The following is a 115,343-nucleotide window of genomic DNA, read 5'->3' as shown; positions in this document are numbered from 1 at the left end:
GCCTTAACGGCAAAGCAAATCCCTAACCATATTTTTAGATCTGCAACTACTGAAACGATAACCCCATTAAATCTACCTCTTTCACTAATTACGAATAAGCATATTGGAATGTTAATTACTGTAAATAATGTAGAATTCATTCCAAGTCACGTAGGAAAACCCTATGTTGAAGCAACGGCCGATTTTGATACACAAAGATCACTACAGTCCTGCGCAGGTTTTAATTATTTCTATTTTGGTCTTGAAACGAGCGTATTTGCAGACTTTAAGCAACATATTTTGCCTTCTGGTAATGGCTCTATTACAGCCATAGTAAGTAAAACTTTTAATGGAAGTAGTTTAGTTTTGGTGTTAAACGACCTCAATGGTGTTAATTTAAATAACGAGCGCTGTACACTTCTGAATCCTGCTAATTTCTCACCGCTCATGAGTGAAAATTTTGAGTCGTCTACAAACAATGCTAATGTTAACATTGCAGGCTGGACCAATTTTGCCGAAGCCGGCACTCGTGTTTGGAGAGTTATTACAACCACTGATTCTGGTAATCCTGGCAGTAAAATTGCTTCAATGGGAGCTTTTAATTCAGGTCAACCAAGCAATATTGCCTGGCTGATTTCGCCTTCAATTAACTTGGACGCACAAGGTGTTGAGTTTTTAAATTTTCAATCGTCTAATAGTTTTAGTGATAATAGTGAATTGGAAGTTCTTATTTCCACCAACTGGGATGGCACCACAGGCAACATCTCTAGTGCTACTTGGACTGCACTTCCTGCTGCTATTGTAAGTGACAGTGAATATTTTCAAAATTGGGTGGATTCTGGTCTTGTAGATTTGAGTGTCTATTCTGGTATTGCCTATATCGCCTTTAAATATATAGGTGGTCATAATGCATCAAATACAATTGATGGTAATTATGAAATAGATAATTTTAAAATTTTAGTTCAAAATTAATTTAATGTATAAATTAAAGATAAAACCTGCTACATTTGTTAGCGGGTTTTATTTTTTAGACACCTTATATATCAACTATGACTTTTTTCGATATTGCATTTTATAGTGTTTTTAACTATTTCAAAAACAAACAAAAATCTAACGCCAATAGTCTGGCAATCTATTATATTACCAGTCTGCATATTGCTTTATTATGCCTTATAGGAGTATTCCTGATGCTTTTTTTAAATGAATTAAATATATCAGCATTAAGTAAGGACAAAGCTTGGGTACTTCTAATTTTATCTGCTTTCATAATCTATTTTAGAAATTGGATTCAATACAGTGGTAAAAAACGAAAAGTCCTAAACCTTAAACTTCATCAATCAAAAGATGCGGTTTATAATATCTGGTTACTTATGTCGCTGCCTATTGTCTGTATTGGCCTTACATTAATTATTTGGTCGAAATTATAAGTCGTTAATCTTTCTCCAAAAGCATATACACAGGGAAGTGGTCACTAAAACCGCCTTTATATTTTTTACCTACATAAGTTCTATAGGGTTGTCCTTTATATTTTCCATGATATTGAGTTAAAAACTTTTCATCAAATATTTCAGCACCTTTAAACCTATAACCTTGATCAGAGCCATTTAGCAAATTATTACTACACATAATTTGGTCAAACAAATTCCATTTAAAATCATGGTTTTGGGTACCTCTTTCGGGAGTCCATTTTGAAATTAATGGATGGAATAATTGAGCATTGGCCAATAAGTGAACAATACTTCTATCGGTGGGGTTATCATTAAAATCACCCATCACTACTATTTTAGGATTGTCATACAGCCGTTCTAATTGATTGATAATTTCTAGTACTCTATTTGATGCGGCAATGCGTTTATACGCTGTGGCTTCATCTCCATCGCGACGTGAAGACCAATGGTTTACAATTACATGAATTAAGTCGTTATTCAAAAATCCAGTAACCAACAAAATATCCCTTGTATAATCGGGCTCACCATTGTCATCCACCAGATGCACAGAAAATGTTTCGGTAGATTGTACTTTAAACATTTCTTCTCTATACAATAAGGCAACATCGATTCCTCGTTCATCAGTAGAGTCATAATGAACAAAATTATAGCGATGTTCAGCTAATTCAGAACTACTAATCAAATCTTGTAAAACGGCTGCATTTTCTACTTCAGCCAAACCAACAATGCTCGGCGGTTGTTGTGTTTCATTCAATCCAATTTGTGATATAACAGAGCCTAATTTATATAGCTTCCTGTCGTACCGTTTTTGAGTCCATCGTTTTGCTGAATTAGGTAAAAAATCATCGTCGTTAGTATGTTCATCATCATAGATATCAAAGAGATTTTCAATATTATAAAAGGCAACTGTTTGTAAATTTTGAGTAAAATTCAATTCGTGTGTTTTTGAAAGCAATTATGTTGTTTAAGTTATATTCTGCAACATTTTAATAATAAGAAACTTGATGCTTAAATTTAAGTTTTAAAAATACTAAAACACAAACGTTCAATTACGTAACTTTGCCAATTATTTTAGATTATGTTAGAACAAAAGGATTTTGATTTAGAAAAAGCGGTTTTAATTGGCGTCATCACCAAGGATCAGGACGAGGTGAAATCTAAAGAGTATTTAGACGAACTTGAATTTTTGACTTATACTGCTGGTGGTGAGGTTATCAAGCGATTTACCCAAAAAATGGATATGCCCAATCCAAAAACCTTTATAGGTACCGGAAAAATTGAAGACGTTCAACAATTCATTAAAGAAAACGAGGTTGGCACTGCTATTTTTGATGACGAATTATCTCCGGCTCAAGAACGTAATATAAGTAAACTGCTTAATTGCAAAGTTCTCGACCGTACCAATCTCATATTAGATATTTTCGCGCAGCGTGCACAAACCAGCTATGCTAGAACACAGGTTGAACTAGCGCAATGTGAATATTTATTACCACGACTAAAAGGTATGTGGACTCACCTTGAGCGTCAAAAAGGAGGTATTGGTTTGCGTGGTCCTGGTGAAACCGAAATTGAAACTGACCGACGTATAGTACGTGATAAAATTGCTTTGCTAAAAGATAAAATCAAAACCATTGACAAACAAATGGCTGTACAACGAGGCAATCGTGGCAAGATGGTACGTGTGGCTTTGGTTGGCTATACCAATGTTGGCAAATCTACACTTATGAATGTTATCAGCAAAAGTGAAGTATTTGCAGAAAATAAGTTATTTGCTACGCTTGACACTACCGTTAGAAAAGTTGTGATTCAAAATCTTCCTTTTTTATTAACCGATACTGTTGGATTTATTAGAAAACTTCCAACACAATTAGTAGAATCGTTTAAAAGTACACTTGATGAAGTTCGTGAAGCTGATTTACTACTGCATATTGTAGATATTTCGCATCCTAATTTTGAAGAGCATATCGAGTCTGTAAATAAAATTTTAGATGAAATTGATAGTGGAGATAAACCAACAATTATGGTCTTCAATAAAATTGATGCTTACAAGCCAGAACCCTTTGACGAAGATGATCTAATCGTTGAAAAAACTAAAGCAAATTATACTCTAGAAGAGTGGAAACGAACTTGGATGGGGCGTATTGGTAAAAATGCTTTGTTTATTTCTGCATTGAATAAAAAGAATTTGGAAGAATTTAAAAAGCGTGTTTATGATGAAGTACGAGAAATTCACGTTACGCGTTTTCCTTATAACCATTTTTTGTATCCAGATTACGAAGAAGAACTTTAAATAAAAAAAGCAAGCTGAAAGGCTTGCTTTTTTATTGATTCGTATTAAATCTTAAAACTTATAGCTTAAACCTAAAGTCCAATACGTTTGTAAGTCGTTATCAACGGTATCTATCAAAGCGAGTGAATCTCCTAACGTATTGATGGCGTAATTAAGAGCTTCTTGTTTATTGCTCCTTAAACCAAAATCAAAGCCAACGCCAATCATTTTCCAGAGAGTATATCCAAAAGAATTGGTCCAGGTCCAATTAGATAAATCTGAACTCTTATAACTTTGGAACATAGATAAATTAGACTTAAAACTTATATTGCCTATTTGCTTTGTGTAATCTGCTAAAATTTTCGCTCCAAAAGAAGACATGAAAATAGTATCTTCATCACTAAACACAAAGTTATAGTTAGCAGGATGTACTACCACCACTAAATCGTTAATTGGAGTCCATGTAAAACCTACCCCTAAATCTAAATACCCGGGATCATTGAAATTATTCAATAAGGTGGTTCTGTATTCCAATAATCCTGATGCGGCTATATTTTTTGATATATTTCGACCGTACAATGACGTAAGGTTAAACACATCGGTAGTAGGGCGAAAGCTGCTATCATCATCTGGGTCATCTTTATCATCAATTTTTACCCAATTTAAATTAGTAGTTAAACCATTTCTCCAAAAGAATTTATCTTCAATCAAATTGGCATATCCATTAAACGAAATACCTATACTTCCTGAAGAATTGTTAGGTGTACCTTGGGCATACCAATTATTGAAATTTGAGAAACTACCGCCAATAGTACCAAAAGCTCCTGTTCTCCAACCTGGTAAAGCATCTAACTGTCCTTGAACAACTTTCAATCTACCTTGAATGGCTTTTATGGAATCTTGTTTTGCTGATTTCTCTGCTTCTAATTCTTCCTTGGACTGTGCGAATCCAAAGGTTAATGTCAATAATAAAAAAGATAAGAATAGTGTTCTTTTCATACGTGATAAGGTTTAATTACTTTGTATTAAGACTTGCTAATATATAAAACATGTGCGTTTTATTTTTTTTTGAATAATGGCACCGAAGAACATGCTTCACCATACATAATAGATTTAGCAATAGGCTTTAATTTTTGTGAAAGAAAAATATACGCGTTTTCAGGAACTGGCTTGTGAGAACAACCTTTAATAATGATTGGTTTATCAGTATAGGGTTTCACATCCAAAGCACTGATAATATCTTGATACAATGAGGTTTCCAGAATTTCTAAATTACCCATAACTACTTTTTTAGCATATGGTTGTAAATGTATTGTAATTAACATATAAGCCCAAGCCGGTATAATCGCATCTGAAGTGCAAGTGAGGGCCACAAAACCATCCTTATATTGCGACCAATCGTGTTTTTCAACACTGGCCCGGAAGTCCTTTTCACGTAATACAAATTCTTCATATAGCCATGTTTTTATGTCAAACACAAAACGTTGGCCTGCTGGATAGTAATCTTCAAGGTCGATAACCATCAGTTTGCTTAAGGCGACTCTATTGATGATTTCTTCTTCCATATTAAAGCATTCCTAATTCTAATTTTGCTTCTTCACTCATGAGGTCTTGACTCCAAGGTGGATCAAATGTTATTTCCACTTCTGCACTCTTAACATCATTCAAAGACTTCACTTTTTCTTCAACTTCTAACGGCAAAGTTTCTGCCACTGGGCAATTGGGCGTAGTTAAGGTCATTAATATTTTAACGTCATAATCTTCATTTACTAAAACATCGTAAATGAGCCCCAATTCATAAATATCAACAGGAATTTCAGGGTCGTAAATAGTCTTTAAAACTCTTACTATTTTTTCGCCAAGGGCGTTTGTATCAATTGCTTCCATAATTATATTAATTTATAACGGATTCCCACAATAGTAGGAATGACAATTACTTTTAATTAAGTTGTGTTTGGTATGCCAATGCATACATTTTAATCTGTTTAATCATACTTACCAAACCATTTGCTCTGGTTGGTGATAAGTGTTCTTTAAGGCCTATTTCATCAATGAAATTAGTATCGGCTTCAATTATGGCTTGAGGTGATTGATTGGAAAACACTCTTATTAAAATAGCGATTATTCCCTTGGTAATAATAGCATCACTATCGGCCGTAAAAATTACCTTATCATTTTTCATCTCGGCATGAAGCCAAACTTTACTTTGACAACCTTTTATAATGTTAGATTCTGTTTTATAAACTTCATCAATTAATGGCAGGGTTTTTCCTAAATCAATCATATATTGGTAGCGCTCTTCCCAATCTTCGAACATGGAGAACTCGTCAATAATATCGTCCTGTATCTCTTTTATCGTCATAGTTTAATTTTACACAAAAATACAACTTCTCTATTGTTTAGCTAGTATTTCTTTAACGGATAACACTTTATTAACAAGTACAGAAATTGCTTTAGGTGGATGGCCATGATCAAAAGTTTTAGTTTTAAATACCTCATGGTTAGTCGCAACTTCTATTGTAGCCATTGCTGCACCATCTACCTGATACATTTTTGTGGGTGGTTCTAGTTTCTCTAGTTGCTGAAGATCGGTTTTGTGAACCAATGCTAAAAGTTCATTCCAAAAGTCGACATTTATAGCTTGGCTTATTACATGTTGTGAATTTCTATCATTGGTCATATAAATAGAATCTTTAGTAATCCATACTTTTTCATAAAATCCACGTGTTGTAGCCTTATATGAAACCTGAAGGTTTGTATTTTCTTGAATCAAGTTTTCAGGTATGTTTGTCGTAACCTTGTCATTACATGCATTGGACATCACCATAAAAACTATAAAATTTAAAATCACTTTCATAAGACGAATACATTAAACAAAAAAATGCCAATAATGGCATTTTTTCTAGATTACTATTTAAAAAGAATCTCTTGACTTTTAATTAACAATAACATCAAGGCCTTTAAATTTCCACTTGGTTATGCCACCTTCGAGTTCATAAACTTTTTCAAATCCAGCCTCGATAAGCTTTTTAGAACATTTTGCGCTTCGTTTTCCTGAATTACAATATAATAAAACTGGTTTTGATTTATCCAATTTCGTAATATCGTCTTCAAATGTAGGTGAATTGAAATCTATATTTTGAGAACTCTCAATATAACCTTCGGCGTGCTCTTCTTTGGTTCTTATATCAACAACTTGAATATCTTCCAAGTCAATGATGGTTTGCATTTCTTCGGGAGTTACTAGTTTTACTTCTTCTGGTGATTCATTTTTACAACTAAAGGTTGCTATTGAAACCATAATACTTAAAACTGTTACAGCTAATTTCATATTTAATTATTTTGATTGATTGCTTATGATTTTAATCTATTTCTCCTTCCCACTCCAACATTCCTCCTAAAAGGTTATAGGCCTTTTCAATGCCCAATTGATTCATTATAGCACAAGCTTGGCCGCTTCTATTTCCGGATCTGCAATACACATAATAGGTTTTAGTTTTATCTAATTTTTCTATTTCATCAATAAATCCTTGTCCTTGATAAATATCTATATGTAAAGCATTAGGGATAATACCCTCATTTACTTCTGCTTGAGTTCTAACGTCTAAAATGACTGCATTATTGTCATTTTCCAGTTGAGCCACCCATTCTTCTTGTGATAAATCTGCCATTGATTCTATAATTTGAATGCACAAAATTAACGTTTCTTTATGATATAGACGAAAAAAAATCCGAAGTGTTACAACCTCGGATTTTATTTTTTAAGCGTTACAACTAAACCTTTATGGAGCAGCCGATAGCTTTTGTTTCAGTTTCTTTTATTTCTTTACCAGCTAACAAAGCATCTACTGCGTTTTCAACATACTTTGTTTTCACAGCGCTTGCGTCTCTAGAATTATCATCTATAGCTCCTATATATTTTACTTCATTACCTTTTTTTGTTTTTTGAAGAATGTACACATGAGGTGTTTTAGTAGCACCGTACTGTGGGTAAATTTTTTGACCAGCATCCATTAAATAAGGAAAAGTAAATCCTTTTTCTTTTGCCCTAGTCTTCATAGCTTCCATACTATCTCCTGGCATTACTTTGGTATTATTAGGCATAATGGCTATTACTGGATAGCCTTTGTCGGCATATTTTTTATCTAATGCAACAATTCTATCTTCATAAGCAATTGCATAAGGGCAAGTATTACAAGTAAAAATGACAATAAAACCTTTGGCGTCTTTGTAATCTGCAAGTGAGACCATGCTGCCATCAATATTTTCTAATTTAAAATCTGTAGCGATATCGCCAACATGATAACCATTGTGAACTGGATTAAACGCCGAAAGCGTAAGAATTGCCACAAAGGCTAAAAGAGTTTTGAATGTTTTCATTTGATATTATTTTAAAAATTGTTTGACTTCTGTTTCAAGTTCATCAAAATTAAATGATTGTTCATAAAATTGACGCTTTTCTTTATTATAAATCAACGTTGCAGGAATAGACCCTGACCAGTCTTCACTAATTTTTGGAATCCAAGAATTAGCATCGGGATCATCCAATACCACCACTTTAGATTGTAGGTTTTTATTTTTTATAAATGGTTTTAATTTAGAATCATATTGCTTCGGAAAGTCAAGGCTTACCAAAATAACCTCTACACCTTTGCTATTATAATCTGCATTTAATTTTTCAAAATAGGGCATTTCTTTCACACATGGAGCGCACCAGGTCGCCCAAAAATTTACTACATAGGTCTTTTCATCCTTTCTGGTTAAAAACTGCTCAAGACCTGAATAATCATAAATTTCTAATTCAGTAGTCGCTACTGGTTCATCATTAATAGCGATATTCTTCTTATCACTTTTTTTGTCTTGGCATGATAGAATTAAAACTATCACTAGTAAATACAAATGCTTCATCCACTAAAAATAGAAATCATCTGCATGCAAATTAAAACTTTAACAAAAAATTAAATATCAAATTGTTTGTCATATAAAATATTATCATACATTTGTATATACAATTGTTGTATATGAAAGAATTAGAGTCATTACTTAAAACAAAAGCTAAACTACCGTTGAGTAAAAAAACTGTACTCAACATTACTTTTGCTAGTATTTTGATTAAAGATGAGGTTTCATCCGTATTAAAACCCTTTGATGTATCAATAGAACAATTTAACGTATTGCGTATTTTAAGAGGACAAAACGGTAACCCCTCAAATTTGCAGGATATTCAAGAACGAATGATCAGTAAAATGAGTAACACTACCCGTCTGGTTGATAAATTAATTGTAAAAGACTTGGTTGAACGCCATATCTGCGAAAAAAACAGACGAAAAGTTGAAATATTTATTACTGATAAAGGGCTGAAGTTGTTAACCATAATAGATCCTATTATAGATAAAACTGAAGATGATATTACCGCAGGACTCTCGCGAGATGAACTTGAACAACTTAATTTACTTTTGACAAAACTTAGAACATAATTTTAATTAAATAAATAAACACAAATAACAAACAATGAAAAACAATTTAAAAATCGGAACTATGCTTGTATTAGCAATTTCCACTTTAGCATTTACAACTATTACAGACAAAAAAGTAGACGTAGTAAACAGTACCGTTGTGTGGAACGGATACAAAGTAACTGGAGAACATGAAGGGACTATAAGTTTAAAAGAAGGATCTTTAACTTTTAATGGTGATAAACTTACAGGTGGTAATTTTGTAGTAGATATGACCACACTTACAGTTACAGATTTACAAGGTGGAATGAAAGGAAAATTGGAAGGCCATTTAAAATCTGATGATTTCTTCGGCGTAGAAAAACACCCAGAAGCAGCCTTAAATATCACTAAAGTTGAAGGCTCAAATGGGAATTATAAAGTAACTGGTGCATTAACTATTAAAGGGATAACAAACCAAATTACTTTTGATATGAACGTTAAAGGAAATACGGCAACTACAGCTTTAAAAATTGACAGAAGTAAGTTTGATGTTCGTTTTGGTTCTCCAAGTTTTTTCAATGATTTACAAGACAAGGCCATTTACGACGAATTCGATCTAAATGTCACTTTAAAATTTTAATCAAGAATTGTTTAATAGCAACCATTTAAATGAAAAATCCCTGCGTTTGTGGGGATTTTTTTATTTTTATATGAAATAATTTGAAAACTTAAATATCATTTCTATATTTGACCCAAACAAAAACATGAACACAATTTTAAATCATACGTGGTGGTGGTCTTCTCGAAACGCAGTATTCGTGAACTAACCCATTGTATATTTAAAAACTAAAATATCAAGGCTTGTCATTCACGACAAGCCTTTTTTAATATTAAAAAATGAAAACATTTAATCTTCATACCCATTACAAAAAAATACTGGCCGATACCATTACCCCAGTTAGCATTTACCTTAAAATTCGGGACAAATATCCAAATAGCATACTTTTAGAGAGTAGTGATTATCGTGCTAACGACAATACGTTTTCATACATCTGTTGCAATCCTATTGCCTCTATTAAGGTAAAAAATGAGACCATTACACAAACATTTCCAAATGGCGAACGCATAATTCAAAATATAGAAAAAAACACTAATGTCACCAAAGTAATTCATGAGTTTACGCAGCGATTTCAAATCACTTCAGATGAAAATTTCAAGTTTATAAACAACGGCATATTTGGCTACATGGCCTATGATGCCGTACGCTATTTTGAAGCAATTGATATCTCTAAAAAACCAGATCATCTAGATATTCCAGACATTTTTTACGCAGTTTATCAAAATATCATTGCCATAAATCATTATAAAAACGAAGCCTATATTTTTGCACATTGTTTTAATTCTGAAAATAATATTGAAGACATTTACCAACGTATAACTTCAAAAAACTTTGCTGCATTCAACTTTTATAAAGAAGGCGAAACCACTTCAAATTTATCAGATGACGATTATAAAGAACAAGTAGAATTAGCCAAAAAACACTGTGCTCGAGGGGATGTATTTCAGTTAGTACTATCCAAAAAATTCTCTCAAGCTTTCAAAGGTGACGAATTTAATGTTTATCGTGCCTTGAGAAGTATAAACCCATCCCCATATCTATTCTATTTTGATTATGGTGATTTCAAGATTTTTGGAAGCTCCCCAGAAGCGCAACTTATTGTAAGTCATGGCAAGGCAGAAATTCACCCAATAGCTGGAACGTTCAAACGTACCGGTAACGATGAAAAAGATGCTGAACTGGCCAAACAACTTTCAGAAGATGATAAAGAAAACGCCGAACATGTTATGTTAGTTGATTTAGCTCGAAACGATTTAAGTAGACATGGAAGCAATGTGAACGTAGAAACCTATAGAGAAGTACAGTTTTTTTCGCATGTAATACATTTAGTGAGCAAGGTTACTGGACAAAAAAATAAAGAAACCACTACAATGCAAATGGTTGCCGATACTTTTCCTGCCGGAACCTTGAGCGGCGCTCCAAAACACATGGCTATGCAACTAATTGAACGATATGAAAAAACCAGTCGCGATTTTTATGGTGGAGCTATAGGGTTTATGGACTTTGAAGGCAATTTTAACCATGCAATAATGATTAGAACCTTTTTAAGTAAAGATCATAAACTGCATTGGCAAGCCGGCGCTGGTCTAGTGTCAAAATCTAAACCAGAAAATGAACTCCAAGAAGTTTACAATAAGTTGGGAGCTCTAACCAAAGCTATTGAACTAGCCGAAAATATTTAAATATGAAAAAGATATTAGTCATAGATAATTACGATAGTTTCACATATAATCTCGTACACTATTTGCAGGATTTAGATTGTGATGTTACCGTAAAACGTAACGATCAATTAACTTTAGATGACGTTAAACCTTTTGATAAAATCGTTCTTTCCCCAGGCCCAGGAATCCCTGATGAAGCTGGACTTTTAAAACTCATAATTGAAACGTATGCCCCAACTAAAAGTATTTTAGGTGTATGTTTAGGCCAACAAGCCATTGGTGAAGTTTTTGGAGGAACACTGATTAATTTAGATACCGTATTTCATGGTGTTGCCACAAAAGTAGAAACCTGTGTTGACGATGAGCCTTTATTCAATGGGCTTGCAAAAACGTTTGAAGTAGGACGCTATCATTCGTGGGTAGTTCATCCTAATTTACCCGAAGTACTTGAAGCCACTTCATTTGACGAAAACGGACAAATTATGTCGCTTCGACATAAAACTTATGATGTTAAAGGTGTTCAATTCCATCCAGAATCGGTTTTGACGCCCAATGGAAAGCAAATATTAAAAAACTGGTTAAATAGTTAAGATGAAAGAAATATTAAACAGACTTATAAATCAAGAAAGCATCTCAAGTGAAGAAGCCAAGCAAGTATTGGTAAATATTTCTAAAGGTAATTACAATCAAAGTCAGATTGCTTCATTTTTAACAGTTTATATGATGCGAAGCATTACCATTGAAGAACTTCAAGGATTTCGAGATGCTCTTTTAGAATTGTGTATTCCTGTTGATCTTGAAGATCATAACACCATTGATTTATGTGGAACCGGAGGCGACGGCAAGGATACTTTTAATATTTCAACCTTAGCTTCTTTTGTAACTGCAGGGGCAGGAATCAAAGTCACTAAACATGGAAATTACGGCGTTTCATCTGCTTGTGGATCTTCGAACGTATTAGAGTTTCTAGGTGTTAAATTTTCATCGGATACCGACTTTTTAAAACGAAGTCTTGACCGCTCAAATATTTGTGTTTTACATGCGCCATTGTTTCATCCTGCAATGAAGCACGTTGCTCCTATTCGTCGCGAACTTGGAGTAAAAACCTTTTTTAATATGTTGGGGCCAATGGTGAATCCAGCTTTTCCTAAAAATCAAATGGTTGGTGTTTTTAGTTTAGAATTGTTACGATTGTACAGTTATCTTTATCAAAACACCGATAAAAATTATAGCATAATTCATGCCTTGGACGGCTATGATGAAATTTCATTGACCGGAAATGCAAAAGTTGTCAACAACACTATGGAGCAAATGATTTCACCCTCACATTTTGGAATTGAAACTTTAACCCAAGACGCCATTTATGGTGGTAATTCCATAGAGAATTCCGCTAAAATATTTGTAGACGTTTTAGATGGCAAAGGAACCGAAGCACAAAACAACGTGGTTTGCGCCAATGCCGCTTTAGCTATTTCAACGGTTAAAGGTATTAATATTCAAAATGGATTTGAAATGGCTCAAGAATCCATAAAAAGCGAAAAAGCAAAACAATGTTTCACGACCTTGGTCGAATTGAGTAAATAAGATGACAATACTAGATAAAATAGTAGCAGATAAACATACCGAAGTAGAGTTAAGGAAAAAGCTAATTCCTATTGAGCAATTAGAGCAATCTGTCCTCTTTGAAAAAGACGCTATTTCCTTGGTTAAAAGTTTAAACTCAACCCATTCAGGCATAATAGCAGAGCACAAGCGTCGTTCTCCTTCAAAATCAGTCATCAACCAAAATTTAAATGTGTTTGATGTCGCAAAAGGCTATGAAAAAGCTGGTGTTTGTGGCATGTCTGTGCTCACTGACGGCAAGTATTTTGGAGGTTCGTTGGATGATTTACTTACTGCAAGAGCCAGCTGTAAATTGCCCTTACTTCGCAAAGAATTTATAATCGATCCGTATCAAATCATTGAAGCCAAAGCCTATGGCGCTGACGTTATTTTACTGATTGCAGCTATTTTGTCAAAGGATGAACTTAAAGCCTATTCTGAATTAGCACAAAGTTTGGAACTCGAAGTCCTTTTAGAAGTACACAACGAGCAAGAACTTAAAAAATCATTGCTTCCAACTGTAGATATGCTTGGAGTAAATAACAGAAACTTAAAAACCTTCGAAGTTAGTTTAGATATTAGTAAGGCCTTAAGTCAATTAATCCCAGATGATTTCGTTAAAGTTTCAGAAAGTGGTATAAGCAGTGTCTCGGCAATCAAAGAACTACAAACTTTTGGTTACAAAGGGTTTTTAATTGGAGAGAATTTTATGAAAACCGATGATGCAGGAAAAAGTGCAAAACAATTTATAGAAGAACTAACCCAATGAAACTAAAGATTTGCGGAATGAAATATGCTGATAATATGATTGAAGTTGCTAAACTTCAACCAGATTACCTCGGCTTTATATTCTATAATAAATCTGCGCGATTTTTTGATTCCATTATTCCAAAACTTCCCAATACCATTAAAAAAACAGGGGTTTTTGTAAATGCTACAATAAGTGACATCCTTAATAAAATAAATGTGCATCAATTAGACGCCGTGCAATTGCATGGCGATGAATCTCCTGAATTTTGTAAAACTTTGCGTGATGCTGAAATCAATTCAAGATCACATCAAATTGAAATCATTAAAGTATTTTCTATAAAAAATGAATTCGATTTTTCGATTTTAGAATCTTTTGAAGATGTTTGTGATTATTATCTTTTTGATACCAAAGGAAAATTACCTGGCGGTAATGGTTACACATTTAATTGGAAAGTTTTAAAAAATTACCCCTTTACCAAGCCTTTTTTCTTAAGTGGTGGCATTGGAATTGAAGAGGTAGAAGCTTTGAATTCATTTTTTAAAACCCAAGAATCAAAGTATTGCTTCGCCATTGACGTTAACAGTAAATTTGAACTTGAACCCGGATTAAAAGATATAGAATTATTAAAAGAATTTAAATCTCAACTATGAGTTATAATATTAATGAAAAAGGCTATTATGGTGAATTTGGAGGTGCTTACATCCCCGAAATGCTCTATCCAAATGTTGAAGAATTGCGGCAAAACTATTTAAAAGTAATGGCCGAGCCAGACTTCAAAAGTGAATTCAATAAACTTCTAAAAGATTATGTCGGACGACCTTCTCCATTGTATTTTGCAAAGCGTTTATCCGAAAAATACAATACTAAAATTTATTTAAAAAGAGAAGACCTTAATCATACTGGCGCACATAAAATCAACAATACAATCGGACAAATATTAATGGCCAAACGACTTGGGAAACACCGTATCATTGCTGAAACCGGAGCAGGACAGCATGGTGTGGCTACAGCCACAGTTTGTGCTTTAATGGGTTTAGAATGTATTGTCTATATGGGCGAAATTGATATCGCACGACAAGCACCCAATGTAGCACGAATGAAAATGCTGGGAGCCACTGTAGTACCTGCTTTATCAGGAAGTAGAACTTTAAAAGACGCAACAAATGAAGCTATTAGGGACTGGATTAATAATCCGGTTGACACACATTACATCATTGGAAGTGTCGTTGGACCTCATCCCTACCCTGATATGGTTGCACGCTTCCAAGCTGTGGTTTCAGAGGAAATTCAATGGCAATTACAGGAACAGGAAGGCACAAAAAAACCAAACTATGTAGTGGCTTGTGTTGGCGGCGGAAGTAATGCTGCCGGAGCGTATTATCATTTTTTGGAAGATACTGATGTGAAATTGATAGCTGTTGAAGCCGCTGGTTTAGGAGTTGATTCTGGTGAAAGCGCCGCTACTTCTGTTTTAGGGAAAGAGGGTATAATTCATGGCAGCAAAACATTATTAATGCAAACCAATGACGGTCAAATCACCGAGCCTTATTCTATTTCGGCAGGATTAGATTATCCTGGAGTTGGCCCCATGCATGCCCATTTATACAAATCTGGTCGCGCTGAATTTATTTCCATTACTGATGATCAAGCCATGAAAGCAGGTTTGGAACTTTGCAAACTCGAAGGAATCATCCCCGCTATTGAAAGCTCCCATGCCCTAGCCATTTTTGAACAGAAAAAATTTAACCCAAAAGATATTGTGGTATTGAGCCTTTCGGGTCGTGGCGATAAGGATTTAGATACCTATATCAACTATTTTAATTTATAAATTGTGAACAGAATCCATCAAAAACTCAAAACAGACAAAAAATTATTGTCAATATATTTTACAGCAGGTTACCCCAACGTAAACGATACGGTTTCCATCATTCAAGAATTGGAAAAAGCAGGAACAGACATGATTGAAATCGGACTGCCTTTTAGTGATCCATTGGCCGACGGTCCTACCATTCAAGATAGTTCTACAAAAGCCTTAAAAAATGGAATGACCACTGAAGTTTTGTTTAACCAATTAAAAGATGTAAGAGCATCGGTGTCCATTCCATTAATAATTATGGGGTATTTTAATCCTATTTTGCAATATGGGGTCAAAGATTTTTGTAAACGTTGTCAAGATATTGGCATTGATGGTTTAATCATTCCAGATTTGCCGGTTGATGTTTACAACCAAGATTATAAGGGAATTTTCGAGTCACATGGTTTAATCAATGTGTTTTTAATTACGCCACAAACGTCGGTAGAACGCATTCGTTTTATTGACTCTATTTCAAATGGATTTATCTATATGGTTAGTAGCGCCAGCGTTACAGGAAGCCAGTCTGGTTTTGGCGATGAGCAAACTAATTATTTCAAGCGAATTGGTAGTATGAATCTTAAAAACCCACAGATTGTTGGTTTCGGTATTAAGGATCAAGAAACTTTCACACAAGCTACTAAATATACCAAAGGGGCTATTATTGGAAGCGAATTCATTAAATTTATAAGTAATAATACGGTTACTTCGATTTCAAACTTTACCAAGCGAATTAAACCATAAGCACCATTTATGAAACAAGGTATACCATTTTTCCTCTTAACAATGATTCTAATCTCTTGTACAGAAAAAAAGACAAACTACGCCTCATACCAAGATTATCCTGCTCCACTTCAAACTGAATTGTGGCTAGACTATTCAAAAGAACAAACAACCTTCAAAATATGGTCTCCAACAGCTCAAATGGTGAAACTTAACCTTTACAAGGAAAGTATAGGCGGAGAGGCTTTTGAACACTACGAAATGTCACTTGAAGAATCTGGCATATGGAGCAAGCAATTAAAAGGCGACTTTAGCGGCACTTATTATACCTATCAAATTAAAGTAAATGGTAATTGGTTAGAAGAAACCCCTGGTATTTATGCTCAAGCTGTAGGTGTAAATGGCAAACGTGCTATGGTTTTAGATTTGGAAAGCACAAATCCACAGGGATGGGATACAGACAAAGGCCCAAAAACTTCCTATCCAAATGAAGCCATAATTTATGAATTGCACATACGTGATTTGACCATTCATCCACAGTCGGGTTCTAGTAAGCCTGGTAAATATCTCGGATTAGTTGAAGACAACACAAAAGGTCCACATGGTATTTCAACAGGATTAGATCATATAAAGGAGTTGGGTATAACCCACGTGCATTTGCTGCCCACTTTTGATCACTATGCTATTAATGAAACCAAACTGGATAGCGCGCAATTCAATTGGGGATACGATCCACAAAATTATAATGTCCCTGAAGGATCGTTTTCATCTAATCCATACAAAGCAGAAGTACGGATTAAGGAATTTAAACAGATGGTCAAAACTTTTCATGACCAAGGTATTGGAGTGATTTTGGATGTGGTTTATAATCATACCGGACGTACAGAAAATTCAAATTTTAATTTAGAAGTACCCGGCTATTATTATAGACATTGGGAAAACGGGAAATTATCTGATGCATCTGCCTGTGGCAATGAAACTGCTTCAGAGCTTCCCATGATGCGTAAATTTATAATTGAATCTGTCGCATATTGGGCAAAAGAATATCACTTAGACGGCTTTAGATTTGATCTCATGGGCATCCATGATATTACCACAATGAATGAAGTTGCTAAAACACTAAAGGCCATCAATCCAAACATTATAATTTATGGTGAAGGCTGGACCGCTGGTGATTCGCCATTACCAATTGAACAAAGAGCCTTAAAACATAACACTCAAAAAATGCCTGAAATTTCGGCCTTTAGTGACGATTTAAGAGATGGTCTAAAAGGTTCGGTGTTTGAAGATGCAAGTACAGGATTTGTAAGCGGTGCAAAAGATACTGAAGAATCTATAAAATTTGGAGTCGTTGGTGCTATTCATCATCCACAAGTGGATTATAAAGCCGTAAACTATTCCAAAGCACCTTGGACCAATGAACCATGGCAATCCATTTCATATGTTTCATGTCATGATAACCACACACTCTATGATAAATTAAAAGTTTCCAGACCTGACGCTGATGAAGCAGCCATTATAGAAATGGATAAATTATCGAATGCCATTGTAATGACTTCACAAGGAACGGCTTTTATGCATGCTGGCGCAGAACTTTTGAGGACCAAAAAGGGGGAACATAATTCGTATAACTTATCAGACAGTATTAATCAAATCAATTGGAATTGGAAGTTTGAGCATCCAGACGTATTTAACTATTACAAAAATCTAATTGCCTTGCGAAAAGCACATCCAGCATTTAGAATGGTTTCTGCAACAGATGTTGTATCATACCTAACTTTTGCAGCGGTTGAAAACGGTTTGGTAAGTTACCAAATTGCAAATAACGCTAACGGTGATTCCTGGAAAAACATCTTGGTCATCTATAATGCCAGAACCAAAGCTGTCGATTATAAACTTGAAGGTGAATGGCAACTGGCCGTGATTGATAACACATTTTATATGGATGAAGGACCAAAAATTAGCAAATCAATCAAAGTGCCAGCAATTTCAATGCTAATTGCGTTTCAAAAGTAATTTTTTGAAATAATATGTAAATAAACTAGACTAGCTCCCTAATATTAGCATAGCTATTTTCAAGTGCTTCAGCAGCTTCTTTTGGATTAAGCCATTGTACTTTCGTAATACCTTCGGTGTGTTCGGGTTCTAATGGGCCATTGTAAGATGTTTTCATCTCAAACCAATAAGTTATCTTTATTTTGTGGCGTCCGTTTCGTTTAAAAATATGATAGGTAGTATCTAAAGGCTTTACGATTTCTAGGTTTTTAACTCCTGTTTCTTCTTCAACCTCTCTTATAGCTGTTTCTTCAATACTCTCTTTACGTTCAATCTTTCCTTTAGGCAAATCCCATTTATCGTTTCGATAGATAAAAAGTATCTCACCCTTTTCGTTAAAAACCTTGCCCCCTCCAGCTACAACCTTGGGCAATTTTTTTAAAAACTTTTTTAAAAGTTTGCTCTCCTTTTTACCAACAAGTCGTATTTCCTGTACTGATGATTTATTTAATTCCTTAATGATCTTGCCTATTTTAGCCGACTCAAGAAGGTAATTTTTAAAATCCCCTTCCATACATACTTCGGTAGTTAAAATAATAGGTTTGTCATTGACAAAAACTTTATACATAGTAAAGGTTTGCTATTGATGGTGGTAAAAATATCATTTTTTGATATATACCGACAATTTTAAAAAGTATTTTATTTCATATTTAAAAAACGATATGGTTAAAATTGTTTAGTTTTGCGCTATGATTTTTGATGAACAAACCGCCAAAGAAACGGCTGATTTATTATTGCAGATCAATGCTATAAAGCTTCAGCCTAACGATCCCTTTACTTGGGCATCAGGATGGAAATCCCCAATTTATTGTGACAACAGAATTGTTTTATCCCATCCACCAATACGAAATTATATACGCTCTGCCATTGCTAAACACATTGAACAAACTTTTGGCAAACCCGACGTTATAGCTGGAGTTGCTACTGGGGCCATTGGAATTGGTATTTTAGTCGCCGAGTTTTTAGGGTTACCCTTTATCTATGTTAGGCCAGAAGCAAAAGGTCATGGGCGAAAGAACCAAATTGAAGGCTATATTGAAGCTGGACAAAATGTAGTTGTTGTAGAAGATCTTATTAGTACCGGAAATAGTAGTTTAAACGCTGTTAAGGCTTTAATCGATGCTAAAGTTAAGGTTAAAGGAATGGTAGCTATATTTTCGTATGGTTTTGAAGTGGCAACGGAAAATTTTAAAGAAAACGAAGTGACATTATACACGCTTAGTAACTACGAAAATTTATTGGATCAGGCCTTAAAAACTAAATACATAACCACCAAAGAGCGAAAAATTTTAGCACAATGGAATGCCAATCCGAGTGAATGGAATGCTAATTAATATATTTCTATACTTATAATAATCAATAATTTTATGAATTTAGAATCCCCTACAGTAACCATAAAAAAACCGGCTCAAGATACGTTTGAGTTCTTATCTAACGTAAAAAACTTTGAACAATTGATGCCGGAGAATATCAGCAAATTCGAAGTATTAGGCGAAGATACATTTGTTTTTGCCTTAAAAGGAATGCCCGAAATTATCCTAAAAAAGAAAGAAGCAATTGCCCCAAATAAAATTGTCTTGGGTGCTGCTGGAGGGAAATTAGACTTCTCACTAACTGGCGATATCAAAAGTGTTGATGATAGTACCAGTGAAGTACAACTAACATTTAATGGTGACTTCAACCCAATGATGGCTATGATGATTAAAGGCCCCATAAGTAAATTCATTGAAACTCTGGCAACCAATTTGCCTTCTAAAGTTTAATACAATAAAGAGACCTCTTTCAAGTCAAATTCTTTTACTATTCCGTCTTCGATTAAAACTTGAAGGTTACCTGCTTTTGAAACACCTTGAATATATCCTGTAAATAAATTGCCTTCATAATCTTTAAAAGTTGAAGGCTTATTCTTCCTAAAAAGTTGCTTTTCATAACTTGATTTAAGTTTATCAAACGCTTTTTGCTCTAGTAAAGAGAAATAATATTTCAAACTATTCAAGATGACCTGTAACACCTCATCTGGGTCAAAAACCTGTCCCGTTATTAATCTTAAGGAAGATGCCGATGGTAAATTTTCAAATTCAGTTTGATTAATATTCAGTCCAAATCCAATTATTGAGGCTTTTGGTTTCTTCGAACTTATGACATTTTCTATTAAAACGCCTCCAATTTTCATGTTGTCTGACAAAATGTCGTTAGGCCATTTTATTTTTAATCCTTTAATATCAAACGTCTTCAAGGCCCCTATAATGGCCAATGCAACTGCCATACTTATACAAAAATGCTCATCTACTTTTAAAAAAGAAACATCTTTAAACACACTAACTGTAAGATTTTTTCCTTTTTCAGATCTCCATTCGCTTCCCATTTGCCCCCTTCCATTGGTTTGATGATTGGCTATTACTACTGTGAAATCTTCAACCATTGAAGCACTGCTCAATTGTCGTAAAAAGGAATTGGTAGAATCAATGGCATCAAGTTTGATTATGTGCATATATCAAGAAATAATAATTTATATTATTCTTAAGAACATTTAAGGTTAATAAGAAGCAAAAAAATAATAACTTTGCACAAATTTAAATCAAATTAATGGCGAAAGAAAATACGAGCGCAGATCAATTAATAACAACAATACTAGGTGGCATTGAAGATGTTAAAGGAAAGGAGATTACAATTCTAGATTTAAGAGAAATTGAGAATACCGTATGTGATTATTTTGTGATTTGTGAAGGGACTTCAAATACCCAAGTCAACGCCATTGTAAATTCCGTTCAAAAAAAGGTAAGTAAAGAATTAAAAGACAACCCATGGCACATTGAAGGAAGCGACAATGCCGAATGGGTTCTAATTGATTACGTTAATGTTGTTGTACATGTATTCCAAAAACATATTAGACAATATTACGATATTGAAAGCCTTTGGGGTGATGCCAAAACAACCGTGATAGAAACTAGTTACTAATAAAACATTAATGAGTAAAGACAATAAAAATCCAAATAAAAAACCAAAACTGAATCCCTACTGGATTTATGGTGTAGTAATTACTATATTTCTTGGGATGCAGTTATTTTATGGTGGTTTTGGTGGGCAAAGTTCGGCTACCATAACCCCTTCTAAATTTTTAGAATATTTAGATCAAGGCGATGTAGCAAAAGTTGAAATTGTTAATAGGAGAGAAGCTAAAGTATACCTTACTAAAGAAGCTGTAGAAAAAGAAGTTCATAAAGCTACAAAGCCTAATAACATTTTGCCAGCAATGACTCCTTCCCCAAATTATACATTTGAATTTGGAGATCTTCAAAATTTTGAAAAAGAAATCAATGAAACCATTGGGGCAAATAATCTTACTACAGAGTTAAAATACAAAACAGAAGAAAATCTTTGGGGCAATTTCCTCATTTCGCTACTTCCATTTATTTTGATTATTGGGGTTTGGATTTTTATTATGCGAAGAATGTCATCTGGTTCTGGCGGTGGAGCTGGAGGTCAGATTTTTAATATCGGAAAATCTAAAGCACGCCTTTTTGACGAGAAGACTGATGTAAAAACATCATTTAGGGATGTCGCTGGATTAGAAGGTGCAAAAGAAGAAGTACAAGAAATTGTTGACTTCCTAAAAAACCCTGAAAAATACACCTCACTTGGAGGTAAAATACCTAAAGGCGCCCTTTTAGTTGGGCAACCAGGAACAGGAAAAACCCTATTAGCTAAAGCCGTTGCCGGTGAAGCCCAAGTTCCCTTCTTTTCATTGTCTGGTTCAGATTTTGTTGAAATGTTTGTAGGTGTTGGAGCTTCGCGAGTAAGAGATTTGTTTAAACAGGCTAAAGAAAAATCGCCAGCCATTATTTTTATCGATGAGATTGACGCTATAGGTAGAGCTCGTGGAAAAAGTAACTTTTCAGGCTCTAATGATGAACGTGAAAATACGCTGAATCAATTGCTCACAGAGATGGATGGCTTTGGAACTAATACCAATGTAATTGTACTTGCAGCTACTAACAGAGCTGATGTTTTAGATAAAGCTTTAATGCGAGCTGGGCGTTTTGATAGGCAAATTTTTGTGGATTTACCAGACGTTAGAGAACGAAAAGAAATTTTTGAAGTTCACCTTAGACCAATAAAACAATCTGAAACTTTGGACATCGATTTTCTGGCAAAACAAACGCCAGGATTCTCTGGAGCAGATATTGCCAATGTATGTAATGAAGCTGCTTTAATTGCCGCTAGAAATGGTAAGAAAGCCGTTGACAAGCAAGATTTTCTAGATGCGGTAGATAGAATTGTTGGTGGATTAGAAAAGAAAAACAAAATCATAACTCCAGATGAAAAACGTGCTGTTGCTTATCATGAAGCTGGTCACGCCACTATTAGTTGGATGCTTGAACATGCCGCTCCACTGGTCAAAGTAACTATTGTACCTAGAGGACAATCTCTTGGCGCTGCTTGGTATCTCCCTGAAGAGCGACTTATTGTAAGACCCGAACAAATGTTGGATGAAATGTGTGCTGCTTTAGGTGGACGTGCAGCTGAAAAAGTAATTTTTGATAAAATCTCTACAGGTGCTTTAAGTGACTTAGAAAAAGTAACGAAACAAGCACGTGCGATGGTTACTATTTATGGGTTAAGTGACCAAGTGGGGAATCTTACCTATTACGATTCTTCTGGACAAACGGAGTATGGATTTACCAAACCTTACAGTGAAAAAACTGCAGAGCTTATTGATAAAGAAATTTCAAATATTATTGAAACACAATATCAGCGTGCAATTAAACTACTTGAAGACAACAAGGATAAACTAACTCAACTAGCCGAAGTTTTATTGGAAAAAGAGGTGATTTTCAAAGACAATTTAGAAAAGATTTTTGGAAAACGACCTTTTGCAAAAGATGAAGAAGAGTAATTAAAACGCTCTGTGAATATCATATAAAAAACTTAAATTAATCATGGATTAATTTAAGTTTTTTTATATTTGATGAAATCAATTCACCGTAGTGGTTAATAGCACAATTCTTAAATGAGTCTATTTCGTAAAATCTTTGGTCTTAAAGACAATTCCGAAGAACATATAAAAAGCGAAGAGAGAGGCAAATATATGCCCGAAATAAAACTGCCAATAGACGAACGTTTTACTATAAATTTTAAAGCTAATGGCGGAAAGTTTTTGTATTGTGAAAACATGCAGGAAGTTCATCAAAGTTTAAAAAACATTCTAGAAGAAAATAAATGGAGTGATAAGTATGTTTTAGTTTTGGATGAAAAACTAAAAGAGATTTTCAAGAACTTCGACCTTAATTGCACAAGAAAAGCTTCTGAAAGCACTTATTTTTTGTCCACCTGTGAACATCTAATTTCAGATGACGGTTCATTGTTGATTTCTTCAAATCAAATTGCAGAAAAAAAATTAAAAGATTTACCTCCAAATTTTATCATTTTCGCTACAACTAGCCAATTCGTTGAAAATATTGGCGAAGGTTTAAGAGGGATAAAAGGTAAAAACAGAGAAAAAATTCCTACAAACATTACTACCATAAAACACTTTAAAACTTTAGAGGAAAAAGACTTTCTAACCTACGGAAGTAGCTCAAAAAACTTATATTTGCTGCTTCTAGAAGACCTATAAATGAAGGAACTTGGTACAAGAGCCATATCAGGAGCATTATACATTACTTTACTTATTGTTTCGTTGTTTTGGCAACACGCTGTTATTGTTTTATTTTTTGTGTTTGGTTTTATTTGTCTTGCTGAATTCAATAAACTCATACAATTAAAAAGTAAGATTCCATTTATAATCTATACTATATTATATCTTGGATTTAGCTACTGGCCAATTGTTCTAGAAACCTCATCAGGCTTTATTGAGGCTCTACAAATACTTCATGTCATCACTATTTTTGTTCAGTTAATACTAATTAAAGATCTATTTTCGGAAAAAACAATCCCTTTATTTAGCTCTAAACGATTCATTATCACTACATTTTATTTAAGTAGTGCTTTTGTATTTTTAGTATACATTGCGAATTTTAATTATACTTTTACGCCATTGCTCCTTTTAGGTGCTTTTGTATTGGTTTGGGTGAATGACACTTTCGCTTATTTAATTGGTAAAAACTTCGGAAAACAAAAGCTATTCCCTAGTATCTCTCCTAAAAAAACGGTTGAAGGCTTTTTAGGCGGATTATTTTTTTCATGTGTATCTAGCTATTTTATTGCTAACTTTACAGAGTTATTTGATTCAACCTTTTGGTTATTAATGAGTATTATTATAAGCGTCTTTGGCACGCTGGGAGACTTGATTGAGTCTAAATTTAAACGCCAAGCCAAAGTAAAAGATAGTGGTGTTTTGATGCCAGGGCATGGCGGATTATTAGATAGATTAGATAGTATTATTTTTGCAGCACCCTTTATTTATTTATTTTTAAGAATAATAGTATATGTTTCATAAAGAAGGCCATAAAATTATTTTCGTAACGCTCGTTATTGTAGTAGCAGCACTGTTTTTAATTGATGCCTATATAGAATTAGCATGGTTAAGAACGATATTAATGCTTGTTATGGTATTCTTTCTTATAACCATACTCCAATTTTTTAGAAACCCTAAACGAATTACACAATTAAATGACCACCAAATTCTATCACCTGTTGACGGTAAAGTAGTTGTAATAGAAGAGGTTTTTGAAAAAGAATTTTTTAAAGAGAAAAGAATACAGGTTTCTGTGTTTATGTCGCCAATTAATGTTCATGTTACCCGTTACCCAATTGGTGGTCAAGTTGTCTATAGCAAATATCATCCTGGAAAATATTTGGTAGCTTGGCACCCTAAAGCCAGCGAAGAAAACGAACGCACTACTGTGGTGGTTGAGAACAACACCGTAGGTAAAATTCTTTACAGACAAATAGCTGGAGCCCTTGCAAAACGGATTGTTAACTATGCAAAAGTTAACGATACTGTTAAACAAGGTGCAGATTCTGGATTTATTAAATTTGGATCAAGGGTGGATGTGTTTTTACCTTTAGATTCCAAAATTAAAGTAGAACTAAATCAAAAAGTAAAAGGAGGCGAAAGTATTCTCGCCCAATCCCCATGACTTCTGAAGAGTTAGACATAGAATTTAGAGATGCCGTTGAAAGGATTAACAGCTTTACAGAGCCTTTCCCAGCCGATCTATTGCTGCGATTATATGCTTACTACAAAAAAGCCACAAATGACTACGGAAGACCAAGTAGCCGTAAACCAATCATAAACGCTTTCAAAACTAACGCATTATTTCAAGTTAAAGATGTCACTCAAGATGAAGCCAAACGCATTTATATTGACTTGGTAAACAATTACTTTTTATACGGGAAATAGTAGCCTCTATTTAATTTATTCCTGAATCAATCTATAAATTAATAGTGCTGTACGCTTCGTTAAAGCTTCAATCGTTTTTAAATTCACTGTTTCTTTAGGTGTATGAGCGCCGCTTCCCATGGTTCCTAAACCATCCAAACAATCTACGTACGATGCTACAAATGAAACATCAGCTGCGCCGCGTTTGCCAGGGTCATAGCCTGTAACTTCACCCTGATTTAAGTCTAAACTTACTTGATTCAACAACTTTAAAAGGTTTTTATTACCCTCCGTTGGAGGCATGGCTGGATAACTATCTACAAAAGAGATTGTAGCAGAGGTTTGCGGTAAATTGTTTGCGACGATGGATTTCATTTTTGAACGTGCATTTTCCTTTTGCTCTTCTGAAATAAAACGAAGTCCCCCATCAACCACAACTGTTTGAGCCACAACATTACTTTTACCAAAAGCTGTTCCTTTACTATGATCACTATCATAGATAACATCAGTTCCTCCTAATATGACTCCAGGATTAAAAGTTAAAAAGTCTTCTCCTTTTACCTCTGTATAAAATGAATTCAGAATTCTCGACGCTTCAAAAATTGCTCCTGCACCAGTGTTTTCAGAAAAAATACCTGATGAATGTGCTGTTTTACCTTTGACTTCCAATTTCCATCCGGAAGATCCCCGTCTTGCAACAGTGGCATAATTAAAGCCTGTAGATGTTTCAAAACCCAATGCAATATCACTGCGTTTTGCAGCCTCAATTAAATCTTTCCTGCTTATTTCTAGAGGTTTCCCTGTACTCTCTTCATCACCTGTATAGGCAACAATGATTTGTGCATTATCCAACAATCCGTTTTCTGCAAGTGCTTTTAATGCAAATAATATAATTACATTACCTCCTTTCATATCATTTCCACCTGGGGCGTGCGCTACACTGTCATTAATCATTTCAAATTCTTGAAATGGACTGTCAGCCTCAAAAACAGTATCTAAATGGCCTATTAAAAGTAATTTTTTGCCTTTATCACCTGATGTTTCGGCAAATAAATGTCCCGAACGATTTACAGCTGATAAGTCAATCCATGAAGTTTTAAAATTGATGTCATCATATGCTGCTTTGAATATCATTCCTACTTTTTTCACACCTTCATGATTCATTGTTCCGCTATTTACGTTAACAACTTCTTTTAGAAAATCGATGGCTTTATTATTGTTAGACTCAATGATGTTTATAATATTGATTTCAGTTGAAGAAAGCTTTTGTGCAATAACTGAACCGACACAAAACAGAGTAATGAGGCTAGCTAACTTAATAGGTGAAATTATTTTCATACTAGGAAATTTAAAAATATTAATCTCTAATCAAAGGCATTGTGGTACAACGCAATAGTCCTTCTTGTTTGGATATTTCGGCATAGGGCACTTCTTCAACTTTGAATCCATTTTCACGTAGCCAATTATTAAGACGTGTAAAGTTGCGTTCTGAAATTATTACATTTTCAGAAATAGAAAACACATTACTATACATATGGTACATCTCGTCTTTGGTGATTTCAAAGATGTTGTCTTTTCCAAAAAAATCAACAAGCCATTGGTATTCTTTTTCGATTAAAAATCCGTTTTTGTGTAAAATGGCTTTATTCTTTCCTATGGGCTGAAAACAGCAATCTAAATGCAAGGCATTTTCTTTGGCATCTGTATTTGATTTACGCAATTCAAAAGCCTTTACTGTTTTATGCGGAAATAGCTCTTGTAATGCAATTACAGCATCCATATTGGTTCTGGCAGTAATATATTGTGAATAATCACTCCCTGAATAAGTTCCTACAAAAATATAATCATTCCAAGGCATTACGTCTCCTCCTTCAACATGACAGTCTTCAGGCAGCTTGATAATATTATCAGGGTTAATTTGATCGATAACATGACGAATTGCTTCAATTTCTTGTTCTCGATCAGGTAGAATGTTAGCTTTAATAAACTTATCTTCTATAACAAAGGCTATATCTCTTGCAAAAATTTGATTGCAGTCCGTTATCACTTTTGGCCGAAAGACTTTAACATTGTACTTTTCAAATACTTGAGCTACAGCATCCATTTCATTAATCATATCTTCTTCGGTAGGATAAGTTCCAGCTTTGATATGCTCTAAAGATTTAGGATCATAAGCGTCGTCGACACTTGGAATAGGCCCATTACTTTTGGCCGTTCCCAAAACTACCGCACGTAGCCTAGAAGTTTCATTATTGATGTTAAGTTGCAGCATGTTGTAAATATAAAAAAAGCTCCATAATACTATGAAGCTTTTAAAGAAAGAAAAATAATTCTATCGTTCGTTAATTGCTTTAAATGGTCTATAGGTTTCACCAGTATAAATTTGTCTTGGACGACCTATCGGTTCTTTATTCAATCGCATTTCTCTCCATTGTGCTATCCAACCTGGTAATCGGCCTAATGCAAACATAACGGTAAACATATCTACCGGAATTCCCATTGCACGGTAAATAATACCTGAATAGAAATCTACATTAGGATATAGCTTTCTATCTACAAAATAAGTGTCCTCTAATGCTTCACGTTCAAGTCCTTTTGCGATATCTAATATAGGGTCTTCAACACCAAGCTCACCAAGAACTTCGTCAGCTGCCTTTTTAATTATTTTAGCTCTAGGATCGAAATTTTTATAAACGCGATGACCAAAGCCCATTAAGCGGAAAGGATCATCCTTATCTTTTGCTTTTGCCATGTACTTTTTAGTATCTCCACCATCAGCTTTTATAGCTTCCAACATTTCTAATACAGCCTGATTAGCACCTCCATGTAATGGGCCCCATAATGCTGATATACCTGCAGACAATGAAGCAAACAACCCAGCATGTGATGATCCTACAATTCGCACTGTTGAAGTAGAACAATTTTGTTCATGATCAGCATGTAAGATTAACAGCTTATCAAGTGCATTAATCATAACAGGATCATGTTTATAATCTTCATTAGGTTGTTTAAACATCATTTTTAAGACGTTTTCAACATAGCCTAAATTTTTGTCGCCATAATCTAAAGGAAGTCCTTGTTTTTTACGTAATGTCCATGCCACCAAAACTGGGAACTTACCCATTATTTTCACAATGGCTTTATACATCTCTTCTTCAGAATTTACATTCACTGAAGAAGGGTTGAAAGCCGTTAATGCGCTTGTTAAAGACGCTAACACACCCATAGGATGGGCTGATTTAGGGAATGCGTCTAAAATCTTCTTAACATCCTCGTCAACAACAGACTGTGATTTAATGTCAGCATGAAATTTATCTAATTGAACTTGATTAGGAAGCTCTCCAAATATCAACAAGAAAGCAACCTCTAAAAAATCAGCTTTTTCGGCTAACTCTTCAATAGAATATCCTCGATATCTTAATATTCCTTTATCACCATCCAAAAATGTGATGGCACTTGTACAAGACCCTGTGTTTTTATATCCAGGATCTAAAGTAATTACTTGATCTGTAACTCCTCTTAAATTATTGATTTTGATCGCCACTTCATTTTCAGTTCCTTTCACTAAAGGAAATTCATATGATTTACCATCTATTTGCAACGTAGCTTTATCTGACATGTATTTTGGACTTTTATTTATTTTAAAGAGCTGCTAATTTACGAAATATCTCACGATTTATAAAAGAAGTTCATAAAGCTTTTTCTAATTGTACTATCAAAAAAATTAATGTAACAAGTGACATGAATTTAGGTAATCAAAAGATTGATTTCATTAAGCATATTTAAAATTAACGCTAAATTTGCCGTTCAATAAATGAGCAATGAAAAGGACCTTAATTTTAAGTTTTTTTGTATTCACTTATTTCCATTTTTCCTATGGACAGGTAATTAATATTGAATCTATGCGTAAGGCAACTGATTCTGCTAAATGGACTGGTTCAGCGAGTTTAGATATTGGATTGATAAAGAATACTTCAAAAGTTTTTAGAGTATCGAGTAAAGCGTTTGTGCAGTACAACAATAAAAAACAACTTTGGTTATTTATTAACGATTTAAATTTTCAAAAAATTGAAGGCAATTCATTTGTAAATAAGGGCACACAACATTTAAGATATAATTATACAATTGCACCAAAAACTAAAATTGAAGCTTTTGCCCAAGCGCAATATGATGCCATTTCTGAAATTGACTTTAGAGGCTTATTAGGCCTTGGACCAAGATTCAAGCTAAGCACCAGCGACAATTATAGAGTTTATCTAGGTACTTTAGTCATGTATGAATATGAAAAAGCATCAGAGGTGGTTTCAGAACGAATACAAAGAGATTTTAGAGCAAGCACCTATTTATCCTTTAGTTTATACCCATCAGAAAACATAACGATTGTTAGTACGAGTTATTTTCAACCCAAATTAGAAGCATTTGCTGATTATAGAATAGCGAATGACACTTCATTGATTCTAAAACTTTTTGACAACTTGGCGTTTAAATCAAGTTTTAGCTATAACTACGATGCCAAACCGGTAATAGAAAGCATACCAAAAACCCAATACGAATTAACGAATGGGCTTTTGTATACTTTTTAAATAAAATTGAATAGTTTACTTAATTTTGAAGGCTTTTTCTTTTGGAAAATAAGCCACTTGACCTAGTTCCTCTTCAATGCGTAACAGTTGATTATATTTAGCCATACGGTCACTGCGAGAAGCAGATCCTGTTTTTATCTGACCAGTATTTAGGGCCACGGCTAAATCAGCTATAGTATTATCTTCGGTTTCGCCTGAACGGTGAGACATTACCGAAGTATAACCAGCATTATGAGCCATGTTAACTGCGGCTATTGTTTCTGTGAGAGTTCCTATTTGGTTCACTTTGATTAAAATAGAATTGGCAATTCCATTTTCAATACCACGTGATAAACGTTCAACATTAGTAACAAATAAATCATCTCCAACCAATTGTACTTTATCACCAATTTTTTCAGTTAAATATTTCCAACCTTCCCAATCATTTTCATCCATTCCATCTTCTATTGAGATAATTGGATATTTGGAAGTCAATTCTGCTAAATAATCAGCTTGTTCTATACTGGTTCTTACTTGGCCAGACTCACCTTCAAACTTAGTGTAGTCATATTTTCCATTCACATAAAATTCGGCTGAAGCGCAATCTAAAGCAATCATAACATCGTCTCCCAACTTATAGCCTGCATTCTCTACTGCTTTTTTAATAGTGTCTAAAGCATCTTCTGTTCCACCAGCAAGATTAGGTGCAAAACCACCTTCGTCACCAACAGCGGTGCTTAAACCTCTGTCATGTAATACTTTTTTAAGATGGTGAAATATTTCAGTTCCCATCTTCATAGCATGCGTGAAATTATTAGCTTTAACTGGCATTACCATAAACTCTTGAAACGCGATAGGTGCATCACTGTGAGAACCTCCATTGATAATATTCATCATTGGTACGGGGAGCGTATTAGCAGAAACGCCACCAACATATCTATATAAAGGCATTCCCAATTCGTTTGCAGCAGCTTTAGCCACTGCCAATGAAACTCCTAAAATAGCATTTGCACCAAGCTTTGATTTATTAGGTGTCCCATCTAAATCGATCATAATTTGATCAATTAAATTTTGATCAAAAACAGATGTACCTAATAACTCTTGTGCTAATATTGAATTAACGTTATCTACAGCTTTTAAAACACCTTTACCCATGTAATCTTTACCACCATCTCTCAATTCAACTGCTTCATGCTCTCCAGTAGAAGCTCCTGATGGAACTGCCGCTCTACCCATTACGCCATTCTCCGTTACTACATCTACTTCTACTGTTGGATTACCTCTCGAATCTAAAATTTGTCTTGCATGAATATTGATAATAATGCTCATTATAATTGGTTTATTAGTTATTAAAATTTGAAAAACAAATTTACGAAATTGTTAAGCTAAATTATATTTGCATAATCATTATTGTATTAATAATAAACGATAATGTTTTCGTAAATGTAAAACCTCAAAAAAGTATATGTTTTTTTGAGGTTTTGGTATTAGTTTCTTTTTATATTTTCTATAAACTGGTCAAAAAGATAAGAGGAATCATGAGGTCCTGGGCTAGCTTCTGGATGATATTGAACTGAAAAACAATTCTTACTTTTCATTTTGATTCCGGCTACTGTATGATCATTTAAATGAACATGAGTAATTTCTATATCAGGATGACGTTCAGTTTCTTCTCTATTGATGGCAAAACCATGATTTTGAGAGGTAATTTCACCTTTACCCGTAATCAAATTTTTGACGGGATGGTTAATTCCTCTATGGCCATGATGCATTTTATAAGTTGAAATACCATTTGCCAAAGCAATTACTTGATGTCCTAAACAAATTCCAAATAATGGTAAATCACGTTTAATGATTTCTTTGGCTACAGCTTGTGCTTCTGCCAATGGCTCTGGATCACCTGGACCATTAGATAAAAAGTAGCCATCAGGATTCCATGCACTCATTTCTTCAAACGTTGTGTTATATGGAAATACTTTTATATAAGAATCTCGTTTAGCCAAGTTTCTTAAGATATTCGTTTTAATACCAATATCTAATGCCGCTATTTTATATTTAGCATTCTCGTCGCCATAAAAATATGGTTCTTTAGTTGAAACTTTAGAGGCTAACTCCAACCCTTTCATATCAGGTACTTTGGCCAATTGAGATTTTAAATCATCTATATTATCAACCTCGGTGGAAATAACGGCATTCATAGCTCCATTATCTCTTATATAACTTACTAAAGCTCTAGTATCGACATCTGAAATAGCCATAACATTGTGTTTCTCAAAGAAATTTTCTAGAGAATCATCAGCACCTACACGAGAATAGTTAAAACTGAAGTTTTTACAAATTAGACCCGCTATTTTAACAGAATTTGACTCTACTTCTTCAGTTAATGTACCATAGTTTCCTATATGTGCATTAGTGGTAACCATCAACTGGCCAAAATAAGAGGGGTCTGTAAAAATTTCTTGGTATCCTGTAGTTCCTGTGTTGAAACATACTTCTCCAAATGCTGTTCCTTTTTTACCTATCGATTTTCCGTAAAAAATTGTGCCGTCTGCCAGTAAGATTAAGGCTTTTTCTCTTTTAGTGTATTTCATTTTTAAAAAGTTTCACAAAATTGCATAAAAAAAAGGATAAACTAAAATGTTTATCCTTTAAATTCTATAAAGAATTATAGTAGGTCAATATTTTTATTAAATCGTCCTCATCTTTATAATTTAGTTTATTATTCTTTACAAATTGATTCAGACTATGATGTAGACTTGGATCAATTAATTCTAAAATATTTTTCTGATTTAACTTAATAGCATTTATTGTACTTGATTGTTTATTCAGAATAAAATACTCTTCATATTTAATATATTTATCTGCAACGATTTGTTGTTGAGTCATGGGGTTATACTTACCTTCTTTAATCTTTACATAATATTTCTTTAAAACATCAAAACCTCTAGTAGTTTTTAGTTCTTGTAAAAATCGTCCATCATATGAAGTTACATAAGGATAGGATTTAAAGACAATAGCATTAATAACAATTTTATCAATATTTTTGGTGTCAATTATAAGTACAGAGTCTTCTGAAAATTTCGCTTCAAATTGTTCCTGTTCAATATTAAAGTTGAACAATGTAGCCACAAATATTTCATCATTCAGATATAATCGAGCCTCATTTTCCCAATTATCAAATAAATAAGGTGTCCCTTCTATAGGTTCTTTACTCTTATTATTATTACTCCAAAACCCTGTGTTTTTAAATCCAACATTACTAGATTTTTGAATTTCCAAAATTGGTTTTATTTCGGTATTTTGTGAATGTAAACAAGTACAGCAAATCAACAATGCAATTAATAGCGTCTTCATAAAAATATTTTTCTAAATCTAAATAAAAAAGGATAAACTTTTACAAGCTTATCCTTTTTTTATTTTACACATATAATTCATTTATTCTTCTTCGTTTGAAGCTTTAGTTTCTGTTACAGGAGCAACTGGTGCAACCGATTCCGAATCTGATTTTTTAGATCTTCCACGACGTGTAGATTTCTTTTTAGCAGGTTTACCAGCATTATAAGTTTCGTTATAATCTACTAGCTCAATCATAGCCATATCTGCATTATCACCTAAACGATTACCGAGTTTAATAATTCTTGTATAACCTCCTGGTCGATCAGCCACTTTTGCAGCTACATCTCTAAATAATTCTGCTACAGCCTCCTTTTGTCTCAATCGAGACATCACAATACGTCTGTTATGTGTTGTGTCTTCTTTAGACTTAGTAACTAATGGCTCAACAAACTGTTTTAAAGCCTTTGCTTTAGCTACAGTGGTGTTAATACGCTTGTGCTCAATTAAAGAACAAGCCATATTAGCTAACATTGATTTTCTGTGAGCTGTTTTTCTACCTAAATGGTTGAATTTTTTTCCGTGTCTCATGACATTTGTTTTTAACCTTCATCTTGCTCAACCCACTTCTAGGGAGCAAAATATGAAGGAATTAATCTTTATCTAATTTATATTTGCTTAAATCCATTCCGAAGTTAAGGCCTTTCACATTAACCAACTCTTCAAGCTCTGTTAATGATTTTTTACCAAAGTTTCTAAATTTCATTAAGTCATTTTTATTGAATGATACTAAATCACCTAAAGTATCAACTTCTGCCGCTTTTAAACAATTTAATGCACGTACTGATAAATCCATATCAACCAATTTGGTTTTCAATAGTTGTCTCATATGAAGTGATTCTTCATCGTAAGTTTCAGTTTGAGCAATCTCATCAGCTTCTAATGTAATACGCTCATCAGAGAATAACATAAAGTGATGGATTAATATTTTTGCTGCTTCAGTTAATGCTTCTTTTGGATGTATAGAACCATCAGTGATGATTTCAAAAATCAATTTTTCGTAATCAGTTTTTTGTTCTACACGGAAGTTTTCAATACTATACTTTACATTTTTTATTGGTGTATAAATTGAATCTGTAAAAATAGTTCCTATTGGAGCTGAAGCTTTCTTGTTTTCTTCTGCTGGAACATAACCACGTCCCTTTTCAATAGTGATTTCCATATTGATACTCACTTTAGGATCTAAATTACAGATCACTAAATCTTTGTTAAGTACTTGGAATCCTGAAATAAATTTTTGAAAATCTCCTGCAGTGATTTGTTCTTGTCCTGAAATTGAAATTGAAACTGATTCGTTGTCTATTTCATCAATTTGACGCTTAAAGTTTACTTGCTTTAAGTTCAAAATCATTTCAGTAACGTCTTCAACTACACCAGCGATTGTAGAAAATTCGTGATCTACACCTTCAATGCGTACAGACGTAATTGCAAATCCTTCTAAAGACGATAACAAAACTCGTCTTAAAGCATTACCTACCGTTAATCCATAACCTGGTTCTAAAGGTCTAAATTCAAATTTACCTTCAAAATCAGAAGAATCAATCATGATTACTTTGTCGGGCTTCTGAAAATTTAATATTGCCATATTTTCTTCGTTTTAATTGTTATTTAGTTGCGCGATTTAAAAGATTGAAGAAGACCAATAAATCCTTTGGCTAAATACCAATACGTTTAATTTATTATTTAGAATATAATTCGACGATGAATTGCTCGTTGATGTTTTCTGGAATCTGAATTCTAGCTGGAACAGAAACATAAGTTCCTTGTTTAGTTTCGTTGTTCCAAGTAATCCATTCATACACATTGCTAGAATTAGACAATGAGTTTTGAATAGCTTCTAAAGATTTAGATTTCTCTCTAACGGCAACAATGTCACCAGCTTTTAATTGATATGAAGGAACGTTTACGATCTCTCCATTTACTGTAATGTGTCTATGAGATACTAATTGTCTAGCACCACTTCGTGTAGGTGACAATCCCATTCTAAAAACAACATTATCCAACCTTGATTCACAAAGTTGTAATAATACTTCACCTGTAATTCCAGGAGCAGCTGTTGCTTTCTTAAACATGTTTCTGAACTGACGCTCTAAAATACCGTAAGTATATTTAGCTTTTTGTTTTTCCATTAACTGGATTGCGTACTCAGATTTTTTTCCACGACGCTTGTTTGCACCGTGTTGACCTGGAGGATAGTTTCTTTTTTCAAAAGCTTTATCATCTCCAAATATAGCCTCGCCAAATTTTCGAGCTATTTTAGTTTTAGGACCAGTATATCTTGCCATTTTTAAATTTAATTATGAGAGTGTTTATGAATTAAGGTCTTAATCTTATCCTTCGATAAACGTTGATCTCTCGTTGATACTTGTTAATATTAATTTTGAATTCAGATTCTCTGAATTATACTCTTCTACGTTTTGGTGGACGACATCCGTTATGTGGTAATGGAGTTACATCAATAATTTCTGAAACTTCAATTCCTGCATTGTGGATTGATCTAATTGCAGATTCTCTACCATTACCTGGGCCTTTAACATACACCTTTACTTTTTTAAGACCAGCTTCCTTTGCTACTGCAGCAGCATCTTCTGCAGCTAATTGAGCAGCATAAGGAGTGTTCTTTTTAGAACCTCTGAATCCCATTTTACCGGCTGATGACCATGAAATAACGTCACCTTTTTTATTTGTTAAAGAGATAATGATATTATTGAATGAAGCAGCAATGTGTGCCTCTCCAATAGAATCAACAATAACTTTACGTTTTTTTGTACTTGACTTTGCCATATTTTTTAGTTTATAGTTGTCAGCTTTTAGTTGTTAGAATCCTAGACTTTTACATTTCAGACAGATTCATCTAACGTCTAAATACTAATGACTAATGTCTTGTTATTATTTAGTTGCTTTTTTCTTGTTAGCAACAGTTTTTCTTCTACCTTTTCTAGTTCTAGAGTTGTTTTTAGTACGTTGACCTCTTAATGGAAGTCCAGCTCTATGACGAATACCTCTATAACATCCAATATCCATTAAACGTTTTATGTTTAATTGAATTTCAGAACGAAGTTCACCTTCAATAGTAAACGTTCCAACGGCATCACGAATGTTTCCAATCTGCTCGTCAGTCCAATCTTCTACTTTAATGCTTTCGTCAACTTTAGCTGTTGCTAAAATTTCTTTTGCTCTACTTTTACCTATTCCATAGATATAAGTTAAAGAGATTACTCCTCTTTTTTGTTTTGGTATGTCTACACCTGCAATTCTTGCCATAATTACCCTTGTCTTTGTTTGAATCTAGGATTCTTTTTGTTAATGACGTAAAGTCTACCTTTTCTGCGCACTAATTTACAGTCGGCGCTTCTTTTTTTAACTGATGCTCTTACTTTCATCGTATTAGTATCTATAAGTTATTCTAGCCTTAGATAAATCATAAGGACTCATTTCTAATTTAACTTTATCTCCTGGTAAAAGCTTTATGTAATGCATACGCATTTTACCAGAGATATGTGCGGTCACAATATGACCATTTTCTAATTCAACACGGAACATTGCATTTGATAATGCTTCGATAATTGATCCGTCTTGCTCTATTGCTGCTTGTTTTGCCATAGTATAATAATTAAGCTACTGCTTTTCTATTTTTACCTGTTTTCATCAAGCCATCATAATGTTTATTCAACAAATATGAGTTTACCTGCTGCATGGTATCTATTGCAACTCCAACCATAATTAAAAGTGATGTACCTCCAAAAAACAATGCCCAACCTGCTTGTACATCCATAAGTTTAACAATGAATGCAGGGAACACTGCTATCAATGCCAAAAATATTGAACCCGGTAGGGTTATTTGGGACATTATTTTATCTAAATATTCTGAAGTTTCTGTTCCTGGTCTAATACCCGGAATAAAACCACCACTTCGTTTTAAATCATCTGCCATTTTATTTGTTGGTACCGTAATAGCTGTATAGAAATACGTAAACACGATAATCAACAGTGCAAATACTAAATTATACCAGAATCCAAAAATATCCGAAAACTGTGCTTGCATCCATTGGCCCGCTTCACTTGTACCAAATGATTTTCCAATTAAACTTGGTACAAACATAATAGCTTGAGCAAAGATGATAGGCATTACACCAGATGCATTCAATTTCAACGGTAAAAACTGTCTAGATCCAAATACATTTTTTTCATATCCGCCAGAAGCTGTACGTCTCGCATACTGAACAGCGATCTTTCTAACCGCCATTACTAGCATTATTGAAGCCATGATAATCACAAACCAAATAACAAGTTCAATTAAGATCATCATTAAACCACCATTGCCTCCACCGTCTAATCTAGACGCTGCATTTTGAATAAATGATTGAGGTAATGTTGCAATAATACCTACCATAATTAATAAGGAAATACCATTACCTATTCCTTTATCTGTAATTTTTTCTCCTAACCACATTGCAAAAATACAGCCTGTAACTAAAATTACAATTGATGAGAAATAGAATAAAGGACCAGTTCCTAATAAAAAGGCTTGTTGAGGAATACCAAATACTGTTGGTAAACTTGCAAGATAACCTGGTGCTTGGAATAAACATATAACAATAGTCAACCAACGTGTGATTTGTGTTATTTTCTTTTGACCGCTAGCACCTTCTTTTTGTAATTTTTGCAAATAAGGAATTGCAATTCCCATTAATTGCACAACAATTGAAGCAGAAATGTAAGGCATGATACCGAGCGCAAATACAGATGCATTAGCGAAAGCTCCACCAGTGAACATATTTAGGATACCTAAAATACCTTCATCTGTACCTTCAACTAAACCACCTAATTGACTAGCATCAATACCAGGAAGTACAACTTGTGCACCAAAACGATAAACTAAAAGCAAACCAAGTGTAAGTATGATTCGGTCTTTTAGTTCCGTTATTTTCCAAACATTTTTTAATGTGTCTATTAATTTCATGCTTTAAAAGTCTTATAAAGTTACAGCTTCTCCTCCTGCAGCTTCAATAGCAGCTTTTGCTGAAGCAGTAAATTTATGAGCAGATACTTTTAATTTAGATTTTAATTCTCCACGACCTAAAATTTTAACTAGATCATTTTTTGTAGCTAAACGTAGCTCAATAAGAGTTTCAAAATCTACAGTATCTTTTATTTGTTTATTATCAACTAATTGTTGTAATGTATCAAGATTTACACCTTGGTATTCAACGCGGTTAACATTGGTAAAACCAAATTTTGGCACACGTCTTTGAAGTGGCATTTGTCCACCTTCAAAACCAACTTTTTTAGAATATCCTGAACGAGATTTAGCTCCTTTGTGTCCACGTGTTGCAGTACCACCTTTACCTGAACCCTGTCCTCGACCGATTCGCTTACCTTGATTTTTAACTGACCCTTCAGCCGGTTTTAAATTACTTAAGTCCATTATTGTGTCTTATTATTTTGTTTCTTCAACAGAAACTAAATGTTTAACTTTATTCACCATACCAATAATATTTGGAGTGGCATCATGTTCTACAACCTGACCGATTTTTTTCAAACCCAAAGCTTCTAAAGTTAGTTTTTGAGTTTTTGTACGATTGATTGCACTTTTTGTCTTTGTTACTTTAATCTTTGCCATCGTCCTTATTGATTAACCGTTAAATACTTTTTGAAGTGAAATACCTCTGTCTTTAGCTACTGCCTGTGCAGATCTCAATTGTAACAATGCATCAAAAGTTGCTTTTACCACATTATGAGGGTTTGATGAGCCTTGAGATTTAGATAATACATCATGAACTCCAACAGCCTCTAATACTGTTCTAACAGCACCACCAGCGATAACACCAGTACCTGGAGCAGCTGGAATAATGTTTACTCGAGCACCACCAAATTTACCTTTTTGTTCATGTGGAAGCGTTTTTTTGATAATTGGAATTCTTACCAAATTTTTCTTTGCATCTTCAACTGCTTTAGCAATTGCAGTAGCAACGTCTTTAGATTTTCCTAAACCATGACCTACTACACCTGCCTCATCTCCTACGACTACTATTGCCGAAAAACCGAATGCTCTACCACCTTTTGTTACTTTGGTAACTCTCTGTACACCAACTAAACGATCTTTTAGATCAATTCCACTTGGTTTTACTAATTCTGCGTTTTTATATTTTTGATACATAATCTTAAAATTTTAGTCCTCCTTCTCTAGCACCTTCTGCTAATGATTTAACTCTACCATGATATTGATATCCACCTCTATCGAAAGCGATGGCTTCAATACCTGATTTTAGTGCTTTTTCAGCAACAGACTTACCTACCAATGCAGCTATTTCTGTTTTAGTACCTTTTGCAGAACTAATGTCTTTATCTCTTGAAGATGCAGAAGCCAAAGTTTTACCAGTTACATCATCTACAACTTGAGCATAAATTTCTTTATTACTTCTGAAGACAGCCAGTCGTGGTCTAGATTCAGTTCCTGAAACTACTTTACGAATTCTGCTTTTAATTCTTAATCTTTTTTGATTCTTTGTCAATGCCATAACTTAACTATTAAGCTGATTTACCTGCTTTTCTTCTTAATTCTTCACCAACAAACTTAACACCTTTACCTTTGTAAGGCTCTGGCTTTCTAAAGCCACGTATTTTAGCAGCTACTTGACCTACCAATTGTTTGTCATGTGATGTTAATTTCACTATTGGGTTTTTCCCTTTTTCTGAAATGGTTTCCACTTTTACTTCTGGAGCCAAATCTAAAACGATATTGTGAGAGAACCCTAATGCTAAATCTAATTTTTGTCCTTGGTTTGAAGCTCTATAACCTACTCCTACCAATTCTAATTCTTTAGTCCATCCTTTAGAAACACCTTTAATCATGTTATTGATTAGTGATCTGTATAGACCGTGTTTAGCTTTTTGTTCATTTTTATCAGAAGATCTTGTTACTAAAACATTTCCTTCTTCAACTTTTATTTCTATACCAGAATACTCTTGAGTTAGTTCACCTAATTTACCTTTCACAGTAATTACATTGTCTTTAACTTCTACTGTAACTCCGTCTGGAATTGCTACTGGGTTATTACCTATTCTTGACATGTTCTTTCTGTTTTTAAATTAGTAAACGTAACATAATAGCTCACCACCAACGTTTTCTTTATGCGCTTGTTTTCCAGTTAACACCCCATGAGATGTTGAAACAATTGCAATTCCAAGTCCGTTAAGGATTCTCGGCATTTCGTTAGCACTTGCATATTTACGTAAACCTGGTTTACTTATTCTTTGAATTTTTTTGATGACTGGTTCTTTGGTCTCTTTATTGTACTTAAGTGCAATTTTGATTGTACCTTGAACAGTAGAGTCATCAAACTTATAACTTAAAATATAGCCCTGATCGAACAATATTTTAGTTATTTCCTTTTTAAGATTAGAAGCAGGAATTTCTACCACTCTGTGGTTAGCTTTTACTGCATTTCTAACTCTTGTTAGATAATCTGCGATTGGATCTGTATACATTTATATTAATTTGCGGTTTTGGTTTTCGAACCCAAGCATTGGGACGAACTTCAAACCAATTTATAATTCTTTGTTTACCAGCTTGCTTTTTTAACGCCTGGTATTAATCCTTGATTTGCCATTTCACGTAACATTACACGAGAAATTCCAAATGTACGAACATAACCACGAGGTCTTCCTGTTAGCTTACATCTGTTGTGCATGCGTACAGGTGATGCATTTCTAGGTAACTTTTGTAATGCTTCGTAATCTCCAGCTTCTTTTAAAGCTTTACGTTTTTCAGCATATTTAGCTACTGTTTTTGCTCTTTTTACCTCACGGGCTTTCATTGATTCTTTAGCCATATCTTAATTTTTTTGAAACGGTAAACCTAATTCCGATAATAACGATTGTGCTTCTTTATCTGTTTCTGCAGATGTTACGAATGTAATATCCATACCAGATATTTTATTGATCTTGTCAATATCTATTTCAGGGAAAATGATTTGTTCTGTAACTCCTAAATTGTAATTACCTCTTCCATCAAATCCTGTTGCTTTGATACCGTTAAAATCTCTAACACGTGGCAAAGCTGAAGTCACCAAACGATCTAAAAACTCATACATTTGCTCACCTCTTAATGTAACTCGCACACCAATTGGCATACCTTTACGTAATTTAAAAGTTGCAACGTCTTTTTTAGACATTGTAGCTACAGCCTTTTGACCTGAAATTTTAGTTACTTCGTCAATTGCGTGATCGATTAGTTTTTTATCTGCAACAGCAGCACCAACACCTTTAGAGATTACTATCTTTTTAAGTTTTGGAACTTGCATTACATTTTTATAACCAAATTCTTCTGTAAGAGCAGAAACTACTTTGTCCTTATACTCTTGTTTTAATCTTGGAACGTAAGCCATAACTATATTACTTCATTAGATTTTTTAGAAAATCTCACTTTTTTATCACCTTCCATTTTAAATCCTACTCGTGTAGGCTCTCCTTTACCAGTTAACAATGATAAATTTGAAATGTGAATTGGTGCTTCCTTCTCTACTATACCACCTTGAGGATTTTGTGCGCTTGGTTTTGTGTGTTTTTTAACCACATTAACGCCCTCAACGATAGCTTTGTTCTTATCTTTAGATACTTTTAGTACTTTGCCTTCAGAACCTTTATGGTCTCCTGCAATAATTTGTACGGTATCTCCTGATTTTATTTTAAGCTTTGTCATTTTATTAGTCATTAAAGCACTTCAGGTGCTAATGATACAATTTTCATGAATTGTTTATCACGAAGTTCTCTTGCAACAGGTCCAAATACACGTGTACCTCTCATTTCTCCTTGCGGATTTAAAAGCACACAAGCATTGTCATCAAATCTTATATAAGATCCATCTGGACGTCTTACTTCTTTTACGGTACGAACAACAACAGCAGTTGAAACCGCTCCTTTTTTGATGTTACCGTTAGGTGTTGCGTCTTTTACTGAAACAACGATCTTATCTCCAATAGAAGCATATCTTCTACCAGTACCTCCTAGAACACGAATGGTCAAAACCTCTTTTGCTCCAGTGTTGTCAGCTACTTTTAATCTTGATTCTTGTTGTACCATAATTACTTCGCTCTTTCAATTATTTCTACTAATCTCCAACATTTAGATTTACTTAAAGGTCGTGTTTCCATGATCTTTACTGTATCTCCAATGTTACAGTCATTTGTCTCGTCGTGTGCAACATATTTTTTTGTTTTTAACACGAACTTACCATACATAGGGTGCTTTACTTTTTTAACTTCAGAAACTACAATAGATTTCTGCATTTTGTTGCTAGTAACAATTCCTATACGTTCTTTTCTTAAATTTCTTGTTTCCATCTCTTATGCAGAATTATTGTAATTCTCTTTTTGTTAATTCTGTTGCAATTCTAGCTACAGAACGACGTACGTTGCGTAACTGAATTGGATTTTCTAAAGGCGATATTGCATGGGCCATTTTAAGGTCTGCATAGCTCTTTTTGGTCTCACCAAGTTTTTCTTGTAACTCAGCCGTTGATAGCTGTTTAATTTCTGCTTGCTTCATAATACTATTTTATTAAGCCTCGTAATCTCGAGCTATAAGGAACTTTGTTTTTACTGGTAGTTTTTGTGCTGCCAAACGTAAAGCTTCTTTAGCTACGTCTAATGGCACGCCTCCTACTTCAAAAAGGATTCTTCCTGGTTTAACAACTGCTACCCAATATTCTACGGCACCTTTACCTTTACCCATACGTACTTCAAGAGGTTTCTTTGTGATAGGCTTGTCTGGAAATATTTTAATCCAAAGTTGACCTTCTCTTTTCATATAACGAGTAGCGGCAATACGTGCTGCTTCTATTTGACGTGATGTTAAGAAATTCGAATCGAGTGATTTTATACCAAACATTCCATTAGAAAGTTCATGACCTCTTCCGGAATTTCCTTTCATACGTCCTTTTTGGACTTTACGAAATTTTGTTTTTTTCGGTTGTAACATTTTCTTTTACTTTAAAAATTACTTTCTGCGACGAGATTTATTCCCACCACGTCCTGCTCCGTCACCTGATTTGCCACCTTGTTTTTTAGACAAACCAACTAATGGAGAAAGTTCTCTCTTACCATATACTTCACCTTTCATGATCCATACTTTAATACCCAATCTACCATAAGTAGTATGAGCTTCAACTAAAGCATAATCAATATCGGCTCTAAATGTTGATAATGGAATTCTTCCTTCTTTGTAATGCTCTGAACGTGCCATCTCTGCACCATTCAAACGACCACTGATTTGGATTTTAATCCCTTCAGCGTTCATACGCATTGCAGCCGCGATAGCCATTTTTATTGCACGTCTGTAAGAAATACGATTCTCAATTTGACGAGCAACGCTTGATGCTACTAAAAATGCATCAACTTCTGGCCTCTTAATTTCAAAGATGTTTAATTGAACTTCCTTATCTGTAATCTTTTTAAGCTCTTCTTTTAACTTGTCTACCTCTTGACCACCTTTCCCGATAATGATACCAGGGCGAGCAGTAGTGATAGTAACGGTTACAAGTTTAAGCGTACGCTCAATGATTACTCTAGACACACTTGCTTTAGATAAACGAGCGTGAACATATTTTCTAATCTTATCGTCTTCGGCAAGTTTATCTCCATAATCATTACCTCCATACCAGTTAGACTCCCATCCTCTGATGATACCTAAACGATTTCCGATTGGATTTGTTTTTTGTCCCATATCTCTATTTAAGCTTGTGTGTTATTTAATGAACCAATCACAACAGTTACGTGATTAGAACGTTTTCTAATTCTGTGTGCACGACCTTGAGGAGCTGGACGTAGCCTTTTTAACATACTACCACCATCTACTCTGATCTCTTTTACAAATAAATCTGCATCTTCAATACTTGCATCTTCATTTTTTGCTTGCCAGTTAGCTATTGCAGAAAGCAACAGTTTCTCTAAACGACGAGATGCCTCTTTTGAACTAAATTTAAGGATCTGAAGTGCTTTTTCAGCTTTTTCACCTCGTACCAAATCTGCCATTAAACGCATTTTTCTTGGTGAGGTAGGACAATTGTTAAGTTTTGCAAATGCAACTTGCTTCTTGTCTTCTTTAATAGCGTCTGCCATTTGTTTTTTACGACTTCCCATAGCGCTTCTTATTTTTTACCTTTATTCTTAGCACCTGCATGTCCTCTAAACGAACGTGTTGGTGAAAATTCTCCTAATTTGTGACCTACCATGTTTTCAGTTACATAAACTGGAACAAATTGACGACCATTGTGAACTGCAATAGTTTGACCAACAAAATCTGGAGTAATCATTGAGGCTCTAGACCAAGTTTTGATTACAGTTTTTTTGTTAGCTGCAACATTTTCAGCTACTTTTTTATCTAATTTATAATGGATGTAAGGTCCTTTTTTTAATGAACGTGCCATATTATCTCAATTATTTCTTTCTACGTTCTACAATATATTTATTACTCGCTTTGGTTTTAGAACGTGTTCTGTAACCTTTAGCTGGAATACCGTTTCTAGATCTTGGATGACCTCCTGAAGCACGACCTTCACCACCACCCATTGGGTGATCAACTGGGTTCATAACTACTGGTCTAACTCTAGGTCTTCTTCCTAACCATCTACTTCTACCTGCTTTACCAGATACTAATAATTGATGATCAGAATTTGAAACGACTCCAATTGTAGCCATACAATCTGCAAGTATTAATCGTGTTTCACCTGAAGGTAATTTCACGGTTGCAAATTTTCCATCTCTTGCCATTAATTGAGCAAATGCACCAGCACTACGTGCCATAACTGCACCTTGACCAGGACGTAATTCAATACAGGAAATAATAGTTCCTAATGGAATTTGGCTCAATGGCATTGCATTTCCAATTTCTGGAGCTACACCTTCTTTACCAGAAACTACATTTTGCCCAACTTGTAAACCATTTTGAGCAATGATGTAAGTTTTCTCACCATCTTGGTAGTTCAATAATGCGATAAATGCTGTTCTGTTTGGATCGTACTCGATTGACTTAACTTCAGCTGGAATTCCAGTTTTGTTACGTTTGAAATCAATAATACGATACTTTCTTTTATGACCTCCACCAATATGGCGCATAGTCATTTTTCCTTGACTGTTTCTACCACCAGATCTTTTGTTCGGAGCAAGCAAGCTTTTCTCCGGCTTATCAGTAGTGATGGCGTCAAATCCATTTACTACTCTAAATCGCTGAGCTGATGTGATCGGTTTTAATTTTCTTACTGACATGTTTGTCTAATTACAGATTACTGTATAAATCAATAGTTTCACCTTCCGCCAGTTGTACAATTGCTTTTTTAACAGCATTTGTTTTACCATGTTGAATACCAGTTTTTGTAAACTTGGTACTTCTATCTGGACGGACATTTATAGTACGAACTTTTTCAACAGAAACGCCATAAGCAGCTTCAACTGCTTTTTTGATTTCTACCTTGTTCGCCTTTGTATTCACCTGAAAACTAAAGCAATTATTCAACTCACTATTAGTTGTTGCTTTTTCGGTGATGATAGGTTTAATTAAGATACTCATGGTTTTCTTATTTACTTAAATTCGTTTCAATTCCTTCTAAAGAACTCTCTAAAAGGACTAATTTATTTGCATTTAAAATCTTGTAAGTGCTTAATTCTGAATTGATTATAACTTCAGACCCTTCAAAATTTCGTGATGACAAATATACATTATTATTTGAAGCACCCAACACAAACAAAGATTTTTTGTCTTGTATGTCTAATGCCTTTAAAATAGCAGTGAAATTTTTAGTTTTTGGAGTTTCAAAATTGAAGTCCTCTAAAACTACAATGCTATTGTCATTTGCCTTCATTGTTAAAGCCGATTTACGTGCTAAACGCTTCAAGTTTTTATTTAATTTGAAACTATAGCTTCTTGGTCTAGGACCAAACATACGTCCACCGCCTTTAAATACACCAGACTTAATAGAACCTGCACGTGCAGTACCAGTTCCTTTTTGTTTTTTAATCTTACGTGTACTTCCTGCAATTTCTGCTCTTTCTTTAGCCTTGTGTGTACCTTGACGTTGGTTAGCTAGATATTGTTTAACATCTAAATAAACTGCATGGTTATTAGGCTCTATCGCAAACACATCTTTAGAAAGCTCTGCTTTTCTACCTGTGTCTTTTCCGTTGATATCTAAAACTGCTACTTTCATTATTTCTCAATGATTACATAAGAGTTTTTATGACCAGGAACACATCCTTTTACTACAAGTAAATTCTTTTCAGGAACTACTTTGTACACTCTTAAATTTTCAACTTTCACTCTTTCGCCACCCATTCTTCCGGCCATTTTCATTCCTTTGAATACTCTCGCAGGATATGAAGCAGCACCAATAGAACCTGGAGCTCTTAAACGGTTGTGCTGACCATGCGTTGCTTGACCAACTCCGCCAAAACCATGACGCTTTACAACTCCTTGGAAACCTTTTCCTTTAGAGGTACCTGCAATATCAACAAATTCACCTTCAATAAAGTGTTCTACTGTGATAGCATCACCTAATTTGTAATCTTCTTCAAATCCTTGGAATTCAGCGACTTTAATTTTAACAGAAGTACCTGCTTTTTTGGCGTGACCCGTTTCAGCTTTTGTAGCACTTTTCTCTGTCTTGTCATCGAAACCAAGTTGAAGAGCATTATACCCGTCAACCTCTTCGGTTCTGACTTGGGTAACGATACATGGTCCAGCTTCGATTACTGTACATGGAATGTTTTTTCCATTTTCATCGTAGATGCTGGTCATACCGATTTTTTTTCCTATTAACCCAGACATATTTATTAATTATTAATTATTACTTACTTATTTAAAAAATTTCAGGGTCAAAATACGTTTCAACCCTGAATTGTATTTTTTCCCGTTTTTCCTTTGCTCGCAGCTCTGGACATGTCTTCAAGGATTTAAACCTTGAATTTCACTTACACTTTTATCTCTACTTCTACTCCACTTGGTAATTCAAGTTTCATCAAAGCATCAATAGTTTTAGAAGATGAAGAGTAAATATCTAATAAGCGCTTATATGAGCTTAATTGAAATTGTTCTCTTGACTTCTTGTTTACGTGAGGTGAACGTAACACTGTGAAAATCTTTTTGTGGGTTGGTAATGGAATTGGTCCTGTTACTACCGCACCTGTACTTTTTACAGTTTTTACAATCTTATCAGCAGATTTGTCTACTAAATTGTGATCGTATGATTTTAATTTTATTCTGATTTTTTGACTCATTTTCTTAAAATTTAAGCTTCAACGCCTTTAGCTGCTTTAATTACTTCTTCAGAAATGTTTGAAGGAGTTTCAGCATAATGTGAAAATTCCATTGTTGATGTTGCTCTACCTGAAGATAGCGTACGTAATGATGTTACATAACCAAACATTTCAGATAATGGCACGTGTGCCTTCACAACTTTTGAACCTGCTCTGTCACCCATGTCATTTACTTGACCACGACGACGGTTAAGGTCTCCTACAATATCTCCCATGTTTTCTTCAGGAGTTAACACTTCTAATTTCATGATTGGCTCCATGATTACCGCTTTTGCAGCTTTTGCAGCAGCTTTAAATCCTAGTTTTGCAGCCAATTCGAATGATAATTGATCAGAATCCACATCATGGTATGAACCATCTGTTAGAGTCACTTTCATAGCATCTACTTCGTAACCTGCTAATGGACCATTAATCATGGCTTGTTTGAATCCTTTTTCAATAGAAGGGATAAATTCTTTAGGAACGTTACCTCCTTTGATTTCAGAAACAAACTCTAAACCAGTTTTTCCTTCATCTGCCGGACTCAATGTGAATACGATATCGGCAAATTTACCACGACCACCAGATTGTTTTTTGTAAACTTCTCTGTGTTGTGCTGTTCTTGTGATAGCTTCTTTATACTCTACTTGAGGTTGACCTTGATTTACTTCAACTTTAAACTCACGACGTAAACGATCTACAATGATATCTAAGTGAAGCTCACCCATACCAGAAATAATCGTTTGTCCTGATGCTTCATCAGTTCTAACAGTAAATGTTGGATCTTCTTCAGCTAATTTAGATAAAGCCATACCTAATTTATCAACATCTGCTTTAGTTTTAGGCTCAACCGCGATACCAATAACTGGATCAGGGAAGTTCATACTTTCTAAAACAATAGGATGTTTTTCATCTGATAATGTATCTCCTGTTTTGATAGATTTAAATCCTACAGCAGCTCCAATATCTCCAGCTTCAATAAAATCAATTGCATTTTGCTTATTAGCGTGCATTTGGTAAATACGTGAAATACGTTCTTTGTTTCCTGAACGATTATTTAACACGTAAGAACCTGCATCTAAACGTCCTGAATAGGCACGGAAGAATGCTAAACGACCTACGAAAGGATCTGTAGCAATCTTAAATGCTAATGCAGCAAACGGCTCATCAACAGATGGTCTTCTTTTCTCTTCTTTTTCAGTATCAGGATTCACACCGATAATAGCCTCTTTGTCTAGAGGAGAAGGTAAATATCTACATACAGCATCCAACAAGAATTGAACACCTTTATTTTTAAATGAAGAACCACAAATCATTGGGATGATTGCCATATCCATAACGGCAGCTCTTAATGCAGCGTGAATTTCATCTTCTGTAATAGAATCTTCATCCTCCATGAACTTCTCAAGTAAGTTCTCGTCGTAAGTTGCTACTTCTTCTATTAATAATGCTCTGTATTGTTTAGCTTCTGCTTTTAATTCTTCAGGAATTTCGATCACATCGAAAGTAGCTCCTAAAGTTTCGTCATGCCAAACAATAGCTCTGTTCTTTACTAAATCAACAACACCTTTAAAATCGATCTCGTCACCAATAGGAAGAACGATAGGCACTGCATTAGAACCTAACATTTCTTTAACCTGCTTATTAACTTCCATAAAGTTAGCACCTTGACGGTCCATTTTATTTACGAAACCAATACGAGGCACTTTATAGTTATCAGCAAGTCTCCAGTTAGTTTCAGATTGAGGCTCAACACCATCAACTGCACTAAACAAGAATACCAATCCATCTAATACACGTAATGAACGATTTACTTCAACCGTAAAATCAACGTGACCAGGGGTATCTATAATATTAAAGTGGAAACTATTTGAATCTGGTGTTGGCTCCCCATTTAAACGAGGAAAAACCCACTCACAAGTAGTCGCAGCAGAAGTAATTGTAATACCTCTTTCTTGCTCTTGCTCCATCCAGTCCATAGTAGCCGCTCCATCATGTACTTCACCAATTTTGTGAGATACTCCTGTATAGAAAAGAATACGTTCTGTTGTAGTTGTTTTTCCTGCATCAATATGAGCAGCAATACCTATATTTCTTGTATATTTTAAATCTCTTGCCATCTTAAATTAAAATCTAAAGTGTGAGAATGCTTTATTAGCTTCGGCCATTTTGTGAGTATCCATACGCTTTTTAACAGCAGCACCTTCTTCTTTGGCAGCAGCCAAGATTTCGGCAGCTAATTTAGCTGGCATAGATTTTTCATTTCTTTTACGTGAGTAACTAATTAACCATTTCATGGCTGTAGATACTTTACGATCTGGACGAATTTGCATAGGGATTTGGAATGTTGCACCTCCAACACGACGGCTACGTACTTCTACGTGAGGCATCACATTAGATAAAGCATCTTTCCATAATTCTAAAGCTGTTTTTTCATCGTCAGTCTTTTTTGAATCTACAATGTCAATTGCATCATAGAATACTTTAAAAGCTACTGACTTCTTACCATCCCACATCATCATGTTCACGAAACGTGTCACTAACTGATCGTTAAAACGTGGATCTGGTAAAAGCGGTCTTTTTTTCGCTGCTCTTTTTCTCATGTCTTCTTCTTAAAGTTTTTAATTACTTTTTAGGGCGTTTTGCACCATACTTAGATCTACGTTGTGTTCTGCCTGCAACACCTGCTGTGTCTAAAGCACCACGAACAATGTGGTATCTAACTCCTGGTAAATCTTTTACCCTTCCACCTCTAACCAATACTATCGAGTGCTCTTGTAAATTGTGTCCCTCTCCTGGAATGTATGCGTTCACCTCATTACCATTAGTCAACCTTACCCTTGCAACTTTACGCATTGCCGAGTTAGGTTTTTTAGGTGTAGTAGTGTAAACACGCGTACAAACTCCACGACGTTGTGGACACGAATCTAAAGCAGCCGATTTACTCTTCTTGGTTATTTTGGCTCTTCCTTTTCGTACTAATTGTGAAATTGTTGGCATATATTTCTATATATAATTTTGTTAAACCCTCTCTTTAGAGGGCTGCAAAGGTAGAAATAAATATCAATTTTTCAAATGTAAAATGATTAATTTTAAAAAGATTGAGGATTTATTTTTTTAATACCATATTTTTAGATGATTTTTTACGTTAATATTTGATATCTATTCAATTTTTATGCTCAAAAAGCTTTTTGGAACCATTGGGATTTTATGCTTGTTATTTTCATCAACTGTGGAGTCTCAATCCTTGCTTTTGAAAGCAAAAGGGCAAGCCGAAAACGAAACAAAAATTCTCGATTCGATTAGCTATAAGAAACTATTTAATGATTATGAATCCCTGAATAATGAAATTTATAGCTTAAAAAATAAATTAGAAAAAATAGGTTTTTTAGAAAGCAAGTTAGAAGCGATACAAAAAGCGAATGACAGCACGTTTCTTGCCTTATTTAACATAGGAATAAAATACAAATCCATAGACCTCTATTATAAAGGACTCATTGAAAAGAAAGTCATATCTAATATTGCTTCAGAAGTTAATGATGATTTTTTTAGGATAAGTTTTGAAAAACTCGAAGAATCTTTAAACTATTTAAATGCTGCTTTGGCCGAAAAAGGCAATCCATTTTTAAAAATTCAGATTATTGATGTTCTTAAGAATGACGACCTTACCCTAAAAGGTACTTTGGTAATAATCAATGAGAATGAAGACCAACGAACCATTGATCAAATTATAGTCAAGGGTTATGATAAGTTTCCAAGATCATATATCAAGCATTACTTAAAACTTAAACCAAAGCAACTATTAAATATCAAATCAATTAATAGTAAAACATCAGATCTTGAAAATTTGGTTTTCGCAAATCAAATAAGAGAACCTGAACTACTTTTCACTAAAGATTCAACTTCTCTATACATATATATTGAGAAAGCGAACAGCAACACCTTTGATGGGTTTTTAGGTTTTGGAACAAACGATCAAACAGGAAATATCGAATTTGATGGCTATTTAAATTTAAATCTTACTAATAACTTAAATTATGGAGAATCGCTTAAATTATTATACAAAAGCGATGAGAACAAACAACGAACCTTTGACATTAAGGTAAGCATGCCTTACGTTTTTGGTTCTCCATTAGGGACCGAATTCAAACTAAACATATTTAGGAAAGATTCAACTTTTATTACAACATCACAATCTGCAAAACTTATTTATCAATTTAATTCGAGAAATGTTTTGTCTGCAGGTATTAATTCAATTTCATCGAATAATTTATTAGAGAATTCAACAGCATTATTACAGGATTACAAATCAAACTTCTACTTATTCAATTATGCTCATCAAAGGAATCAAAAATTTGATATTTTATTTCCGACAAACTTTCTTTTTGACTTAAGTTTTGGGACTGGCAAACGAACATTAGAAAACATTAATACATCACAAACAAGTTTATATCTTGATACTTTTAAAATTTTCCATCTTAACACAAGAAATAATATTTATTTGAGATTAAATGGTGGTTCACTAATGTCAGATAATTATCTAGAAAATGAGCTTATGCGTTTTGGCGGAATCAACTCGATTAGGGGTTTTGAAGAGAATAGTTTATATGCAAATTTATTTTCGGTACTAAATTCAGAATACCGATACCGAGTAAGCAATAATCTTTACATTCATTCTGTTATAGATCTCGCCTATTTTGAAAACCAAATAATTGATGTAAAAGACAAACTTTTAGGTCTTGGTTTTGGTTTTGGCCTACTCACTCAAGCTGGGCTTTTTAAATTAAATTACAGTTCCGGGAACTCTGAAAACCAAGAATTTACACTTTCTAATTCAAAAATTCATATTAGTTTATCTTCAACATTTTAACATTTATTTTGTTAAATTTTTAATTATTTAACACGCTCTATTGCTTTATGTGTAATTATTTATCACATTTGCCGGCAAAATTTTTAACTAATTCAAAAAAATGAAGACAAAATGTAGCATACTACTAACACTATTTTTAGTGTTCGTTGGGCAGATTTTATTTGCTCAACAAAAAACCATTTCAGGAACAGTGTCTGATGAATCTGGGATTCCTATTGCCGGAGTTAATATTCTGATAAAAGGAACAACAGTTGGAACTCAAACTGATTTTGATGGTAATTATTCATTAAGTGCTAAAGCAGGTGACATATTGGCGTTCTCCTACGTAGGGCTTAAATCCAAAGAAGTTACCGTAGGTACTTCAAACACAATTAATGTATCAATGGTCGAAGATGCAGCCGAATTAGATGAGATTGTCGTTATCGGTTACGGTGTGCAAAAAAAGACAGAGGTCACAGGATCTATTTCTAGTATTTCTGGAAGTGATTTACAAGGTTTGGTTACGCCAAGTTTTGAATCTCAACTAGCTGGTAGAGCTGCTGGTGTTCAAGTGACAACAAACAATGGAATTATTGGAGAATCTCCAAGAATTAGAATTAGAGGTATCGCTTCTATTGGTTCTGGTACATCTCCTCTAATTGTTGTTGACGGAATGCCAATCTATTCCGGAAATGTTGGAGGATATGCTTCAGCAAACGGTCTAGGAGACATTAACCCCAATGATATAGAGTCATTTGAGATACTTAAAGATGGTGCCGCCACCGCAATTTACGGATCAAGAGCTGCAAATGGTGTGATTTTAATCACTACAAAAAAAGGAAAGAAAGGAACTATGAAGGTTAACTACAGTAATGTTGTTGGATTCGCATCAGCAATTAAAACATTTAACTTATTAGAAACACCAGACTTTTTAATTATTGCGAATGAAAAACGCACCAATAGAAGCCAAGCTCCTTGGGCAATTGGCGCAGACTACAATACCGATTGGCAAAAAGCAGTATTAAATTCTAGTGCTTTACAAACTGATCATAACCTTTCCTTAAACGGCGGGACAGAAAGCACAAAATACTTTTTCTCTTTAGGTTATACAGATCAAGAAGGTGTTGCAAAAGCCAACTCTATGGCCCGATATAATTTAAGAGCCAGTTTAGAACATGATATAAACAAATGGCTAACCGTAGGAGGAAGTATTGCAGTTACAAGAACGGAATATAGCGGTTTAAATACAGGTAGAAATTCATTATCTGGAAACATTTTCAACGCCACAAGACAACTACCAAACACCCCAATATATAATCCTGCCCATCCAACAGGATATAACTTATCTGATGACAATAGTGTTGTTGGTCAATGGGACAATACTGACCCAGTAGGGGACAACATTTCTAACATCGTCTATGTTTTAGATAATAATAGATTTGAATCCAAAATTAATAGGACTATTGTAAATACATTTGCTTCTATCGATATTTTAGATGGCTTAAACTATCGATTCCAAGCAAGTTCTGACAACCCATTAACATCAGGATTCCTATACTATAGCCCTGTCCATGGCGATGGTCGAGGATCTAATGGTCGTCTTCAAAATAATAATACTGACTTATTAAGATGGAATATTCAAAATATTTTGTCCTATAATAAATCTTTCAATGAAGCTCACAATTTTAGTGCAACAGCTGTTGCTGAATATCAAAAAGAAAGAAACCAATCATTCTTTGGAACAGGAACAAATCTTTTAGATGAATTCTACAACAACAATTTAGTAACAGATGCCTACGGAACACAAACTTCTGGCGGAGGAATTACTGAAAACGGAATCATTTCTTATGTTGGCCGATTAAGCTACAATTTCAAACAAAGATACTTTCTGCAAGGCTCTGTGAGACGTGACGGAATTTCAAAATTGAGTGAAGCCAAAAGATGGAATAACTTCACTGGATATTCAGCTGGATGGAATATTGCCAAAGAAAATTTTTTTAGTGGCTTAAACCATGTAATTAATGAATTCAAAATAAGAGGCTCGTATTCTGAAGTTGGAAATACTGAAATCGGAAGCTACCCTTATTTAGGACTTACATCAGCTTCTCAATATGGAACTCTTAACGGAATTGCATTTACTCAATTTGGTAATGATCAATTACTATGGGAAACTAGTAAAAAAACCGACTACGGCGTTGATTTAGCATTATTAAAAAATCGTCTTAAATTAAGTTTTGATTATTACAAAAATGATATTGACGGATTAATTTTAGATGTTCCTATTCCACCATCACTTGGTGTGCCAAGTAATAGAGTTAAAACCAATATAGGCTCAATGTTTAACGAAGGTTACGAATTTTTAGCTGATTTTAGAGCTATAGACAATGGTAATTTCAGCTGGAATATTTCTGCTAATTTAACTTTAGAAAACAATGAGGTAACAAGTATTCCTAATAGCCAAGATATTTTAGGAGGAACTTTCACAGATACTAATATTGCTCCCAACTTAATAATCCGTGAAGGCGAATCCATCAACTCTCTTTATGGCTACAAATATTGGGGAGTAAATCCAGCAAACGGAAATCCAGTTTATTATAAAGGTGACGGAACTTTAGTTCAAGGCAATATAGGACCAAATACGTATTTTGTATTTGACCCTAATAACCCTGAAGATTTATCCACTCCATCTTCGTTAAGTGCTGCAGATGACAGAGTAATATTAGGCAATACTTTACCAAAATATTTTGGTTCAGTTATCAATAAGTTAAATTATAAAGACTTTGACCTAACTTTTATGTTTCGCTTCAGTGGTGGTAACAAAATTTTCAACTCAACTAGAAGAGATCTGGTAACACAGAATTTAAATAATAATAGTACTGAAATTTTAGGAAGGTGGCAAAGTCCAGAAAACCCTGGAGATGGCATGACACCTAGACTGTATGCTAGTAACAATACTTTCTCAAACCTTACGAGTGGAGCAACAACACGATTTTTAGAGAATGGCGACTTTATCAGTCTTGACAATGTTACTTTAGGATATCAACTACCAAAAGATGTTACAAGCAGAATAAAGGTTGATGCCGTCAGATTATTTGTTCAAGGTCAAAACCTTTTAACCATAACCGATTACAAAGGTCTTAATCCTGAAATGGAAACTGGAGGCGTTGACTTGAATGGCACACCAAGAGCAAAGATTTTGTCTTTAGGATTAAACGTTAATTTATAATTTTTAAATAAATGAAAAATATATTCAAATTTATAGCACTATCTTTTATAGGAATCGGATTGGTTTCATGTTCAGAAGATAGTATTTTAGACTTAAGCCCAATCAACAACATTTCTGTTGATGATGCATTTTCTTCACCTAGCTTAATTGAAAGCTCTATTAACGGAATGTACAATGCTGCTGCAATAGGACAATATAACTCAACCGCTCCTAATGGAGGTCGAGGATATATTTGGGGTGCCGCATTTGTTCAACAAGGTGATTGTCGAGGAGAAGATGTTGTTAATACAGCAACTTTTTACCAATTAACTTATACAGCAACTTATGATCCAACAACTGCTAATAATGTTTATTATTGGGTAGATGGGTATAGATTAATTAATAGAGCTAATTTAGTTATAGAAGGTGTAACCAAAGCGGTAGCAAACAATATCATAACCCAAGAAATAGGCAACAACTACATTGGACAAGCTAAATTTTTAAGAGCGATTACCCATTTTGAGTTATTAACTTATTTTGCCAGACCATACAATTTTACTTCAAATGCCGGACACCCAGGAATTCCTTATAGAGAAGTTGGTGTAGACACTCAAGGAGAAATTGATTCAGAAATTTTAAAAGGAAGAAATACTGTAGCAGAGTGTTATCAAAAAGTTTTAGCTGACCTTAACGATGCTGAATCTCTTATTACAAACACATCACTAACTAAAGCTTCTAAAAATGCAGCAATAGCCTTTAAAACAAGAGTATACCTGCATATGAGGGATTGGAACAATGTCATTGTTGAAGGAACTAAGTTAAATGGAAAATACACTCTAACACCTGAGCCTGACGGACCATTTGACGATAGCTATGGCAACACAGAATCCATATTCTCAATCTTGCAAGCTTCTACTAACAACCCTGGTGTTAACGCAGCACTGGCTTCTCAATATAACAGAAGAAGGCTCGTGTGTATTAGCCCAATCATTTGGAGAGATCCAAGTTGGTTAGTTGATGATAAACGTAGATCTGAAACTTATAATGGCACGAACCCAGATGGAATGGTTTTTACAGTTTCAGGAAGAAAGTATACAGCTAAATACAGAGATGGAGTAAACTACACTGACGCCGCTCCTGTAATTAGATATGCTGAAGTTTTATTAAATATGGCAGAAGCACATGCTCGCAAATCTACTCCAGATTTAACTGCATCATTGAATCTATTGAACATGGTAAGAAATAGAGCTTTGGCAAGCCCTGGCACTCAAGCTTACACGGCTACTTCTTTCCTTACCCCTTCAGCAATGGTTGGTGCAATTCTTATTGAAAGAAGGATTGAGTTTTTAATGGAAGGTCGCAGATGGTCTGATATTCATAGATTACAAAATGACAATTTACATCCAATAGATGGTATCCCAGCAAAAGTGGCAAATGGAAATCCAGCAGCAGCCACCTTTACATTAGGCACACCTTATACCGGACCATATGGTGTGGCTGCAATCCCAGGATCTGATTCACGATTCTTATGGCCAATACCCCAAATCGAAATAGATGCTAACCCAACCTTAGCAACTCAACAAAATCCTGGTTGGTAAATTATAACAATTATTTAGTCTCAAAACCAAAAAGCAGCGATAATATCTCGCTGCTTTTTTGATTTTCAAAATATGCAGTTCTGATAAAGCATTTAAAAATTAATTTATTGTAAAACCATTGAAATTTATGATTATGATTTTAGTAAATAATTACCTATCAAAAAAAGTTAGGTAATTCATTTTAAAATAACCATATTTAAACTGAATATCAAAAGCTTACCCTGTTCAAACTTCACAACCCTTTCAATGGACTTAAGTCGCTTTTAATGCGAAATTCAACGCAATCGATTTAGTAATTTTTAATTTTTCTAAAATTTTAAGTAAAAATTATTGTTTTATTAACTAATTATTAAGATTTTTGGCGCAGACTAATTCAAATATTTATAAAATGAAAACAAAGTTTAGTGGAATTTTAACGCTATTACTAGCGTTTGTTGTGCAAATTACTTTTGCACAAGACAAAACAATTTCAGGAACAGTGGCAGACGAATCTGGCTTACCGCTTCCTGGGGTTAATATTATTGTAAAAGGAACTACAAACGGAACACAGACAGACTTTGATGGTAAATATACCATTCAAGCAAATGCTGGCGACGTTTTGTCTTTTACGTATTTAGGCTTAAAGTCTAGAGAAGTTACCGTTGGTGCTTCTAACACTATTAATGTAACAATGGAAGAGGATGCAGCTGTGCTTCAAGAAGTCGTTGTTACGGCATTAGGACTTGAAAAGAAAAAAGATCAAGACTTAAGCTCCTCTACTACAGTAAGTACTGAAGCTATTACCAGAGCTAAAGAGTCTGGACTAATTCAGGGTCTTGCTGGTAAGACATCAGGATTAAAAATTACCAGAAATTCAGGTGATCCAGGTGCTGGAGCTTACATTCAAATTAGAGGTCAAAACTCTTTAAGTGGAAACTCTGATCCATTAATTATAATTGATGGTGTTGCAGTTTCTAACACAAGTGTTGGAGGTGGTACTGCTGGTGTTACTCAACAATCTCGTTTAAATGATATCAATTCAGATGATATTGCAAGTGTAACTGTACTTAAAGGAGTTGCAGCTGCATCTGTTTGGGGTGCAGGTGCTGCAAACGGAGTAATTGTAATTACTACAAAAAAAGGATCTGTTGGGGTTAAAAAGACTACTGTTACGGTAAAATCATCTGTTGCAATTGATCAAATTAATATCGAATTTGATAAGCAAAGTACATTTGGACAAGGTTATCCGCTTTGGTGGGAAGGTGTAGGCTCTGATTTCTCTTCTAATGGAGGAGTATGGCGTGCTAATACTGGATTTTCTTGGGGTGATCGTATTTCTGCAAGAGCAGGTGGTGACGACGCTGTTACAATTGGAAATAGAAGGTTTGAAGCTGTTTCTGGTAATATTATTTACCCAATTACTGCAAAAAACTCTAGAGAAGTTTATAATCAAACTAACAGAGACCAAGTCTTTGGAGATGGAATTACTTTAGATAATTCAGTAGGTATTTCTTTTGGCGGTGAAGCAAGTAATACTTATATGAGTTTTTCTGATTGGAATCAAGATGGAATTATTAATGGAAAGTCAAATTATAGAAGACAAACTTTACGTATTAATCATACAGCAGAATTGTCTGATCAATTTACAGCGAAATTCAATGCCAACTATTCTAAAATTAAATCAGATCGTATTCAACAAGGATCTAACTTACAAGGTTTATATTTAGGTTATTTAAGAACCTCTCCTGATTATGACAACAGAGACTACAAAGGAACTTATTACAACGCCAGCAATGTACCAACCTTAAACTCTCATAGAGGGTACAGAAGGTATCTTGGAGACGCTGCACCTGTTTATAATAACCCAGGTTGGACAATTAACGAGCAGGATAACCCTAATGCGGTTGAACGCTTTATTTTTGCTCCTGAAGTCAATTGGAAGTTAGCTGAAAATATGACCGTAATTGCTCGATATGGAATTGATTATTATACGGATCACAGAGAAACCTTTTTCCCTGTAAATTCTGCCGGTGGAGCAGCGACTGGTTCATACGCCCAAGACGAAATTCAAGAAAAAACTGAAACTGCAAACATCTTTATTCAATCACAACATGATGTCTCTGACAACTTTAATTTTGGATGGATTTTAGGAGCGGCTTTAGATAGAAACCAATATGCTAGGCTATCAGGTTCATCGAATATTTTCACCAATCCAAATGTTGATGATTTAAGAATTTTTGGTAATGCAACCGCTGCTAACGAACTACCTACTAGTTTCAAATCTGAAACTAGAAAAGCAGGAGCTTATGCTGTACTTAATGCTGAATTATTTAATCAATTTTATTTTGAAGCTTCAGGTCGACTTGAAAGATCTTCAACTTTTGAAGGAAACGTATTCTATCCTTCTGCTTCGGTGGGATGGCAATTTTCAGAAGTAATTGGCGAAAGTGATGTATTCTCATTTGGTAAATTAAGAGTTGCTTACGGTGAAATTGGTATTACACCTAATCCTTATGCTACAAGTACATTATATGGTCCTGGTGGAATTTTTGCTTCATGGGGTGATGGATTATCTGCTGCGAATTATGGAAATCCATTTACTAGAAGCAACACTTTAGGAAATCCAAACTTAAAAGAAGAAAGAGTTAAAGAATTAGAATTTGGAGCAGATTTAAGGTTCTTAAAAAATAGATTAACTCTTGGTTTAACATATTATGATAGAATCACTGAAGATGCTATTTTAAATATAGATGTACCATCATCTACAGGATTTAATGGAACTTTAGCCAATGCTGCCGAATTGACCAATAAAGGGTTTGAAGCAGACTTGTCTTATAAAATATTAGTTGGATCAGGTTTTAATTGGTCTATCAATGCTAACTTTTCTCAAAACAAAAATGAAGTTACTGATTTAAATGGTGTTCAATCTGTATTTTTAGCTGGGTTCACAGGTACTTCATCTAGAATTGTAGAAGGTCATGCCGTTGGTACTTTATGGGGTGGTAAGTTTGAAAGAAATGCATCAGGTGATCTTGTATTAGATGCAAACGGTTTCCCAACTATTGCCGCTGAAGAAGGCGTTTTAGGTGATCCAAATCCAGATTGGATTGGAGGATTAGGAACAGTTCTATCTTATAAAGGATTTACCTTATCTGCTCAATTAGAAACATCTCAAGGAAATGATCATTGGACAGGAACAGAAGGTGTATTAAAGTTTTTTGGAATACACCCAGAAACTGCGAATGAAAGTACTGCTAGTCAAAACTTACAAACCTATGACGGCAGAACTATAACTTCTGGAACTACGTTTAGAGGTAATATAGGTGACTTTGGTGCTGGACCTGTAGCTTTAGACTCTGAATGGTATACTTCTGACGGAGGTGGATTCGGAAATCAGTCTGAATCGTTCGTAAAAGATGCATCATGGACTCGTTTAAGAGAAATTTCATTGGCTTATCAATTACCGAACAAATTAGTAACTGATTTAGGATTTAGTGATATTTCCGTGACTGTTTCAGGTAGAAATTTAGCTCTATGGACAAAAATAGAAGGATTTGATCCTGATTTAAATTTAACTGGTGCAACTTTAGGAAGAGGTTTAGATTATTTTACTAATCCAGCAACTAAAACTTATGCCTTTACTTTAAATTTAACATTTTAAATAAAAGATATAATAATTATGAAAAATTTAAATAAAAAAATAATTTACATGTTTGCTCTGGTGGTTTCTTTTTCCTGTAGTGATTACACAGATGGAATTAATGAATCTCCAAACAACTTTACTGGTGCGCCTGAAAATTTACTCATTGGGCAAGCAAATTTAGAAGTAGTGAAATTAAGTGGTAGTCAGGCATCCAGAACTGCTGGAGTGTGGACTGACCAGTTTACTGGAAGTGATAGACAATACATCACTCTCAATAGTTATACAGTAACAGCTGGTGATTTTGACGACGATTGGGATGATTTATATGCGAATGGCTTGGCTCAAGCTAAAGAAGCTGAATTAAGAGCTAATGCCAATGGAAATGCTGTTTTAGAAGGGGTTTCACAAATCGTACAAGCACTTTTGCTAGGTGAAGGAGCTGCACTATGGGGTGACATTCCTGATTCACAGGCATTGGATTTTACAAATTTCCCTAACCCTAGTTATGATTCTCAAGCTCAAGTTTTAGATCATGTACAATCACTTTTGAGTTCTGGAATAACTAAAGTTGGAAGTGCAACCGTTGCTGCTGCTTATGGTTCACCTATTTACAAAAGCAATTCAGCAACTTGGGGACAGATAGCGCATTCTTTAAAAGCAAGATATTATTTAGTTGCTAAAAATTACCCAATGGCTTTAGCTGAGTCTAAACTAGGAATTAGTGCTCCAACAGGAGATTTAATATCATCTCATTCTAATACAAATGGAGCTAAAAATTTATATTTTCAATTTGTAGTGGAGCAAAGAGGTGGTTATTTAACTGCTCAAGGAAGTACTTTACTTAAACTTTTGAACGGAACTCAAGCTAGATTATTAGCTACACCAGGTGATTCAGGTCGACTAGCTAAATATTTTACTGGATCTGATTTAAATACTTCTTCTTCTGGTTATTTTGCAGTTGATGCAAGTTTCCCAATTGTATCTTATGTTGAAACAAAGCTTATTGAAGCTGAAGCTGAGCAACGTGTTAACGGTGGTAACGCTGGTTTAGCTGCATTTACAGCGGTTAGAAATCATTTAGCTACTGTTTATGGTGGACTTTTCCCTCCATCAACATCAACCGGTTCAGCATTGACTAATGAAATATTAGAAGAAAAATATATATCATTGGTTGGATCATTACAAGTGTTCCATGATATGAGAAGAACAAACAATGTGTTAGGTGTACCTGTTAAAAATTCAACAGCTCCTTCTGTTCCACAAAGATTCTTATATCCTCAAAGTGAAATTAATTCTAATTCTAATTTCCCAGGAATTTCAGATGTTTTTGTTAAAACACCCGTAAATAACTAAAAGTGTTAAGAATAATTATAAAAACCGCTACTAATTGTAGCGGTTTTTTTTATTCCTTGTAGACGTATTTTCATACCTTTACCCCATGCAAAACGACACCACTATATTTGGCATTAGAGCCATTATTGAAGCCATAAAATCTGGAGAGAATATTGACAAACTATTTCTTCAAAAAGGATTAAAAGGTGACTTGTTTTCAGAACTTGAGCAATTAATACGTCAAGAACGATTAAATGCATCCTATGTTCCTATTGAAAAGTTAAACAAGCTTTCCAATAAAAATCACCAAGGTGCCATAGCCCAAATTGCGCCCATAACATTTTACGATCTTGAAAATTTAGTCCTAGATGTTATGGAATCAGGTAAAACTCCCCTATTCCTTTTGTTAGATCAATTAAGTGATGTTAGAAATTTTGGCGCAATTATAAGAACCGCTGAATGCACCGGTGTTTCTGGAATCATCATTCAAAAAAAAGGAGGAGCTCCAGTAAATGGCGACACTGTTAAAACGAGTGCCGGTGCTATTTTTAAAATCCCAATTTGTAAAGTTGATCATATTAAAGATGCTGTTTTCTACCTACAGGCTTCTGGGATTAAAATTATTGCCGCTACCGAAAAAACGAGTGATCTACTATATGATGTTTCATTTAAGGAACCCTGCGGTATTATTATGGGATCTGAAGGTCGAGGCATAAATCCTTCTGTATTAAGTGTAGTAGATGCCAAAGCCAAATTACCTATTCTAGGCGAAATTGAATCACTAAACGTTTCTGTGGCCTGTGGGGCCTTTTTGTATGAAGCGCTTAGACAACGTCGTTAATCTTTATTTTCTTTGTAGTTATATTTAGTTTTGGTTGATTCTATTGGTGTTTCTTCAGATTCCAAATCTTTGTGCTCAATAAAATTTCCATGTTCGTCAAAATGCTTTAGAAACGGATCGTTCTCTTCATTATAGTCTGGTTCTTGCCAAACATAGCGCTCTGGTTTAGCGACTGTTTTTCTAAATATTAGTGCGAATATAAATCCTGTAATTAATCCGCCTAAATGACCTTCCCATGACATACCTTCCTTAACTGGGAACACGTACCAGATCATACTCCCATATAAAAATATGATTAACAATGATAAGGCCACTAATCTAAAGTGTTTTGCAAATATACCTTTGAAAAATATAAAACTCACCTGCACATAAATCAGACCACTGGCGCCAATGTGGTTAGCAGGTCTGCCAATAAACCAAGTAATAAGTCCTGATAGCAGAATGCCATAAATCAAAATCTTCCACGAAATCGTTCTATAAAAATAAAAGAGTGCTAACGAAAGAATGAATAAAGGAATGGTATTATGATATAAATGTTCAATATCAGAATGAATAAATGGGCTTAAAATCACACCTCTTAATCCTTCAATACTTTGAGGCACTATACCCAAGGTTTTTATAACCGGAAAAAACCGAACCTGCATCCAAAATACTACCCAAAGCAGAAGCACGAAAAACACAGGGTAGGCTATAACACCGGTTGAATATTTAAACTGCTGTTCTTTCATTAAAGCTAAATTTAGAATTTTAAATACAATTAGTTAACCAAAAATGGATTAAATGAAATATTGTCACCTAGTATTTTGTAATTTTACTTTATGAACACACCGTTAGCAGAGCGATTAAGACCAAAACAATTAAAAGATTATTTAAGCCAAACTCATTTAGTAGGAGAGCAAGGTGTTTTAACGCTGCAATTAAAACAAGGTGTTATCCCCTCTATGATTTTTTGGGGGCCACCTGGCACTGGAAAAACAACATTGGCCAATATTATTGCCAATGAATCTAACCGTCCATTTTACACCTTAAGCGCTATAAATTCTGGAGTCAAGGATATTAGAGAGGTGATTGATAAAGCCAAGCAAAGTGGTGGACTTTTTACTACAAAAAATCCAATATTATTTATTGACGAAATTCATAGATTTAGCAAGTCGCAGCAAGATTCTTTATTGCAGGCAGTTGAAAAAGGTTGGGTTACCCTAATTGGTGCAACTACCGAAAACCCTAGTTTTGAGGTGATACCTGCTTTATTATCTCGCTGTCAGGTTTATGTTTTAAATTCATTCAACAAAATAGATTTAGAAGCTTTATTAAAACGCGCAATTGAAGAAGATGAATATCTGTCTAAATTCGATATTAATTTAGAAGAAACCGAAACCCTGATTAGGCTTTCTGGTGGTGACGCCAGAAAATTATTGAATATTTTTGAACTTATTGTTACTTCTTTTAATCCAGACGATTCCATTACCATAACCAATGACATCGTTGCTACAAAAGTGCAAAATAATACTGTGCGTTATGACAAAACAGGTGAGCAACATTACGATATCATTTCGGCCTTTATAAAATCCATACGAGGAAGCGATCCAAACGCTGCAGTATATTGGTTGGCACGTATGATTGAAGGTGGTGAGGATGTTAAGTTTATTGCTAGACGCCTTTTGATTCTTGCCAGTGAAGATATTGGCAATGCTAATCCCACGGCCTTGATAATGGCCAACAACACCTTTCAGGCCGTATCTATAATTGGGCATCCTGAATCTCGAATTATTTTAAGTCAATGTACTATATATTTGGCGAGTTCACCTAAAAGTAATTCAGCTTATGAAGCAATTGGTAAAGCGCAACAATTGGTAAAGGAAACTGGCGATCTATCAGTACCGTTATCTATTAGAAATGCACCTACCAAATTAATGAAGGAATTAGGTTATGGTGACAACTACCATTACGCGCACAATTATGAACAAAATTTCGCAATGCACGAATTTCTTCCTGACTCTATAACAAATACAAAACTTTACGAGCCAGGAAATAACGCAAGGGAAAATACCCATCGCGAGTTTTTAAAACAGCGTTGGAAGGATAAATATAACTACTAAAATTTAATATTTAAAGGCTCTATGGATACCTTGCTACCATCATTTCTGGAAAGGTACCAAAGTCCATTTTCTTTATAAACAATAGCATTATCGTCTTTTACAACAAACGTATCTTTTTTTGCCGTTTCTAGTATAATCATAACGATTTTAGGTGTTAAATCTACAACCTGAAAACCATTAGCAATAGGCTGTGCATAGAGTAAGTTTGAAGCTTCCTTAACTTCTATTTTTACTTCGTTTACTTTAGGTTTTACCACTTCAGTTTTTGTTTCAATTTTAGGTTCTTCCTTTATAACCGCTACAGGAACCTCAACCTCTTTAACAGGTTCTTTTTTCTCTTCTTTTAAAGACTTTAATTCATCCTGTAATCGCTCAATTTCCTTTTCCTTTTCAGCAAGATTCTCGTTTACCACTGGCTGATTTGTTGTTGACGCAACAGCAGTATTACCAGGTTCATAGCTATAGTTTGCATGTTGAAAGGTTTCAAAAGCATCTCTCAAAGCCAAGTTATAAGCCTTATCGAATTCTTTTTCATTAGTTGCTCCAACTCTGGAAGAGGTTATTAGATTACCATTACAATCTAGAAGATCAATTCTTAATTTAGTTCTTAAAAACGCTTTTTCCTTATCAACATTAACAAACATCGCCATACATCTATTATTTTTAAGGTCTTGTGGAAAGTCTTCATTCTGTAAAAAAGCAGTAAAGCCATATTTATTGAATAAGAATTTAGTCAATGAATTGAGTTGATATCGATCCTGACCTTCAAGAAAATTGTATGACGTAGGAACAATTACATATTTAAAATTATTGATGTTTTCTTGGGCTGATAGTTTAAACTGAAGCAATAAAATTGCAAAAACTAAAAGAAGGAATTTTTTCATTTCTAAAGAATTTAATTTCAAAATATAAATATACATTAAGGATTTTAAAGGTACATTTTTATATCCAATAAATATTTTACCTGTTTAATTTTTGGTTCGATGACTTCGTTTCTAATATTAAAAAAAATGGCATCATAACCAACCTCCAGCGCACCCAATATATCAGCTTCAAAATTATCTCCAATCATAATACTCTCATTTGGAAAGGCATTGGCGGCGGTTAAAGCGTGATTAAAAATAATTGGGTTTGGTTTTTTGACTCCAGCAGTTTCAGAATTAGTAATCGTTTTGAAATATTGAGCAATATTAGATTTTGTCATTTTTTTTAATTGAACCTCCTCAAACCCATTGGTGATAATATGCAATTGATATTTTGGCAGTAAATATTCTAATAATTCTACGGTGCCATCAAATAGGTGGTTATATGACGATAAATGCTCAATGTAATCAATAGAAAGCTTATTAATTATAGAATCTTCAACATTGAAATTTAAATGATCAAAGGTGTCTTTAAGTCGTCTATAACGAAGATTGGACTTATCAATTTTTTCTTCTCGGTAAAGTTTCCAATAATTCAAATTTATGGGTTCATAAACCGCTAAAAAATCTTGTATTGCAACGCTAATATTATGTAATTCGAATATTTTTTGAAAAGTCAATGCCGAATTTTTATCAAAATCCCATAAGGTGTGATCGAGATCAAAAAATACATGTTTTATACCATTAGTTATCATAGGCAGAATCTAATACTATTGAAAATAACTCTCTAAATCCCTTCCAACGCTCATAATCGCTAAAAGTATAATTATGGAAAAGTGGTGTAAATGTACCATTAACGTTCTTTACTTGGTCTATTAGGCGTTGTAATTCTTCCTTTTTATCCAAAAACGAATGCTTTTTTAGGAGCGCAAAGTCTATACAATGAAACGACTGAATCAATAAAGGTGTTTGTATCTCATAGTCTAGATCATAAAATAAAAAAGGCGTACAAGTGCCGGCTCTAAATCCAATGTGATTGAGATAGCCCATGGTGTAGTCTTCTTTAATTTCTAGCTCAATTAAATTTCTATAACATTCTGGAAGATTGACTTTTGAAAACGAATTACGAGACGCTTCAAGTTCATAATTGATGATAGCCTCCATTTTTTTCTTCTCTTTTTTCAAAATATCAATATTTTCTAGGGCAAAAAACGAAACTTTTAATCCCACTCTACTATAATCTGCAACCGATTTAATTAAGGATACAAATTTCTTTTTATTGACATTTATGTTCTTATCATACGTTGAATAATCACCAATTAGAAAAAAGAAGATGAATTTAAATTCAGATTTCTTTTGTCTATTTATAATCCACTTAAAAGTATCATATGGGTCTCGCTTAAATCCGAACAAGACTAAATAGCGTTCATAAAAGCGCTTAAACTTTAATCTAATCAGGTCATTTAATGTACCACCCAAAGTTCTCAACAAGCCTTTCTGTTTAAAATAATAGGCCATTGGTACATCTATGATGGGCTGAATACCATATCTTTTTTTGGGAAATTGAAAGTCTGGAAACTGCTGTTCTAAAACTGATTTAAATTTATAGGCCCAAATATCTATTACAGGTTGTTGCAAAAATCCGTTTTTATAAGCTAAACTCTCTGTGGCGGTAAAGCGACCAAACTCATCTTTAACATGAGGCAAATATTCTTCAAAACGGCTCAACAAATAAAAGGAAGCCGCGAAAATATCATAAGGTAGGCTGCTTTTTTCGTTGGTTGGAAAAAAGTATTTAGTACCCTCCCACTCATGCACATGAATTTCAACATCACTCAACCCCTGTTCAAATAACAATTCATGGCATTTTATAAAAATCTCATTTCCCAAAGGCTGCCTAGTATACGACATCTTCAGGCTATCATGAGCGATGAATGCTTCTATACTAGATGTAAAATCTACAGGAATATCTAGAATACGTAAACACAGCTGTTTAAAGGTGTATTTAATTCTTGGAGTTATATTATGGGTGTAAACAAGAAGCATTTAAAGCAAGTTTTCATCGGCAAAGCTAAAGTAGGCCTTTTCGGTTACTATTAAATGATCCAACACTTTAATATCTAAATTTTGAGCTGCAGTTTTTAATTTCTGTGTCAATTGTTTATCGGCTTCACTGGGCTTTAAAGTTCCAGACGGATGATTATGGGCAAGAATTAACCCAGTAGCACCAACTTCTAAAGCTGTTTTTAATACCAACCTAACATCGACCAATGTACCCGTAATTCCACCTTTACTTAACTGTTGCTTTTGAATGACCTTATTGGAATTATTAACATAAATAATCCAGAATTCTTCGTGAGGCAGTTCTCCTATAATAGGTTGCATTAATTCAAAAACTGAAACACTGGAAGTAATTTTCTTCTTTTCTAATGCCTCCTCACCTCGCCTACGTCTTCCCAACTCCATAGCAGCTGCAATAGTAATGGCTTTAGCTTCACCAATGCCTTTAAATTGCATTAACTGCTGAACTGAAAACTTTCCGAGTTGATTTAAATTGAAATCGGCACTTGCCAAAATACGCTGACTTAAGGCCACTGCACTTTCATCTTTATTACCCGAACCTATTAAAATAGCAATTAATTCAGCATCACTTAAAGCCGTGGTACCCTTTTGTAGGAGCTTCTCTCGTGGTCGGTCGTCTTCTGACCAATTTTTAATAGAAAAAGAGGTTAATTTTTCTTGCATATGCTAAATATAAATATTGTAAATTTCACAAACAATTTTAAATGATGAGTTATGAAATCTTTGTTTATATCTGACGATTATAACGAAATCTTAAACAGAATTAATGCGTTGAATGAACATACTCAACCCCAATGGGGAAAAATGGATGTGGCTCAAATGTTGGCGCATTGCTGTGAACCTTTAAAAGTCCCTTTAGGAAAGCTTACACTTAAAAAGCCTAATAGGATTATGAGGCTATTATTTTTGCTTTTTAAGGAATCCCTTTATGACGATAAACCTTGGAAACGTAGTTTACCAACAACCAAAGAGTATAAAATTGTAGATGATAAAATGTTTACAAATGAAAAAACAAAATTGGTTGAACTTATCCATGAGTTACATTCAAAAAAAGATCAAAATTCATGGCCTCCACACCCGGTTTGTGGACAGTTTACAACCGAACAATGGGGCAAAATGCAGTACAAACATTTAGACCATCATTTAAAACAATTTGGTGTTTAACATTTTAGCTTTAAAATTCTTTTGAATTACCCTCCAAAACATCATCAAGATAACGATATCAATCACATGATAGATGTGATTAAAACTTACCCATTGGCAACAATTATCTCTGTCAAGGATAATGAACCATTGATAACCCATCTTCCTTTAATTTATCGTGAAGACGGAAAGCTCATTGGTCATATAGACATTTATAATCCACAGGCGCAGTTATTAAAAAATGACAACCCACTTACGGTGTTGTTTTACGGTCCGCAATGTTATATTTCGCCTAGTATTTACTCAACAACGCAATTACCAACTTGGAACTACATTCGGGTGCATTTAAAATGTAGGGTAAAAGCTATTGAAAGTAAGGAAGCCTTGAAAGAATCGCTTATTAAAATGACCGAATTTTTAGAAGCTCCTGACCATAAGTATGTCTTAGAACACAATAACCCTAGACTGGACAGTAACCTAAAGTATATTGAGATGTTTGAAATTACCATTGAAGATTGGGAAGGAAAATTCAAACTCTCGCAAGATAAAAAGCCAAGGGATATTGAAAATGCTCGCCAAGAACTCATACGCACTAATCAAGAAAGCATTAAACTATTTTTGGATAAAGTGTTTTAATTTTTGTTGTAAATTTATAGGAATCAATTGATATGGGATATATGGGTTTTGGAATGAATAAAGATGTTTACACTCGTAAACCTCGAAAACCTTCCAAAAAACTTCGCGAACTTTTTGAAGCAGAATTAAGAGGTAAAATTTCCAATCCAAAAAACGGAAAACAAAATTTTACAAAAGACGAAATTGAACAAGTAAAAAGGAAAATTCGTAAGAATATTAAACTTAATAAAATAAAAAATGTAACGATTTATTTTATTACAACACTCTTACTTTTTTCACTTTTTTGGATACTAATAAATAAAAACCATTTATCATGAAATCACTAAAGAAAGAAGATATCAGTCAAGAAGTATTTGACCTTTACGATGATTATGCACACAATAAAATCAACCGCCGTCAGTTTGTGGAAAAACTCTCTCTTTATGCCGTTGGCGGTATTACCGTTGGTTCCTTATTAAGTTTTGTATCTCCAAATTATGTGGATTCTATATTGGTTCAACCAGATGATGAACGATTAGTTTCGGAATATATTAATTATGAATCCCCACAAGGTGGTGGAACGATTAAAGGCTTATTATCCTACCCTAAAGATGCCAATGGTAAATTACCCGGAATTGTGGTCATCCATGAAAATCGTGGGCTGAATCCTTATATTGAAGATACCGCTCGTAGAGCTGCACTCGAAGGTTTTATCACACTTGCACCTGATGCGCTTTCGCCACTTGGAGGCTATCCTGGAAATGATGACGAAGGTAGAACAATGCAACGTGAACGCGATCGAAACGAAATGTTAGAAGACTTTATTGCTGCCTATCATCATTTACACGCACATGAGCTTTGTACAGGTAAAATAGGTGCTGTTGGGTTTTGTTTTGGGGGCTGGATTGCCAATATGATGGCCGTAAGGATTCCTACGTTGTCTGCTGCTGTACCGTTTTATGGCGGGCAACCTTCTGCCGAGGAAACCGCGCATATAAAAGCACCGATAATGTTACAATTTGCAGGTCTTGACACTCGTGTAAATGCAGGTTGGGAAGACTATGAAAAAGCACTTAAGGAACATAATATTGAACATACAGCTCATTTTTATCCGGAAGTTAATCACGGATTTCATAACAATACAACGCCTCGATTCGATAAAGAAGCTGCCGATTTGGCTTGGAGCAGAACAATTGCGTTTTTTAAGGAAAAGATGGAATAAATCTTCCTAACTTAATAAAAAGAAGGACTAATTTATCAACCCTTTAACCTCATCAAAATCCAAACCACCATAATTTCCAGAGCTCATTAATAACAATGCTGTATTATTGAGGTTTTGAGTAAACAGAAATTGTTTAAAATCATTTGGATTGGTGTAAATGATTAAATCCTCCCGCTCAAAGGCTTCGGCTATTTGTGTTTCGGTAACTTCTTCCAGTTTCTTTATTTCAACGGCATGTGGTGAGTAAAATACAACCGCAACATCTGCCGCATCCAAAGCGCCTTTATATTCCTTTAAAAATTCAGCATTTAAGCTGCTATAGGTGTGCAACTCCAAACAAGCTAACAATCGTCTATCACTGTATTGTTCCTTAACGGCTCTGGAAGTGGCTTCTACTTTGCTAGGCGAATGTGCAAAATCCTTATAAGCCACACTTGTTTTACTTTCAGCAATCTTTTCGAGGCGCTTACTGGCACCCTTAAATGTAGCAATAGCTTCATAAAAATCATCTTCGTCAATTCCCATATGTTGACAAATCCATTTGGCTCCTGCTAAATTATTCAGATTATGTTTGCCAAATACCTCAATAGGCAAAGGCCCTTCCGGGGTTTCTAAAAGCGTCTGACCAATTTCAACCGAATATTCAGGTGTGCGATAAGGCAATTTTCTGATGGTATTTTCAGAAGCTTCAACAACCCGCTTTACTTCAGGATCTTCTTCATTATAATTCATACTTCCGCCTTTAACAACACTGTCCACAAATATGCTGAACTGCTCCACATAGTTCTCATAAGTTGGAAAAACATTAATATGGTCCCAAGCAATACCGCTTAACAAGGCGATGTTTGGTTTATATAAGTGAAATTTAGGTCGTCTATCAATTGGTGAACTTAAATATTCATCACCTTCTAGCACTATAAAATCATTGTCCTCGGTCAACTTCACCATAACTTCAAAGCCCTCCAATTGCGCGCCAACCATATAGTCTACATCTTTGTCGTGATAGTGCATTACATGTAAAATCATGGACGTTATTGTGGTTTTACCATGGCTTCCACCAATTACTACACGTGTTTTAGTTTTGGATTGTTCGTATAAAAATTCGGGATAACTGAAAATTTTAAGGCCTAATTCTTGAGCTTTTAAAAGTTCTGGATTATCAGCTTTAGCATGCATTCCCAGTACAATAGCATCTAGGTTGGCATTGATTTTATTAGGAAACCAACCATAAGTTTCCGGTAGAAGGCCTTTGGCTGCCAATCTCGATTTTGAAGGATCAAATATTTCATCATCACTTCCTGTTACTTGATAACCCTTATTGTGCAAAGCAATGGCCAGATTGTGCATGGCAGCACCACCAATTGCTATAAAATGTACGTTCATAAACCTATTTTGAAGACGGTAAATATAAGGATTGCCAGTTTTTTAGCCACGAATACTAGCATGTTTTTTTATTATAACCCCTACTGTATGTTTCACTATACTTCCTTTTAAGACTACTGAATTACTATGCGCAAAATTTTACCGAAGTGCGCTAATATCTTTTCTTTCTTCGAGGAACTGCTTTGATTTTGGTAGCTCGGTGATGGCCTTATCAATGTATTCAAGGGCTCTATTTTTTTCACCTTTATGTTTATAGATCTGGGCCAAACGATAATTAGCCCAAGCTTTAGGCACGCCATCTTCTCCTGAATAATTTTTCAAATAGTGATGTAAACATTGCTCTCCTTTATTGAGCTCAATATTATATTCGGCAGCAACTTTTCCAATTTGGTAATAAAGGGCATTGCGCTTATGTTTTTGTTGGGTAGCTTCAAGATTGGCAAGAACCTTTTGAGGCTCCTTTTGCTTTTCGTAAAATGTGGTCAACTTATTGAAACAAAACAACGAGCCACCTTCATTAATCGCCATTTTATAATAATATTCTGCCTTTTTAGGCTCATTATCGTATTCATAAATGTACCCTTTTGCTAAGTAACCATCAACCTTTGAAAGTTTTTCCAACTCTTCGGCATACTTGAAGGATTTACTCTTGCTTCCACCTACTATTCCAGGTAATTGCATGTAGAGTTCAACCAATGCCCATCTTGTGTTTATATGTGTTGGATCTAATTCGGCCGCTTTTAAAAATGCTTCTTTTACATCGTCTATTATGGACAATGCCGTAAGCTTGCTTACCGTTAGGGCTTTCATACCTAACGCCCCACCATACTTGTAATGATAATTAGCGTTGTTAGGTTGAGCAGAGACTAATTTTTTGTACAGTTCTATCGCATTGTCCCATTTCTTTTGATGACCATAAGCATCACCTAATAGCTCAAGGGCCTTCAAATCTTTTGGCGAACTGGAAACATAAGTATTTAACACCAGTTCAGCTTTGGCGTATTGTTTTTGAGTAAATAACTGTTCTGCCTGAACAATTGCTGCCTGACTCCAGACACAAGCTGGAAACATAAAGAGAAGAATAAAAGCCCTCATAACATATTTTTTCATGCAATTGCAAATCTAAACGTTCTATTGGAATTGTTTTTGTGAATCCAAAATAAAGTTAATGGAGTTAACTTTAAAAATAGTTAACTTCACTTTAACAACGTAAGGATTTTATATTTAGTCTTTAAATAAAAAACTCATATAATTTTACGTAAAAAACAGTCAATCAGATTTTAAAATATAATATATGAAGCTATTAAATTCACTAATGCTACTTCTTCTTTTTGCAAATTTCTCAAATGCTCAATCTAATAATTACAAAATCTTTGGCAAAAAGTAATTGCTTTTGAAGCCGACGGATTATCAAAAAGCGTATGTGGATTTGAATATGATTTAAGGGTCAACAATGCCGGTAATATGAGCAATGGTATAACCACCATACAAAGTATGTACGCACCAGAATTTAGCAGTCATAGTGAAGGTGTTCGACTTCACGTTAAATAGAATTAATATTGAATTTATTTACTAGGTGGCATACTTGGCCTGACCTCAATCTTGCTTGGTAAAGTTCTGGGATTCATTTTTAGTAAATCGATGACCAATTCGCCGATATCTTCAATTTGAATCTTCCAAGCATCACTATGGTCAGGTTCATTCCCGTTGAAATAGGTAGATACCGATCCCGGCATTATGGTACTCACTTTGATTCCATGATGGCGCAAATCGAGCATCACGGCTTGTGTAAAACCGGTAAGTCCAAATTTACTGGCATTATAGGCAGAACCTTTGGCGAAAAAATTGGCGCCTGCCAAACTGGAAATAGTAATATAATAGCCTTTAGACTGTTTTAACGCATCAACACTGGCTTTAATGGTATAAAAAGCACCGGTTAAATTGGTATCAATCGTTTCTTGCCATTGTGCTGGTGTTAAGTCTTCGATACTTGCAAAATGCCCTAAACCGGCATTAGCTATTACGATATCTAATTGTCCAAACTGTGCCATTATACTTTCAACTGCCTTCTTTTGACTCTCAAAGTTTCTTACATCTGCTTGTAAACCAATTGCTTTTGCTTTAGAATTCAATCCGGCATTCAATTCTTTTGCAGTATCTTGTGCAGTTGTTAGATCTCTTCCTGTAATAGCAACATTAATACCTTCCTCTAACAAACTTTGAGCGATACCAAAACCAATGCCTTTGGTACCACCGGTTATTAGCGCCACCTTACTACTTAATGTTTTCATGATTTATCTGATTTTATTATTTTTTTGGCGGATATCCTGATAATACTTTATCAACAATCGCCTTTAATTTTGTTTCTCTTTGTTCTGGTGTAGCATTTGGATTATAGGAACTTTCACTTACGGCTTGCCAAAAAAGTCCTTTTCCATTTTCATCTACAAAATCGAAAATAATTTGACGGTTTATAGAGCTTTGGCCTATTGGTATTCCAATAGATATACCACCACCAACATTACGTCCTGTTCCGCCCATACCCACTCCTACCGAATTGCGCTGTGCTTCTTGATATTCATCACTTACAATATTGATGAAAAAATCTGGTGTTTCTGACAACGAAAAGCCTTTGGCTTGTAACCCAGCATCCAAAGCATCCAATAGGCGATTTGTATCCAATTCACTTAAACCTGTATTTAGGTCTTGATAATAATTATAGGTTTTATAGGTTGAAAAATCAGTGCCTCTCTCATAGTCATAATTCACTCTAATTGGAGCACATGACATAAAAAGTAGGAGAACTAAAATTGGGGATAAGGTTTTCATTTCTTTTTAGTTTAAAGATAACGAAAAATTATTTTGATGTTTTGTCATCCACAGATTTGGTCAAAGCTGAAGAAATAATACCGGTAGGAACCGCTACAATGCCCAAACCAATCATTAAAATTAAAAATGTAAAGACCTTACCTCCTACTGTTATTGGGTAAATATCTCCATAGCCAACAGTTGTAAGGGTTATTATAGCCCACCACAAACTGTCAAAAATTGAAGAAAAATGTTCAGGCTGTTCTTGATTTTCAAAATAATAGATACCAACTGCAGAGAAATATATTAAGATAAGCGTAATAAAAATAAACAAAAATATTTCCTCTCTTGCAGATTTAATTGCTCTGGAAAAATGGTTGATCGCTTTGTTATAGCGTGCCAGTTTTAAAATTCTAAAAAGTCTAAAAAACCTCAAGGCCCTTAGTGATCTCAAATCTAATCCAAATGACAAGTAAAAAGGCAGAATTGCTAAAAAGTCAATAAGACCAAAAAAACTGAATATAAACTTGAGTTTATGATTCGCCACATAAATTCGAAGCAGGTATTCAATTGTAAAAATAACGACACAAAATACTTCAATGGATTGCAGAATGACTCGTGTTTGCGGCTTTAAGTTTGGAATGGTTTCAATTGAAAATGAAATAATAGATATAAAAATGAGAACTTGGATGAAAACAGCGAATAATCTGCTCAATCTATTATCATTATATTCAATTATAGTTTTAATATAATCTCTCATAACAATTAATCATTCAACATCTTCCACAAACTATCCTTTAATTCAGTGATACCTTGCTGTGCTACCGAAGAAATAAACAGATATTTTATAGGTAATGTTTTATCTAATTCAATCTTTAATTCAGACTTTAGCTCATCATCCAACATGTCACATTTTGAAATGGCTATCAGGCGTTCCTTATCAAGCATTTCGGGGTTGTAGCGTCGCAATTCGTCCAATAGGATTTCATACTGTTTCAATATATCATCAGCATCTGCCGGGATCAAAAATAAAAGTACAGAATTGCGTTCAATATGCCTTAAAAAATAATGACCAAGACCTTTGCCTTCAGCAGCGCCTTCAATTATACCAGGTATATCTGCCATAACGAAGGTTTGAAAATCACGATACTTAACAATCCCTAAATTAGGTTTTAACGTCGTAAATTCATAGTCGGCAATTTTTGGTTTGGCAGATGTTATTACCGACAGTAATGTCGATTTTCCTGCATTTGGAAAACCAACCAATCCAACATCGGCCAACACTTTTAGCTCCATTAAAATGGTCTTTTCTTCTAATGGTATGCCTGGTTGTGCGTAACGCGGTGTTTGATTAGTGGCCGATTTGAAATGCCAATTTCCACGGCCTCCCATACCGCCTTCAACAACAATCTTTTCTTCGCCATCTTCTGTAATTTCAAAAAGAATATCGTTGGTTTCAGCATCTCGAATAACAGTTCCTAAAGGCACTTCTATAAAGGCATCTTTACCATCTGCGCCTGTACTTCTGGCGCTACTACCATGTTCACCATGTTCAGCTTTAATATGGCGTTTAAACTTTAAATGCAACAGTGTCCATAAGTTTTTGTTGCCTTTTATAATCACGTGACCTCCTCGTCCACCATCGCCACCATCTGGACCTCCTTTGGCCACATATTTTTCGCGATGTAAATGCATAGAGCCTTTACCTCCGTTTCCGGATGACACGTGTATTTTTACATAATCAACAAAATTCCCTTCGGTCATAGTCTTGTTTAAAAGTTGAACTGTTTATCTGTTTAAATGAAATTTCAGAGGGTTATCAATAATATTTTAGAATACTTGAGGTTAATCAATTAAACGTTTTAACAATTCATCGATTCAATACCAATTAAAGATTATCTATTACTTGGCTTAAGCGTTTTGTAATTTCTTCTATGCTTCCAACACCATCAACACCAAAGTACTTGTTTTGTGCAGAATAATAATCCTTTAAAACAGCTGTTTTATTGTAATATTCTTTGATTCGATTTCTTATAATGGTTTCGTCAGCGTCATCAGGCCTTCCACTTGTTTTTCCTCTCTCCAAAAGTCGCTTTACCAATACTTCATCATCAACTTCTAACGCAATCATGGCATTTATTTGTGAATCCTTACTATCCATAAGTTGGTCTAAAGCATCGGCTTGGGCATTAGTACGCGGAAAACCGTCAAAAATAAAGCCATTGGCGTCGGCATTTTTCTCAACTTCAGCATTTAACATATCAATGGTAACTTGATCTGGAACCAAATCACCTTTATCCATATACGATTTGGCTAACATGCCTAGAGCTGTTTCGTTTTTGATATTAAATCGAAAGACATCTCCAGTTGAAATATGTACAAGATTGTATTTTTCTTTTAAAAAATTAGCTTGTGTTCCTTTTCCGGCACCTGGAGGCCCAAATAGTACAATGTTAGTCATGTATTGTGTTTGTTTAAGTTGATATACTGATGGTAAATCACGACCTAATCCGTTATAATCTAAACCATACCCTACAATAAATCTATCAGGAATTTCAATACCTACATAATGCAGTTTAAAATCCTTTTTATAGGCTTCAGGTTTATAAAATAAAGTCGCTATATATAAGTTCTTTACATTCTCGCTTTTGAAAATACGATAGACTTCTGCCAAAGTATTTCCAGAATCTATAATGTCTTCTAAAATCACAACTGTTCGACCTGACAGGTCTTGGGTTAAGCCAATCAATCGCTGAATATCTTCAGTTGATTTCACACCTTCATACGATGCCAGCTTAATAAAAGTCACTTCGCAAGGTTTTGGATATTTTTTTACAAAATCACTCACAAACATGAATGATCCATTCAAAATACCTACAAAAACAGGCACCTCATCTTTCAAGTCATTGGCAATGGTTTGAGCCATACGTTTAACCGCAGCCTCTATCTCTTCTTCCGAAATAAAAGGCTTAAAATGTAAATCATGAAGCTTAATCACTTGTTTTTATTTTAGAAGTGCAAAGATAACCAATAGATCGACGTATAACCATTTTTGAAATATGATTTTGGAAGTTTGTTCCATTTTTAAGTGTATTTTTGCAGAGCAAAAGCAAAATTTATAATAAACCTCTTTAAAAATATTCCCACAAACATGGGAGCTATTATGAATTATTTCTCTTCAAACTTTAAACTCGGTATTCTTGGTGGTGGTCAATTAGGAAAAATGATGTTGTACGACACCCGCAAATTTGATATTCAAACCTATGTATTAGACGCCAGTGATGAAGCGCCTTGTAAAATAGCTTGTAACACGTTTGTAAAAGGCGATCTTTTGGATTATGATACTGTTTATAACTTTGGAAAACAGGTAGATCTGCTCACCTTCGAAATTGAAAACGTAAATGTTGATGCCCTTGAAGCGCTAGAAAAAGAAGGTTTAAGCGTTTATCCCTCATCAAAAACATTGCGAATTATTCAAAACAAGGCGACCCAAAAATTATTTTATAAAGACCATGATATCCCAACAGCCGATTTTACAAGATTCGCCTATTTGTCTGAAATTGAAGATACTATTCGTAATGGTGGACTTCAGTTTCCATTTGTTTGGAAAGCCGCTCAATTTGGTTATGATGGCAACGGTGTTAAAGTTGTTCGAACCTTTGACGATTTAAAAGAATTACCAAAAGGCGAATGTATTGCTGAAACCATGATTCCTTTTAAAAACGAATTGGCAGTAATTGTTGCACGAAATCAAAAAGGAGAAGTCAAAACATACCCTGTAGTTGAAATGGAATTTCATCCGGAAGCCAATCAGGTAGAATATGTAATTTGTCCTGCACGAATTGACACCGATGTCGCTGCAAAAGCGCAAGAAATAGCGTTAAAAATATCAAATGCTTTTAATCATGTTGGCCTATTGGCTGTTGAAATGTTTCAGACCGAAAGTGATGAGATTTTAGTAAATGAAGTAGCACCACGACCTCATAATTCGGGGCATCACACTATTGAGTCTAGTTACACCTCGCAATTTGAACAACATTTAAGAGCGATTTTAAATCTTCCATTAGGAAAAACAGATAGTAAAGTTGGTGGAATTATGGTAAATTTGGTCGGTGCTGAAGGGTATTCGGGAGACGTAATCTATAAAAACATTGAAGCTATCATGCAAATGGATGGTGTTACGCCTCATATCTACGGCAAAAAGCAAACGCGTCCATTCAGAAAAATGGGCCATGTTACTATTGTCAATGAAGACATCAATACAGCAAGGCAAATAGCTGAACAAGTAAAAAATACCGTAAAGGTGATAAGTAAATAATTATGAGTAAAGTAGGAATCATCATGGGAAGTAAAAGTGACCTTCCCGTTATGCAAGAAGCCATAGACATTTTAAAAGGCTTTGATATTGAAATTGAAGTTGACATTGTTTCTGCGCACAGAACTCCAGAAAAAATGTTCGACTATGGAAAAAATGCGCACACCAGAGGGATATCGGTTATTATTGCCGGTGCTGGAGGCGCTGCTCATTTACCAGGAATGATCGCTTCATTATCACCTTTACCCGTGATAGGAGTTCCTGTTAAAAGCAGTAACTCTATTGACGGTTGGGATTCGGTTTTATCTATACTTCAAATGCCGGGAGGCGTTCCTGTTGCAACAGTTGCACTTAACGGCGCAAAAAATGCTGGTATTTTAGCAGCACAAATCATTGGTAGTTCAGATAAATGTGTATTAGATAAAATTGTTATTTTCAAGGAAGGTCTAAAGCGCAAAGTTATAGAATCATCAAAGGATTTAATTTAAAAAACCCCGATATACATCGAGGTTTTAAAGCTATTAATCAATTATAAAGAGTACAAAAAAACTCTCTTCGTGATTCTTTCGCAAAAGTAAGAATATATTTTTAATCGCAACATAAATTTTAGTTAATTATCAGTAAATCAATACTCTAGTAAGAAAAATAACACGAACCTGTCTCTATAACTTACAAATAGTAGTGTCCCTTTAATATGAATATTCTAAATACACCTTTCAATACACCTTACAATACTGCACCTTTTTCACAAATTAAGGACGAACATTTTTTACCAGCTTTTAAAAAGTCCATTGCCAAAGCCAAATCCGAAATAGATGTTATAGTTAATAATCCTGAACAACCAACTTTTCAAAATACCATTGAGGCTTTAGAGTTTTCTGGCGAAGAATTAGGACGAATATCGAGTCTGTTTTTTAATTTGAATTCAGCCGAAACCAACGATAAAATTCAAAGTATTGCCCAAAAAGTGTCACCGCTTTTATCAGAATTTAGTAATGACATCACGCTAAATGAAAAGCTGTTTAAACGAGTTAAAACTGTTTATGACCTTAAAGACAGTCTAAATTTGAACACAGAACAGCAGACCTTATTGGATAAAAAATACAAGAGTTTTTCTAGAAATGGCGCTAATTTATCAGAAGAGAAAAAGAAACAATTACGCACTATTGATAAGAAGTTGAGCAAACTTAAACTCAAATTTGGCGAAAATGTGTTGGCTGAAACCAACAATTATGAATTGCATATTACCAACGAAGATGATCTATCAGGATTGCCAGAAGGTGCCAAAGAAGCAGCCAAGCAATTAGCTGAAAGTAAAGGAAAAGATGGTTGGTTGATTACTTTAGATTACCCTAGCTATATCCCTTTTATTACCTATGCCGATAACCGCGAGCTGCGAAAACAAGTAGCCATTGCGGCCGGTGCCAAAGCCTTCAAAGGAGATAAATTCGACAATCAAGATAATGTTCTGCAAATTGCCAAACTTCGTTTTAAACGCGCGCAGTTATTAGGTTATAAAACGCATGCGCATTTTGTTTTAGAAGAGCGTATGGCGAAAACACCAGAAACTGTAGAAACTTTTTTGAATGAACTTCTAGAAAAAGCTAAACCAGCTGCCGAACGTGAATTTAATACCCTACAAAATTTCGCAAAGGAATTGGATGCGATAACACATTTAGAAAAGTGGGACTCGGCATATTATTCAGAAAAACTCAAGCAAAAATTATTTGACCTTGATGATGAACAATTGAAGCCATATTTTAAACTCGAAAATGTTATCAATGGTGTTTTTATCATCGCAGAACGTTTGTTTGGTTTAAAATTTGAAGAAATAAATACCATTGACAAATACCATCAAGAAGTATTAACCTATAAAGTAACTGATGCCAAAGGTGAATTGATTTCCATTTTTTACGCAGATTTTTTCCCTAGACCTGGAAAACGCAATGGCGCCTGGATGACCTCATATAAGTCTCAAGCCATCAAAAATGGTATAAATGATAGACCTCACATTTCAATCGTGTGTAACTTTACAAAACCTACCAAAACAAAGCCTTCATTATTGACCTTTAATGAAGTCACCACCTTATTCCATGAATTTGGTCATGCCCTGCACGGAATGCTGGCTAATACCACTTACCCTAGTTTATCTGGAACGAGCGTATTTTGGGATTTTGTAGAATTGCCAAGTCAGGTATTAGAAAATTGGTGTTACGAGAAAGAAGCACTGGAACTGTTTGCCACCCACTATGAATCCGGTGAAGTTATCCCTATGGATTTAGTAAACAAAATTAAGGAGTCGGCAGCATTTCACGAAGGGATGCAAACACTACGCCAATTAAGTTTTGGCTTACTAGATATGAGTTGGCATGGTCAAGATCCTTCCAAAATCAATAATGTAAAAGCCCATGAGCTTAACGCTTTTGAAAATACCAAACTTTTTCCAGATGTTGCCGAAAACTGTATGAGCACATCGTTTTCACATATTTTTCAAGGCGGATACAGTTCTGGCTACTACAGCTATAAATGGGCTGAAGTTTTGGATGCCGACGCTTTTGAATATTTTAAAGAAGAAGGTATTTTTAATGAAGTTGTCTCCGAAAAATTTAAAGACAATATACTTTCTCAAGGTGGTATTGAAGACCCAATGATACTTTACAAACGTTTTAGAGGGAAGGCCCCACAACCCGAAGCCTTATTAAAACGTGCGGGGTTGATTGAGAAATAAGTTTTTTATTCTATTTTTGAATAAACTGAAAAAGAAAATGCCAAATCATCAAATAGATCCTAACAAATGGATTGATAACTATGCCGATTATCTTTTCAATTACACCATAACACGTGTAAATGATAGAGAAATTGCCAAAGATTTGGTACAGGACACATTTTTTGCAGGTTTAAAATCGATGAAAAATTTTAAAGGAGAAGCAAGTGAACGCACTTGGTTGATTTCAATTTTAAAACGAAAAATCATCGATTATTATCGAAAAATAAATTCCAATAAAGGAAAAGCTGAAGTACGAATGAACTACAGCAGTGATGAAAATGAAGGAGATTGGCTGGAAGAGCGTGTTGCAGACCCGTTTGATAAAACGGCCGAAGACGTGATGGAAAACTCTGAATTGGAGGATGCTATTTATAATTGTTTAAGTAAATTACCCGAAAAACAGGCTCAAGTGTTTAAGATGAAAACCATTTTAAACCACGAAACCGAAGCAATATGTAATGAACTAAATATCACAGCGTCTAACCTTTGGGTTATTATACATAGAGCGAGAGTAGCTATGGCCAGCTGCATGGAAGAAACTTGGTTTAAAAAATAATATGAAGAAAAACTTTCTTTTTATATCATGTGAAGAAGCACAGCACATCTGTGACAAATCACAGTATGGCGAATCGACCTTTTGGGAAAAGATCAAATTAAATATTCGTGTGTCTTGGTGCAGAATTACACGGGCTTACATCAAAAAAAACCGGACTCTAACAAAAACCATAAAATCTTCAAAAGTTGAATGTCTTAAAATCGAAGAACAAAAGGCTTTAAAAAAATCATTTGAAGAACAACTACAGCAGCAAAATTAAAAGCAACCATACTATTGGGATGCCTTCTACCCAAAACCCACTGTAATACTTTCCTTGATCTTGTCTTGAAAAGCAAATCAATATTAAAGTAACCAAACCTACAACACATGCACTCACAACATGAATTGCGTTTAAGTTATCCTTTAAAAATTCCATTAAGCAAAAGCCCAAGAGCAACAATAATCCAAGAAATTTGGTGCGATTAACACCTATAAGTTGTGGGATAGTTGACAATTTTAAACTATCATAATTAAGATCTCTAATTTCAAACGGCAGCATTAAAGCAACCACTAACAAGAAGCGTTGGAGGGCGGTAATACAAACATTTAAATCAAGTGGATAATTCGCATTAATTACAGGTATAAATACAGTTACTCCTGCCCAAACTAACGCAATCACATAGACTTTTAGGCCACCAATGCTTCTTAAATTCTGCTTTTCATCCATAAATAAATGTTTGGGCAAAAAAGGAATCGCATATAAAAATGTCACGAACCCAAATATTGAAATATATATTAAGGTTTTGACTTCAAGTCTAATTGCATAATAGCCTAATAAAATGAAGCAAAGCAATGAAAACAGCTGAATGATTTTTAGCCAATTGGCCAAACTGCGATGATGAAATTTTGCAATTCCAAAATACTTGACAAAATTATAACCAGTTATGGTAGCGTAAAATATAAAATACAGTACAGATTCGTCATAAGGCAAATTAAATTCTAGAAGTGTAATCCAAGCCAGCGAAAAAACCGATAAAGCCACATGAATGCTGCTATTGATATAAAAATCAAATATCTGCTTTAACACCTTCATAACACAAAAATACGCAAAGTGTTAATAACAGTTATAATTCGTTAAAAACTTTGGATTTACATAGTCAAAATACCTTAAGATTTATGTAATTTTGCGCTTCAAAACAGAACCTATTTTTAATGAATACAAACGCTTTCGCACTTCGTCATATTGGTCCTCGTGAAGAAGATCAACAAGAAATGTTAAAAACCATTGGTGTTGATTCTCTAGATCAGCTTATCAACGAAACCATTCCAAATGATATCCGTTTAAAAAATGGATTGAATTTAGACGAACCAATGACCGAAAATGAATATCTTATTCATGCCCATGAACTGTCAAAGAAAAATAAGGTTTACAAAACCTATATCGGTTTAGGCTATCATCCTACCATTTTGCCAGCGGTCATCCAACGTAATATTCTAGAAAATCCAGGTTGGTATACAGCCTATACGCCTTATCAAGCTGAAATTGCTCAAGGCCGATTGGAAGCCCTTCTAAATTTCCAGACCATGGTAACCGATCTTACGGGTATGGAATTGGCCAATGCATCTCTACTTGACGAAAGTACCGCTGCGGCTGAAGCAATGAGCCTTCTATTCGCAGTAAGAGAGCGTGAGCAAAAAAAAGCTGAAGTCAATAAATTCTTTGTTTCAGATACTATTTTACCTCAAACCTTATCATTACTTCAAACCCGATCAACCCCAATTGGGGTTGAATTAGTGGTTGGTAAAGAAACGGATTTTGATTTTTCCTCAGAGTTTTTTGGAGCAATTATTCAATATCCTGGACGAAATGGACAAGTTTCAGATATCAAATCATTTATAGAGAAAGCCCAAGCATCGCAAATTAAAGTCGCTGTTGCTGCTGACATTTTAAGTCTAGTAAAACTAGAAGCACCAGGGAAATTTGGAGCAGATGTTGTAGTAGGAACCACACAACGTTTTGGAATTCCAATGGGTTACGGAGGACCTCATGCTGCATATTTTGCAACAAAAGAAATGTATAAGCGAGATATTCCGGGGCGTATTATTGGCGTAACAAAAGATGCTAACGGTAATCGAGCTTTGCGTATGGCTTTACAAACCCGTGAGCAACATATTAAACGCGATAAAGCCACTTCAAACATATGTACTGCTCAAGTGTTATTGGCCGTTATGGCAAGTATGTATGCGGTGTATCACGGGCCTCAAGGGTTGGAGTTTATAGCCAATAAAGTTCATCATTCTGCTGCTACATTAGCCAATGCGTTAAAAGCATTAGGTTATGAGCAGGCAAATACATCCTATTTTGACACGCTTCAAATTAAAACTGATGCGAAAAAGTTAAAAAAGATAGCTAAAGAAAAGAAAGTAAATTTCTTTTATCCAGATGCTGAAACGGTTACCATTGCGTTGAATGAAACTACGTCAATAAGAGATTTAAATTATATCATTTCTATTTTTGCCGAAGCGGCCAACAAGGAAACTATTATAATTTCTTCATTAACTGAAGAAAATAGAATTGCTCCAAGCTTGCAGCGTCAATCAGATTTCTTGAGTTTGGAAGTATTCAATACGTATCACTCTGAAACCGAATTGATGCGTTATATCAAATCTTTGGAGCGCAAAGACTTATCTCTTAACCACTCCATGATTTCATTAGGATCATGTACAATGAAACTTAATGCAGCAGCTGAAATGCTACCATTAAGTTGGTTTAAATGGGGTAATATTCATCCTTTTGCACCATTAAAGCAAGCAAGAGGCTATCAACAAGTTTTAAAGGAATTAGAAGATCAATTAACCGAAATAACTGGTTTTGCAGCAACCTCATTGCAACCTAATTCAGGTGCTCAAGGTGAATACGCAGGATTAATGGTTATTAAAGCCTATCATGAATCTCGAGGAGATCACCATCGTGATATTTGTTTGATTCCATCATCAGCCCATGGCACCAACCCTGCCAGTGCAGTTATGGCTGGAATGAAAGTGGTAGTTACAAAATCAACCACAGAAGGAAATATTGATGTTGATGACTTAAGGGAAAAAGCCGAATTTCACAAAAATAACCTTGCCGCTTTAATGGTAACCTATCCATCAACACATGGTGTATATGAATCTGCCATAAAAGAAATCACTAAAATTATCCATGACAATGGCGGACAAGTTTATATGGATGGTGCGAACATGAATGCTCAAGTAGGCTTAACAAACCCAGGAAACATTGGAGCCGACGTTTGTCACTTGAACTTACATAAAACATTCGCAATTCCGCATGGTGGAGGTGGCCCAGGTGTTGGTCCTATTTGTGTTGCGAAACAACTAGTTCCGTTTTTACCTGGAAATCCGGTTGTGAAAACTGGAGGTGAAAAAGCCATAACGGCAATTTCTGCAGCGCCTTTTGGTTCGGCATTGGCCTGTTTAATTTCTTATGGTTACATTAAAATGTTAGGCGCCGAAGGTCTAACGCAAGCCACAAAAATCGCCATTTTAAATGCCAACTATATTAAGCAACGTTTACAAGGAAGTTTTGACACACTTTACTCTGGAGAACGTGGAAGAGCTGCTCATGAAATGATTGTAGATTGTAGAGCTTTTAAAGCCAATGGCATTGAGGTTGTTGATATAGCCAAACGATTAATGGACTATGGATTTCACGCACCAACCGTTTCATTTCCAGTTGCAGGTACTTTAATGATAGAACCTACAGAAAGTGAAAGCAAGGCTGAAATGGATCGTTTTTGTGATGCTATGATATCCATCAAAAAAGAAATAGACAGTGTATCGAAAGAAGATGCTAATAATGTTTTAAAAAATGCACCGCATACTTTGGAATTAGTCACCGCTAATGAATGGCTAATGCCTTATTCCAGAGAAAAAGCAGCATTTCCTTTAGACTATGTAAAAAACAATAAATTTTGGCCATCTGTACGACGTGTAGATGACGCTTACGGCGATAGAAATTTAATCTGTACATGTGCACCAATTGAGGAGTATATGGAAGCATAAACCTATTTGAACATCGTAAAATAAATATTAGCAGTTTTTGCCTTTAATTCTTTGCTTGTATATTTATATATTAGTAAAATTATTAAAGGCATTTTTCATTTATGAATATAAAGATCACCGGTACAGGGAGCTATATCCCTGATACTATAGAGAAAAACGAAAACTTTCACCAACATCAATTTTTAAATACTGATGGTTCTACTATAGACCATCCAAATGAAGTTATCGTCGATAAATTTAAGGCCATAACTGGTATTGCTGAACGTCGTTATGCCAAGCACCATTTAACCTCATCTGATCTTGGATTTTTTGCAGCCGAAAAAGCAATTGCTGATGCTAAAATTGATCCTGAAACAATCGACTATATTATTGTTGCACATAATTTTGGGGACGTAAAGCATAATACCATACAAAGTGATATGATTCCCTGTTTGGCATCTCGAGTAAAACACAGTTTGAGAATAAAAAATCCAAAATGTGTGGCTTACGACATACTTTTTGGATGTCCCGGGTGGATTGAAGGCGTTATACAAGCCAAAGCTTTCATCCAGTCTGGCATGGCTAAACGTTGTTTAGTCATTGGATCTGAAACCCTTTCTCGAGTGGTAGATAAACACGATCGGGATTCGATGATTTATTCGGATGGGGCTGGCGCCACCATTATTGAAGCCACTGAAGATGAAGGTGGTATTTTAGCACACGAAAGTGCAAGCTTTACCTATGATGAAGCCTACTATTTGTTCTTTGGAAACTCCAACAATCAAGACTTATGTCGTGATACGAGATATATAAAAATGGATGGCCGTAAAATCTATGAATTTGCTTTAACTAATGTTCCAAATGCCATGAAAACTTGTTTGGATTCTAGTGGTACCGACATTAAAGATGTAAAAAAGATATTTATACATCAGGCAAATGAAAAAATGGACGAAGCTATTTTAAAACGTTTTTACCGTCTGTATAAAACTGACATTCCTGAAGGCATTATGCCCATGAGTATTCAAAAGTTGGGAAATAGTTCAGTAGCCACGGTCCCAACCTTATTCGATTTGGTTAAAAACAATAAATTGGAGAATCAAAGCTTAACTAAAGGTGATGTTATTATATTTGCAAGTGTTGGTGCAGGAATGCACATTAATGCTATAGTTTACAAATATTAATACTAAAAGATTTCCGCTCGTGCGGAAACTAAAGATGTACGAAAACACTTTTCCAAATAAACGTTTTAAGCGCACATTAGAGTTTTTACAAAAGCACATATCAACTTCTGAATCCATTTTAGATTTAGGAGTTGAAAATCCGTTTTCAAAAATTATGACTTCTCATGGTTATTCCGTTACAAATACCATGGGAGAAGATTTAGATCTAGATACTTCAGCCATTGAAAACAGTGAGGCGGATGTTGTGACAGCTTTTGAGATTTTCGAACACCTGTTATCTCCTTTCACAGTTTTAAAATCAATAAAAACAAACAAATTAGTAGCCAGTGTCCCTTTAAAATTATGGTTTGCTCCAGCATATAGAAGCAAAACCGATTTGTGGGACCGACACTACCATGAATTTGAAGATTGGCAATTTGATTGGTTATTGAAAAAAGCCGGTTGGAAAATTATTGCAAGAGAGAAATGGACCAACCCAACCAAAACCCTTGGAATTAGACCCATCTTAAGACTATTTACACCAAGATACTATATTGTGTACGCTGAACGAATCAAAGAATAATAATTTTAGAAATGAAGTTCTACATCGTCATTCCGGCCCACAATGAACAAAGTAGCATAGGCCTCACTTTAGACTCTTTGGCCGAGCAAACACTTTTGCCAAGTCGCGTTGTGGTAGTTAATGACAATTCAACTGATGACACCGAGGAAATTGTTGAAGCTTTTACTCAAAACTATTCTTGGATTTCATTGGTTAACACCAAATCTTCAAACCAACATTTACCAGGCTCTAAAATCATCAATGCGTTTTATAAAGGCTATGAAACATTGGACGATGATTATGACATCCTCTGTAAGTTTGATGCCGATTTAATTTTTCCGAATGATTATTTAGAGAAAATTGCGCTTCATTTTAATACTAATCCCAAATTAGGAATGGCATCTGGGTTTTGCTATATCGAAAAAAATGGCACATGGATTTTGGAGAATTTAACTCGAAAAGATCATATTAGAGGAGCCTTAAAAGCTTATCGAAAGAAATGCTTTTTGGATATAGGAAAATTAAAGCCCTCCATGGGATGGGATACTGTTGATGAATTATTAGCCAAATTTTACAACTGGGAAATCCTTACAGATGAAACCTTACAAGTAAAACATTTAAAACCTACTGGGTTAAGTTACAACAAAGCTTCAAAACACCTTCAAGGTGAAGCCATGTATAAAATGCGTTATGGTTTTTGGGTAACCTTAATTTCAGCACTTAAACTAGCTTATAAAAAAAGAAGTCTGTTTCTTTTTAAAGACTATATGTCTGGTTATTTTAGAGCCAAAAAAAATAATATGGCTTTCTTGGTCACAGAGGAGCAAGGTGAATATATACGGAGTTTGCGCTGGAAAAATATGTTGAATAAGTTTACTTAAAACTCCAATCCTTGTAATCAGCTGAAGCTTCTAATTTGGTTTCAATAGCATCACCCAACTGTGGAAAAAAATCAATTCCGGTTAATTTTTCAATGGAGTCTACAGGAACAACAAATTTGTATAATGGCTCTTTAGAATTTTGATGAGGCATCAAAAACCCAATCATTTTTATTTTTCCGGAATTAACATCAATTAGTACTTTATAAAATTGATTTGGCACAGCAACATGTTCTTCTCCAATGGTTTTCAAATCATTTGTTAGCACGCCTCCGGTAACTACAAAAACACCATCATATTTACTGGCCCAATACCTAACTTTTTGCTCTAAAGTATTCCAAATACCTGAATTAAATCCATGGTCTTGCGGACTAATATTACTAGTTAAAAATGTTTCGTCATGAGCATTCTGATTATATTTTCTGTCTCCTGCTGGGCATAAATGCCCCCTATCGTATCCAGAATTTTTATAGTTGCGCCAATGCGCAGCACCAGTTTTTACAGCTTGGTCAATCTCAAAATATGGACGATCATAATTTGCATTAGATAGGTGTGATTTCTTGAGTTCGTAGGCTACCCATTCTGCTTGTTCATGCGGCTCACTATATGACAATGAATAGCCCTCATGATGAATAATTTGTCCCGTGGTACTGGTTGGTAAAAAAAATTCGTTTGTATTAGATTTTGGATTACTGCCTTGCTCAATGATTTCTGAATGTTCCTGTTTCTTTAAAACAAATTCATAACCAATTACAGCAACTACAAGTGCTATAGCGATTAAAGAATAAAAGGTGCGTTTTTTCAAATCTAGTGTAAAACAAAATCTAAAGGTTGCCCAATGGCTCCATTTGGAAAACTTATTCCAAGTAGTGCTGATAGTGTAGGTGCAATATCAGTTATTTCAGTTCTTCTAACTGTACTTCCTTGTTTAATACCTTTTCCGTAGAATATTAAGGGCACATGAGTATCGTAATTTAAACCACTGCCATGTGTAGAACCTGTTTTCCCGTATGAAATAAAAGCAGGGTCTGGCATGATAAGCACATCACCAGAACGTTTTTGGTTATATCCTTGTTGTAACATTGCTTCTATGCCATCGGTAAATGAAGACGTTGCCATAGTCTTACCTGTAAATACTTTATAAATACCATCATAATTTATTAACTCGTTAGCAATGATATCCTGGACATCATATAAATTAAGACCCATTTCTTTAATCATTTCTTTATTAAGAAACACTTGATCGTTGCTAACATTTTCAACTATATCTGAAGTGTTAAATTTAGATTGTAAAAACGCATTAAACTGTTGTCTAGTCTTAGCTGTATCTAAATAACCTGCTGGTATTTTTACAGACTGCAAATAGGCAGGAACATCGATTGCCCCATGATCTGAAGTAAGAAAAACTGTATAATTCCCTCTTCCAACTTTTTTATCCAAAGCCAAAAACAAACGCTCTAAATCCTTGTCTAACCTTAAATAGGCATCTTCAACTTCTTTGGAATTTACTCCAAAATTATGTCCAATGTAATCTGTACTAGAAAAACTCACTGTCAAAACATCAGTATACTCATCTTTTCCTAGAGCTTCACCATCTAAAGCTGCGATCGCAAAATCTGTAGTTAAACTATTACCGTAAGGTGTGGACTTTAAAATATCATAGCCACCATTTTTATCCTTGAGTGCATTTAAATCGTAGGGAAAAGTAGCTGTTTCTTTGCCACTAAAACCCCATTCAAATTCATTGAGGTCACTGCCACTTTCAGTATAGGTTTCTATATTATATAAGGTATTCCAAACTTTCAAATACGACTTGGCTGTTGGAGATGCATTAAACTCTTTTACCCATTTAGGCAAACTCTCCATATAATAGCTGCTAGAAATCCAATGACCTTGATCCATACCATGCAACCAATATGCTGCGTTCGCTGAATGACCAGCTGGCAAAATAGACCCTCTGTCCTTTATAGAAATTCCAATTGTTTTACCTCGCATTTGAGTAAATAATCGGTTCTCATCAGCAAATGTAGTGGTCTTCATTCGTTTAGGAGACATTTGTCCGGTGTTTCCAGTTGTACCAACAGATTGCACATCATTATCTTCGGCACAATAAACCGTCGACTTAATATCTTTATCGTACCAACTATTCGAAATAATCCCGTGGTATTTTGGGGTGGTTCCGGTGTAAATTGAGGCATGTCCAGGACCTGTATATGTAGGGATATAATTATAGTGGTTATTTTTACAATTAAACCCTTCCCTAATCATTCGCTTAAAACCACCATCTCCGTAACGATTATAAAATCGGGTTAAATAATCATATCGCATTTGGTCTACCACAATCCCAACAACCAATTTTGGCTTGTATTCCATTACATATTCATCGTAGGATTCTATTTGAGTGATTTCAAATTGCGCAAAAGTTGATGCGCTAATAAGAAAAACCCAAAGCATTACTAGAAAATGTTTCATTGTTAAATATTAAATTAGAACTTCAAAAATACAGATTTTATGACATCTTATTTTAAATTTAAGGTTAAATAAGTGCCAGATTTTTTTACTTTAGCAGTATCAAATTTCTCTATGACATACCTTACTAATATTGGCGCCTATTTTTTAATGATTGCTGAAATGTTTCGCAAGCCAACCAAATGGTCGGTGATGCGAACATTGATACTTAAAGACATTGATGATTTAATTATTGGTTCACTTGGTATTGTTGCATTTATCTCCTTTTTTGTTGGAGGTGTTGTCACAATTCAAACTGCCCTAAATATAAGCAATCCTCTCATACCAAAATATTTGGTAGGATTCGCAACCAGACAATCGGTTATATTAGAGTTTGCCCCAACCTTTATTTCAATTATCATGGCAGGAAAAGTAGGCTCGTTTATTACGTCTAGCATTGGCACCATGCGTGTTACTGAACAAATTGACGCATTAGAAGTAATGGGGATTAACTCATTAAACTACCTTGTTTTTCCTAAATTCATTGCCATGATGCTCTACCCATTTGTTATTTCTATCGCTATGTTTTTAGGAGTACTTGGTGGAATGGCAGCTTGTGTATATGGTGGATTTAGTACTTTAGAAGACTACATCACTGGTGTTCAATTAGATTTCAAACCTTTTCATATTGTTTATGCCTTTATAAAAACATTTGTTTTCGCCTTTTTATTAGCGACCATCCCGTCATTCTATGGGTATTATATGAAAGGTGGAGCACTCGAGGTTGGTAAGGCAAGTACGACTTCGTTTGTTTGGACTAGTGTGATGATCATTCTATTCAATTACTTATTAACACAATTACTATTAAGCTAATGATAGAAGTCAAAAACATTTACAAATCGTTTGGAGATTCCCAAATATTAAAAGGAATTAGCAGCACTTTCGAAAAGGGTAAGACCAATTTGGTAATTGGACAAAGTGGTTCAGGTAAAACGGTGTTTTTGAAATGCCTATTGGGTTTATTTACTCCAGATGAAGGCACGATTGTTTACGATGGCAAAAATTATTCGGATTTAACCGATGATCAAAAGCGTAACTTAAGAGCCGAGATGGGAATGGTTTTTCAAGGTAGCGCATTGTTTGATTCCATGACCATCGCCGAAAATGTGATGTTCCCTTTGCGTATGTTTACAAAAATGTCGAAAAGCGAAATGGAAGACCGTGTAAATTTCGTTCTGAATCGAGTTAATTTAGCTGATGCTCATAAAAAAATGCCAAGTGAAGCTTCTGGAGGTATGCAAAAACGTGTTGCTATTGCAAGGGCTATTGTTAATAATCCTAAATATTTGTTTTGCGATGAGCCTAACTCTGGACTTGATCCTAAAACAGCTATTGTAATTGATAATCTCATTCAAGAAATTACCAAAGAATATAATATCACCACAGTCATCAATTCTCATGACATGAATTCTGTAATGGAAATTGGTCAGAAAATCCTGTTCTTGAAGGACGGACTAAAAGCCTGGGAAGGCTCTAATGAAACCATTTTTAAAACTGATAATGAAGCGGTCACCAATTTTGTTTATTCGTCAGAATTGTTTAAGAAAGTTCGTAAAATGTATATTGATGAAAATAGCTAAAGTTAGTTGAGGCGCTTTACTACCAATGTATCTAACTTTAACTTTGCTTTTAACCACTTTTCAAGCTTATCAGTATCCTTTACTTTAGATTCGTTAGTTGATATGGAGTCTATCCATTGAATTGTAAAAATAGCAAGTGTATCTATAGTTGAAAAATTCGAAGTGATTTGATTAGCGTATGAAATCGATTTTAAATTTTCATAATTGATTTTCGCTTCAGTAACCACGTCTTCAAAGGGTATTAAGCCACGCTCTAACCTTGACAATCGCTTTACTTGATCTTCTAAAAACAGGACTTTTTCACGTTGTGTCATCAAATCCATTGAATCTCTAGAGCGTAATTCTTCCATATATTCAAGATTATTAATTGACCTATTTTTAATTTGATTGATATACAACTTTGTATTTTGTAATGCTTTGTAATCTAAAAGTCGTTTTTCTAAAAGATTTATAGTGGAAGCGGCAATTTCATCTGAACCAAATGGAATGAGCTCAATTATTGATTCTCCTTCAGGGTTATAGGTTGCAGATGCATTTTTCACAATATATTTTGAATTAGGTAAGGCGGTCAATTCTCTATTTATAAAAGCTTTGGCATCATTTTCAAATCTAGTTTGCTTCAAAACACTTACAAAAGTCCAAATGGCAGGAATCATAACTGTTATAGCAAGTAGAGTAGCCACTCTTGATATAAATCTTCGCTTTTTTGAATTAGCATATTTTAGCATTGGAAAACGCAATAACTTCAACACTAAAAATGTCGCTAAAGCAATAAAAATAGTATTAATGATAAACAAATACATGGCACCTCTAAAATATTGCCAGTTCCCTTCTGCCAATCCGTAACCTGCAGTACACAATGGCGGCATTAAAGCAGTTGCAATAGCTACACCAAAAATTACCGATGCAATGGTTCCTCGTTTTGTTCGTGCGATAATTAAGGCCAAGCCACCAAAAAATGCAATGAGTACATCTCTAATATCTGGTTTTGTTCTTCCTAAAAGTTCGGATGTGTCTTCACTTAAAGGAAATGTATAGAAAAAAAGAAAGGCCGTTAATAAACTCAACACTATCATAATAGCGAGATTTATTAAAGAGCGTTTTAAGGTATCTAAATCGTTTATGGCAATAGACATACCAACACCTAAAATTGGTCCCATTAATGGAGAAATTAACATGGCACCGATGACAACAGCGGTTGAATTGGCATTTAAACCTATGGAGGCCACAAAAATAGAGCAGATTAAAATCCAAGCCGTTGCGCCTTTAAAAGGAATATCGCCCTTAATGGCGTCTAATGTAGCATTTCTATCGGTGTCATCTCTAAAATCAAGAAGTTCGATTAAAAAGGATTTCACATTTTTAAAAAGCCCTTGCGCATCCTTTTTAATAGCTTTTTTAGAGTCTTCTACAGCTTGTTCTTTTTTAATCTCTTCTTCAGAAAAGTTGAATTTATTTTCCTGATTGTTATCCATAGTGCTCTCCAAATTTCGATTTTACTTTTTGAAGGATTTGTTTAATATTTTGCTCCTTTGCTTTAGGAAAGATAAGCAAAACTTCGTTGTCGTCAACGACGATGTAATCTTTTAATCCATCAATGACAACGATTTTATCATTGGCGGTTCTAATCAAGTTTCCTGATGCACTTTCTGTCAAAGCCCTTGCATTTACGAAGGCATTATGGTCATTGTCCTTGTTTAACTTATCATATAAACTCCCCCAAGTTCCTAGGTCATTCCAGTCAAAGGTTGCCGGTAACACAAATACATTTTCACTTTTTTCCATGATGGCATAGTCTACAGAAATATTTTCAGATTTTGAATAATTTTCTTCAATAAATGCCTCCTCTTTATCAGTATTGTAAACCTCAACTCCACTTTCAAAAATCGCATACAAATTTGGTTGATTTATCCGAAAAGCAGATATCACACTTTTAGCGCTCCACATAAATATACCTGCATTCCATATAAAATTTCCTTGAGCTAAAAAAGACTTGGCCGTTTCATAGTCTGGTTTTTCTCGAAATTGCTGAACTGGTTTTATGGGTGTTACTGCTGTTTTATCATATTCAATATAGCCATAACCTGTATTGGGGAAGGTAGGCTGGATACCTAGTGTCATTAAGGCGTCTTTCTGCTCACAAAAATCAAAAGCTTCTTTCACATTTTCAGCAAAAGCCTGTTCATTTTCAATCCAATGGTCACTAGGCGCAACAATCATTAAGGCATTAGGATTTTCTTTCTGAATTTTTAAGGCTGCGTATAATATACAAGGTGCAGTATTTCGCATGGCTGGCTCCAGAAGCACTTGCCTTTGCATGACGTTTGGGAGTTGCTTAAATACAAGTTCTTTATATCTCGCATTTGTTAATATGAAAATATTCTCATTCGGGATTATGTTTGAAAGTCTATTAAAGGTTTTCTGAATTAAAGTATCACCAGTACCCAGCATGTCATGAAACTGTTTAGGAAACTCCTGGGTACTCACTGGCCAAAACCTAGATCCAACACCTCCGGCCATTAAAATTGCATAATAGTTTTTATTCATCCTAATTATTTACTAATTCAACTTCGGCATTTGGGTTAAACAAATATAACCTACCCGTTTTAACTTCTATACATTCATAGCGCTTTGTACGCTTTTGACCTTTCTTGAAAACTTTTCCGTTATAAAGTTTAAAGACATCACCCAAAGGTACTTCAAAAACATAAGTTTTATTATTGGGTGGATCAAATTTCTTCAAAGCCAGAGCCAATGTAGCATCTGAATCACTCGATGCTTTAGGATTTTTAAAATGCTTTGCCAATAGCGGCAATAGCGTTTCAGGGAATATTTGCGGATTGAGCAGTGGTAACATTAAATGTTGAAAGGTTTGTTTCCACTCTTTACCATGTGGTTTAATAAATCGTCCATAAGTTTGATAGGCCTCAAAATGTGCAATCTCATGAATCAAAGTAACTAAAAACCGATAGGTGTTTAAATTAGCATTAACTGTAATCTGGTGTTGATTATTCGGTAATTTGCGGTAATCGCCATGTCTGGTTTTACGTTCATTTTTAACCTTTACAACCAAATGATCATGACTCAAAAGGCCTAAAACATAAGTTAAGGCATTTTCGGGAATATAATTTTGAAGTGTGTTTTGCATTTGTGCAAAAATAAAGGAATTCTGTAATGTAGAAACCTTAATTTATTAGAATTCGGACAAGCTTAAATATTACTTTAAGGCGTTGAATTTGAGACCTGAAGCAACTTGCCATTATACAACTTGTTACCGTTAAGTGCAAAGTCAAAAATATAATTAGCCATTTCTAAAGCCGTTGTAGGTGCCTGATAACCTGGAAAAGCCTCTTCCAACATTTCGGTTTGTACGGCTCCCAACGCTAGTACGTTGAATGAGGGACCACTTTTTTTATATTCTTCAGCCAATAGTTCGGTTAGGGTAATGACGGCACCTTTACTAGAACTATATGCTGCTAAACCCGGAAATTTAACGCTTCCTTGAACACCACCCATAGAACTTATATTGACTACATGTCCATTCTTTTTCATATAGGGAACCACAACTTTGGTAAGTTCTGCAACTCCGAATACGTTGGTTTTGTATACTTTTTCAAAATCTGAAATGGAGGTAGAATTAAAGGGTTTGTTGATCAAAGCTCCTGCATTATTAATCAAGATATCAACTTTATTCCAATTGGTATTTACATAATCTTCAACCCAAATAAAATCTTCAGGATTTGCTAAATCGAATGAAAATGAAGTTACGTTATCTAAATTTAAATTATTTACAGGTTGTGTATTTCTGGAAAGTGACAATACCTTATGTCCGGCTTGTGCAAATAATTTTACCAATTCAAAACCTATACCACGGCTAGTGCCTGTAATGATGACGTTTTTACTCATCTTTCATTTTAATTTCTCGAATTTCAGAATTGCTGACACCTTCTATCGCAGGAATTAATTTATTAATTACACTAGCCATATGGGCATAATCCAATTTATCAGACTCATCGTCTACATGATGGTAAAAATCAAAATTGGTCAAATCGCAGCTTGAAATGGTTTGACTTGGTAATTTAAACTGCTCATAAAAAGGATAATTATCTGAACGCTTGAACAAGTTATATTTCACGGCAACATCAGACTTACCAATAAGTTTAGACCCTGCATATACATTCATTTTTTCTGCCATATTTGAAAGATCAAAACCTGTTAGCATGAGATCATAGTCCCTACCATCTTTAAAAGGCACACCGGTCATTTCAAAATTTATCATGGTATACAAGTTCAGGTTTTCAGATTTTAATCGCTCTGCCAAATGTTTAGAACCTCTTAATCCCATTTCTTCCCCAGAAAACAAGGCAAATACTAGAGTACGTTTATTACTTTTAGAATTAGCAAAATGCTTGGCTAAAGTCATTACAGTGGCCGTGCCAGAGGCATTATCATTTGCCCCGTTGCCAATAGCATCGCCATTTACGGGTTTCGCGCGAAATCCAATATGATCGTAATGCGCCCCAAGTAATACAACTTCATCTTTTAATTTTGAATCATTACCTTCCAAAACTCCTATGATATTAAAAGCATCAATTTCTTTTATTTTAAAACTATCCCGATAGGATTCGTAATAAGGTTTCACACCTAAATCATTGAAATAAGACTCTATAAAGGTAGCTGCCTTATCAATACCTATACTTCCTGAATCGCGTCCTTCAATTTCATCAGAGGCCAGAAACGACACGATAGTCTCAACCTCATCACGCGTTATGGATTTATGATCACTTAGGTAAGTTGTACTAATTAAAACAACAGAAAGCACTAAAAGTAAAGCAAGTTTCTTCATATAAACAGAAATTAATTGGCTCTAAAGATAGAAAAATCTATGAGTATCATCTTTATATTTTTTGAATGTTTAACATCTCATAATCCAAGCAATAGACCATAGTATAATTCGCTAAAAATCACTATCTTCAATAAAACTTTTTCGTATGCCCATTTTCATGGATAGACATGATGTACCAGAAACGGTTACAGCCGAAATTCTTGCACGATTGCATCAGGAAGACTTAAAAATAGAACAGGAGTTTGGATGCAAAGGGATAACCTATTGGTTTGATGACCGACGAAAAACAGCATTCTGTTTAATTAAGGCACCAAATAAGCAGGCTATTCAGGAAATGCACAACCATGCCCACGGTGATGTTCCAAACTCGGTTATTGAAGTTGATGAAGCACTTGTTGAAGCCTTTTTAGGTAGAATTTCAGACCCTGTAAAAGCCAATGAAGGCCCTCTAAATATTATTACTGATGATGCTTTTAGGGTAATTATGGTTTTAGAAACCAGTAACTATTTAAACCGAATTGAAGCTAATCAATTCAGCATTTTCACTCAAAAATTTCATAACAGCGTCTCCAAAACGATTACTCAATTTGAAGGAAGTATTGTAAAACAAAATAATAACACGTATTTAGTGTCATTCAGATCGGTCACTAATGCTATTTTATGTGCACTTAAAATCCAAGCCAATTTTAAATATATAACGCCAAAGTTTGACCTACAAAATCGAATTTTAAAAATTGGAATCGATGCCGGTTCTCCAGTTACTCATAAAAAGGAACTATTTGAAGAAACAATTACGCTTGCTACACAAATGTGCGAAATTGTGAATCATGACATTGTTATTTCATCTGAAATAAAATCGTTATATGAAAACGAAAATCGCAATGCATTTATAGATAAAGAACGTATTTACACCCTTTCCCCTGATGAACAAAAATTTCTAACAGATCTAATGGATTATATTGAAGCCAACTGGAAACAAACGGAAATCAATGTGGTTAAATTTGCAAAGGCACTAGGCTATAGTAAATCTCAATTATACAGAAAACTCAAGGCCCTTACAGGAAAGTCACCTAATACCTTTATACGAGATTACAGACTGAACAAATCCTTAAAATTGCTTCACGACCAACGTGGCAATATTTCTGAAATTGCATATCGAGCAGGCTTCAATAGTCTTGCATATTTTTCAAAATGCTTCAAAGACAAATTTAATATACTTCCTTCAACCTATATCCAGCAGCACGTTTATTAATTTATTTCATAAGAATGCTTCAAATTTTAAACTATTTGAATTATTTGTCACTATAAAATTGATTTTACAGATGTAATTTTAGTTAAACATTAAAATAATTGTTTAACTAATTAGAACCATCATGAAAACTTTAAAATCACTACTAATTTTGGCGATAGCCATTACAAGTTTAAACGCCATGGGACAAGAAAAATCAGTAGCCAAAGGCTTAAAAAAAGAACTTAAAACACCAAACGAACACATGTATGTTATTGAACGTGAAATTCCTGGAGCAGGAAAATTAACCGCAGAGGAGCTGCAAGCCATTTCGCAAACTTCCTGTAGTGTCCTTGATGAAATGGGTTCAGAGAACATTAAATGGCTGCACAGCTATGTTACAGGGGATAAAATTTATTGTGTTTATATGGCCAAAAATGAAGATTTGGTAAAAGAACACGCTATGAAAGGCGGATTTCCGGCCAATTCTGTGTCTGAAGTTAAAACTGTTATAGATCCTACAACGGCGAAGAAAAATTAATTTATTAGGCCATTCTAATGAGCGCTTCTTAAAAATTAAAAAACCTGCTTCTTATCATTAAGCAGGTTTTTTTTAATCTACTAGTTACCTAATTTAATGTAAACCATATTGAATTACTGAAATACAACAACTTATAATCAAATCGATGATGTTTATTTTGTACATTTAAGATAGTTATAACCAATTAAACTCTTATAAAATGAAAACGTTTTTATTATCCAACAATCTTAACAAGCTAATGCTTATTCCATGTTTTATTTTTGGATTAAGTACGTTAGCTCAGACCAATGAAACAGAGGGTATTGAATTCTCTATTACAAAAACAATCCATGACCCTGATATTGTTTGGAACCCTGCGCCAGACTTTTTTCCTGGATGCTCATTTACTATTCTTCACGGAGATTTAGCAAAACCAAATTTAGATTTCTTTTTCAAGATTGAACCTAATACCGAAATTATAAATCACACTCATAATTCGGCAGAACGCATGATTCTTATTTCTGGTGAGTTGGAAGTACAATATGAGGGTGAAAAACCACAAATATTAAAAGCAGGCACTTATGCCTATGGCCCAGCTAATAAACCTCATAGAGCAAAGTGTTTAAATAGCGGTCAATGCGTTTTATTTGTTGCGATGATTGACCCATTTGATGCCGTGCCAATAGATAAGAAATGAATTAACAAACATTTCAACAGTAAAAAAGGGCTCATTACATTAGTTATGAGCCCTTTTTTATTATTCCCAAATGTTAAGAGTTACACCAACATCGTCACAGGATTCTCTATATATCCTTTTAAGGTCTGTAAAAACTGCGCACCTGTTGCACCGTCAACCGTTCTGTGGTCACATGCTAAACATAGTTTCATAGTATTGCCAACAACGATTTGACCATTTTTAGCAACCGGTTTTTCTACTATGGCACCAACAGATAAGATAGCCGAATTAGGTTGATTGATAATTGATGTAAAACTTTCAATACCAAACATTCCCAAATTAGAAACCGTAAATGTACTACCTTCCATTTCTTGCGGTGTTAGCTTTTTATTTCGCGCTCTTCCTGCAAAATCTTTTACCGCTGCACCAATTTGTGGTAAAGTCTGCTCATTTGCAAACTTAACTACAGGCACAACCAATCCATCTTCAACCGCTACTGCTACACCAATATGCACATGATTGTTTAATCGCATTTTATCAGCAAACCATTGCGAATTCACTTGTGGATGCTGTTTTAAAGCCAAGGCACAAGCCTTTACAATCATATCATTAAACGAAATTTTTGTGTCTGGAATTGAATTGAATTGTTCTCTAAACGCAATGGCATTAGCCATATCAAATTCCACATTTAAATAGTAATGTGGTGCTGTAAATTTAGATTCTGCTAAACGTTTCGCAATCACTTTACGCATTTGAGAATTTGCTTTTTCATCAAAATCTTCTTGTCCTGATGGCACAAATTTTCCAACTGAAGCTGCCGAAGCTGCTGCTGGCGTGAAGTTTTCTATATCACGTTTAACTATACGTCCATTTTCTCCCGAACCTTTAACTTGAGCAACATTAATACCTCTTTCATCAGCCATTTTTTTAGCCAAGGGCGAAATAAATATTCTACCGTTAGCAGATGATGATTCAGTAGTAGTAGAAACAGGTTTTTCTTTAGATGCTTCTGGTTTAGAGGCTTCAACTTTAGGCGTTTCAGCTTTAGGTGCTTCTTCGGTTGGTTTAGAAGCAGATGGCGCACTAAAATTTTTCGCAATATTTGCAACATCGGTTCCTGCTGGACCAATAATGGCCAATAGTGAATCTACTTTGGCGGAGTCACCTTCATTCAATCCAATGTACAACAAAGTACCAGACTGAAATGATTCAAACTCCATTGTAGCCTTATCAGTTTCGATTTCGGCTAAAATATCGCCTTCGTTTACTTCATCACCTACTTTTTTCAACCAAGAAGCTACTGTTCCTTCTTCCATGGTATCGCTTAATCGCGGCATAGTTACTACTGTAACTCCTTTTGGTAACTCAACCTCATCTGTTGATGCTGTTTTTGTCTCTTCTTTTTTATCCTCTTTAGTTTCTGAAGATGCTTCTGAAGTCGCGCCATTTATAAGTGACGAAATATCTTCACCTTCTTTTCCAATAATAGCCAGAAGCTCATCCACTTTAGTCGTTTCACCTTCTTGAACACCGATATAAAGCAACGTCCCTTCGTGAAAAGATTCAAACTCCATAGTGGCTTTGTCGGTTTCAATCTCTGCAAGAATATCACCTTCACTAACTTTGTCACCAACTTTTTTCAACCACGAAGCTACTGTTCCTTCTTCCATGGTATCACTTAATCGTGGCATATTAATTACTTCTGCCATAGCTTATATTTTATGTTGTATAAATGGATAATCTTTTTGCTCATATACCGCATCGTACATCACGCTTTTTTCTGGATAAGGTGAATCTTCAGCAAACTTCTCGCACTCACTAACCAAATCTTTCACACGCTTATCTATCTTCTTAATATCGGTCTCGGTAGCGTATTTTTTTTCTAAAATTACCTCTTTTACCTGTGTAATTGGGTCAATTTTTTTGTACTCTTCAACCTCTTCCTTGGTTCTATAATGTTGAGCATCACTCATAGAGTGTCCTCTGTATCGATAGGTTTTTAATTCCAAAAATGTTGGGCCTTCTCCTCGTCTGGCTCGTTGAATAGCCTCATCAAATGCTTCAGCAGCTTTTACTGGATTCATTCCATCTACAGGTCCACTAGGCATTTCGTAACCTAAACCTAATTTCCATACCTCGGTATGGTTGGCTGTGCGTTCTACAGAAGTTCCCATTGCGTAGCCATTGTTCTCACAAACAAATACTACTGGCAATTTCCATAGCATAGCTAAATTAAAAGTTTCGTGTAGTGAACCTTGTCTTGCAGCACCATCACCAAAACAACATAAGGTAACAGCATCACTTCCGTGATATTTATCACCAAAAGCAATTCCTGCTCCTAAAGGAATTTGGCCTCCAACAATACCGTGACCTCCATAAAATCGATGCTCTTTAGAAAAAATATGCATTGAACCACCCAATCCTTGAGATGTACCGGTTGCTTTACCATAAAGCTCGGCCATTACGCGTCTTGGATCAACACCCATTCCTATTGGTTGCACGTGATTACGATAGGCAGTTATCATTTTATCTTTGGTCAAATCCATGGCGTGCAAAGCACCAGCTAAAACAGCTTCTTGACCATTATATAAATGTAGAAAACCTCTTACTTTTTGTTGAATATATACTGCAGCTAGTTTATCTTCGAACTTTCTCCAGAATAACATGTCCTCGTACCATTTAAGGTAAACCTCTTTCGTTATTTTTTGCATTGGTTACGTTATTTTTAAAACGAATAACAAAAGTAACACTTTACTTAATAATAAAAAAGATTGAAAAATGTAAAATTGAAGAAGTTTAGTGTTTTCAAGCAATTATGCAGTTATAACACCGATTTATCGAACAATAATGGCAATAAATTAGATAGTGAGGAAGATTTTACAACTTTTCCTGTTTCACCCATGAAATAAATCTCAATTGGTGCTTCTTGTTTGACTTCATATTCAGCTATAGCCTGCCTACAAGCACCGCATGGCGGTATTGGGGTTACCGTTTGGTGAATTCTCGACCCAGCAGTAAGTGCCATTCTCACAATTTTAAGGTCGGGATATTTTGCTCCAGCATAATAAATAGCAGTACGCTCTGCACAAAGCCCCGAAGGATAGGAGGCATTTTCTTGATTGCTACCAATAACCACTTCATCATTCTCTAACAAAATAGCCGCACCGACACTAAATTTAGAATATGGCGCATAAGCATTTTGCCTAGCCTCCATAGCCTTTTGCATTAATCCTATAATATCTTGTGGTAATTCATCCAAATTGTCATAAACAATAAGTTTGGATTCAATGGTTACTTCTTTCATAAGCTTTTTGAATAGTTACTAAAAATACGAAAGTATTAGGGACAAAAAAACTATTGCCTTTGGTAACAATAGTTTATTTGTGTTGATATGAATTAAATCTAACTAATATTCATCATAAGTTCCATCCCCAAAGTTAAATGTCAACGAAAAACGCAATGTATTCTCTAAAGGACTCTGGACTTTACTTGCTGAAAACAAATAGGATAGGTCGATGTTGATTGTTGTATATTTAAATCCTGCACCAAGTGCAAAAAACTTTCGTGCGCCTTTTTCATCACTTTCATTAAAATAGCCCAAACGCATAGCGAACGAATCTTGATACTGATATTCGGCTCCTAATGCCCACGTAAATTCTTTTAACTCTTCACTAAACCCACCTGGAGCATCACCGAAAGATTGAAAAATCCCTTTTATAAAACTGACATCTTGGGATTTACCTTCAACAATAATTGTAGGTTCATCAGAATCCTGTCGCTGATTATCATTATTGTCTACATATCCCAAAATTGGTGGCGTAGGCACCAACAACTTAGTAACTTCAGCTGTTACAGCTAAAGTATTAAAATCATCAAAAATAAAATCGAATCCCCCACCTAATCTCAAGGTAGTTGGAATGAAATTTTCTCGACCAGCATCATCATATTTAATTTTCGGTCCAATATTTTGAATAGCGAATCCACCTCGCCATCTCCCATTAAAATCATTATAGGCCTCTTCTTCACTTTGATAGAATCCGGCAATATCAACGCCAAGTGAACTAGCAGCACTAGAATTGGCATCTACTTGTTGAATTCTCAAATCAGAACGTAAATACCGTAATGCAACGGCCATAGAAAACTGATCTGCCAAACGTAAAGAATATGAAGCGTCTATGGTCAATTCATTTGGTTTAGCAATTTGAGCTTCAGAAAATTCATCTTGAACCAACTCTATTTCCCCAAGACTAAAATATCTAAAACTTGCAGCAAAGGCACTTCGATCATCAATACGATTAAAATAGGTTAAATACCCTAATGCTATATCATTAACCAACTTACTTAAATAAGGCGTATAACTAGTAGCTATCCCTGATTTTGACAAAGAAAAGGCATATTTAGCTGGATTCCATTGTTGAGAAAAGGCATCTGCTGATGTAGCAACTCCTATATCTCCCATCCCAGCTGAACGTGCATCAGGCGCAATTAACAAAAAAGGCGTACCTGTTGATATTGCTGTTGATTGATTATCAATTATGATAACTTCTTGTGACGTAGAAATTGAGTAAAAAGTTAATGTGATAAGTGTTAAAATGTATGTTCTCATGTGTTAGTAATGTTGAAATCAGATCTGCCTTGGATCAAACCTATTAAGCAAATATAATTTTTTATTATAGTATGACAAGTTTTTGTATTTTTTCTACCTGTTTATTTAGTTGATTGGATCGAACTTTAAGTTTATAAATATAGACACCTTTACCTATTTTGTCTCCAAAATCATCTCTTCCATCCCATATTATATCTTTAGATAACGAACTTGTGGTTTTGCTTCCTCCAGAAGTTTGACCATTTAAAGTTCTCACCAATTTTCCTGAAACGGTAAATATCTGTATAGAAACGTCCAAAACATCAGAACTATTGTGGTTAAACCAAAATTCTGTGTAATCAATAAACGGATTTGGATAGTTCAACACATTATTTATAACCAATTCTTCATTTTGATCATGCACGATAAATTGAATTTCAGCAGTAGACGAATTATTATAAACATCCCAAGCTTTTAGAGTTAATGTATGTAAACCTGGCTCCAAATCTCTAAAAGGATACGTTACTTTACCGTTTTGATAATCATCTACTTCGGCCTGATAATAATCATTTAGCACAAATGGATTGGTTTCATCACCATCAATAATAGCCACTATATCATGGCCAATGCCGCTGGCAGTATTTATTCCATTCTCATCCTGAAGTTTGGCCAATAATGTAGGTGCTTCATTAGTTATACCTCCCGAAACAAAATTCTCATCATTCATATATAAATTAATGATAGGACCCGTATTATCTTCAGCAGCCTTATCATTTATCCCGCCCACTTGAATATCAAAACTAGCACCGGCCTGATCTTGCAAAGGTGAATCACTTTGAGCATAAAAGCTTGCTTTACCATTACCTACTGGAATACCTATATCACGTGGGACCACAAAATTAAATTCAAATAAGCCATTAGTTACGGTAGCTTGACCTTTAAAAATAACTTCGCCTAAAGTTTTAAAATCTAATTGAATTAATTGACCATTTTCTCTTGTCCCGTCATTACCCAAAGTTTTTCGGTCAATATCTTTATCAAAAATAGTTGCCGTAAGTATCCCATTGTAATTAGTAAGCAAGTTACCTGATTCATCTACAATTTCTCCAGACATTTTAACTCTTCCCAAAGCCTGAAGTACATCGGTACCTTGTCCAATAGCGACATCGTTGACATGAGTAAGATTTATGCTTGGTTTAGCGAATGCCAACTTCATTGCTGGGTCACCTATAAAAAACACTAATCGTTTTTGACCATTCCCAGCTATACTATTGTCATTTTTTGTCAGTCTTAATGCTTCAGCCATTGAAGGGTAATTGTTTGAGCCGAATGCAAACAGATATTTTTCAAGAACCACATTAAAAGAAACTCCAGTAGTTACAAAAATTTGTCTTGTGGTCGTCAAAAGACCTATGGACCCACCATTTTTATTCCAGAATGTGTATTCGCCAGCAGTGGGACGTGTAGGATCATCAAATTTGGTGTATTCACAAGTCACCGTTACGAAACAATTGAACTTACACAGATTTCTGACTTCCTGTGAATCGTTTTTATCAAAAATACGTTCCGAAGCAATCCCATCTTCACCACCATGACCAAAGTAATTGACCACTAGCGCACCAACTTCAATAGCATCTTTGATTTCCTTATTTACTTGTGGATATCGAGAACCACTGGCCGAGGACTCCTGTTGAAATGCATCTGAATGAATTTTTATAACATTTAAAAATGGTTTCTGTTGTGTAATATCGTTACCAATATCATTGGTTGTGTTTTGGAGAATTTTCTCCCAGTCTTGATCCACATCATCAGAAATGACAACTACATTATTTCTCCAACTTCCGTAAGCTTCCTTTTCATAGTACGATTTAATCTTATCCACCATATCCTTGGCGCGTTGCGGATTTTCAACAAGCATTCTTCCAACGGCAATATCTAATCGGTCACTGGTTTGCATTCCACCTTCATTGGCGTCCATCATACCATAAAAATCATCTGACACAAATGAACTGGTTAGATTAAAGCTTTCAATAGATAGCCAGGACGGAACAATATTTGTGTTATTAGGAATTCGGTCTTTATAATCAAACGAAGCATCTCCAAACAAGCATAAATACTTTACTCTTTTGTCTGGAGCACTAGCATTGTCATAAACATACTTCACCATATTACGTATCGCCGCAATATCCTGATTACCAGAGCTAAACTCGGTGTAAATCTCATTTAGAGTGACCACTTTTACATTAAGACCATATTGATTTCGGTTAATTTCTGCTAATCGTTCAGCTTGAGAAACCAGATTGTTGGGAGAAACTATGAGATAATCAATATCTTGAAATTCACCTTGATTATTGAGAAAAATAGTGCCTTTAATATTTTGATTATTTACTGAAACATTTGAGTCTCTTAAAGGTTCAAAATAATCAATGGCAGTAAAAGCTAAATAGGCTCTTAAGGTTCCAGCATTAGCTTTAAAACTAAAGTTTGCATCCTTATTGGTATTTGGAGCTGTAGTTATATTATATTTATCCGTAATATCCCAAACTTCTAGAACCGAAGTGGCATTGGAAAGCGTATATTCAACAGTACCTGAACTACTAGCCACGCTTGAATTTTTAAAGGCAAGTTGATCTCCATCAAAAGTTAGGGCCCTTGTTGCTTCAATTGATATATAATCTAAATACCCTAATGAAGACGGATTACCATTATTATTATATTTAAGACGCAATGAGATTTCGGCACTAGAAAGGTTTACCGTACTATTATAGGCATTGGCTGAAGCTAAAGTAGTCCCGGAAACAGCGTTAAAATTTAAACTTGATATTGTATTGCCATTTAGATTGATGTCCATGGATGTGGCGACATCCGAAATGGCAGCAGCATAAACTTTGACTCTAGCTTGTTGTGCTGTCACAAGATTAGGAAATGAAAACTTGTATTCCCTTTCATTTTCTATGTCAAAGCGATCACCAAACCATCGACGCCCCAATTTTACCAAATTGGTTTCATCAACTTCGTAGAACTGATAATCTTGAAATGTATTTATAGTTAAATTTGGGCTTGAACTTGGTTGATTCATTGGTTGAATGCGCTTACCTTGACCCGAACTCACATTTACAAAGTAATAAGACTTATCTGTATAAGCGTTTATATTGGTGTTACTCTCTGCATTATAGCCAGTAGGTCCTTCAGCATAAAATAGTATGTAATCGTCATTACCAAAATTACCATCACTTTCTCCAACAAACTTTATAGCATTCTCTGTTAAATCTAAAGGATAAGGCACAGAATTTGGGTGTGGCAACATCGCACCACCGTTACCATAAATTTTAATTGTTCTTGGATCAACAGTATTTACATTGACACCTAATTGACTTAAAAAGCTTTTGGATAATCTAAACACACCTGTTTTATCAACATAAAACTTATACCAACTACCCGCACTCAAAACTGAGTTAGAAATACCAGCAGGCCCAAAGCCTCTGTTTGCATTAGTCCCACTTGAATAGGATATGTTAAACGATGTGATTTTTTTAATCACTCCATTATCATTTATAATAGGTGAAATTTCAAAATAGGCCGACCGATTCGTTCTATCAACAGAATTATTGAGTTGATACTGAGGTTTAGAAGGAAGGATATTTACAGGTAAATCCTTTAAGTCTGTCCTAGATATGGTTTGATAAGCAATGTTTGTTACCTGAAGTGATTTCTCATTAACCAATCCATTGATATCCCATAATGCGAAATAAGTAAGACCGCGCTCATCATCATAACTAAAATTTTGAGAGTTGAATGCAGGAACCTCAATTTTTGAAGATGACGTTTCTAAAAACAGGGTCCCATTCCAAGTTATTTCAAACTGTTTTTGTTGGGAATACCCAAACATAAATGATAAGAATAGGATAGCAAGTAATAGTTTTTTCATCTGATAGAGATATCTGCTAATTCAAACAGGCTTTAACAATTTGAACTGCTTTTATCCATAATAGCAATTTATAGATAATTAACGACTATCTAATATAGTTATTATGAGTTTTCAATTTTTTATTCAAAAGTACAACAATAATTGATTTATTGCTGCGTTATTGAAATGCAAAATACGTCGATAAAACGGCTAAAAATCCGATGTGTTGTATGAAAAATAGGATGAAATGCAACATTTTTTGATAATTTCCTTCAAAAAAAATTGTTGTTTTCGCTTTAATTACTATATTGCGTGTCTAAATTTAACTTGCTTACTTAAATAGTATGGATATGAAAAACGTTTTTAATCTAAGGATACTGCTAGCCCTAACGCTATCTTTAGCACTGTTTAGTTGTAAAAAGTCCTCGACTTCAAAGAACAGTTCAAGAGCAACTGGATGGAATATAAATGACAAACAAGGTGGCTTTCAGTTTAATAACGACTTCAAAGAACAGGCCACTGCTCCAGGATTGGTCTTTATTGAAGGTGGTACGTTTACCATGGGTAAAGTACAAGATGATGTAATGCACGATTGGAATAATACACCAAACCAACAACATGTGCAGTCCTTTTATATGGATGAAACTGAAGTAACCAACAAAATGTATCTAGAATATTTAGATTGGTTAAAACGTGTTTATCCTCCAGAAGAGGGAAATTTTAAATTGATATTAGAAGGTGCATTACCTGACACATTGGTATGGCGAAACAGATTAGGATACGCGGAAATGATGATAGAAAACTATCTACGTCATCCAGGATATGCTGAATATCCAGTTGTTGGGGTAAGTTGGATTCAAGCTGTTGAATTTGCAAATTGGAGAACTGATCGTGTTAATGAAGCTTATCTAGAAGATGCAGGTTATATTGCCAGAGATGCTAAACTCAATGCAGTTTCAGCAGGTTCTACTTTTAATACAGACACCTATATTACTGCACCAAAACTCGCTTATGGTGGAAACGACAGTATCACTAACCCAGAAAATACAAGAAGACGAGTTCAAACAACTGCTGCTGGCGATACCATTAATGTATATGCCTCTAGAGAAACAGGTTTAATTTCACCTAAATACCGACTACCATCTGAAGCCGAATGGGAATATGCTGCTTTAGGCATGAGTGATTTAAGAAGTTATAACGTCTACAGAGGTAGAAAAAAATATCCATGGACCGGGCAATATACCCGTTCAGGAAAACGTAAAACTAGAGGTGATCAATTAGCAAACTTTAAGCAAGGTAAAGGTGACTACGGTGGAATTGCTGGCTGGTCTGATGATGGTGCTGATATTACTGCACAAGTAATGTCTTATGACCCTAATGATTATGGTCTTTATGACATGGCAGGTAATGTGGCTGAATGGGTAGCTGACGTTTACAGACCAATTGTTGATGATGAATTTAATGACTTTAACTACTATAGAGGTAACGTTTATACTAAAAACGCCATTGATGAAAATGGACAAGTTAAGGTTGTGACTCCAGAATCTGTTGTATTTGACACATTAAACAATGGTAAACTAGTAGCAAGAAATCTAGCTGGTGAAATTTTACAAGTACCAGTAGATGACAATGAAACCTATTTAAGAACCAATTTTGATGAAAGTGATAATATCAACTTTAGAGATGGAGACAGAAGATCCTCGCGTTCGTTTAGGGATAATTTTAGTGAAGAAGAAGGTGTAACTGGAAAGGAAACCGAAACTAGAAAAATGTACAACTCACCTAAACACCGTATCCAAAGAGATTCAACCGGTAAATTATTAAAAGAGTATGACCGATCTAATCAGAGAACATCTTTGATAAATGACGAAGTACGAGTATACAAAGGTGGGTCTTGGAAAGATAGAGACTACTGGTTAGATCCAGCACAACGTCGCTTCTTCCCACAAGATATGGCTACAGACTATATTGGGTTTAGATGCGCCATGTCTAGAGTAGGATCAAAATCGCAAGCTAAAAACAAAACCAAGAATTAAATTATAAAGTTTTAAAATAAAAAAGTCCTGACCTTAAACGTTAGGACTTTTTTATTACATTTATTTTATGACAATACAAGCCCTTTATACATTATTTCAGGAATGCCCATCCATTAGTACTGACACCAGAAAAATCACACCTAATTCTATGTTTTTTGCTTTAAAAGGTGATAACTTCAACGGTAATAGTTTTGCAAAAACAGCATTGGAGTCAGGCGCTAAATACTGTGTTATTGATGAAAAGGAATTTCTTATTAATGAAAAATGCATTTTAGTTGATGATGTTTTAAAAACTCTGCAAGAACTTGCCAACTACCATCGTAAACAGCTAAAAACACCTATAATAGCATTAACAGGTAGCAATGGAAAAACCACCACTAAAGAATTGATTCATGCAGTATTAAGCACTCAATTTAAAACGCTTGCCACTAAAGGCAATCTAAACAATCACATTGGTGTTCCATTAACGCTTTTAAGTTTAACTAGGGATGTTGAAATTGGTATCATTGAAATGGGTGCTAATCACCACAAAGAAATTGAATTTTTATGCCAAATTGCTTTGCCCGATTACGGTTTGATCACCAATTTTGGTAAAGCACATTTAGAAGGTTTTGGAAGTATTGAAGGCGTTATCAAAGCCAAATCAGAGCTTTACGAACACTTAAAACAACATCATAAACCAATATTTTTAAATATTAATGATCCTGTGCAGGTAAAACAGGCAGCCAACTATAACAAATTAGTAACATTTGACACATCTGATTCAAACCACACATTGAAACTTAAAAGTGCTCAACCCCTACTTTCATTTGAATATCAAAATACAACGGTGAAAACACATCTCACTGGAGCTTACAATTTTAATAATATTTGTGCAGCCATTGCAATTGGAACGTATTTTAAGGTTCGCCCTGAATTTATTAAACAAGCCATAAAAAACTATATTCCTACTAATAACAGATCTCAAGTCATTAAAAAAGGGACTAACACTATCATTTTAGATGCCTACAACGCGAATCCCACAAGTATGATGGCTGCACTTGAAAACTTTAAGCAAACCGAATCTAATCAAAAAGTGTTGTTTTTAGGAGATATGTTTGAGCTAGGTGCAGATTCAGCTATTGAACATCAAAACATAGTAAATTACATTGAAAAGCATATTATTGCCAATGTTAATTTAATTGGTAGCAATTTCTTCAAAACTAAGACTGTCAACCCACTCATCAAAACATTTGAAACGTTTGAAGATTTGAGATCTGATTTAAACTCAAATACAGTAAACAATGCTCTTATTCTTATTAAAGGCTCTCGGGGAATGGCTTTAGAGCGGGTTTTGGAATTTTTATAACTACTTATGAGACATAAAAATGCCAGATAATTCATAAATTACCTGGCATTAATCTGTAAAACACTATTTATTTAATACTTCACCAATCTTAAGGTCTTAACAAAACCAGCTTGGCTTATGTTAACTAAATATACTCCTCCCGGTAACTTTTCGCCAAAACGATAGTCTTCATTAGGGACAATGGTTGCCTTATGCACCAGCCTGCTATTGATATCGAAAACCTCCACTTGTACCTTATCGGTTTTTTGGGTCTTTAATTTCAAATTGAAATATTCCTTTGAAGGATTAGGCCAAGATTTCAACTCTACACCCTCAAAAGTCGTTTCGGCCTTGACATAACGTCCATTAAGACTAAAGCCACTATGGACAACTAAATTTCCTCCTGACAGCTGCATCTCGTTGGTGTTGATGCCTGTCCAATGACTCGAATACAACAATTCTCCTGAACCACCATCGGTTAAATTGAAAGCAATGGAATCTTCGCTACCAGGCTCCCCTCGATCGGTCATGTCCACCTTCAAGATTAAATTACCACCAAGCGAAACAGGTAATAAGGGATCAGTGATATCCTTTAAATTAGATTTTGTAATAAAGGTAGCAAATTGCGCATCTTCATCTGAAACATCTACACCTAGAGATTGAACAGCGTTACTCTTAATTTGATAAACGTGCACTATACCATCACTTTCCAGTCTTCTAAATATGACGTTCATGTGTCCTTTTAATTTATTGCCTTTCTTGTTGTACTTCACATTGAATCCAAAATTGGTCTTGAGCCCCGCAGTAGAAGCATAAGTTCCAGCCGAGGCCGTAGGTATGATATAGCCTCCTCCAGTGATAAAATCGCCTGCTGGCACATAAACTGTAACCACTGTGTCATCATTAGTCGAATTTTTCAAATAATAACCCGTATCTACAACAATTCCTATGGTAAAGGATTGTGAGGTTTGCTGTCCAATATCAACAAGCCATTCAAAAGATACTGATCCTGTTCTAGCATCGGAAGGATCGATCAAATCGGTCACTAGCATCCAGCCAGAAATTGGGGCACTACCATTATCACGGTCAACGAACATCACTTTGGCATTTCTAATATCCCCATCATAAGGGTCGTATTGAGCATTAGCAGTGTTTACTGTAATATCCTGAATATTGGCACTTAAAACAACAAGTGCTTCAGAACTATTTGAATTAGGGGTTGCCTGTAGGGTCTGTCCTGTATAGTCTACAATGGCATCTTCTTGAACAATATCAAAAGTATCTTCGTCACTACTGCCCAAATAACTAGCATCTTCAGTGAATTCAGAAATAACCGTATAGCTATTTGCGGGATCTTGAGTTAAAATTAAACTTGTTGAAGCCAATCCATTGACATCAGTGATTGCGGTAGTCGATTGAGAACCTATGGTAAAGCTTATTGTTTTACCCTGAACTCCATCTCCGGAAACATTGTCAATCAAACTTGCAGATAAATCAACACTATCAGAATATTGTTCATCTAAATCTCCACTATAAGTTAGTGTTGTAGGGCGCTTTAACACTTCTACAACGGTTGTACAATCCGACGCGTTACCATTAACATCAATGGCTGTCCAATTCATCGTATTCTGTCCTAAATTTAATTGAACCCCATCCATAGTTGATCCGTTTGTACTTGGCGACCCGCCAACATAGGTCAAAGAGGCTATACCACAAGCATCTGATGCCGTAGCATCTAATTCATTTCCGTCTATGGTATAATAGGTCTGGTAAGGATCTACGTATCTCAAGTCATTTGAAGCACATGTGATTTCTGGTTTTACTTCATCCTTAACTGTTACCGTAGTAGTACCAGTCTCTACATTGCCGTTGACATCGGTCACCATTAAGGTCACTGTATTCGGCCCTACATTTNATGGAGGCAATGCCACAGGCATCACTCGAACCGTTGTCTATATCAGCAGCCGTAATAGATGCAGCTCCTAAATTATCTAACTGAAGTGCTAGAATGTCTTGGGTGACAACATTTGGTTTTACTTCGTCCTTGACTGTTACTGTCGCAGTACCGGTCTCTACATTGCCGTTGACATCGGTCACCGTTAAGGTCACTGTATTCGGTCCTACATTCGAACAGTCAAACGTACTTGGTGATACGCTCATGGAGGCAATGCCACAGGCATCACTCGAACCGTTGTCTATATCAGCAGCCGTAATAGATGCAGCTCCTAAATTATCTAACTGAAGTG

Annotated in this window: 124 protein-coding genes and 1 pseudogene (1 of these 125 running past the window's edge); 49 read left to right on the top strand and 76 right to left on the bottom strand. The window is 34.8% G+C overall.

The window, feature by feature from the left end; genetic code table 11:
• Nucleotides 1–951: the 3' portion of a DUF5689 domain-containing protein gene (locus tag ACFO5O_RS04180; protein WP_387961244.1), read on the top strand. 579 nt of this gene lie to the left of the window's left edge; 951 of the gene's 1,530 nt are visible here — the last part of the coding sequence; its start codon lies off the left edge, out of view; it ends in the stop codon at nt 949–951.
• Between the two features lie 459 nt (nt 952–1,410).
• Here the strand turns inward: ACFO5O_RS04180 and ACFO5O_RS04175 are convergent, their stop codons facing one another.
• Nucleotides 1,411–2,382, bottom strand: coding sequence for an endonuclease/exonuclease/phosphatase family protein (locus tag ACFO5O_RS04175; protein WP_387961242.1), 972 nt, complete (start codon nt 2,380–2,382; stop codon nt 1,411–1,413).
• 123 nt (nt 2,383–2,505) lie between these two features.
• Here ACFO5O_RS04175 and hflX point away from each other — a divergent pair, with 123 nt between their 5' ends.
• Complete coding sequence (gene hflX, locus ACFO5O_RS04170) at nt 2,506–3,717, top strand: GTPase HflX (protein ID WP_387961240.1); 1,212 nt, start codon at nt 2,506–2,508, stop codon at nt 3,715–3,717.
• 51 nt (nt 3,718–3,768) lie between these two features.
• Here the strand turns inward: hflX and ACFO5O_RS04165 are convergent, their stop codons facing one another.
• The 9 genes from ACFO5O_RS04165 to ACFO5O_RS04125 all read right to left on the bottom strand — a co-directional run bounded on the left by ACFO5O_RS04165 (nt 3,769) and on the right by ACFO5O_RS04125 (nt 8,604).
• Nucleotides 3,769–4,695, bottom strand: coding sequence for a DUF3078 domain-containing protein (locus ACFO5O_RS04165; RefSeq protein WP_387961238.1), 927 nt, complete (start codon nt 4,693–4,695; stop codon nt 3,769–3,771).
• 59 nt (nt 4,696–4,754) lie between these two features.
• Nucleotides 4,755–5,261: a DUF2480 family protein gene (locus ACFO5O_RS04160; protein ID WP_387961236.1), complete on the bottom strand. Its 507-nt coding sequence runs from the start codon at nt 5,259–5,261 to the stop codon at nt 4,755–4,757.
• Nucleotide 5,262: 1 nt separating this feature from the next.
• Nucleotides 5,263–5,586, bottom strand: coding sequence for a DUF59 domain-containing protein (locus tag ACFO5O_RS04155; protein ID WP_119030687.1), 324 nt, complete (start codon nt 5,584–5,586; stop codon nt 5,263–5,265).
• A gap of 49 nt (nt 5,587–5,635) precedes the next feature.
• Nucleotides 5,636–6,058: a SufE family protein gene (locus ACFO5O_RS04150; protein WP_387961235.1), complete on the bottom strand. Its 423-nt coding sequence runs from the start codon at nt 6,056–6,058 to the stop codon at nt 5,636–5,638.
• A gap of 30 nt (nt 6,059–6,088) precedes the next feature.
• Nucleotides 6,089–6,553 carry a hypothetical protein gene (locus ACFO5O_RS04145; protein ID WP_387961233.1) on the bottom strand — a complete coding sequence of 155 codons (465 nt, stop codon included), beginning with the start codon at nt 6,551–6,553 and terminating at the stop codon, nt 6,089–6,091.
• 78 nt (nt 6,554–6,631) lie between these two features.
• Nucleotides 6,632–7,027, bottom strand: a complete 396-nt coding sequence (locus ACFO5O_RS04140) for a rhodanese-like domain-containing protein (RefSeq protein ID WP_387961232.1) — start codon at nt 7,025–7,027, stop codon at nt 6,632–6,634.
• A gap of 31 nt (nt 7,028–7,058) precedes the next feature.
• Complete coding sequence (locus ACFO5O_RS04135) at nt 7,059–7,367, bottom strand: rhodanese-like domain-containing protein (protein WP_387961231.1); 309 nt, start codon at nt 7,365–7,367, stop codon at nt 7,059–7,061.
• Between the two features lie 103 nt (nt 7,368–7,470).
• A complete protein-coding gene (locus ACFO5O_RS04130) occupies nt 7,471–8,076 on the bottom strand; it encodes a thioredoxin family protein (RefSeq protein ID WP_387961230.1) in 606 nt (201 codons plus the stop codon).
• A gap of 6 nt (nt 8,077–8,082) precedes the next feature.
• Entirely contained in the window at nt 8,083–8,604 is a 522-nt protein-coding gene (locus ACFO5O_RS04125; RefSeq protein ID WP_387961228.1) for a TlpA disulfide reductase family protein, read from the bottom strand.
• A gap of 113 nt (nt 8,605–8,717) precedes the next feature.
• Between ACFO5O_RS04125 and ACFO5O_RS04120 the strand changes: the two genes are divergently transcribed.
• The 10 genes from ACFO5O_RS04120 to pulA all read left to right on the top strand — a co-directional run bounded on the left by ACFO5O_RS04120 (nt 8,718) and on the right by pulA (nt 18,358).
• Nucleotides 8,718–9,173 carry a MarR family winged helix-turn-helix transcriptional regulator gene (locus tag ACFO5O_RS04120; RefSeq protein ID WP_387961226.1) on the top strand — a complete coding sequence of 152 codons (456 nt, stop codon included), beginning with the start codon at nt 8,718–8,720 and terminating at the stop codon, nt 9,171–9,173.
• Nucleotides 9,174–9,207: 34 nt separating this feature from the next.
• Nucleotides 9,208–9,774: a YceI family protein gene (locus ACFO5O_RS04115; protein WP_387961224.1), complete on the top strand. Its 567-nt coding sequence runs from the start codon at nt 9,208–9,210 to the stop codon at nt 9,772–9,774.
• A gap of 257 nt (nt 9,775–10,031) precedes the next feature.
• On the top strand, nt 10,032–11,435 hold the full coding sequence (locus ACFO5O_RS04110; protein ID WP_387961222.1) for an anthranilate synthase component I family protein: 1,404 nt from the start codon (nt 10,032–10,034) through the stop codon (nt 11,433–11,435).
• Nucleotides 11,436–11,437: 2 nt separating this feature from the next.
• A complete protein-coding gene (locus tag ACFO5O_RS04105; protein ID WP_387961220.1) occupies nt 11,438–12,004 on the top strand; it encodes an anthranilate synthase component II in 567 nt (188 codons plus the stop codon).
• A gap of 1 nt (nt 12,005) precedes the next feature.
• On the top strand, nt 12,006–12,998 hold the full coding sequence (trpD, locus tag ACFO5O_RS04100; RefSeq protein ID WP_387961218.1) for an anthranilate phosphoribosyltransferase: 993 nt from the start codon (nt 12,006–12,008) through the stop codon (nt 12,996–12,998).
• A gap of 1 nt (nt 12,999) precedes the next feature.
• Nucleotides 13,000–13,785, top strand: a complete 786-nt coding sequence (gene trpC, locus ACFO5O_RS04095) for an indole-3-glycerol phosphate synthase TrpC (RefSeq protein ID WP_387961216.1) — start codon at nt 13,000–13,002, stop codon at nt 13,783–13,785.
• Entirely contained in the window at nt 13,782–14,417 is a 636-nt protein-coding gene (locus ACFO5O_RS04090) for a phosphoribosylanthranilate isomerase (RefSeq protein WP_387961215.1), read from the top strand. Before trpC ends, ACFO5O_RS04090 begins: the two co-directional genes overlap by 4 nt.
• Complete coding sequence (gene trpB, locus ACFO5O_RS04085) at nt 14,414–15,595, top strand: tryptophan synthase subunit beta (RefSeq protein WP_387961213.1); 1,182 nt, start codon at nt 14,414–14,416, stop codon at nt 15,593–15,595. Before ACFO5O_RS04090 ends, trpB begins: the two co-directional genes overlap by 4 nt.
• Before the next feature lie 3 nt (nt 15,596–15,598).
• Entirely contained in the window at nt 15,599–16,363 is a 765-nt protein-coding gene (trpA, locus tag ACFO5O_RS04080) for a tryptophan synthase subunit alpha (RefSeq protein WP_387961211.1), read from the top strand.
• A 9-nt stretch (nt 16,364–16,372) separates the two neighbouring features.
• The gene (pulA, locus tag ACFO5O_RS04075) at nt 16,373–18,358 is read left to right on the top strand and encodes a type I pullulanase (RefSeq protein ID WP_387961209.1); all 1,986 of its coding nucleotides are present in this window, start codon (nt 16,373–16,375) and stop codon (nt 18,356–18,358) included.
• 25 nt (nt 18,359–18,383) lie between these two features.
• Here the strand turns inward: pulA and ACFO5O_RS04070 are convergent, their stop codons facing one another.
• Nucleotides 18,384–18,965 carry an NUDIX hydrolase gene (locus ACFO5O_RS04070; protein ID WP_387961207.1) on the bottom strand — a complete coding sequence of 194 codons (582 nt, stop codon included), beginning with the start codon at nt 18,963–18,965 and terminating at the stop codon, nt 18,384–18,386.
• A gap of 121 nt (nt 18,966–19,086) precedes the next feature.
• Here ACFO5O_RS04070 and pyrE point away from each other — a divergent pair, with 121 nt between their 5' ends.
• Both pyrE and ACFO5O_RS04060 read left to right on the top strand, forming a co-directional pair.
• Nucleotides 19,087–19,731 carry an orotate phosphoribosyltransferase gene (gene pyrE / locus ACFO5O_RS04065; protein ID WP_387961205.1) on the top strand — a complete coding sequence of 215 codons (645 nt, stop codon included), beginning with the start codon at nt 19,087–19,089 and terminating at the stop codon, nt 19,729–19,731.
• 33 nt (nt 19,732–19,764) lie between these two features.
• Nucleotides 19,765–20,160, top strand: a complete 396-nt coding sequence (locus ACFO5O_RS04060) for an SRPBCC family protein (RefSeq protein ID WP_387961203.1) — start codon at nt 19,765–19,767, stop codon at nt 20,158–20,160.
• Here ACFO5O_RS04060 and ACFO5O_RS04055 read toward each other — a convergent pair.
• Nucleotides 20,157–20,888 carry a biotin--[acetyl-CoA-carboxylase] ligase gene (locus ACFO5O_RS04055; RefSeq protein ID WP_387961201.1) on the bottom strand — a complete coding sequence of 244 codons (732 nt, stop codon included), beginning with the start codon at nt 20,886–20,888 and terminating at the stop codon, nt 20,157–20,159. The genes ACFO5O_RS04060 and ACFO5O_RS04055 overlap by 4 nt on opposite strands.
• A gap of 95 nt (nt 20,889–20,983) precedes the next feature.
• Between ACFO5O_RS04055 and rsfS the strand changes: the two genes are divergently transcribed.
• The 6 genes from rsfS to ACFO5O_RS04025 all read left to right on the top strand — a co-directional run bounded on the left by rsfS (nt 20,984) and on the right by ACFO5O_RS04025 (nt 25,742).
• Nucleotides 20,984–21,355, top strand: a complete 372-nt coding sequence (gene rsfS, locus ACFO5O_RS04050) for a ribosome silencing factor (protein ID WP_387961199.1) — start codon at nt 20,984–20,986, stop codon at nt 21,353–21,355.
• 10 nt (nt 21,356–21,365) lie between these two features.
• Complete coding sequence (gene ftsH, locus ACFO5O_RS04045; protein WP_387961197.1) at nt 21,366–23,294, top strand: ATP-dependent zinc metalloprotease FtsH; 1,929 nt, start codon at nt 21,366–21,368, stop codon at nt 23,292–23,294.
• A gap of 114 nt (nt 23,295–23,408) precedes the next feature.
• Nucleotides 23,409–24,014 carry an LUD domain-containing protein gene (locus ACFO5O_RS04040; RefSeq protein WP_387961195.1) on the top strand — a complete coding sequence of 202 codons (606 nt, stop codon included), beginning with the start codon at nt 23,409–23,411 and terminating at the stop codon, nt 24,012–24,014.
• A complete protein-coding gene (locus ACFO5O_RS04035) occupies nt 24,015–24,836 on the top strand; it encodes a phosphatidate cytidylyltransferase (protein ID WP_387961194.1) in 822 nt (273 codons plus the stop codon). It begins immediately after the preceding gene.
• Complete coding sequence (locus ACFO5O_RS04030) at nt 24,826–25,479, top strand: phosphatidylserine decarboxylase family protein (RefSeq protein ID WP_387961192.1); 654 nt, start codon at nt 24,826–24,828, stop codon at nt 25,477–25,479. The genes ACFO5O_RS04035 and ACFO5O_RS04030 overlap by 11 nt, the downstream gene beginning before the upstream one ends.
• A complete protein-coding gene (locus ACFO5O_RS04025; RefSeq protein ID WP_387961190.1) occupies nt 25,476–25,742 on the top strand; it encodes an acyl-CoA-binding protein in 267 nt (88 codons plus the stop codon). Before ACFO5O_RS04030 ends, ACFO5O_RS04025 begins: the two co-directional genes overlap by 4 nt.
• Nucleotides 25,743–25,757: 15 nt before the next feature.
• On the opposite strand, the gene ACFO5O_RS04020 is transcribed toward ACFO5O_RS04025, so the two are convergent.
• Genes ACFO5O_RS04020 through ACFO5O_RS04010 form a run of 3 tightly spaced genes read right to left on the bottom strand, consistent with a single transcriptional unit; the run spans nt 25,758 to nt 29,340 of the window.
• On the bottom strand, nt 25,758–27,059 hold the full coding sequence (locus ACFO5O_RS04020; protein ID WP_387961188.1) for a M20/M25/M40 family metallo-hydrolase: 1,302 nt from the start codon (nt 27,057–27,059) through the stop codon (nt 25,758–25,760).
• Between the two features lie 19 nt (nt 27,060–27,078).
• Nucleotides 27,079–27,993, bottom strand: a complete 915-nt coding sequence (locus ACFO5O_RS04015) for a dimethylarginine dimethylaminohydrolase family protein (RefSeq protein ID WP_387961186.1) — start codon at nt 27,991–27,993, stop codon at nt 27,079–27,081.
• A gap of 60 nt (nt 27,994–28,053) precedes the next feature.
• Entirely contained in the window at nt 28,054–29,340 is a 1,287-nt protein-coding gene (locus ACFO5O_RS04010; protein WP_387961184.1) for a citrate synthase, read from the bottom strand.
• A 202-nt stretch (nt 29,341–29,542) separates the two neighbouring features.
• Here ACFO5O_RS04010 and ACFO5O_RS04005 point away from each other — a divergent pair, with 202 nt between their 5' ends.
• Nucleotides 29,543–30,304, top strand: a complete 762-nt coding sequence (locus ACFO5O_RS04005; protein ID WP_387961183.1) for a DUF481 domain-containing protein — start codon at nt 29,543–29,545, stop codon at nt 30,302–30,304.
• Between the two features lie 15 nt (nt 30,305–30,319).
• Here the strand turns inward: ACFO5O_RS04005 and eno are convergent, their stop codons facing one another.
• From eno to rpsL, 35 genes are all read right to left on the bottom strand, one after another.
• Nucleotides 30,320–31,612, bottom strand: a complete 1,293-nt coding sequence (gene eno, locus ACFO5O_RS04000; protein WP_387961181.1) for a phosphopyruvate hydratase — start codon at nt 31,610–31,612, stop codon at nt 30,320–30,322.
• A gap of 158 nt (nt 31,613–31,770) precedes the next feature.
• Nucleotides 31,771–32,874 (bottom strand): glutamine-hydrolyzing carbamoyl-phosphate synthase small subunit, encoded by a 1,104-nt coding sequence (gene carA / locus ACFO5O_RS03995; protein ID WP_387961179.1) that lies wholly within the window; start codon nt 32,872–32,874, stop codon nt 31,771–31,773.
• Nucleotides 32,875–32,938: 64 nt separating this feature from the next.
• On the bottom strand, nt 32,939–33,637 hold the full coding sequence (locus ACFO5O_RS03990) for a hypothetical protein (RefSeq protein WP_387961177.1): 699 nt from the start codon (nt 33,635–33,637) through the stop codon (nt 32,939–32,941).
• A gap of 81 nt (nt 33,638–33,718) precedes the next feature.
• A complete protein-coding gene (gene rplQ, locus ACFO5O_RS03985; RefSeq protein ID WP_119029649.1) occupies nt 33,719–34,207 on the bottom strand; it encodes a 50S ribosomal protein L17 in 489 nt (162 codons plus the stop codon).
• Nucleotides 34,208–34,268: 61 nt separating this feature from the next.
• Complete coding sequence (locus ACFO5O_RS03980) at nt 34,269–35,261, bottom strand: DNA-directed RNA polymerase subunit alpha (protein ID WP_387961175.1); 993 nt, start codon at nt 35,259–35,261, stop codon at nt 34,269–34,271.
• Between the two features lie 94 nt (nt 35,262–35,355).
• A complete protein-coding gene (gene rpsD, locus ACFO5O_RS03975) occupies nt 35,356–35,961 on the bottom strand; it encodes a 30S ribosomal protein S4 (protein WP_387961173.1) in 606 nt (201 codons plus the stop codon).
• 115 nt (nt 35,962–36,076) lie between these two features.
• Entirely contained in the window at nt 36,077–36,460 is a 384-nt protein-coding gene (gene rpsK / locus ACFO5O_RS03970; protein ID WP_119029652.1) for a 30S ribosomal protein S11, read from the bottom strand.
• Nucleotides 36,461–36,565: 105 nt separating this feature from the next.
• On the bottom strand, nt 36,566–36,940 hold the full coding sequence (rpsM, locus tag ACFO5O_RS03965) for a 30S ribosomal protein S13 (RefSeq protein ID WP_387961170.1): 375 nt from the start codon (nt 36,938–36,940) through the stop codon (nt 36,566–36,568).
• 2 nt (nt 36,941–36,942) lie between these two features.
• Nucleotides 36,943–37,059 carry a type B 50S ribosomal protein L36 gene (ykgO, locus tag ACFO5O_RS03960; RefSeq protein WP_008269159.1) on the bottom strand — a complete coding sequence of 39 codons (117 nt, stop codon included), beginning with the start codon at nt 37,057–37,059 and terminating at the stop codon, nt 36,943–36,945.
• Nucleotides 37,060–37,063: 4 nt separating this feature from the next.
• Nucleotides 37,064–37,279: a translation initiation factor IF-1 gene (gene infA, locus ACFO5O_RS03955; RefSeq protein WP_027126052.1), complete on the bottom strand. Its 216-nt coding sequence runs from the start codon at nt 37,277–37,279 to the stop codon at nt 37,064–37,066.
• 10 nt (nt 37,280–37,289) lie between these two features.
• Entirely contained in the window at nt 37,290–38,639 is a 1,350-nt protein-coding gene (gene secY / locus ACFO5O_RS03950) for a preprotein translocase subunit SecY (RefSeq protein ID WP_387961167.1), read from the bottom strand.
• A 12-nt stretch (nt 38,640–38,651) separates the two neighbouring features.
• Nucleotides 38,652–39,104, bottom strand: a complete 453-nt coding sequence (gene rplO, locus ACFO5O_RS03945) for a 50S ribosomal protein L15 (protein WP_387961165.1) — start codon at nt 39,102–39,104, stop codon at nt 38,652–38,654.
• A gap of 12 nt (nt 39,105–39,116) precedes the next feature.
• Nucleotides 39,117–39,299, bottom strand: coding sequence for a 50S ribosomal protein L30 (gene rpmD / locus ACFO5O_RS03940; protein WP_119029656.1), 183 nt, complete (start codon nt 39,297–39,299; stop codon nt 39,117–39,119).
• Nucleotides 39,300–39,311: 12 nt separating this feature from the next.
• Nucleotides 39,312–39,836, bottom strand: coding sequence for a 30S ribosomal protein S5 (gene rpsE / locus ACFO5O_RS03935; RefSeq protein WP_387961163.1), 525 nt, complete (start codon nt 39,834–39,836; stop codon nt 39,312–39,314).
• Nucleotides 39,837–39,840: 4 nt separating this feature from the next.
• Nucleotides 39,841–40,197 (bottom strand): 50S ribosomal protein L18, encoded by a 357-nt coding sequence (gene rplR, locus ACFO5O_RS03930; protein WP_387961162.1) that lies wholly within the window; start codon nt 40,195–40,197, stop codon nt 39,841–39,843.
• A gap of 10 nt (nt 40,198–40,207) precedes the next feature.
• Nucleotides 40,208–40,750 carry a 50S ribosomal protein L6 gene (gene rplF, locus ACFO5O_RS03925; protein WP_387961160.1) on the bottom strand — a complete coding sequence of 181 codons (543 nt, stop codon included), beginning with the start codon at nt 40,748–40,750 and terminating at the stop codon, nt 40,208–40,210.
• Between the two features lie 18 nt (nt 40,751–40,768).
• Nucleotides 40,769–41,167, bottom strand: coding sequence for a 30S ribosomal protein S8 (gene rpsH, locus ACFO5O_RS03920; protein WP_119029660.1), 399 nt, complete (start codon nt 41,165–41,167; stop codon nt 40,769–40,771).
• A 74-nt stretch (nt 41,168–41,241) separates the two neighbouring features.
• Nucleotides 41,242–41,511, bottom strand: coding sequence for a 30S ribosomal protein S14 (gene rpsN, locus ACFO5O_RS03915; protein WP_387961158.1), 270 nt, complete (start codon nt 41,509–41,511; stop codon nt 41,242–41,244).
• 3 nt (nt 41,512–41,514) lie between these two features.
• Complete coding sequence (rplE, locus tag ACFO5O_RS03910; protein ID WP_387961156.1) at nt 41,515–42,066, bottom strand: 50S ribosomal protein L5; 552 nt, start codon at nt 42,064–42,066, stop codon at nt 41,515–41,517.
• Nucleotides 42,067–42,068: 2 nt separating this feature from the next.
• On the bottom strand, nt 42,069–42,380 hold the full coding sequence (gene rplX / locus ACFO5O_RS03905; protein ID WP_387961154.1) for a 50S ribosomal protein L24: 312 nt from the start codon (nt 42,378–42,380) through the stop codon (nt 42,069–42,071).
• Nucleotides 42,381–42,391: 11 nt separating this feature from the next.
• Nucleotides 42,392–42,760, bottom strand: a complete 369-nt coding sequence (gene rplN / locus ACFO5O_RS03900) for a 50S ribosomal protein L14 (protein ID WP_119029663.1) — start codon at nt 42,758–42,760, stop codon at nt 42,392–42,394.
• A 2-nt stretch (nt 42,761–42,762) separates the two neighbouring features.
• Nucleotides 42,763–43,020: a 30S ribosomal protein S17 gene (gene rpsQ, locus ACFO5O_RS03895; protein ID WP_119030689.1), complete on the bottom strand. Its 258-nt coding sequence runs from the start codon at nt 43,018–43,020 to the stop codon at nt 42,763–42,765.
• Between the two features lie 13 nt (nt 43,021–43,033).
• Nucleotides 43,034–43,225, bottom strand: coding sequence for a 50S ribosomal protein L29 (gene rpmC, locus ACFO5O_RS03890; RefSeq protein WP_387961151.1), 192 nt, complete (start codon nt 43,223–43,225; stop codon nt 43,034–43,036).
• A 12-nt stretch (nt 43,226–43,237) separates the two neighbouring features.
• Nucleotides 43,238–43,657, bottom strand: a complete 420-nt coding sequence (rplP, locus tag ACFO5O_RS03885) for a 50S ribosomal protein L16 (protein ID WP_387961149.1) — start codon at nt 43,655–43,657, stop codon at nt 43,238–43,240.
• Nucleotides 43,658–43,675: 18 nt separating this feature from the next.
• Nucleotides 43,676–44,401, bottom strand: a complete 726-nt coding sequence (gene rpsC / locus ACFO5O_RS03880; RefSeq protein WP_387961147.1) for a 30S ribosomal protein S3 — start codon at nt 44,399–44,401, stop codon at nt 43,676–43,678.
• A gap of 8 nt (nt 44,402–44,409) precedes the next feature.
• Nucleotides 44,410–44,817, bottom strand: a complete 408-nt coding sequence (gene rplV, locus ACFO5O_RS03875; RefSeq protein ID WP_387961145.1) for a 50S ribosomal protein L22 — start codon at nt 44,815–44,817, stop codon at nt 44,410–44,412.
• 8 nt (nt 44,818–44,825) lie between these two features.
• Nucleotides 44,826–45,104, bottom strand: coding sequence for a 30S ribosomal protein S19 (gene rpsS, locus ACFO5O_RS03870; RefSeq protein ID WP_119029668.1), 279 nt, complete (start codon nt 45,102–45,104; stop codon nt 44,826–44,828).
• Between the two features lie 10 nt (nt 45,105–45,114).
• Nucleotides 45,115–45,942: a 50S ribosomal protein L2 gene (gene rplB / locus ACFO5O_RS03865; protein ID WP_387961143.1), complete on the bottom strand. Its 828-nt coding sequence runs from the start codon at nt 45,940–45,942 to the stop codon at nt 45,115–45,117.
• A gap of 10 nt (nt 45,943–45,952) precedes the next feature.
• The gene (gene rplW, locus ACFO5O_RS03860) at nt 45,953–46,243 is read right to left on the bottom strand and encodes a 50S ribosomal protein L23 (protein WP_119029670.1); all 291 of its coding nucleotides are present in this window, start codon (nt 46,241–46,243) and stop codon (nt 45,953–45,955) included.
• A gap of 7 nt (nt 46,244–46,250) precedes the next feature.
• Nucleotides 46,251–46,880, bottom strand: coding sequence for a 50S ribosomal protein L4 (gene rplD / locus ACFO5O_RS03855; RefSeq protein ID WP_387961141.1), 630 nt, complete (start codon nt 46,878–46,880; stop codon nt 46,251–46,253).
• The gene (rplC, locus tag ACFO5O_RS03850; RefSeq protein ID WP_387961139.1) at nt 46,880–47,497 is read right to left on the bottom strand and encodes a 50S ribosomal protein L3; all 618 of its coding nucleotides are present in this window, start codon (nt 47,495–47,497) and stop codon (nt 46,880–46,882) included. Before rplC ends, rplD begins: the two co-directional genes overlap by 1 nt.
• A gap of 143 nt (nt 47,498–47,640) precedes the next feature.
• Nucleotides 47,641–47,946 carry a 30S ribosomal protein S10 gene (gene rpsJ, locus ACFO5O_RS03845; RefSeq protein WP_007650482.1) on the bottom strand — a complete coding sequence of 102 codons (306 nt, stop codon included), beginning with the start codon at nt 47,944–47,946 and terminating at the stop codon, nt 47,641–47,643.
• An 11-nt stretch (nt 47,947–47,957) separates the two neighbouring features.
• On the bottom strand, nt 47,958–50,084 hold the full coding sequence (fusA, locus tag ACFO5O_RS03840; RefSeq protein WP_387961136.1) for an elongation factor G: 2,127 nt from the start codon (nt 50,082–50,084) through the stop codon (nt 47,958–47,960).
• Nucleotides 50,085–50,090: 6 nt separating this feature from the next.
• Nucleotides 50,091–50,567, bottom strand: coding sequence for a 30S ribosomal protein S7 (gene rpsG / locus ACFO5O_RS03835; RefSeq protein ID WP_387961134.1), 477 nt, complete (start codon nt 50,565–50,567; stop codon nt 50,091–50,093).
• A 22-nt stretch (nt 50,568–50,589) separates the two neighbouring features.
• Entirely contained in the window at nt 50,590–50,964 is a 375-nt protein-coding gene (gene rpsL / locus ACFO5O_RS03830; protein WP_057783973.1) for a 30S ribosomal protein S12, read from the bottom strand.
• Nucleotides 50,965–51,139: 175 nt separating this feature from the next.
• Here rpsL and ACFO5O_RS03825 point away from each other — a divergent pair, with 175 nt between their 5' ends.
• The 6 genes from ACFO5O_RS03825 (at nt 51,140) to rlmB (ending at nt 63,411) form a co-directional block, all read left to right on the top strand.
• A complete protein-coding gene (locus tag ACFO5O_RS03825) occupies nt 51,140–52,834 on the top strand; it encodes a BamA/TamA family outer membrane protein (protein ID WP_387961132.1) in 1,695 nt (564 codons plus the stop codon).
• 100 nt (nt 52,835–52,934) lie between these two features.
• Complete coding sequence (locus tag ACFO5O_RS03820; protein WP_387961130.1) at nt 52,935–56,039, top strand: SusC/RagA family TonB-linked outer membrane protein; 3,105 nt, start codon at nt 52,935–52,937, stop codon at nt 56,037–56,039.
• A gap of 11 nt (nt 56,040–56,050) precedes the next feature.
• The gene (locus tag ACFO5O_RS03815) at nt 56,051–57,616 is read left to right on the top strand and encodes a RagB/SusD family nutrient uptake outer membrane protein (protein ID WP_387961129.1); all 1,566 of its coding nucleotides are present in this window, start codon (nt 56,051–56,053) and stop codon (nt 57,614–57,616) included.
• A 388-nt stretch (nt 57,617–58,004) separates the two neighbouring features.
• Nucleotides 58,005–61,256, top strand: coding sequence for a SusC/RagA family TonB-linked outer membrane protein (locus ACFO5O_RS03810; protein ID WP_387961127.1), 3,252 nt, complete (start codon nt 58,005–58,007; stop codon nt 61,254–61,256).
• Between the two features lie 18 nt (nt 61,257–61,274).
• Entirely contained in the window at nt 61,275–62,591 is a 1,317-nt protein-coding gene (locus ACFO5O_RS03805; RefSeq protein WP_387961125.1) for a SusD/RagB family nutrient-binding outer membrane lipoprotein, read from the top strand.
• An 85-nt stretch (nt 62,592–62,676) separates the two neighbouring features.
• Nucleotides 62,677–63,411, top strand: coding sequence for a 23S rRNA (guanosine(2251)-2'-O)-methyltransferase RlmB (gene rlmB, locus ACFO5O_RS03800; protein ID WP_387961123.1), 735 nt, complete (start codon nt 62,677–62,679; stop codon nt 63,409–63,411).
• Here rlmB and ACFO5O_RS03795 read toward each other — a convergent pair.
• Nucleotides 63,408–64,139 carry a rhomboid family intramembrane serine protease gene (locus tag ACFO5O_RS03795; RefSeq protein WP_387961121.1) on the bottom strand — a complete coding sequence of 244 codons (732 nt, stop codon included), beginning with the start codon at nt 64,137–64,139 and terminating at the stop codon, nt 63,408–63,410. The two genes, rlmB and ACFO5O_RS03795, sit on opposite strands and share 4 nt — an antisense overlap.
• 90 nt (nt 64,140–64,229) lie before the next feature.
• Here ACFO5O_RS03795 and ACFO5O_RS03790 point away from each other — a divergent pair, with 90 nt between their 5' ends.
• Entirely contained in the window at nt 64,230–65,510 is a 1,281-nt protein-coding gene (locus tag ACFO5O_RS03790) for a replication-associated recombination protein A (RefSeq protein ID WP_387961120.1), read from the top strand.
• On the opposite strand, the gene ACFO5O_RS03785 is transcribed toward ACFO5O_RS03790, so the two are convergent.
• The 4 genes from ACFO5O_RS03785 to radC are packed head-to-tail and all read right to left on the bottom strand — an operon-like array spanning nt 65,507 to nt 69,118.
• Entirely contained in the window at nt 65,507–66,394 is an 888-nt protein-coding gene (locus tag ACFO5O_RS03785; RefSeq protein WP_387961118.1) for an LSm family protein, read from the bottom strand. The two genes, ACFO5O_RS03790 and ACFO5O_RS03785, sit on opposite strands and share 4 nt — an antisense overlap.
• A gap of 44 nt (nt 66,395–66,438) precedes the next feature.
• Complete coding sequence (locus ACFO5O_RS03780; protein WP_387961116.1) at nt 66,439–67,128, bottom strand: YjjG family noncanonical pyrimidine nucleotidase; 690 nt, start codon at nt 67,126–67,128, stop codon at nt 66,439–66,441.
• Nucleotides 67,118–68,419: a polysaccharide deacetylase family protein gene (locus tag ACFO5O_RS03775; RefSeq protein WP_387961114.1), complete on the bottom strand. Its 1,302-nt coding sequence runs from the start codon at nt 68,417–68,419 to the stop codon at nt 67,118–67,120. The genes ACFO5O_RS03780 and ACFO5O_RS03775 overlap by 11 nt, the downstream gene beginning before the upstream one ends.
• Nucleotides 68,420–69,118 carry a RadC family protein gene (gene radC / locus ACFO5O_RS03770; protein ID WP_387961112.1) on the bottom strand — a complete coding sequence of 233 codons (699 nt, stop codon included), beginning with the start codon at nt 69,116–69,118 and terminating at the stop codon, nt 68,420–68,422.
• Between the two features lie 51 nt (nt 69,119–69,169).
• Here radC and ACFO5O_RS03765 point away from each other — a divergent pair, with 51 nt between their 5' ends.
• Genes ACFO5O_RS03765 through ACFO5O_RS03750 form a run of 4 tightly spaced genes read left to right on the top strand, consistent with a single transcriptional unit; the run spans nt 69,170 to nt 71,435 of the window.
• Nucleotides 69,170–69,619, top strand: a complete 450-nt coding sequence (locus ACFO5O_RS03765; protein ID WP_387961110.1) for a DUF1569 domain-containing protein — start codon at nt 69,170–69,172, stop codon at nt 69,617–69,619.
• A 21-nt stretch (nt 69,620–69,640) separates the two neighbouring features.
• Nucleotides 69,641–70,234: an FMN-binding negative transcriptional regulator gene (locus ACFO5O_RS03760; RefSeq protein ID WP_387961109.1), complete on the top strand. Its 594-nt coding sequence runs from the start codon at nt 69,641–69,643 to the stop codon at nt 70,232–70,234.
• Between the two features lie 32 nt (nt 70,235–70,266).
• The gene (locus tag ACFO5O_RS03755; protein WP_387961108.1) at nt 70,267–70,551 is read left to right on the top strand and encodes a hypothetical protein; all 285 of its coding nucleotides are present in this window, start codon (nt 70,267–70,269) and stop codon (nt 70,549–70,551) included.
• The gene (locus ACFO5O_RS03750; RefSeq protein WP_387961107.1) at nt 70,548–71,435 is read left to right on the top strand and encodes a dienelactone hydrolase family protein; all 888 of its coding nucleotides are present in this window, start codon (nt 70,548–70,550) and stop codon (nt 71,433–71,435) included. The genes ACFO5O_RS03755 and ACFO5O_RS03750 overlap by 4 nt, the downstream gene beginning before the upstream one ends.
• Before the next feature lie 27 nt (nt 71,436–71,462).
• Here ACFO5O_RS03750 and ACFO5O_RS03745 read toward each other — a convergent pair whose 3' ends face one another.
• Together ACFO5O_RS03745 and ACFO5O_RS03740 are read right to left on the bottom strand one after the other, a co-directional pair.
• The gene (locus ACFO5O_RS03745) at nt 71,463–72,818 is read right to left on the bottom strand and encodes a UDP-N-acetylmuramate--L-alanine ligase (protein ID WP_387961105.1); all 1,356 of its coding nucleotides are present in this window, start codon (nt 72,816–72,818) and stop codon (nt 71,463–71,465) included.
• A 138-nt stretch (nt 72,819–72,956) separates the two neighbouring features.
• Nucleotides 72,957–73,928: a tetratricopeptide repeat protein gene (locus ACFO5O_RS03740; protein ID WP_387961103.1), complete on the bottom strand. Its 972-nt coding sequence runs from the start codon at nt 73,926–73,928 to the stop codon at nt 72,957–72,959.
• 282 nt (nt 73,929–74,210) lie between these two features.
• Between ACFO5O_RS03740 and ACFO5O_RS03735 the strand changes: the two are divergent.
• A pseudogene (locus ACFO5O_RS03735) lies at nt 74,211–74,369 on the top strand (alpha-2-macroglobulin family protein); the annotation flags it as partial.
• A gap of 14 nt (nt 74,370–74,383) precedes the next feature.
• On the opposite strand, the gene ACFO5O_RS03730 reads toward ACFO5O_RS03735, so the two are convergent.
• The 5 genes from ACFO5O_RS03730 to ACFO5O_RS03710 form a co-directional block, all read right to left on the bottom strand.
• Nucleotides 74,384–75,109, bottom strand: coding sequence for an SDR family oxidoreductase (locus ACFO5O_RS03730; RefSeq protein WP_387961101.1), 726 nt, complete (start codon nt 75,107–75,109; stop codon nt 74,384–74,386).
• A gap of 16 nt (nt 75,110–75,125) precedes the next feature.
• On the bottom strand, nt 75,126–75,647 hold the full coding sequence (locus ACFO5O_RS03725) for a DUF4136 domain-containing protein (protein WP_387961099.1): 522 nt from the start codon (nt 75,645–75,647) through the stop codon (nt 75,126–75,128).
• Nucleotides 75,648–75,675: 28 nt separating this feature from the next.
• A complete protein-coding gene (locus ACFO5O_RS03720; RefSeq protein WP_387961097.1) occupies nt 75,676–76,386 on the bottom strand; it encodes an ion transporter in 711 nt (236 codons plus the stop codon).
• 5 nt (nt 76,387–76,391) lie between these two features.
• Nucleotides 76,392–77,390, bottom strand: a complete 999-nt coding sequence (gene obgE, locus ACFO5O_RS03715; protein WP_387961095.1) for a GTPase ObgE — start codon at nt 77,388–77,390, stop codon at nt 76,392–76,394.
• A gap of 124 nt (nt 77,391–77,514) precedes the next feature.
• A complete protein-coding gene (locus ACFO5O_RS03710; protein WP_387961093.1) occupies nt 77,515–78,624 on the bottom strand; it encodes an adenylate kinase in 1,110 nt (369 codons plus the stop codon).
• Nucleotides 78,625–78,789: 165 nt separating this feature from the next.
• On the opposite strand from ACFO5O_RS03710, the gene ACFO5O_RS03705 reads away from it, so the two are divergent.
• The 5 genes from ACFO5O_RS03705 (at nt 78,790) to ACFO5O_RS03685 (ending at nt 83,523) form a co-directional block, all read left to right on the top strand.
• Nucleotides 78,790–79,944 carry a 5-(carboxyamino)imidazole ribonucleotide synthase gene (locus ACFO5O_RS03705; protein WP_387961091.1) on the top strand — a complete coding sequence of 385 codons (1,155 nt, stop codon included), beginning with the start codon at nt 78,790–78,792 and terminating at the stop codon, nt 79,942–79,944.
• Between the two features lie 2 nt (nt 79,945–79,946).
• Nucleotides 79,947–80,429: a 5-(carboxyamino)imidazole ribonucleotide mutase gene (purE, locus tag ACFO5O_RS03700; protein WP_387961089.1), complete on the top strand. Its 483-nt coding sequence runs from the start codon at nt 79,947–79,949 to the stop codon at nt 80,427–80,429.
• Between the two features lie 206 nt (nt 80,430–80,635).
• Nucleotides 80,636–82,669 carry a M3 family metallopeptidase gene (locus ACFO5O_RS03695; protein WP_387961087.1) on the top strand — a complete coding sequence of 678 codons (2,034 nt, stop codon included), beginning with the start codon at nt 80,636–80,638 and terminating at the stop codon, nt 82,667–82,669.
• A gap of 37 nt (nt 82,670–82,706) precedes the next feature.
• Complete coding sequence (locus ACFO5O_RS03690; protein WP_387961085.1) at nt 82,707–83,264, top strand: sigma-70 family RNA polymerase sigma factor; 558 nt, start codon at nt 82,707–82,709, stop codon at nt 83,262–83,264.
• A gap of 1 nt (nt 83,265) precedes the next feature.
• The gene (locus ACFO5O_RS03685) at nt 83,266–83,523 is read left to right on the top strand and encodes a hypothetical protein (RefSeq protein WP_387961083.1); all 258 of its coding nucleotides are present in this window, start codon (nt 83,266–83,268) and stop codon (nt 83,521–83,523) included.
• Here ACFO5O_RS03685 and ACFO5O_RS03680 read toward each other — a convergent pair.
• On the bottom strand, nt 83,506–84,336 hold the full coding sequence (locus tag ACFO5O_RS03680) for a UbiA prenyltransferase family protein (RefSeq protein ID WP_387961081.1): 831 nt from the start codon (nt 84,334–84,336) through the stop codon (nt 83,506–83,508). The two genes, ACFO5O_RS03685 and ACFO5O_RS03680, sit on opposite strands and share 18 nt — an antisense overlap.
• A 119-nt stretch (nt 84,337–84,455) precedes the next feature.
• On the opposite strand from ACFO5O_RS03680, the gene gcvP reads away from it, so the two are divergent.
• From gcvP to ACFO5O_RS03660, 4 genes are all read left to right on the top strand, one after another.
• Nucleotides 84,456–87,305, top strand: a complete 2,850-nt coding sequence (gene gcvP, locus ACFO5O_RS03675) for an aminomethyl-transferring glycine dehydrogenase (protein ID WP_387961079.1) — start codon at nt 84,456–84,458, stop codon at nt 87,303–87,305.
• 101 nt (nt 87,306–87,406) lie between these two features.
• Entirely contained in the window at nt 87,407–88,465 is a 1,059-nt protein-coding gene (locus ACFO5O_RS03670; protein WP_387961077.1) for a 3-oxoacyl-ACP synthase III family protein, read from the top strand.
• Nucleotides 88,466–88,499: 34 nt separating this feature from the next.
• Nucleotides 88,500–89,027, top strand: a complete 528-nt coding sequence (locus ACFO5O_RS03665; RefSeq protein WP_387961346.1) for a methyltransferase domain-containing protein — start codon at nt 88,500–88,502, stop codon at nt 89,025–89,027.
• 11 nt (nt 89,028–89,038) lie between these two features.
• Nucleotides 89,039–89,887 carry a glycosyltransferase family 2 protein gene (locus ACFO5O_RS03660; RefSeq protein ID WP_387961075.1) on the top strand — a complete coding sequence of 283 codons (849 nt, stop codon included), beginning with the start codon at nt 89,039–89,041 and terminating at the stop codon, nt 89,885–89,887.
• On the opposite strand, the gene ACFO5O_RS03655 is transcribed toward ACFO5O_RS03660, so the two are convergent.
• The gene (locus ACFO5O_RS03655; RefSeq protein WP_387961073.1) at nt 89,880–90,689 is read right to left on the bottom strand and encodes a DNA/RNA non-specific endonuclease; all 810 of its coding nucleotides are present in this window, start codon (nt 90,687–90,689) and stop codon (nt 89,880–89,882) included. The two genes, ACFO5O_RS03660 and ACFO5O_RS03655, sit on opposite strands and share 8 nt — an antisense overlap.
• Before the next feature lie 2 nt (nt 90,690–90,691).
• Nucleotides 90,692–92,356 carry an alkaline phosphatase PafA gene (gene pafA / locus ACFO5O_RS03650; RefSeq protein ID WP_387961072.1) on the bottom strand — a complete coding sequence of 555 codons (1,665 nt, stop codon included), beginning with the start codon at nt 92,354–92,356 and terminating at the stop codon, nt 90,692–90,694.
• A gap of 111 nt (nt 92,357–92,467) precedes the next feature.
• Here pafA and ACFO5O_RS03645 point away from each other — a divergent pair, with 111 nt between their 5' ends.
• Entirely contained in the window at nt 92,468–93,205 is a 738-nt protein-coding gene (locus ACFO5O_RS03645; RefSeq protein ID WP_387961070.1) for an MlaE family ABC transporter permease, read from the top strand.
• Complete coding sequence (locus tag ACFO5O_RS03640; protein WP_387961068.1) at nt 93,205–93,972, top strand: ABC transporter ATP-binding protein; 768 nt, start codon at nt 93,205–93,207, stop codon at nt 93,970–93,972. Before ACFO5O_RS03645 ends, ACFO5O_RS03640 begins: the two co-directional genes overlap by 1 nt.
• Before the next feature lie 2 nt (nt 93,973–93,974).
• On the opposite strand, the gene ACFO5O_RS03635 is transcribed toward ACFO5O_RS03640, so the two are convergent.
• The 5 genes from ACFO5O_RS03635 to ACFO5O_RS03615 all read right to left on the bottom strand — a co-directional run bounded on the left by ACFO5O_RS03635 (nt 93,975) and on the right by ACFO5O_RS03615 (nt 98,818).
• On the bottom strand, nt 93,975–95,447 hold the full coding sequence (locus ACFO5O_RS03635) for a DUF389 domain-containing protein (protein WP_387961066.1): 1,473 nt from the start codon (nt 95,445–95,447) through the stop codon (nt 93,975–93,977).
• Nucleotides 95,440–96,519 (bottom strand): mannose-1-phosphate guanylyltransferase, encoded by a 1,080-nt coding sequence (locus ACFO5O_RS03630; RefSeq protein WP_387961064.1) that lies wholly within the window; start codon nt 96,517–96,519, stop codon nt 95,440–95,442. Before ACFO5O_RS03630 ends, ACFO5O_RS03635 begins: the two co-directional genes overlap by 8 nt.
• Before the next feature lies 1 nt (nt 96,520).
• The gene (locus ACFO5O_RS03625; protein WP_387961062.1) at nt 96,521–97,120 is read right to left on the bottom strand and encodes a SprT-like domain-containing protein; all 600 of its coding nucleotides are present in this window, start codon (nt 97,118–97,120) and stop codon (nt 96,521–96,523) included.
• A 74-nt stretch (nt 97,121–97,194) separates the two neighbouring features.
• Nucleotides 97,195–97,878, bottom strand: coding sequence for an SDR family NAD(P)-dependent oxidoreductase (locus ACFO5O_RS03620; RefSeq protein ID WP_387961060.1), 684 nt, complete (start codon nt 97,876–97,878; stop codon nt 97,195–97,197).
• On the bottom strand, nt 97,871–98,818 hold the full coding sequence (locus ACFO5O_RS03615) for a M20/M25/M40 family metallo-hydrolase (RefSeq protein WP_387961058.1): 948 nt from the start codon (nt 98,816–98,818) through the stop codon (nt 97,871–97,873). The genes ACFO5O_RS03620 and ACFO5O_RS03615 overlap by 8 nt, the downstream gene beginning before the upstream one ends.
• A 145-nt stretch (nt 98,819–98,963) precedes the next feature.
• Here ACFO5O_RS03615 and ACFO5O_RS03610 point away from each other — a divergent pair, with 145 nt between their 5' ends.
• The 3 genes from ACFO5O_RS03610 to ACFO5O_RS03600 all read left to right on the top strand — a co-directional run bounded on the left by ACFO5O_RS03610 (nt 98,964) and on the right by ACFO5O_RS03600 (nt 101,263).
• The gene (locus ACFO5O_RS03610; protein WP_387961056.1) at nt 98,964–100,070 is read left to right on the top strand and encodes a nickel-binding protein; all 1,107 of its coding nucleotides are present in this window, start codon (nt 98,964–98,966) and stop codon (nt 100,068–100,070) included.
• A 121-nt stretch (nt 100,071–100,191) separates the two neighbouring features.
• Nucleotides 100,192–100,587, top strand: a complete 396-nt coding sequence (locus ACFO5O_RS03605) for a DUF4242 domain-containing protein (RefSeq protein ID WP_387961054.1) — start codon at nt 100,192–100,194, stop codon at nt 100,585–100,587.
• Between the two features lie 199 nt (nt 100,588–100,786).
• A complete protein-coding gene (locus ACFO5O_RS03600) occupies nt 100,787–101,263 on the top strand; it encodes a cupin domain-containing protein (RefSeq protein WP_387961052.1) in 477 nt (158 codons plus the stop codon).
• A gap of 80 nt (nt 101,264–101,343) precedes the next feature.
• On the opposite strand, the gene ACFO5O_RS03595 is transcribed toward ACFO5O_RS03600, so the two are convergent.
• The 5 genes from ACFO5O_RS03595 to porU all read right to left on the bottom strand — a co-directional run bounded on the left by ACFO5O_RS03595 (nt 101,344) and on the right by porU (nt 109,755).
• Entirely contained in the window at nt 101,344–102,951 is a 1,608-nt protein-coding gene (locus ACFO5O_RS03595) for a pyruvate dehydrogenase complex dihydrolipoamide acetyltransferase (RefSeq protein ID WP_387961050.1), read from the bottom strand.
• A gap of 3 nt (nt 102,952–102,954) precedes the next feature.
• The gene (gene pdhA, locus ACFO5O_RS03590) at nt 102,955–103,953 is read right to left on the bottom strand and encodes a pyruvate dehydrogenase (acetyl-transferring) E1 component subunit alpha (protein ID WP_387961048.1); all 999 of its coding nucleotides are present in this window, start codon (nt 103,951–103,953) and stop codon (nt 102,955–102,957) included.
• A 110-nt stretch (nt 103,954–104,063) separates the two neighbouring features.
• Nucleotides 104,064–104,546 (bottom strand): cytidine deaminase, encoded by a 483-nt coding sequence (gene cdd / locus ACFO5O_RS03585; protein WP_387961046.1) that lies wholly within the window; start codon nt 104,544–104,546, stop codon nt 104,064–104,066.
• A gap of 102 nt (nt 104,547–104,648) precedes the next feature.
• On the bottom strand, nt 104,649–105,848 hold the full coding sequence (gene porV / locus ACFO5O_RS03580; protein ID WP_387961044.1) for a type IX secretion system outer membrane channel protein PorV: 1,200 nt from the start codon (nt 105,846–105,848) through the stop codon (nt 104,649–104,651).
• A 64-nt stretch (nt 105,849–105,912) separates the two neighbouring features.
• Nucleotides 105,913–109,755: a type IX secretion system sortase PorU gene (gene porU / locus ACFO5O_RS03575; RefSeq protein ID WP_387961042.1), complete on the bottom strand. Its 3,843-nt coding sequence runs from the start codon at nt 109,753–109,755 to the stop codon at nt 105,913–105,915.
• Nucleotides 109,756–110,078: 323 nt separating this feature from the next.
• On the opposite strand from porU, the gene gldJ reads away from it, so the two are divergent.
• Together gldJ and ACFO5O_RS03565 are read left to right on the top strand one after the other, a co-directional pair.
• A complete protein-coding gene (gene gldJ / locus ACFO5O_RS03570) occupies nt 110,079–111,770 on the top strand; it encodes a gliding motility lipoprotein GldJ (protein WP_387961040.1) in 1,692 nt (563 codons plus the stop codon).
• A gap of 67 nt (nt 111,771–111,837) precedes the next feature.
• Nucleotides 111,838–113,118: a UDP-N-acetylmuramoyl-tripeptide--D-alanyl-D-alanine ligase gene (locus ACFO5O_RS03565; RefSeq protein WP_387961038.1), complete on the top strand. Its 1,281-nt coding sequence runs from the start codon at nt 111,838–111,840 to the stop codon at nt 113,116–113,118.
• A gap of 71 nt (nt 113,119–113,189) precedes the next feature.
• On the opposite strand, the gene ACFO5O_RS03560 is transcribed toward ACFO5O_RS03565, so the two are convergent.
• Entirely contained in the window at nt 113,190–114,983 is a 1,794-nt protein-coding gene (locus ACFO5O_RS03560) for a T9SS type A sorting domain-containing protein (protein WP_387961037.1), read from the bottom strand.
• Nucleotides 114,984–115,343: the final 360 nt, after the last annotated feature.

The sequence above is a fragment of the Geojedonia litorea genome (assembly GCF_042654525.1).
GTDB classification, from domain to species: Bacteria; Bacteroidota; Bacteroidia; order Flavobacteriales; family Flavobacteriaceae; genus Geojedonia; species Geojedonia litorea.
The sequence above is the reverse complement of the archived record's forward strand: the minus strand, read 5'-3'. Positions and strand labels throughout refer to the sequence as shown.

Bases quoted from the DNA above. Each gene is read 5' to 3' on its own strand.
- rplF (WP_387961160.1), bottom strand. From the start codon at position 40,750: ATGTCAAGAATAGGTAATAACCCAGTAGCAATTCCAGACGGAGTTACA.
- ACFO5O_RS03615 (WP_387961058.1), bottom strand. From the start codon at position 98,818: ATGAAGAAACTTGCTTTACTTTTAGTGCTTTCTGTTGTTTTAATTAGT.
- ACFO5O_RS03645 (WP_387961070.1), top strand. From the start codon at position 92,468: ATGACATACCTTACTAATATTGGCGCCTATTTTTTAATGATTGCTGAA.
- ACFO5O_RS03725 (WP_387961099.1), bottom strand. From the start codon at position 75,647: ATGAAAACCTTATCCCCAATTTTAGTTCTCCTACTTTTTATGTCATGT.
- ACFO5O_RS03730 (WP_387961101.1), bottom strand. From the start codon at position 75,109: ATGAAAACATTAAGTAGTAAGGTGGCGCTAATAACCGGTGGTACCAAA.
- ACFO5O_RS04130 (WP_387961230.1), bottom strand. From the start codon at position 8,076: ATGAAAACATTCAAAACTCTTTTAGCCTTTGTGGCAATTCTTACGCTT.
- ACFO5O_RS03685 (WP_387961083.1), top strand. From the start codon at position 83,266: ATGAAGAAAAACTTTCTTTTTATATCATGTGAAGAAGCACAGCACATC.
- ACFO5O_RS03820 (WP_387961130.1), top strand. From the start codon at position 52,935: ATGAAGACAAAATGTAGCATACTACTAACACTATTTTTAGTGTTCGTT.
- rplB (WP_387961143.1), bottom strand. From the start codon at position 45,942: ATGTCAGTAAGAAAATTAAAACCGATCACATCAGCTCAGCGATTTAGA.
- trpB (WP_387961213.1), top strand. From the start codon at position 14,414: ATGAGTTATAATATTAATGAAAAAGGCTATTATGGTGAATTTGGAGGT.
- rpsN (WP_387961158.1), bottom strand. From the start codon at position 41,511: ATGGCTAAAGAATCAATGAAAGCCCGTGAGGTAAAAAGAGCAAAAACA.
- ACFO5O_RS03990 (WP_387961177.1), bottom strand. From the start codon at position 33,637: ATGAAGACGCTATTAATTGCATTGTTGATTTGCTGTACTTGTTTACAT.
- pdhA (WP_387961048.1), bottom strand. From the start codon at position 103,953: ATGCAAAAAATAACGAAAGAGGTTTACCTTAAATGGTACGAGGACATG.
- ACFO5O_RS04110 (WP_387961222.1), top strand. From the start codon at position 10,032: ATGAAAACATTTAATCTTCATACCCATTACAAAAAAATACTGGCCGAT.
- ACFO5O_RS03635 (WP_387961066.1), bottom strand. From the start codon at position 95,447: ATGGATAACAATCAGGAAAATAAATTCAACTTTTCTGAAGAAGAGATT.
- porV (WP_387961044.1), bottom strand. From the start codon at position 105,848: ATGAGAACATACATTTTAACACTTATCACATTAACTTTTTACTCAATT.
- ACFO5O_RS04035 (WP_387961194.1), top strand. From the start codon at position 24,015: ATGAAGGAACTTGGTACAAGAGCCATATCAGGAGCATTATACATTACT.
- ACFO5O_RS03755 (WP_387961108.1), top strand. From the start codon at position 70,267: ATGGGATATATGGGTTTTGGAATGAATAAAGATGTTTACACTCGTAAA.
- ACFO5O_RS03690 (WP_387961085.1), top strand. From the start codon at position 82,707: ATGCCAAATCATCAAATAGATCCTAACAAATGGATTGATAACTATGCC.
- ACFO5O_RS03810 (WP_387961127.1), top strand. From the start codon at position 58,005: ATGAAAACAAAGTTTAGTGGAATTTTAACGCTATTACTAGCGTTTGTT.
- ACFO5O_RS03785 (WP_387961118.1), bottom strand. From the start codon at position 66,394: ATGAAAAAATTCCTTCTTTTAGTTTTTGCAATTTTATTGCTTCAGTTT.
- ftsH (WP_387961197.1), top strand. From the start codon at position 21,366: ATGAGTAAAGACAATAAAAATCCAAATAAAAAACCAAAACTGAATCCC.
- gldJ (WP_387961040.1), top strand. From the start codon at position 110,079: ATGGATATGAAAAACGTTTTTAATCTAAGGATACTGCTAGCCCTAACG.
- rpsD (WP_387961173.1), bottom strand. From the start codon at position 35,961: ATGGCAAGATATACTGGTCCTAAAACTAAAATAGCTCGAAAATTTGGC.
- ACFO5O_RS04070 (WP_387961207.1), bottom strand. From the start codon at position 18,965: ATGTATAAAGTTTTTGTCAATGACAAACCTATTATTTTAACTACCGAA.
- porU (WP_387961042.1), bottom strand. From the start codon at position 109,755: ATGAAAAAACTATTACTTGCTATCCTATTCTTATCATTTATGTTTGGG.
- ACFO5O_RS04040 (WP_387961195.1), top strand. From the start codon at position 23,409: ATGAGTCTATTTCGTAAAATCTTTGGTCTTAAAGACAATTCCGAAGAA.
- ACFO5O_RS03795 (WP_387961121.1), bottom strand. From the start codon at position 64,139: ATGAAAGAACAGCAGTTTAAATATTCAACCGGTGTTATAGCCTACCCT.
- radC (WP_387961112.1), bottom strand. From the start codon at position 69,118: ATGCAAGAAAAATTAACCTCTTTTTCTATTAAAAATTGGTCAGAAGAC.
- rplE (WP_387961156.1), bottom strand. From the start codon at position 42,066: ATGGCTTACGTTCCAAGATTAAAACAAGAGTATAAGGACAAAGTAGTT.
- rpsC (WP_387961147.1), bottom strand. From the start codon at position 44,401: ATGGGACAAAAAACAAATCCAATCGGAAATCGTTTAGGTATCATCAGA.
- rplR (WP_387961162.1), bottom strand. From the start codon at position 40,197: ATGGCATTGACAAAGAATCAAAAAAGATTAAGAATTAAAAGCAGAATT.
- ykgO (WP_008269159.1), bottom strand. From the start codon at position 37,059: ATGAAAGTAAGAGCATCAGTTAAAAAAAGAAGCGCCGACTGTAAATTA.
- ACFO5O_RS03565 (WP_387961038.1), top strand. From the start codon at position 111,838: ATGACAATACAAGCCCTTTATACATTATTTCAGGAATGCCCATCCATT.
- rplQ (WP_119029649.1), bottom strand. From the start codon at position 34,207: ATGAGACACGGAAAAAAATTCAACCATTTAGGTAGAAAAACAGCTCAC.
- ACFO5O_RS03790 (WP_387961120.1), top strand. From the start codon at position 64,230: ATGAACACACCGTTAGCAGAGCGATTAAGACCAAAACAATTAAAAGAT.
- fusA (WP_387961136.1), bottom strand. From the start codon at position 50,084: ATGGCAAGAGATTTAAAATATACAAGAAATATAGGTATTGCTGCTCAT.
- ACFO5O_RS04015 (WP_387961186.1), bottom strand. From the start codon at position 27,993: ATGCTGCAACTTAACATCAATAATGAAACTTCTAGGCTACGTGCGGTA.
- ACFO5O_RS03805 (WP_387961125.1), top strand. From the start codon at position 61,275: ATGAAAAATTTAAATAAAAAAATAATTTACATGTTTGCTCTGGTGGTT.
- ACFO5O_RS03780 (WP_387961116.1), bottom strand. From the start codon at position 67,128: ATGATAACTAATGGTATAAAACATGTATTTTTTGATCTCGATCACACC.
- rplO (WP_387961165.1), bottom strand. From the start codon at position 39,104: ATGGACTTAAGTAATTTAAAACCGGCTGAAGGGTCAGTTAAAAATCAA.
- pulA (WP_387961209.1), top strand. From the start codon at position 16,373: ATGAAACAAGGTATACCATTTTTCCTCTTAACAATGATTCTAATCTCT.
- ACFO5O_RS03640 (WP_387961068.1), top strand. From the start codon at position 93,205: ATGATAGAAGTCAAAAACATTTACAAATCGTTTGGAGATTCCCAAATA.
- ACFO5O_RS03740 (WP_387961103.1), bottom strand. From the start codon at position 73,928: ATGAAAAAATATGTTATGAGGGCTTTTATTCTTCTCTTTATGTTTCCA.
- ACFO5O_RS04125 (WP_387961228.1), bottom strand. From the start codon at position 8,604: ATGAAGCATTTGTATTTACTAGTGATAGTTTTAATTCTATCATGCCAA.
- rplC (WP_387961139.1), bottom strand. From the start codon at position 47,497: ATGTCTGGGTTAATAGGAAAAAAAATCGGTATGACCAGCATCTACGAT.
- rpsG (WP_387961134.1), bottom strand. From the start codon at position 50,567: ATGAGAAAAAGAGCAGCGAAAAAAAGACCGCTTTTACCAGATCCACGT.
- hflX (WP_387961240.1), top strand. From the start codon at position 2,506: ATGTTAGAACAAAAGGATTTTGATTTAGAAAAAGCGGTTTTAATTGGC.
- gcvP (WP_387961079.1), top strand. From the start codon at position 84,456: ATGAATACAAACGCTTTCGCACTTCGTCATATTGGTCCTCGTGAAGAA.
- rplD (WP_387961141.1), bottom strand. From the start codon at position 46,880: ATGAAAGTAGCAGTTTTAGATATCAACGGAAAAGACACAGGTAGAAAA.
- ACFO5O_RS03775 (WP_387961114.1), bottom strand. From the start codon at position 68,419: ATGCTTCTTGTTTACACCCATAATATAACTCCAAGAATTAAATACACC.
- ACFO5O_RS04010 (WP_387961184.1), bottom strand. From the start codon at position 29,340: ATGTCAGATAAAGCTACGTTGCAAATAGATGGTAAATCATATGAATTT.
- ACFO5O_RS04005 (WP_387961183.1), top strand. From the start codon at position 29,543: ATGAAAAGGACCTTAATTTTAAGTTTTTTTGTATTCACTTATTTCCAT.
- ACFO5O_RS04090 (WP_387961215.1), top strand. From the start codon at position 13,782: ATGAAACTAAAGATTTGCGGAATGAAATATGCTGATAATATGATTGAA.
- rpsE (WP_387961163.1), bottom strand. From the start codon at position 39,836: ATGTATCAAAAATATAAAAACGCAGAATTAGTAAAACCAAGTGGAATT.
- eno (WP_387961181.1), bottom strand. From the start codon at position 31,612: ATGAGCATTATTATCAATATTCATGCAAGACAAATTTTAGATTCGAGA.
- rpsS (WP_119029668.1), bottom strand. From the start codon at position 45,104: ATGGCACGTTCATTAAAAAAAGGACCTTACATCCATTATAAATTAGAT.
- ACFO5O_RS04145 (WP_387961233.1), bottom strand. From the start codon at position 6,553: ATGAAAGTGATTTTAAATTTTATAGTTTTTATGGTGATGTCCAATGCA.
- rplN (WP_119029663.1), bottom strand. From the start codon at position 42,760: ATGGTACAACAAGAATCAAGATTAAAAGTAGCTGACAACACTGGAGCA.
- ACFO5O_RS03750 (WP_387961107.1), top strand. From the start codon at position 70,548: ATGAAATCACTAAAGAAAGAAGATATCAGTCAAGAAGTATTTGACCTT.
- ACFO5O_RS03745 (WP_387961105.1), bottom strand. From the start codon at position 72,818: ATGAACGTACATTTTATAGCAATTGGTGGTGCTGCCATGCACAATCTG.
- ACFO5O_RS03695 (WP_387961087.1), top strand. From the start codon at position 80,636: ATGAATATTCTAAATACACCTTTCAATACACCTTACAATACTGCACCT.
- rplW (WP_119029670.1), bottom strand. From the start codon at position 46,243: ATGAGTATCTTAATTAAACCTATCATCACCGAAAAAGCAACAACTAAT.
- ACFO5O_RS03705 (WP_387961091.1), top strand. From the start codon at position 78,790: ATGAATTATTTCTCTTCAAACTTTAAACTCGGTATTCTTGGTGGTGGT.
- ACFO5O_RS04055 (WP_387961201.1), bottom strand. From the start codon at position 20,888: ATGCACATAATCAAACTTGATGCCATTGATTCTACCAATTCCTTTTTA.
- carA (WP_387961179.1), bottom strand. From the start codon at position 32,874: ATGAAATACACTAAAAGAGAAAAAGCCTTAATCTTACTGGCAGACGGC.
- ACFO5O_RS03980 (WP_387961175.1), bottom strand. From the start codon at position 35,261: ATGGCAATATTAAATTTTCAGAAGCCCGACAAAGTAATCATGATTGAT.
- ACFO5O_RS03665 (WP_387961346.1), top strand. From the start codon at position 88,500: ATGTACGAAAACACTTTTCCAAATAAACGTTTTAAGCGCACATTAGAG.
- ACFO5O_RS03670 (WP_387961077.1), top strand. From the start codon at position 87,407: ATGAATATAAAGATCACCGGTACAGGGAGCTATATCCCTGATACTATA.
- infA (WP_027126052.1), bottom strand. From the start codon at position 37,279: ATGGCAAAACAAGCAGCAATAGAGCAAGACGGATCAATTATCGAAGCA.
- pafA (WP_387961072.1), bottom strand. From the start codon at position 92,356: ATGAAACATTTTCTAGTAATGCTTTGGGTTTTTCTTATTAGCGCATCA.
- trpC (WP_387961216.1), top strand. From the start codon at position 13,000: ATGACAATACTAGATAAAATAGTAGCAGATAAACATACCGAAGTAGAG.
- obgE (WP_387961095.1), bottom strand. From the start codon at position 77,390: ATGACCGAAGGGAATTTTGTTGATTATGTAAAAATACACGTGTCATCC.
- rplV (WP_387961145.1), bottom strand. From the start codon at position 44,817: ATGGGAAGTCGTAAAAAACAAATGGCAGACGCTATTAAAGAAGACAAG.
- ACFO5O_RS04160 (WP_387961236.1), bottom strand. From the start codon at position 5,261: ATGGAAGAAGAAATCATCAATAGAGTCGCCTTAAGCAAACTGATGGTT.
- rpsH (WP_119029660.1), bottom strand. From the start codon at position 41,167: ATGTATACAGATCCAATCGCAGATTATCTAACAAGAGTTAGAAATGCA.
- ACFO5O_RS03595 (WP_387961050.1), bottom strand. From the start codon at position 102,951: ATGGCAGAAGTAATTAATATGCCACGATTAAGTGATACCATGGAAGAA.
- ACFO5O_RS03605 (WP_387961054.1), top strand. From the start codon at position 100,192: ATGAAAACTTTAAAATCACTACTAATTTTGGCGATAGCCATTACAAGT.
- ACFO5O_RS04135 (WP_387961231.1), bottom strand. From the start codon at position 7,367: ATGGCAGATTTATCACAAGAAGAATGGGTGGCTCAACTGGAAAATGAC.
- ACFO5O_RS03680 (WP_387961081.1), bottom strand. From the start codon at position 84,336: ATGAAGGTGTTAAAGCAGATATTTGATTTTTATATCAATAGCAGCATT.
- ACFO5O_RS04150 (WP_387961235.1), bottom strand. From the start codon at position 6,058: ATGACGATAAAAGAGATACAGGACGATATTATTGACGAGTTCTCCATG.
- purE (WP_387961089.1), top strand. From the start codon at position 79,947: ATGAGTAAAGTAGGAATCATCATGGGAAGTAAAAGTGACCTTCCCGTT.
- ACFO5O_RS04025 (WP_387961190.1), top strand. From the start codon at position 25,476: ATGACTTCTGAAGAGTTAGACATAGAATTTAGAGATGCCGTTGAAAGG.
- rpsJ (WP_007650482.1), bottom strand. From the start codon at position 47,946: ATGAGTCAAAAAATCAGAATAAAATTAAAATCATACGATCACAATTTA.
- ACFO5O_RS04120 (WP_387961226.1), top strand. From the start codon at position 8,718: ATGAAAGAATTAGAGTCATTACTTAAAACAAAAGCTAAACTACCGTTG.
- ACFO5O_RS03765 (WP_387961110.1), top strand. From the start codon at position 69,170: ATGAAATCTTTGTTTATATCTGACGATTATAACGAAATCTTAAACAGA.
- ACFO5O_RS04020 (WP_387961188.1), bottom strand. From the start codon at position 27,059: ATGAAAATAATTTCACCTATTAAGTTAGCTAGCCTCATTACTCTGTTT.
- rpsL (WP_057783973.1), bottom strand. From the start codon at position 50,964: ATGCCAACAATTTCACAATTAGTACGAAAAGGAAGAGCCAAAATAACC.
- ACFO5O_RS03620 (WP_387961060.1), bottom strand. From the start codon at position 97,878: ATGAGTAAAAACGTCATCATTACAGGCACTAGCCGTGGTATAGGTTTT.
- rplX (WP_387961154.1), bottom strand. From the start codon at position 42,380: ATGACAAAGCTTAAAATAAAATCAGGAGATACCGTACAAATTATTGCA.
- rpsM (WP_387961170.1), bottom strand. From the start codon at position 36,940: ATGGCAAGAATTGCAGGTGTAGACATACCAAAACAAAAAAGAGGAGTA.
- ACFO5O_RS03630 (WP_387961064.1), bottom strand. From the start codon at position 96,519: ATGAATAAAAACTATTATGCAATTTTAATGGCCGGAGGTGTTGGATCT.
- rpmC (WP_387961151.1), bottom strand. From the start codon at position 43,225: ATGAAGCAAGCAGAAATTAAACAGCTATCAACGGCTGAGTTACAAGAA.
- rpmD (WP_119029656.1), bottom strand. From the start codon at position 39,299: ATGGCAAAGATTAAAGTAACAAAGACAAAAAGTGCAATCAATCGTACA.
- ACFO5O_RS03825 (WP_387961132.1), top strand. From the start codon at position 51,140: ATGCTCAAAAAGCTTTTTGGAACCATTGGGATTTTATGCTTGTTATTT.
- rpsQ (WP_119030689.1), bottom strand. From the start codon at position 43,020: ATGGAAACAAGAAATTTAAGAAAAGAACGTATAGGAATTGTTACTAGC.
- secY (WP_387961167.1), bottom strand. From the start codon at position 38,639: ATGAAATTAATAGACACATTAAAAAATGTTTGGAAAATAACGGAACTA.
- pyrE (WP_387961205.1), top strand. From the start codon at position 19,087: ATGATTTTTGATGAACAAACCGCCAAAGAAACGGCTGATTTATTATTG.
- ACFO5O_RS04105 (WP_387961220.1), top strand. From the start codon at position 11,438: ATGAAAAAGATATTAGTCATAGATAATTACGATAGTTTCACATATAAT.
- ACFO5O_RS03625 (WP_387961062.1), bottom strand. From the start codon at position 97,120: ATGCAAAACACACTTCAAAATTATATTCCCGAAAATGCCTTAACTTAT.
- ACFO5O_RS04140 (WP_387961232.1), bottom strand. From the start codon at position 7,027: ATGAAATTAGCTGTAACAGTTTTAAGTATTATGGTTTCAATAGCAACC.
- ACFO5O_RS03660 (WP_387961075.1), top strand. From the start codon at position 89,039: ATGAAGTTCTACATCGTCATTCCGGCCCACAATGAACAAAGTAGCATA.
- ACFO5O_RS04060 (WP_387961203.1), top strand. From the start codon at position 19,765: ATGAATTTAGAATCCCCTACAGTAACCATAAAAAAACCGGCTCAAGAT.
- ACFO5O_RS03610 (WP_387961056.1), top strand. From the start codon at position 98,964: ATGCCCATTTTCATGGATAGACATGATGTACCAGAAACGGTTACAGCC.
- rsfS (WP_387961199.1), top strand. From the start codon at position 20,984: ATGGCGAAAGAAAATACGAGCGCAGATCAATTAATAACAACAATACTA.
- rplP (WP_387961149.1), bottom strand. From the start codon at position 43,657: ATGTTACAACCGAAAAAAACAAAATTTCGTAAAGTCCAAAAAGGACGT.
- ACFO5O_RS03600 (WP_387961052.1), top strand. From the start codon at position 100,787: ATGAAAACGTTTTTATTATCCAACAATCTTAACAAGCTAATGCTTATT.
- ACFO5O_RS03720 (WP_387961097.1), bottom strand. From the start codon at position 76,386: ATGAGAGATTATATTAAAACTATAATTGAATATAATGATAATAGATTG.
- cdd (WP_387961046.1), bottom strand. From the start codon at position 104,546: ATGAAAGAAGTAACCATTGAATCCAAACTTATTGTTTATGACAATTTG.
- ACFO5O_RS04030 (WP_387961192.1), top strand. From the start codon at position 24,826: ATGTTTCATAAAGAAGGCCATAAAATTATTTTCGTAACGCTCGTTATT.
- ACFO5O_RS03815 (WP_387961129.1), top strand. From the start codon at position 56,051: ATGAAAAATATATTCAAATTTATAGCACTATCTTTTATAGGAATCGGA.
- rlmB (WP_387961123.1), top strand. From the start codon at position 62,677: ATGCAAAACGACACCACTATATTTGGCATTAGAGCCATTATTGAAGCC.
- rpsK (WP_119029652.1), bottom strand. From the start codon at position 36,460: ATGGCAAAGTCAAGTACAAAAAAACGTAAAGTTATTGTTGATTCTATT.
- ACFO5O_RS04165 (WP_387961238.1), bottom strand. From the start codon at position 4,695: ATGAAAAGAACACTATTCTTATCTTTTTTATTATTGACATTAACCTTT.
- ACFO5O_RS03560 (WP_387961037.1), bottom strand. From the start codon at position 114,983: ATGGTGACCGATGTCAACGGCAATGTAGAGACTGGTACTACTACGGTA.
- trpD (WP_387961218.1), top strand. From the start codon at position 12,006: ATGAAAGAAATATTAAACAGACTTATAAATCAAGAAAGCATCTCAAGT.
- ACFO5O_RS04115 (WP_387961224.1), top strand. From the start codon at position 9,208: ATGAAAAACAATTTAAAAATCGGAACTATGCTTGTATTAGCAATTTCC.